Origin of the sequence: Delftia sp. DLF01 (assembly GCF_014852125.1) — a bacterium.
Taxonomy (GTDB): domain Bacteria; phylum Pseudomonadota; class Gammaproteobacteria; order Burkholderiales; family Burkholderiaceae_C; genus Comamonas; species Comamonas acidovorans.
Genome location: NZ_JACVAZ010000007.1, coordinates 57,672 through 170,013 on the forward strand (window position 1 = coordinate 57,672; position 112,342 = coordinate 170,013).

The 112,342-nt window shown below is 68.1% G+C and carries 97 protein-coding genes (2 of these 97 only partly in view); 52 read left to right on the plus strand and 45 right to left on the minus strand.

What is annotated here, in order from left to right; translation table 11 throughout:
• From IB269_RS27535 to IB269_RS27570, 8 genes are all read left to right on the plus strand, one after another.
• Positions 1–149, plus strand: the 3' end of a protein-coding gene (locus tag IB269_RS27535; protein WP_192368810.1) for an ABC transporter permease. 868 nt of this gene lie to the left of the window's left edge; the window shows 149 of its 1,017 coding nt (coding positions 869–1,017); its start codon lies off the left edge, out of view; it ends in the stop codon at positions 147–149.
• A 58-nt stretch (positions 150–207) separates the two neighbouring features.
• The gene (locus IB269_RS27540) at positions 208–957 is read left to right on the plus strand and encodes an SDR family oxidoreductase (protein ID WP_192368811.1); all 750 of its coding nucleotides are present in this window, start codon (positions 208–210) and stop codon (positions 955–957) included.
• An 18-nt stretch (positions 958–975) separates the two neighbouring features.
• Positions 976–1,866, plus strand: a complete 891-nt coding sequence (locus IB269_RS27545) for a fumarylacetoacetate hydrolase family protein (protein ID WP_192368812.1) — start codon at positions 976–978, stop codon at positions 1,864–1,866.
• A gap of 7 nt (positions 1,867–1,873) precedes the next feature.
• Positions 1,874–3,151 carry an L-fuconate dehydratase gene (locus IB269_RS27550; protein WP_192368813.1) on the plus strand — a complete coding sequence of 426 codons (1,278 nt, stop codon included), beginning with the start codon at positions 1,874–1,876 and terminating at the stop codon, positions 3,149–3,151.
• Positions 3,152–3,154: 3 nt separating this feature from the next.
• Entirely contained in the window at positions 3,155–4,072 is a 918-nt protein-coding gene (locus IB269_RS27555; RefSeq protein ID WP_192368814.1) for an amidohydrolase family protein, read from the plus strand.
• A 16-nt stretch (positions 4,073–4,088) separates the two neighbouring features.
• Positions 4,089–4,865 (plus strand): SDR family oxidoreductase, encoded by a 777-nt coding sequence (locus IB269_RS27560; protein ID WP_192368815.1) that lies wholly within the window; start codon positions 4,089–4,091, stop codon positions 4,863–4,865.
• A gap of 16 nt (positions 4,866–4,881) precedes the next feature.
• Positions 4,882–5,229 (plus strand): L-rhamnose mutarotase, encoded by a 348-nt coding sequence (locus IB269_RS27565; protein ID WP_192368816.1) that lies wholly within the window; start codon positions 4,882–4,884, stop codon positions 5,227–5,229.
• A 308-nt stretch (positions 5,230–5,537) separates the two neighbouring features.
• Complete coding sequence (locus IB269_RS27570; RefSeq protein WP_192368817.1) at positions 5,538–6,593, plus strand: porin; 1,056 nt, start codon at positions 5,538–5,540, stop codon at positions 6,591–6,593.
• Positions 6,594–6,618: 25 nt separating this feature from the next.
• Here the strand turns inward: IB269_RS27570 and IB269_RS27575 are convergent, their stop codons facing one another.
• The 4 genes from IB269_RS27575 to IB269_RS27590 form a co-directional block, all read right to left on the minus strand.
• Positions 6,619–8,004, minus strand: a complete 1,386-nt coding sequence (locus IB269_RS27575) for an efflux transporter outer membrane subunit (protein WP_192368818.1) — start codon at positions 8,002–8,004, stop codon at positions 6,619–6,621.
• Between the two features lies 1 nt (position 8,005).
• Positions 8,006–9,952 carry a MacB family efflux pump subunit gene (locus IB269_RS27580; protein WP_192368819.1) on the minus strand — a complete coding sequence of 649 codons (1,947 nt, stop codon included), beginning with the start codon at positions 9,950–9,952 and terminating at the stop codon, positions 8,006–8,008.
• Between the two features lie 2 nt (positions 9,953–9,954).
• Positions 9,955–11,136 (minus strand): efflux RND transporter periplasmic adaptor subunit, encoded by a 1,182-nt coding sequence (locus IB269_RS27585; protein WP_192368820.1) that lies wholly within the window; start codon positions 11,134–11,136, stop codon positions 9,955–9,957.
• A 191-nt stretch (positions 11,137–11,327) separates the two neighbouring features.
• Complete coding sequence (locus IB269_RS27590; protein ID WP_012204238.1) at positions 11,328–12,539, minus strand: ABC transporter substrate-binding protein; 1,212 nt, start codon at positions 12,537–12,539, stop codon at positions 11,328–11,330.
• A 322-nt stretch (positions 12,540–12,861) separates the two neighbouring features.
• Between IB269_RS27590 and IB269_RS27595 the strand changes: the two genes are divergently transcribed.
• Together IB269_RS27595 and IB269_RS27600 are read left to right on the plus strand one after the other, a co-directional pair.
• On the plus strand, positions 12,862–13,548 hold the full coding sequence (locus IB269_RS27595) for a helix-turn-helix transcriptional regulator (RefSeq protein ID WP_047325806.1): 687 nt from the start codon (positions 12,862–12,864) through the stop codon (positions 13,546–13,548).
• Positions 13,529–14,065, plus strand: coding sequence for a DUF6036 family nucleotidyltransferase (locus tag IB269_RS27600; RefSeq protein ID WP_012204240.1), 537 nt, complete (start codon positions 13,529–13,531; stop codon positions 14,063–14,065). Before IB269_RS27595 ends, IB269_RS27600 begins: the two co-directional genes overlap by 20 nt.
• Before the next feature lie 43 nt (positions 14,066–14,108).
• Here IB269_RS27600 and mog read toward each other — a convergent pair whose 3' ends face one another.
• A complete protein-coding gene (gene mog / locus IB269_RS27605) occupies positions 14,109–14,714 on the minus strand; it encodes a molybdopterin adenylyltransferase (RefSeq protein ID WP_192368821.1) in 606 nt (201 codons plus the stop codon).
• Positions 14,707–15,384 (minus strand): ribosome biogenesis factor YjgA, encoded by a 678-nt coding sequence (gene yjgA, locus IB269_RS27610; protein WP_034391380.1) that lies wholly within the window; start codon positions 15,382–15,384, stop codon positions 14,707–14,709. Before yjgA ends, mog begins: the two co-directional genes overlap by 8 nt.
• A gap of 66 nt (positions 15,385–15,450) precedes the next feature.
• On the opposite strand from yjgA, the gene pmbA reads away from it, so the two are divergent.
• Positions 15,451–16,860 carry a metalloprotease PmbA gene (pmbA, locus tag IB269_RS27615; protein WP_012204243.1) on the plus strand — a complete coding sequence of 470 codons (1,410 nt, stop codon included), beginning with the start codon at positions 15,451–15,453 and terminating at the stop codon, positions 16,858–16,860.
• A 54-nt stretch (positions 16,861–16,914) separates the two neighbouring features.
• On the opposite strand, the gene IB269_RS27620 is transcribed toward pmbA, so the two are convergent.
• Genes IB269_RS27620 through IB269_RS27635 form a run of 4 tightly spaced genes read right to left on the minus strand, consistent with a single transcriptional unit; the run spans position 16,915 to position 20,895 of the window.
• Positions 16,915–17,754: a fumarylacetoacetate hydrolase family protein gene (locus tag IB269_RS27620; protein WP_192368822.1), complete on the minus strand. Its 840-nt coding sequence runs from the start codon at positions 17,752–17,754 to the stop codon at positions 16,915–16,917.
• A 47-nt stretch (positions 17,755–17,801) separates the two neighbouring features.
• A complete protein-coding gene (locus IB269_RS27625; protein ID WP_192368823.1) occupies positions 17,802–18,782 on the minus strand; it encodes a Bug family tripartite tricarboxylate transporter substrate binding protein in 981 nt (326 codons plus the stop codon).
• A 32-nt stretch (positions 18,783–18,814) separates the two neighbouring features.
• Positions 18,815–19,996: a CaiB/BaiF CoA transferase family protein gene (locus IB269_RS27630; RefSeq protein WP_192368824.1), complete on the minus strand. Its 1,182-nt coding sequence runs from the start codon at positions 19,994–19,996 to the stop codon at positions 18,815–18,817.
• A complete protein-coding gene (locus tag IB269_RS27635) occupies positions 19,993–20,895 on the minus strand; it encodes an HpcH/HpaI aldolase/citrate lyase family protein (protein WP_065346468.1) in 903 nt (300 codons plus the stop codon). The genes IB269_RS27630 and IB269_RS27635 overlap by 4 nt, the downstream gene beginning before the upstream one ends.
• A gap of 26 nt (positions 20,896–20,921) precedes the next feature.
• Here IB269_RS27635 and IB269_RS27640 point away from each other — a divergent pair, with 26 nt between their 5' ends.
• On the plus strand, positions 20,922–21,869 hold the full coding sequence (locus IB269_RS27640) for a LysR substrate-binding domain-containing protein (protein ID WP_318652186.1): 948 nt from the start codon (positions 20,922–20,924) through the stop codon (positions 21,867–21,869).
• A gap of 191 nt (positions 21,870–22,060) precedes the next feature.
• The gene (locus IB269_RS27645) at positions 22,061–23,788 is read left to right on the plus strand and encodes a methyl-accepting chemotaxis protein (RefSeq protein ID WP_192368826.1); all 1,728 of its coding nucleotides are present in this window, start codon (positions 22,061–22,063) and stop codon (positions 23,786–23,788) included.
• 54 nt (positions 23,789–23,842) lie between these two features.
• On the opposite strand, the gene IB269_RS27650 is transcribed toward IB269_RS27645, so the two are convergent.
• Positions 23,843–27,238, minus strand: coding sequence for a mechanosensitive ion channel domain-containing protein (locus IB269_RS27650; RefSeq protein WP_192368910.1), 3,396 nt, complete (start codon positions 27,236–27,238; stop codon positions 23,843–23,845).
• 372 nt (positions 27,239–27,610) lie between these two features.
• Here IB269_RS27650 and IB269_RS27655 point away from each other — a divergent pair, with 372 nt between their 5' ends.
• The 3 genes from IB269_RS27655 to IB269_RS27665 are packed head-to-tail and all read left to right on the plus strand — an operon-like array spanning position 27,611 to position 32,473.
• Positions 27,611–29,533, plus strand: coding sequence for a PrkA family serine protein kinase (locus IB269_RS27655; RefSeq protein ID WP_012204247.1), 1,923 nt, complete (start codon positions 27,611–27,613; stop codon positions 29,531–29,533).
• 46 nt (positions 29,534–29,579) lie between these two features.
• Complete coding sequence (locus tag IB269_RS27660) at positions 29,580–30,848, plus strand: YeaH/YhbH family protein (protein ID WP_192368827.1); 1,269 nt, start codon at positions 29,580–29,582, stop codon at positions 30,846–30,848.
• Positions 30,845–32,473, plus strand: coding sequence for a SpoVR family protein (locus IB269_RS27665; RefSeq protein WP_013803510.1), 1,629 nt, complete (start codon positions 30,845–30,847; stop codon positions 32,471–32,473). Before IB269_RS27660 ends, IB269_RS27665 begins: the two co-directional genes overlap by 4 nt.
• A 12-nt stretch (positions 32,474–32,485) precedes the next feature.
• Here the strand turns inward: IB269_RS27665 and IB269_RS27670 are convergent, their stop codons facing one another.
• On the minus strand, positions 32,486–32,794 hold the full coding sequence (locus IB269_RS27670; protein ID WP_192368828.1) for a hypothetical protein: 309 nt from the start codon (positions 32,792–32,794) through the stop codon (positions 32,486–32,488).
• Between the two features lie 62 nt (positions 32,795–32,856).
• Positions 32,857–34,197, minus strand: coding sequence for an ammonium transporter (locus IB269_RS27675; RefSeq protein ID WP_192368829.1), 1,341 nt, complete (start codon positions 34,195–34,197; stop codon positions 32,857–32,859).
• Positions 34,198–34,426: 229 nt separating this feature from the next.
• Between IB269_RS27675 and IB269_RS27680 the strand changes: the two genes are divergently transcribed.
• Entirely contained in the window at positions 34,427–35,227 is an 801-nt protein-coding gene (locus tag IB269_RS27680; protein ID WP_263864466.1) for a penicillin-binding transpeptidase domain-containing protein, read from the plus strand.
• Between the two features lie 30 nt (positions 35,228–35,257).
• Here the strand turns inward: IB269_RS27680 and IB269_RS27685 are convergent, their stop codons facing one another.
• Positions 35,258–35,998 carry an SOS response-associated peptidase gene (locus tag IB269_RS27685; RefSeq protein ID WP_192368830.1) on the minus strand — a complete coding sequence of 247 codons (741 nt, stop codon included), beginning with the start codon at positions 35,996–35,998 and terminating at the stop codon, positions 35,258–35,260.
• Between the two features lie 192 nt (positions 35,999–36,190).
• Between IB269_RS27685 and IB269_RS27690 the strand changes: the two genes are divergently transcribed.
• Positions 36,191–36,538 (plus strand): hypothetical protein, encoded by a 348-nt coding sequence (locus IB269_RS27690; RefSeq protein WP_225614323.1) that lies wholly within the window; start codon positions 36,191–36,193, stop codon positions 36,536–36,538.
• A 39-nt stretch (positions 36,539–36,577) separates the two neighbouring features.
• Here IB269_RS27690 and IB269_RS27695 read toward each other — a convergent pair whose 3' ends face one another.
• Positions 36,578–37,381, minus strand: a complete 804-nt coding sequence (locus tag IB269_RS27695; RefSeq protein WP_192368832.1) for a PhzF family phenazine biosynthesis protein — start codon at positions 37,379–37,381, stop codon at positions 36,578–36,580.
• A 217-nt stretch (positions 37,382–37,598) separates the two neighbouring features.
• On the opposite strand from IB269_RS27695, the gene IB269_RS27700 reads away from it, so the two are divergent.
• The 7 genes from IB269_RS27700 (at position 37,599) to IB269_RS27730 (ending at position 43,583) form a co-directional block, all read left to right on the plus strand.
• Positions 37,599–38,198, plus strand: a complete 600-nt coding sequence (locus IB269_RS27700; RefSeq protein WP_012204257.1) for a TetR/AcrR family transcriptional regulator — start codon at positions 37,599–37,601, stop codon at positions 38,196–38,198.
• A 78-nt stretch (positions 38,199–38,276) separates the two neighbouring features.
• Positions 38,277–39,467: an FAD/NAD(P)-binding oxidoreductase gene (locus tag IB269_RS27705; protein WP_192368833.1), complete on the plus strand. Its 1,191-nt coding sequence runs from the start codon at positions 38,277–38,279 to the stop codon at positions 39,465–39,467.
• A 51-nt stretch (positions 39,468–39,518) separates the two neighbouring features.
• Positions 39,519–39,947 (plus strand): DUF1641 domain-containing protein, encoded by a 429-nt coding sequence (locus IB269_RS27710; RefSeq protein WP_012204259.1) that lies wholly within the window; start codon positions 39,519–39,521, stop codon positions 39,945–39,947.
• A 184-nt stretch (positions 39,948–40,131) separates the two neighbouring features.
• Positions 40,132–41,043, plus strand: a complete 912-nt coding sequence (locus IB269_RS27715; RefSeq protein WP_074923149.1) for an EamA family transporter — start codon at positions 40,132–40,134, stop codon at positions 41,041–41,043.
• A 244-nt stretch (positions 41,044–41,287) separates the two neighbouring features.
• Positions 41,288–41,614 (plus strand): DUF3649 domain-containing protein, encoded by a 327-nt coding sequence (locus IB269_RS27720; protein WP_016449744.1) that lies wholly within the window; start codon positions 41,288–41,290, stop codon positions 41,612–41,614.
• The gene (locus IB269_RS27725) at positions 41,611–43,254 is read left to right on the plus strand and encodes a PepSY-associated TM helix domain-containing protein (protein ID WP_192368834.1); all 1,644 of its coding nucleotides are present in this window, start codon (positions 41,611–41,613) and stop codon (positions 43,252–43,254) included. Before IB269_RS27720 ends, IB269_RS27725 begins: the two co-directional genes overlap by 4 nt.
• Positions 43,251–43,583, plus strand: coding sequence for a DUF3325 domain-containing protein (locus IB269_RS27730; protein WP_192368835.1), 333 nt, complete (start codon positions 43,251–43,253; stop codon positions 43,581–43,583). Before IB269_RS27725 ends, IB269_RS27730 begins: the two co-directional genes overlap by 4 nt.
• A 1-nt stretch (position 43,584) precedes the next feature.
• Here IB269_RS27730 and hpaI read toward each other — a convergent pair whose 3' ends face one another.
• From hpaI to IB269_RS27750, 4 genes are read right to left on the minus strand one after another with little or no spacing between them, the layout of a single operon-like run.
• Positions 43,585–44,391 carry a 4-hydroxy-2-oxoheptanedioate aldolase gene (gene hpaI / locus IB269_RS27735; protein WP_192368836.1) on the minus strand — a complete coding sequence of 269 codons (807 nt, stop codon included), beginning with the start codon at positions 44,389–44,391 and terminating at the stop codon, positions 43,585–43,587.
• A 30-nt stretch (positions 44,392–44,421) separates the two neighbouring features.
• Entirely contained in the window at positions 44,422–45,927 is a 1,506-nt protein-coding gene (locus tag IB269_RS27740) for an NAD-dependent succinate-semialdehyde dehydrogenase (RefSeq protein ID WP_192368837.1), read from the minus strand.
• A 34-nt stretch (positions 45,928–45,961) separates the two neighbouring features.
• Positions 45,962–47,491, minus strand: coding sequence for a UxaA family hydrolase (locus IB269_RS27745; protein ID WP_192368912.1), 1,530 nt, complete (start codon positions 47,489–47,491; stop codon positions 45,962–45,964).
• A 42-nt stretch (positions 47,492–47,533) separates the two neighbouring features.
• Entirely contained in the window at positions 47,534–48,529 is a 996-nt protein-coding gene (locus IB269_RS27750; RefSeq protein ID WP_013803495.1) for a Bug family tripartite tricarboxylate transporter substrate binding protein, read from the minus strand.
• A 137-nt stretch (positions 48,530–48,666) separates the two neighbouring features.
• Between IB269_RS27750 and IB269_RS27755 the strand changes: the two genes are divergently transcribed.
• Positions 48,667–49,605, plus strand: a complete 939-nt coding sequence (locus IB269_RS27755) for a LysR substrate-binding domain-containing protein (RefSeq protein WP_192368838.1) — start codon at positions 48,667–48,669, stop codon at positions 49,603–49,605.
• 72 nt (positions 49,606–49,677) lie between these two features.
• Here the strand turns inward: IB269_RS27755 and IB269_RS27760 are convergent, their stop codons facing one another.
• From IB269_RS27760 to IB269_RS27775, 4 genes are read right to left on the minus strand one after another with little or no spacing between them, the layout of a single operon-like run.
• Complete coding sequence (locus tag IB269_RS27760) at positions 49,678–49,998, minus strand: 2Fe-2S iron-sulfur cluster-binding protein (protein ID WP_043822920.1); 321 nt, start codon at positions 49,996–49,998, stop codon at positions 49,678–49,680.
• The gene (locus IB269_RS27765) at positions 49,995–51,230 is read right to left on the minus strand and encodes an NAD(P)/FAD-dependent oxidoreductase (RefSeq protein ID WP_192368839.1); all 1,236 of its coding nucleotides are present in this window, start codon (positions 51,228–51,230) and stop codon (positions 49,995–49,997) included. The genes IB269_RS27760 and IB269_RS27765 overlap by 4 nt, the downstream gene beginning before the upstream one ends.
• A complete protein-coding gene (locus IB269_RS27770; protein WP_192368840.1) occupies positions 51,227–52,279 on the minus strand; it encodes a xylose isomerase in 1,053 nt (350 codons plus the stop codon). Before IB269_RS27770 ends, IB269_RS27765 begins: the two co-directional genes overlap by 4 nt.
• A 10-nt stretch (positions 52,280–52,289) precedes the next feature.
• Complete coding sequence (locus tag IB269_RS27775; RefSeq protein ID WP_192368841.1) at positions 52,290–53,318, minus strand: aromatic ring-hydroxylating dioxygenase subunit alpha; 1,029 nt, start codon at positions 53,316–53,318, stop codon at positions 52,290–52,292.
• A 116-nt stretch (positions 53,319–53,434) separates the two neighbouring features.
• Here IB269_RS27775 and IB269_RS27780 point away from each other — a divergent pair, with 116 nt between their 5' ends.
• On the plus strand, positions 53,435–54,205 hold the full coding sequence (locus tag IB269_RS27780; protein WP_052155316.1) for a TetR/AcrR family transcriptional regulator: 771 nt from the start codon (positions 53,435–53,437) through the stop codon (positions 54,203–54,205).
• On the opposite strand, the gene IB269_RS27785 is transcribed toward IB269_RS27780, so the two are convergent.
• Positions 54,196–55,275: a porin gene (locus IB269_RS27785; protein WP_192368842.1), complete on the minus strand. Its 1,080-nt coding sequence runs from the start codon at positions 55,273–55,275 to the stop codon at positions 54,196–54,198. The genes IB269_RS27780 and IB269_RS27785 overlap by 10 nt on opposite strands.
• Positions 55,276–55,617: 342 nt before the next feature.
• Here IB269_RS27785 and IB269_RS27790 point away from each other — a divergent pair, with 342 nt between their 5' ends.
• Positions 55,618–56,952 (plus strand): MFS transporter, encoded by a 1,335-nt coding sequence (locus IB269_RS27790; protein WP_412523757.1) that lies wholly within the window; start codon positions 55,618–55,620, stop codon positions 56,950–56,952.
• A gap of 19 nt (positions 56,953–56,971) precedes the next feature.
• On the opposite strand, the gene gorA is transcribed toward IB269_RS27790, so the two are convergent.
• Positions 56,972–58,321: a glutathione-disulfide reductase gene (gene gorA, locus IB269_RS27795; RefSeq protein ID WP_071954757.1), complete on the minus strand. Its 1,350-nt coding sequence runs from the start codon at positions 58,319–58,321 to the stop codon at positions 56,972–56,974.
• A 112-nt stretch (positions 58,322–58,433) separates the two neighbouring features.
• Positions 58,434–60,020 carry an alkaline phosphatase D family protein gene (locus IB269_RS27800; protein ID WP_192368843.1) on the minus strand — a complete coding sequence of 529 codons (1,587 nt, stop codon included), beginning with the start codon at positions 60,018–60,020 and terminating at the stop codon, positions 58,434–58,436.
• 143 nt (positions 60,021–60,163) lie between these two features.
• Between IB269_RS27800 and IB269_RS27805 the strand changes: the two genes are divergently transcribed.
• Positions 60,164–61,408 (plus strand): helix-turn-helix domain-containing protein, encoded by a 1,245-nt coding sequence (locus tag IB269_RS27805; RefSeq protein WP_192368844.1) that lies wholly within the window; start codon positions 60,164–60,166, stop codon positions 61,406–61,408.
• Between the two features lie 32 nt (positions 61,409–61,440).
• Positions 61,441–62,097: a glutaminyl-peptide cyclotransferase gene (locus IB269_RS27810; RefSeq protein ID WP_123692347.1), complete on the plus strand. Its 657-nt coding sequence runs from the start codon at positions 61,441–61,443 to the stop codon at positions 62,095–62,097.
• 3 nt (positions 62,098–62,100) lie between these two features.
• On the opposite strand, the gene IB269_RS27815 is transcribed toward IB269_RS27810, so the two are convergent.
• Positions 62,101–63,189 carry a tartrate dehydrogenase gene (locus tag IB269_RS27815; protein WP_192368845.1) on the minus strand — a complete coding sequence of 363 codons (1,089 nt, stop codon included), beginning with the start codon at positions 63,187–63,189 and terminating at the stop codon, positions 62,101–62,103.
• Between the two features lie 130 nt (positions 63,190–63,319).
• On the opposite strand from IB269_RS27815, the gene IB269_RS27820 reads away from it, so the two are divergent.
• On the plus strand, positions 63,320–64,234 hold the full coding sequence (locus tag IB269_RS27820) for a LysR substrate-binding domain-containing protein (protein ID WP_170962064.1): 915 nt from the start codon (positions 63,320–63,322) through the stop codon (positions 64,232–64,234).
• A gap of 25 nt (positions 64,235–64,259) precedes the next feature.
• Here the strand turns inward: IB269_RS27820 and IB269_RS27825 are convergent, their stop codons facing one another.
• The 3 genes from IB269_RS27825 to IB269_RS27835 all read right to left on the minus strand — a co-directional run bounded on the left by IB269_RS27825 (position 64,260) and on the right by IB269_RS27835 (position 66,427).
• Positions 64,260–64,706 carry a GatB/YqeY domain-containing protein gene (locus IB269_RS27825; protein WP_012204282.1) on the minus strand — a complete coding sequence of 149 codons (447 nt, stop codon included), beginning with the start codon at positions 64,704–64,706 and terminating at the stop codon, positions 64,260–64,262.
• A gap of 122 nt (positions 64,707–64,828) precedes the next feature.
• Positions 64,829–65,041: a 30S ribosomal protein S21 gene (gene rpsU, locus IB269_RS27830; RefSeq protein WP_012204283.1), complete on the minus strand. Its 213-nt coding sequence runs from the start codon at positions 65,039–65,041 to the stop codon at positions 64,829–64,831.
• A gap of 165 nt (positions 65,042–65,206) precedes the next feature.
• Entirely contained in the window at positions 65,207–66,427 is a 1,221-nt protein-coding gene (locus IB269_RS27835; RefSeq protein ID WP_192368846.1) for an NAD(P)/FAD-dependent oxidoreductase, read from the minus strand.
• Positions 66,428–66,612: 185 nt separating this feature from the next.
• Between IB269_RS27835 and IB269_RS27840 the strand changes: the two genes are divergently transcribed.
• On the plus strand, positions 66,613–67,116 hold the full coding sequence (locus IB269_RS27840) for an acyl-CoA thioesterase (RefSeq protein WP_013803479.1): 504 nt from the start codon (positions 66,613–66,615) through the stop codon (positions 67,114–67,116).
• On the opposite strand, the gene IB269_RS27845 is transcribed toward IB269_RS27840, so the two are convergent.
• The 5 genes from IB269_RS27845 to IB269_RS27865 all read right to left on the minus strand — a co-directional run bounded on the left by IB269_RS27845 (position 67,103) and on the right by IB269_RS27865 (position 76,291).
• Positions 67,103–70,144 carry an ATP-binding protein gene (locus IB269_RS27845; RefSeq protein ID WP_225614324.1) on the minus strand — a complete coding sequence of 1,014 codons (3,042 nt, stop codon included), beginning with the start codon at positions 70,142–70,144 and terminating at the stop codon, positions 67,103–67,105. The two genes, IB269_RS27840 and IB269_RS27845, sit on opposite strands and share 14 nt — an antisense overlap.
• A gap of 149 nt (positions 70,145–70,293) precedes the next feature.
• On the minus strand, positions 70,294–71,106 hold the full coding sequence (cobA, locus tag IB269_RS27850) for a uroporphyrinogen-III C-methyltransferase (protein ID WP_192368847.1): 813 nt from the start codon (positions 71,104–71,106) through the stop codon (positions 70,294–70,296).
• Positions 71,107–71,133: 27 nt separating this feature from the next.
• Positions 71,134–72,048: a DNA-binding protein YbiB gene (ybiB, locus tag IB269_RS27855; protein ID WP_192368848.1), complete on the minus strand. Its 915-nt coding sequence runs from the start codon at positions 72,046–72,048 to the stop codon at positions 71,134–71,136.
• A gap of 98 nt (positions 72,049–72,146) precedes the next feature.
• A complete protein-coding gene (locus IB269_RS27860) occupies positions 72,147–74,984 on the minus strand; it encodes a nitrate reductase (protein ID WP_192368849.1) in 2,838 nt (945 codons plus the stop codon).
• Positions 74,985–75,028: 44 nt separating this feature from the next.
• Positions 75,029–76,291, minus strand: a complete 1,263-nt coding sequence (locus IB269_RS27865) for an NAD(P)/FAD-dependent oxidoreductase (RefSeq protein WP_192368850.1) — start codon at positions 76,289–76,291, stop codon at positions 75,029–75,031.
• A 413-nt stretch (positions 76,292–76,704) separates the two neighbouring features.
• On the opposite strand from IB269_RS27865, the gene IB269_RS27870 reads away from it, so the two are divergent.
• From IB269_RS27870 to IB269_RS27880, 3 genes are all read left to right on the plus strand, one after another.
• A complete protein-coding gene (locus IB269_RS27870; protein WP_192368851.1) occupies positions 76,705–78,444 on the plus strand; it encodes a PAS domain-containing methyl-accepting chemotaxis protein in 1,740 nt (579 codons plus the stop codon).
• Between the two features lie 130 nt (positions 78,445–78,574).
• Positions 78,575–79,231 (plus strand): DUF937 domain-containing protein, encoded by a 657-nt coding sequence (locus IB269_RS27875; protein ID WP_063326784.1) that lies wholly within the window; start codon positions 78,575–78,577, stop codon positions 79,229–79,231.
• A 310-nt stretch (positions 79,232–79,541) separates the two neighbouring features.
• Entirely contained in the window at positions 79,542–79,982 is a 441-nt protein-coding gene (locus IB269_RS27880) for a CBS domain-containing protein (RefSeq protein WP_012204294.1), read from the plus strand.
• Between the two features lie 60 nt (positions 79,983–80,042).
• Here IB269_RS27880 and IB269_RS27885 read toward each other — a convergent pair whose 3' ends face one another.
• The 4 genes from IB269_RS27885 to IB269_RS27900 form a co-directional block, all read right to left on the minus strand.
• The gene (locus IB269_RS27885) at positions 80,043–80,849 is read right to left on the minus strand and encodes an ABC transporter ATP-binding protein (RefSeq protein ID WP_013803472.1); all 807 of its coding nucleotides are present in this window, start codon (positions 80,847–80,849) and stop codon (positions 80,043–80,045) included.
• On the minus strand, positions 80,846–81,781 hold the full coding sequence (gene ntrB / locus IB269_RS27890) for a nitrate ABC transporter permease (RefSeq protein WP_063326783.1): 936 nt from the start codon (positions 81,779–81,781) through the stop codon (positions 80,846–80,848). Before ntrB ends, IB269_RS27885 begins: the two co-directional genes overlap by 4 nt.
• 40 nt (positions 81,782–81,821) lie before the next feature.
• Positions 81,822–83,102, minus strand: a complete 1,281-nt coding sequence (locus IB269_RS27895; protein ID WP_192368852.1) for a CmpA/NrtA family ABC transporter substrate-binding protein — start codon at positions 83,100–83,102, stop codon at positions 81,822–81,824.
• Between the two features lie 309 nt (positions 83,103–83,411).
• On the minus strand, positions 83,412–84,677 hold the full coding sequence (locus tag IB269_RS27900; RefSeq protein WP_192368853.1) for a nitrate regulatory protein: 1,266 nt from the start codon (positions 84,675–84,677) through the stop codon (positions 83,412–83,414).
• A 332-nt stretch (positions 84,678–85,009) separates the two neighbouring features.
• Here IB269_RS27900 and IB269_RS27905 point away from each other — a divergent pair, with 332 nt between their 5' ends.
• Positions 85,010–86,707 carry a putative bifunctional diguanylate cyclase/phosphodiesterase gene (locus IB269_RS27905; RefSeq protein WP_192368854.1) on the plus strand — a complete coding sequence of 566 codons (1,698 nt, stop codon included), beginning with the start codon at positions 85,010–85,012 and terminating at the stop codon, positions 86,705–86,707.
• Between the two features lie 90 nt (positions 86,708–86,797).
• On the plus strand, positions 86,798–87,838 hold the full coding sequence (gene tsaD, locus IB269_RS27910) for a tRNA (adenosine(37)-N6)-threonylcarbamoyltransferase complex transferase subunit TsaD (protein WP_063326779.1): 1,041 nt from the start codon (positions 86,798–86,800) through the stop codon (positions 87,836–87,838).
• A gap of 180 nt (positions 87,839–88,018) precedes the next feature.
• Here tsaD and IB269_RS27915 read toward each other — a convergent pair whose 3' ends face one another.
• Positions 88,019–88,399, minus strand: coding sequence for an Hsp20/alpha crystallin family protein (locus tag IB269_RS27915; RefSeq protein ID WP_034391459.1), 381 nt, complete (start codon positions 88,397–88,399; stop codon positions 88,019–88,021).
• Positions 88,400–88,497: 98 nt separating this feature from the next.
• Between IB269_RS27915 and IB269_RS27920 the strand changes: the two genes are divergently transcribed.
• Entirely contained in the window at positions 88,498–89,808 is a 1,311-nt protein-coding gene (locus IB269_RS27920; RefSeq protein ID WP_192368855.1) for a branched-chain amino acid ABC transporter substrate-binding protein, read from the plus strand.
• A 27-nt stretch (positions 89,809–89,835) separates the two neighbouring features.
• On the opposite strand, the gene mltB is transcribed toward IB269_RS27920, so the two are convergent.
• From mltB to IB269_RS27940, 4 genes are read right to left on the minus strand one after another with little or no spacing between them, the layout of a single operon-like run.
• Positions 89,836–91,014 (minus strand): lytic murein transglycosylase B, encoded by a 1,179-nt coding sequence (mltB, locus tag IB269_RS27925; protein WP_192368856.1) that lies wholly within the window; start codon positions 91,012–91,014, stop codon positions 89,836–89,838.
• Complete coding sequence (locus IB269_RS27930) at positions 91,011–93,191, minus strand: transglutaminaseTgpA domain-containing protein (RefSeq protein WP_192368857.1); 2,181 nt, start codon at positions 93,189–93,191, stop codon at positions 91,011–91,013. Before IB269_RS27930 ends, mltB begins: the two co-directional genes overlap by 4 nt.
• On the minus strand, positions 93,188–94,222 hold the full coding sequence (locus tag IB269_RS27935; RefSeq protein WP_192368858.1) for a DUF58 domain-containing protein: 1,035 nt from the start codon (positions 94,220–94,222) through the stop codon (positions 93,188–93,190). The genes IB269_RS27930 and IB269_RS27935 overlap by 4 nt, the downstream gene beginning before the upstream one ends.
• Positions 94,222–95,142 (minus strand): AAA family ATPase, encoded by a 921-nt coding sequence (locus tag IB269_RS27940; protein WP_099753123.1) that lies wholly within the window; start codon positions 95,140–95,142, stop codon positions 94,222–94,224. The genes IB269_RS27935 and IB269_RS27940 overlap by 1 nt, the downstream gene beginning before the upstream one ends.
• 90 nt (positions 95,143–95,232) lie before the next feature.
• On the opposite strand from IB269_RS27940, the gene IB269_RS27945 reads away from it, so the two are divergent.
• The 13 genes from IB269_RS27945 (at position 95,233) to cydX (ending at position 111,045) form a co-directional block, all read left to right on the plus strand.
• Complete coding sequence (locus IB269_RS27945; RefSeq protein WP_049801441.1) at positions 95,233–96,138, plus strand: histone deacetylase family protein; 906 nt, start codon at positions 95,233–95,235, stop codon at positions 96,136–96,138.
• Between the two features lie 17 nt (positions 96,139–96,155).
• On the plus strand, positions 96,156–96,965 hold the full coding sequence (locus tag IB269_RS27950; RefSeq protein ID WP_192368859.1) for an enoyl-CoA hydratase: 810 nt from the start codon (positions 96,156–96,158) through the stop codon (positions 96,963–96,965).
• 92 nt (positions 96,966–97,057) lie between these two features.
• Positions 97,058–98,347 carry a mechanosensitive ion channel family protein gene (locus IB269_RS27955; RefSeq protein WP_063326775.1) on the plus strand — a complete coding sequence of 430 codons (1,290 nt, stop codon included), beginning with the start codon at positions 97,058–97,060 and terminating at the stop codon, positions 98,345–98,347.
• Between the two features lie 209 nt (positions 98,348–98,556).
• Positions 98,557–99,306, plus strand: coding sequence for an electron transfer flavoprotein subunit beta/FixA family protein (locus tag IB269_RS27960; RefSeq protein WP_012204310.1), 750 nt, complete (start codon positions 98,557–98,559; stop codon positions 99,304–99,306).
• Between the two features lie 13 nt (positions 99,307–99,319).
• Positions 99,320–100,252: an electron transfer flavoprotein subunit alpha/FixB family protein gene (locus IB269_RS27965; protein ID WP_013803459.1), complete on the plus strand. Its 933-nt coding sequence runs from the start codon at positions 99,320–99,322 to the stop codon at positions 100,250–100,252.
• Positions 100,253–100,406: 154 nt separating this feature from the next.
• Positions 100,407–101,549, plus strand: coding sequence for an ABC transporter substrate-binding protein (locus IB269_RS27970; RefSeq protein WP_013803458.1), 1,143 nt, complete (start codon positions 100,407–100,409; stop codon positions 101,547–101,549).
• A 97-nt stretch (positions 101,550–101,646) separates the two neighbouring features.
• On the plus strand, positions 101,647–103,437 hold the full coding sequence (locus tag IB269_RS27975) for an acyl-CoA dehydrogenase (protein ID WP_192368860.1): 1,791 nt from the start codon (positions 101,647–101,649) through the stop codon (positions 103,435–103,437).
• Positions 103,438–103,497: 60 nt separating this feature from the next.
• The gene (locus IB269_RS27980; protein WP_012204314.1) at positions 103,498–104,457 is read left to right on the plus strand and encodes an NAD(P)H-dependent flavin oxidoreductase; all 960 of its coding nucleotides are present in this window, start codon (positions 103,498–103,500) and stop codon (positions 104,455–104,457) included.
• A gap of 291 nt (positions 104,458–104,748) precedes the next feature.
• Entirely contained in the window at positions 104,749–106,389 is a 1,641-nt protein-coding gene (gene cydD, locus IB269_RS27985; protein WP_192368914.1) for a thiol reductant ABC exporter subunit CydD, read from the plus strand.
• Positions 106,386–108,071 (plus strand): amino acid ABC transporter ATP-binding/permease protein, encoded by a 1,686-nt coding sequence (locus tag IB269_RS27990; protein WP_192368861.1) that lies wholly within the window; start codon positions 106,386–106,388, stop codon positions 108,069–108,071. The genes cydD and IB269_RS27990 overlap by 4 nt, the downstream gene beginning before the upstream one ends.
• Positions 108,072–108,113: 42 nt before the next feature.
• Entirely contained in the window at positions 108,114–109,700 is a 1,587-nt protein-coding gene (locus IB269_RS27995; protein WP_034391473.1) for a cytochrome ubiquinol oxidase subunit I, read from the plus strand.
• 18 nt (positions 109,701–109,718) lie between these two features.
• Complete coding sequence (gene cydB, locus IB269_RS28000) at positions 109,719–110,870, plus strand: cytochrome d ubiquinol oxidase subunit II (RefSeq protein WP_012204318.1); 1,152 nt, start codon at positions 109,719–109,721, stop codon at positions 110,868–110,870.
• 49 nt (positions 110,871–110,919) lie between these two features.
• Positions 110,920–111,045, plus strand: coding sequence for a cytochrome bd-I oxidase subunit CydX (gene cydX, locus IB269_RS28005; RefSeq protein WP_012204319.1), 126 nt, complete (start codon positions 110,920–110,922; stop codon positions 111,043–111,045).
• Positions 111,046–111,244: 199 nt separating this feature from the next.
• Here the strand turns inward: cydX and IB269_RS28010 are convergent, their stop codons facing one another.
• Entirely contained in the window at positions 111,245–111,841 is a 597-nt protein-coding gene (locus IB269_RS28010) for a GbsR/MarR family transcriptional regulator (protein WP_012204320.1), read from the minus strand.
• A 161-nt stretch (positions 111,842–112,002) separates the two neighbouring features.
• Between IB269_RS28010 and IB269_RS28015 the strand changes: the two genes are divergently transcribed.
• A protein-coding gene (locus IB269_RS28015; protein WP_192368862.1) for an acyltransferase family protein crosses the window boundary here: on the plus strand, positions 112,003–112,342 show its 5' portion. The gene runs 818 nt beyond the window's last position; only the first 340 of its 1,158 coding nucleotides appear in the window; the start codon lies at positions 112,003–112,005; its stop codon lies off the right edge, out of view.

Below are 112,342 nucleotides of genomic sequence, written 5' to 3' on the forward strand. Positions count from 1 at the left end.
GCGCGCTGTGCGGCGTGCTGCTGCTGGGCGTGGTGCAGAACCTGCTGACGCTGGCGCAGGTGCCATCGTTCTGGATACAGGCCATCTACGGCGCCATCATCCTCGGCGCCCTGATGCTGGCCCGGCTCGCAGGTGAGCAGCAGCAATAGGCGCGGCCCGCGAATCGCCCGTGCAGAACCCTTTTCAAGCAAGGGAAGGAATGGCTCCATGAGACTTGCCGGAAAACACATTCTCGTCACCGCAGCCGGGCAGGGCATAGGGCGTGCCTGCGCGCTGATGTTTGCCCGCGAGGGGGCCAGCGTGCTGGCCACCGACATCAATCTGCAGGCGCTGGCCGAGCTGGAGGGCAGGGATGGCCTGCGCACGCGGCGGCTGGATGTGACGGATGCGGCCGACATCCTGGCACTGGCCGGGCAGGAGAGGGCCTTCGACGCACTGCTCAACTGCGCGGGCTTCGTGCACCACGGCAGCATCCTGGACTGCAGCGACGAGGACTGGGCCTTTGCATGGCAGCTCAACGTCACCTCCATGCACCGCATCATCCGCGCCCTGCTGCCTGCCATGCTGGCCCAGGGCGGCGGGTCGATCATCAACATGTCGTCCGCGGCCTCCAGCGTGAAGGGCGTGCCCCTTCGCCATGCCTATGGCGCCACCAAGGCCGCCGTGGTCGGGCTGACCAAGGCCGTGGCGGCCGACTTCGTCACGCAGGGCATACGCTGCAACGCCATCTGCCCTGGCACGGTGGAGTCCCCGTCGCTGCAGGCGCGCATCGCCGGCCAGGCCCGGCACCAGGGCGTGCCGCTGCAGCAGGTGCGCGCGGCCTTCGTGGCGCGCCAGCCCATGGGGCGGGTAGGCCAGCCCGAGGAGATCGCCGCGCTGGCCACCTATCTCGCCAGCGATGAATCCCGCTTCGTCACCGGCACGCTGAGCGTGATCGACGGCGGCTGGTCCAACTGAACTGCACAGGACTGCTTCATGAAATTGCTGCGATACGGCCCCAGGGGCCATGAAAGACCGGGCCTGCTCGATGCGCAAGGGCATGTGCGCGACCTCTCGGGCGTGGTGGACGACATTGCCGGTCCTGTGCTGCTGCCGGACAGCCTGGCGCAACTGGGCGCCCTGGACCCCTTGCAACTGCCCCTGGTGGAAGGCGTGCCGCAGCACACGCTGCGTCTGGGCCCCTGCGTGGGGCGGGTGGGCAAGTTCGTGTGCATAGGCCTCAACTACTCGGACCATGCGGCCGAGGCCGGCATGCAGGTGCCGCCCGAGCCCGTGGTGTTTGGCAAGTGGACCAGTGCCATCTGCGGCCCGGACGACGCCATCGAGATTCCACCCGGCTCCGTGAAGACGGATTGGGAGGTGGAGCTTGGCGTGGTCATAGGCCAAGGCGGGCGCCATATCGACGAGGCCCGGGCCATGGGTCACGTGGCGGGCTATTGCGTGGTCAACGACATCTCCGAGCGCGAGTACCAGCTCGAGCGCGGCGGCACCTGGGACAAGGGCAAGGGCTGCGACGGCTTCGGCCCGCTGGGGCCCTGGCTGGTCACGGCCGACGAGGTGCCCGATCCGCAGGCGCTGCGCATGTGGCTGGATGTGGACGGCCGGCGCATGCAGGACGGCAGCACGGCCACCATGGTGTTCGGCGTGGCCTTTCTCGTCAGCTATCTGAGCCGCTTCATGAGTCTGCAACCGGGCGATGTGATCTCCACCGGCACGCCGCCGGGCGTGGGCATGGGCCAGAAGCCGCCCATGTACCTGCGTGCAGGGCAGGCCATGCGGCTGGGCATCGCCGGCCTGGGCGAGCAGCGCCAGACCATGGTGGCGGCCTGCGAGCAACCGAGTCCCTCGACAACCGGCAAGGCCTGAGAAGACCATGACGCGAATCCTGTCCCTGCGCGTGCTCGATGTGCGCTTTCCGACCTCCAGGCAGCTGGATGGGTCTGACGCCATGAACCCGGACCCGGACTACTCCGCCGCCTATGTGATCCTGGAGACGGACACGCCCGGCCTTGAGGGGCACGGGCTGACCTTCACCATCGGGCGCGGCAACGAGGTCTGCTGCGCCGCCATCGCGGCCATGCGCCACCTGGTGGAGGGCATGGAGCTCGACTGGATCCGGGAGGACATGGGACGCTTCTGGCGCCACATCACCTCCGACAGCCAGTTGCGCTGGATCGGCCCGGACAAGGGGGCGATGCACCTGGCCACCGGCGCCGTGGTCAATGCCGTGTGGGACCTGTGGGCCAAGGCCGAGGGCAAGCCGCTGTGGCGCCTGGTGGCCGATTTCACGCCCGAGGAGTTCGTCCGCGCGCTGGACTTCCGCTACATGACGGATGCCCTGACCGAAGCCCAGGCGCTGGAGCTGCTGCATCGCCAGTCGCCGCGCAAGGCCGAGTGCATCGGCGTGCTGGAGCGCGAGGGCTATCCCTGCTACACAACCTCGGCCGGCTGGCTGGGCTATGACGACGACAAGCTGCGCCGCCTGTGCCGCGAGGCGGTGGCCGGCGGCTTCAACCACGTCAAGCTCAAGGTGGGGCGCAGCCTGCAGGACGACATCCGGCGCGTGTCCATTGCGCGCGAGGTGCTGGGGCCGGACCGCCAGCTGATGATCGACGCCAACCAGGCCTGGGAGGTGGGGCAGGCCATCGGCTGGGTGCGGGAGTTGGCCTTTGCCAGGCCCTGGTTCATCGAGGAGCCGACCAGCCCTGACGATGTGGAGGGCCACCGCGCGGTGCGCGAGGCCGTTGCCCCGGTCCAGGTCGCCTCTGGAGAGATGTGCCAGAACCGCATTCTCTTCAAGCAGTTCATCATGCGTGGCGCCATCGACGTGGTGCAGATCGACGCCTGCCGGCTGGGAGGGGTCAACGAGGTGTTGCTGGTACTCCTGCTGGCCGCAAAGTACGGTCTGCCCGTGTGTCCGCATGCCGGGGGCGTGGGCCTTTGCGAGTATGTGCAGCATCTGTCCATGATCGATTTCGTCTGCGTGTCCGGCACGCGTGAGGGGCGCGTGATCGAGTACGTGGACCATCTGCACGAGCACTTCGTGGATCCCTGCGTGGTACGCAATGCGGCCTATATGCCTCCCGGTGCGCCCGGCTTTTCCATCACGATGAAGCCGGCATCTCTCCACAGATACCGCTTCCCGGCCTGAGCCATGGACGAAGCACCTTCCCTTCAGCGCATAGACGCGCATCTGCACTTCTGGCATTACAGCGCCCGGGACTATCCCTGGATAGGCGAGGGCATGCAGGCGCTGGCGGTGGATTGCACGCCGGAGCAGGTATTGCCGCTGTTGGAAGCCTGCGGCCTGACCGGCGCCATTGCCGTGCAGGCCAGGGGCAGTGTCGATGAAACGAGATACCTGCTGGATCTGGCGCGGCGGCACGGCGGTATTTGCGGCGTCGTGGGATGGGAGGATCTGGCCTGCGACGGCATTGGCGAGCGCCTGCAGTCCTGGCGTGCCGAGCCGGCGCTGTGCGGGTGGCGCCATCAGGTGCAGGATGAGCCTGATGCCTCGGCCTTTCTGTGCTCTGCGGCATTCGCACGCGGTCTGTCCGTGCTGCAGCGCCAGGGCTGGGCCTATGACGTGCTGGTGTTCGACCACCAGATGGACGCGGCCGCCGCCTTGTGTGCACGGCATGACGCGCACTGGATGGTGCTGGATCACCTGGGTAAGCCGCCACTGGCCGGGCTGGCGCGGGACCAGCACAAGGGCCAGGCCCAGGCCGCGTTCGGCCGCTGGCAGGCATCGCTGCAGCGCTTCGCCCCGCTGTCGCATGTCGCGTGCAAGCTCTCGGGCCTGGTGACCGAGGCCGACTGGCGATCCGGCCTGCGCGAGCCTGACCGGGCCTGCCTGCTCCAATGCCTGGACACGGCCTTGCAGGTGTTCGGTCCGCAGCGGCTGATGTTTGGCTCCGACTGGCCGGTCTGCCTGCTGGCCGCGCCATACGCCACGGTCTTTGCGCTGGTGGATGGTTGGGCGTCGTCGCGGCTGTCGGTGTCCGAGCGCGAGGCGCTGTGGGGCGGCACCGCCGCGCGCTGCTACGGCCTGCAGCCGCAAGGCATGACCTGACCCCATGGGAGGCAGCATGGACCTGAACCTGAAAGACAAGACCTTCATCGTCACGGGCGGTGCCAGCGGCATCGGGGCGGCCATCTCGCTGCGGCTGGCCGGTGAAGGTGCGGTTCCGCTGATCTGCGGCAAGGACACCATGTCCGCGCGGTTCGAGGCGCAGCTCATGGAGCTGCAGCCCCGGGCCCGCCACTTCCGCTTCGACCTGGTTGATGAACAGGCATGCGGGGAGACGGTGGCCCGCGCTGCGGCGGACTGCGGCCACATCGACGGCCTGGTGAACAACGCGGGCATCAATGACGGCGTGGGCCTGGAGGCAGGGCGCGACGCCTTCGTGCGCTCGCTGCAGGCCAACCTGGTGCACTACTACGTCATGGCCCACCATTGCCTGCCGCACCTCAAGGCCAGCCGTGGCGCCATCGTCAACATCTCGTCCAAGACCGCGTTGACCGGGCAGGGCCAGGCCAGCGGCTACTGCGCGGCCAAGGGGGCCCAGCTCTCGCTGACGCGCGAATGGGCTGCCGCGCTGGCAGCCGATGGCGTACGCGTCAATGCCGTAGTGCCCGCGGAGGTGATGACGCCGATGTACCTGCACTGGCTGGGCCGCTTCGACGACCCCGGGCGCCAGCTGGAACAGATCAGCACCCGGATTCCGCTGGGCCGGCGCATGACGGCGGCCGAGGAGATTGCGGACACGGTCGTCTTTCTTCTGTCCGAGCGGGCATCGCACACCACGGGGCAATGGCTGTTCGTCGATGGCGGCTACATCCACCTGGACCGCGCGCTGACCTGACCACCATGGAGACACCATGCGCCAATGGCTTGCACTCGACCTCAAGGATGACCCGGCGCTGATCGCCCGGTACGAAGCCCTGCACCGCCGGATCTGGCCGGAGGTGGCGGCGCATCTGCGCAGCCATGGCGTCACCGGCATGGAAATCCACCGCCTTGGCACGCGCATGGTGATGGTGATGGAAACCGATGACGCGGTGCATGACCCCCGGGCCATGTCCCTGGCCGCTGCCATCGACCCGAAGCTGCGCAAATGGGAGGCGCTGATGTGGACCTTCCAGGCGCCCACGCCCTGGACACCGCCCGGCGACAAGTGGACTCCCATGGCCTGCATCTTCCGGCTGGCAGATGCTGCGGCGGACTGAGTATCCGGCGGCCATGCCCCATCCCCGAACGTCGCTCAACCCCCCCTTCCAGGGGAAAACACCGGGGCGCCCGCGCCGCAAATGCATAGGTCTGCGCATGAATCGTTCAGGCCCGGCGCCATCCCTGCGGAGAATTCATGAAAGCAGCCTGCAGGGCATCGCAACCACGGGACTGCATGCGCCCGCAAGAACAAGAAGCACAAGAACAAGAAAAGGGGCTGGCGACCGGTTTCAAGCTGCTCCCCATGGCAGCCGTGCTGCGGCCATGGGGATTTTCGCCAATCGGCAATGTCAAGGAGGAGAGGGAGATGAATAAACGCATGATCCGCAGCGCTGGCCTGGCCGCGCTGGCGCTGGGCACGGCCCTGGCGGCCCAGGCCCAGAGTTCGGTCACGCTCTATGGGCGTGTGGTCGCGGGGGTGGACTACCAGAGCAATGTGTACGACCCGGCCACGGGGGGCTCTGGCAATCTGTGGCGGGCCGTGGGCAACCAGTGGGGCACGAGCATGCTGGGTTTCAAGGGGGAGGAGGATCTGGGCGGCGGGCTGCATGCGCTGTTCACGCTGGAGTCGGGCTTCAGCATCGACGATGCCAGGTTCAACGGAGCAGGTTTCTTCAACCGCCGCACCTTCGTGGGCCTGCGCAGCGGCTGGGGCACGCTGAAGCTGGGCAAGGACCTGTCGATCTCGGATGCGCACTGGGCGCTGGACCCCACGGGCCAGCAGTTCATCGGCTCGGCCACGCTGGTGCGGGGGCGCAACTGGGGCGGGCATGACAACATGATCTCGTACGAGACGCCCAGCTGGGGCGGCCTGCGCGTGCTGGCGCTGACCGGCCTGGGCGAGCAGCCGCAGGGCGCATCGCGGCTGCGCAAGGATGCGCTGTCCGTGTCCTATACCGCGCCCACGTTCGAGTTGCGCGCCATCTACGATGTGGCCCGCGATGCCAATGGCCGCTTCAGCGATCTGTACACCACCTCCCGCAACCTGACGCTGGGCGGCACAGTGACGCTGTCCGCGCTCAAGCTGTTCGCGGGCTATGAGCAGCTGTCCGCGCCCGACAGCGCGGCTGGCGTGCCCAACAAGGCGCGGCAGTACTGGATGGGCGCGCGCTACAAGGTGTCAGGCCCGCTGACGCTGATCGGGGCGGGCTACCGCACCACGGTCAACAACGGCGGCGGCAGCGCCAACCTGTTCATGGCGGGCGCCGACTACGCGCTGTCCAAGCGCACGCTGCTGTATGCCAGCGTGGGCAATGTGCGCAATGGAGGCAATGCGAACTTCTCGGTGGAGACCACCAACAACAACCCGGCGCCGGGCGGCAGCCAGACCGGCTTCTACGTGGGCATGGCGCATTCGTTCTGACTCTGGCGGACCCTGGGTGGTGGCTTCAGGAAGCCGGCCACCCTCCGCCTAGCGCCTTGTGCAGCGTGAGCTGGTTCTGCAGGCGTGCCAGGTGCAGCGCGGACAGGGCCAGCTGCGCTGCGCGGCGGCGCTCCTGGGCGTCCAGCCAGGTGCGCAGCGGCACCTGGCCGGCGCGGTAGCGCGCTTCGTACAGCCGCGTGATTTCCACGGATTCCTGCGTGGCGCGCTGCTGGGCCTCTTCCTGGCGGGCCAGTTCGGTGCGGGCGGACAGGGATTTTTCCGTTTCGGCCAACGCGGCGTACAGCGTTTTGCGGAAGTTGACCACCGCCTCTTCGTACTGGCTGCGTGCAATGGCGGTGTTCAGCCGCATCTCGCGCACATTGAGAAAAGGCAGGGCCAGGTTGGCGCCCAGGGCCGCCACGGGATTGGCCAGCACATCGAGCAGGGTGCTGCTGGATGTGCCCAGGCTGCCGGTGAGCGACAGCCGCGGGTAGTAGCTGGCGGCCGTGGCATCGCTGCCGGCCAGGGCGCCGCGCAGCCGCAGTTCGGCGGCGCGCAGGTCGGGGCGGCGTCCCAGCAGGTCGGCGGGCAGGCCTGGCTGCACGGCGGGCAGGTCGGCCACGGGCAGCGCCAGGGGCTCGCCCCCGGGCGGCTCGGCGCCCTGCAGCAATTCGGCCAGTGCCTGGCGCAGTTCGGCGCGGGCCTGGGTGTATTGGCTCAGCAGGGCCTGCTGCTCGGCCAGGGCCTGCCGGGCCTCGCGCAGCTCCAGGCCGGACACTGCGCCGCTGCGGTACTGGGCCTGCACCAGGTCGATGGTGCGGCGCACGTACTCCAGGCTTTGGCGTGACATGTCCAGGCGCTCGTTGGCCAGCGCCAGTTGCCAGTACAGGCTGGCCGTGGTGGTGGTCAGCGACAGCGCCACGGCATCCTTGTCCTGCACGCTGGCCTGCGCTTCGAAGACGGCGGCATCGCGCTGCGCGCCCAGCCGGTCGAACAGGTCCAGCTCCCAGGCCACGCCCAGTGTGGCGCTGGCGTTCTCCAGGGTGCTGCGCTGGCTGCCCGACAGCGGGCGGCTGGCGCCCGTGCCTGCGCTGCCGCTGGGCTGGGGCAGCAGCGCATGGCCTGCCAGTTGCGCCTGCAGCGCGGCACGCCGCACGCGGATGCCGGCCGTGGCCATGTCAGGGTTGCGCGCCAGCGCCAGGTCAATCCAGGCATCGAGCCGTGGATCGCCGAAGCCGCGCCACCAGGCATCGGTCATGGGCGTGGGCGTGGCTGCCGGGGACGATGCCTGCGCATGTTCGAACTGCGCGGGCAGCTCCACCTGGGGCGCTTCGTAGGGGGTGCGCGTGATGGCGCCGCAGCCCGCAAGGGCCACGGCGCATGCCAGCGCGCTGGTCTTGAGCATATGCATGTCAATCTCTGGAGAGGGCCTGGACGGGGTCCAGGCGCGCCGCGCTGCGCGCGGGCAGGAAGCCGAAGGTGATGCCTATGAGCGAGGAGCAGGCGACGGCCAGCACGATGGAGGCGGCCGAGAACGACAGCTGGAAGCTGGAGCCCGACAGGCTCACTGCCAGGCCCAGGCTCAGCGCCAGAGAGACACCCAGGATGCCGCCCACGATGCAGACCAGCACGGCCTCGATCAGGAACTGCTGAAGGATGTCCGACTGGCGCGCGCCGATGGCCATGCGCACGCCGATCTCGCGCGTGCGCTCGGTCACCGACACCAGCATGATGTTCATCACGCCGATGCCGCCCACCAGCAGCGCGATCATGGCGATGGCCGAGACCAGCAGCGTCAGCGTGGTGCTGGTGCGCGTGATGGCCTGGCGGATCTGGTCGGAGTTCCAGACGAAGAAGTCCTTGGTGCCGTGGCGTTCCGTGAGCAGGCTGGTGGCCGCCTTCAGCGCGATCTCGGCGGGCACCTCGTCCTTGATGCGCAGCGTGATGCTGTCCAGGTGGTACTTGCCGACCAGGCGCGTGGCGGCTGCCGTGTAGGGCACGAAGAAGGTGGGCGTGGAGCCGCCGAAGCTGTTTTGCGCGGGGCGCAGCACGCCCACGATCTCCACGGGCATCTCGCCCAGCATCACCACCTCGCCCAGCGGGCTGGGGTTGCCGGGGAAGAGCGCGGTGGCGGCCTTCTGGTCGATGACCGCGACCTGGGCGTGCAGGTCCACGTCGCGCTGGTCGAAGAACCGCCCTGACGCCAGGCGCAGGCCCTTCACCCGGAAGTGCTCGAAGCCCACGCCCGTCACCTGGGCCATGGCCGCGTTCTCGCGGTACAGCGCCGTGACGCTGACCGACACATTGGGCGTGGCGCTGTCCACGTAGGGCTGCTCGGCCAGGGCCTGGGCATCGGCGGCGACCAGGGTCTCGATGGCGGCGGCGCGCGTGTCGCCGAAGTCCTTGCCCGGGAAGATGTCCAGCGTGTTCGTGCCCAGCTCGCTGATCTGGTTCATCACCTGCTGCTGCGCGCCGCGCCCCAGCGCCACCACCGAGACCACGGCAGAGATGCCGATGATGATGCCCAGCATGGTCAGGAAGGTGCGCAGGCGGTGCGCATTCATGGCCCGCAGCGCCATGCGCAGCGCTTCGCCGAAGCGGTCGCCGAACATGCGCCAGGAGGCGGCGCGCGGTGCGGCTGTGGCCTCCAGCGGGGCCTTGCTTTCATGCGGGGCGCTGCGCCGGTCCGCGATGATGGCGCCGTCGCTGATCTCGATCACGCGCGAGGCGTGGGCCGCCACGGCCATGTCGTGCGTGACCAGGATGATGGTGTGGCCGTCGGCATGCAGCTCCTGCAGGATGCGCATGACCTGCTCGCCGCTGGCCTTGTCCAGCGCGCCGGTGGGCTCGTCGGCCAGGATGACGGCGCCGCCGTTCATCAGCGCGCGGGCGATGGACACGCGCTGCTGCTGCCCGCCCGACAGCTGGCCCGGCCGGTGCTGCATGCGGTCGGCCAGGCCCAGGCGTTCGAGCAGGGCGGCCGAGCGCGCATGGCGGTCCGTGGGCGCCGTGCCGGCGTAGACCGATGGCAGCTCCACATTGCCCTGGGCCGTGAGGTCGGCCAGCAGGTGGTAGCGCTGGAAGATGAAGCCGAAATGCTCGCGCCGCAGCGCGGCCAGCGCATCGGGGCCCAGCTCGCCGGTCTCGCGGCCGGCGATGCGGTAGCTGCCCGAGGTCGGATGGTCCAGGCAGCCGAGGATGTTCATCAGCGTGGACTTGCCCGAGCCCGAGGCGCCGACGATGGCCACCATCTCGCCGGCCTCGATGGTCAGGTCGATGTCCTTGAGCACGGCGACCGTGGTGTCACCCGCGGGGAACTCCCTGCGCAGTCCCCGCATCTGCAGCAATGGCTGGTCCATGCTCACATTCCCATGGGGTCGGCGGCGGGGGCGTTGTTCGGGCCCGCCTCGCCGATCACCACCTGCTCGCCTGCCTCCAGGCCCGACAGCACCTGGGCCTGGGCATTGGTGCGCAGGCCGATGCGCACCTTGCGCTCGGCGACCTTGCCTTCGCCGTCGCGCACGCGCACGGTGTAGCTGTCGTCCTCTGCCCGGCTGCCCAGTGCGGCGGCCGGCACCAGCACGGCCTTGTCGGCCTGGGCCACGCGCACGGTGACCTGGGCGGTCATGGAGGGGCGCAGCTTGCCGTCCGGGTTGGGCACGTCGAACTGGGCGTTGTAGTAGATGGCCTTGGCGGCGGGCGTGGCCGCAGCGGGCGAGGCGCTGCCGCCCGCGTCATTGACGATGGAGGTGGGTGCGGGCTCGATGCGCTCTATCTTCGCCATGTGTTTTTGGCGGTTGCTGCCCAGCGTGGTGAACCATGCGGTCTGGCCAAGCTGGATCTTGTCCACGTCGGCCTCGGCAATCTCGGCACGCACGGTCATCACGTCGAGCTTGGCCAGCATGACGATGGTGGGCGTGGTCTGGAAGGAGTTCAGGGTCTGGCCCTGCTTGGTGACCACGGCCACGATCACGCCGTCCATGGGCGCGACGATGCGGGTGTAGCCCAGGTTGATGCGCTCGGTCTCCACCTGGGTGCGTGCCTGCTCGATCTGGGCCTGCAGGGCGCCGACCTCGGCCTGGGCCGTGTCCAGCGCCGCCTTGGCGGCCTCATGGTCGGCGCGCGAGGTGGCGTCGGCCTGCAGCAGTTCCTGCTGGCGCTGGAAGGTGAGCCGGGCCTGGACGAGGGCCGCGCGCCGCGCGGCCAGCTGCGCCTGCAGCGCGGTGACCGAGGCCTCGGCATTGCGCAGCTTGATGCGCTGCGGCTGGGCATCGACTTCGGCGATCAGGTCGCCGGCCTTGACCTGCTGGCCCAGTTCCACATGCAGGCGCTTGACCTGTCCGGAGACCTGGGCGCCCACGGCAACCAGCTCCTTGGCATGCAGCCGGCCTACGGCCAGCACGGTCTGCTCCAGGTTGCCCACGGTGACGGCGGCCGTCGCGTACCGGGTGGCGGGCTTGGCGCTGGCCTTCCACAGTGCGCCCCCGGCGATGATGCAGGCACCCACCACGGCGCCAATGGTCCACTTGCGATTGAACTTCATTCTTCCCCTGCCGCGCGGTCGGCCGCAGGGGAAGAAGTTCCTGCCCGGCGCCGCGCCCAATGCTCGAACTTACCAGTCTGGCGCGGTTCGATGTCCCGGCATTGACCAAGGCATGGAGATTCAGTGGAGAAAGGCGAGGGGCGGGAGCGGCCGGGCTGCCCCTCCCGGCTCACCGCAAGTTCAGCGCCAGTTCAGCGCCAGTATTGGCACTTGCTCTCGGCCTTGGTGGTCCAGACCTGCTCGGCCGGCAGCTTCTTGACCAGCTTGTAGTAGTCCCAGGTGCCCTTGGATTCGGCGGGGGATTTCACTTCCATCAGGTACATGTCGTGAACGTAGCGGCCGTCCTCGCGCAGGTAGCCGCTGCCGAAGAAGTCGTCCATCTTCATGCCGCGCCAGGTGGCCATGACCTTGTCGGCGTCCAGCGTGCCGGCCTTCTCCACGGCCTTGAGCCAGTTCATGGTGGCCGAGTAGTCGGCCGCCTGGATCTCGCTGGGGCGGCGCTGGGTCTTGGCCATGAAGGCATCGGCGAACTTGCGCGAGGCGTCATTCATGTCCCAGTACCAGCTGGTGGTGAACTGCATGCCCTGGGTGTTCTTCAGGCCCAGGCTGTGCACGTCGGTGAAGAACACCAGCAGGCCGGCCAGCTTCATGTCCTTGGTCACGCCGAACTCGCGCGCGGCCTTGATGGAGTTGATGGTGTCGCCACCCGCGTTGGCCAGGCCCAGGATCTGGGCCTTGGAGTTCTGCGCCTGCAGCATGAAGCTGGAGAAGTCGCTGGCGTTCAGCGGCGTCTTGACCGAGCCCAGCACCTTGCCGCCGCGCGCCTCGATGATCTTGGTGGTATCGGCCTCCAGCGCATGGCCGAAGGCATAGTCGGCCGTCACGAAGTACCAGCTCTTGCCGCCGGCCTCCACCACGGCCGCGCCCGTGCCCTTGGCCAGGGCCACGGTGTCGAAGGCGTAGTGCACGGTGTAGGGGCTGCACTGCTCGTTGGTCAGCGCCGAGCTGCCCGCGCCGTTGTCGATGAAGACCCGCTTTTTCTCCTGCGCCACCTTGGCCATGGACAGGGCCGTGGCCGAGTTGGTGCCGCCAAACACCAGGCTGATGCCCTGCGTGTCGATCCACTCGCGCGCCTTGCTGGCGGCAATGTCGGCCTTGTTCTGGTGGTCGGCCGTCAGCAGCTCGATGGGCTTGCCCAGCAGCTTGCCGCCGTAGTCGTCGATGGCCATCTGTATCGCCACGGCGCCGTTCTTGCCCTCGACATCGGCATAGAGACTGGACATGTCGGTGATGAAGCCGATCCGAACCTTGTCCTGCTGCGCCAGGGCCGGCGTTGCCAGTGCGGCGGCGCACAGTGCCAGGGCCAGCGGTGTCATCAGCGATGTCTTGGGGCGTTGCTGCATGAAGTCTCCTTGCTTTGGATGGAAAAAGCCCGCTGCTGTTGCGCAGGGGCCGGGATGATTCCATGCTGGCAGGGACAGGGGCCTGCCGCATTGGGGCAAGCACGGGCTTGGTGGCCCCGGTGCGACAGTACAGCCGCTCATTCTTGCAACGTGGCCGGCCCGTTGATTGATTGCCATGCGCTGCGCATCCCGGCCGTGGCTTGTGCGCGCGTCAGGACCTGCTTTTCCGTTCCGTGACTTGGAGATGCGAAAGCGCTGGTCTTGAATTAATTTGTCTAGAAAAACAATCAAAAATATAGGTTTTGCTTAAAATAATGGACAAATGAAAACACCAGAAAAGTCCACCCTTCTTCAGCGCCAACTGCTTTTGCAGTTCGGTGACCGGCTCAAGCGCCTGCGCAAGGAGCAGGGGCTGGGCACGGTCGAGATGGCCTCGCGCGTAGGCATATCCCGCAGCACGCTCGCTGCAGTCGAGTCCGGCGATCCCGGGCCATCCATGGGCACGTACCTGCGAGTCATGTCGGAACTGGGCATAGGGGGAGAATTGGCATTGCTGGCGGGCGACGCCCTGCAGCCCGCGCCCGCAGGAACTGCCGCAGCCCGTTCGCGCCATGCCAGGCCCGTCGTACAGGTTCTGGTGCGTGCGCAGGATGCGCGCCATGAAGTGCAGGATCTGCAAAGCCTGGCATTGCATGAAGAAGCCGTGCGCCTTGTGCGATCTGACCCGGCATTGCTGCAGCAGGCGCAGGACACGTTGGAGCGGTGGCTGAGCCAGGGGGATTCGCATTCCGCCAGCCTGTGGAGGCAGTGGCAGGATGTCTTGCAAAATGGCCGCTGGCGCACCATCCTGGCCCGCACGCGAAGGGCCCAGGAACTGCGCCAGGCCTCGCCCCTGACATCGGTGCTGCCCGAACAGGTGCGCCAGCAGGTACTGGCGCAGGTGGGGGATCTCAAGCGGGGCGTTGCATTGGGAGATACAGGGCGGGCCTATGAACCGAGAGGATCTTGAGCACATCATTCGTGCGAGCGGGGATGTGACGAATGAGTATGAATTCGTCATCGTGGGAAGCCAGGCAATCCTGGGCTCCATCCCGTATCCCGAGCCGGTTTTCAAGATGTCCGCAGAGGCGGACATCTATCCGCTCAACGCTCCGGATCTGGCGGACCGGATCGATGGATCCATTGGCGAAGGCTCTCGCTTCCACGAGTCCAATGGCTACTACGCACAGGGCGTGGGCCCGGACACGGCAGTGCTTGCCTCAGGCTGGCAAAACCGGCTGCACCGTATTCAGAACGGCAATACCAACGATCGCGTCGGCTATTGCCTTGATGTGCTGGATCTCTTCCTCTCCAAGGCCCAGGCGGGGCGCGACAAGGACCGGGTGTTTTGCATGGCACTGATGGAGCATGGCCATGTACAGGTCGATGCGGCACTGAAACTGGCAAGCAGCATGCCGTTGGGTGATGACGGCAAACGGCAATTGCGGGCCCGGATTCAGCGGTGGTTCAAAGGGCTGAAAAAATAAAAAGCAGCCCGCAGGCTGCTTGTCGTTTGCCGTGTCCGCGCGCTCAGGCCGCAGGTCGCGCGGTGCGCACTGCGCTCTTGGGGCGGAACGCCTTGCAGACGCTGTCGTCCGTTTCCAGATAGGGCCCGCCGATCAGGTCCACGCAATAGGGCACGGCCGCGAAGATGCCGTTGACCTTTTGCGTGCCATCGGGGTTCTTCAGGCCTTCCAGGGTTTCGGCAATGGCCTTTGGCTGGCCCGGCAGGTTGATGATCAGGCTCTTGCCACGGATCACCGCCACCTGGCGCGACAGAATCGCCGTGGGCACAAAGGCCAGGCTGATCTGGCGCATCTGCTCGCCAAAGCCCGGCATTTCCTTGTCGGCCACGGCCAGCGTGGCTTCGGGCGTGACATCGCGCGGCGCGGGGCCGGTGCCGCCCGTGGTCAGCACCAGGGAGCAGCCCGCATCGACCAGTTCGATCAGCGTGGCGCTGATGCCGGCCTGCTCGTCGGGGATCAGGCGCGGCTCGAACGTGATGGGGTTCCTGAGCGCGCGGGTGAGCCAGTCCTGCAGGGCCGGCAGGCCCTTGTCCTCATAGACGCCGCTGCTGGCACGGTCGCTGATCGAGACGATGCCGATGCGCACAGCGTCATAGACGGGTTCACTCATCGTCAGCTTCCTCGCCAGCGCCGTCACCGTCCTCGGCAGCCTCGCGGCCCGTGCCGCCCAACTGCTGGCGAACCAGCTGGAACAGGTCGCGGTAGGCGCGGCCCTTGCGCTGGGCCAGGCCGGTGGATTCCTGCACATTGGCCTCATGGGCGCCCGGCATGTCCTTGCGGGCCTGGCGGATCAGGGCGCGCAGCTGCTGGGTGTCGGTGTCGGGGAAATGGTCCAGCCAGATGGACAGGGCCGATTCCTCGGCAATCAGGCGGTCGCGCCATTGCTCGGCGGCGTGCAAGGCCATCTTCTCGGCGGCCGAGCCGTTGTGCTGCTCGTCCAGTGCCGCGCGCACGGCGGCGATCTCGGTCTCGTCCAGCTTGCGCATGAGCTTGCCGACGAATTGCATCTGGCGGCGCTTGCCTTCGAAATTGGTGATGCGCTTGGCCTCGGCCAGGGCATCGGCCAGCTGGTCGGGCAATTGCAGGCGCTTGAACAGGTCGGAGCGCAGCGTCAGCAAATCCTTGCCGAGGTCCTGCAAGGCGTCGGACTCGCGCTTGAGATCCGTCTTGCTGGAGTCGGGGGTGCCTTTGAGTTCGGCCTTGAGCTGCAGGTCGAGTTCGCTGCCTTCGGCAACGAAGTGACCTTTGACGTAGTAGCCTTTTTTGGGTTTGCGTGACATGGGGTAGGGGACAAATGCAGTGGCGGCGCGGAGAGCGCTGCAGTGGCGGCTATCATAGCCGCCGCTATGAAAAAACCCCGTCCCCGCTCGGCAAGCACCGCCAAACCGCAGGCTGATTCCGGCTTCAGCTACAGCCAACCGTTTTTTGAAGACTTGGTGGACCGTGCCCTGGTCCACGCCAAGAAGCTCGGCGCCACCAACGCCGGGGCCGAGGCTTCCGAGGGCTGCGGCCTGAGCGTGAGCGTGCGCAAGGGGGCTTTGGAGACCGTGGAGCGCAACCGCGACAAGTCGCTGGGCGTGACCGTCTACCTGGGCAACCGCCGTGGCAACGCCAGCACCTCGGACTTCTCGGATGCCGCCATCCAGCAGACCGTGCAGGCCGCCTACGACATCGCACGCTTCACGGCCGAAGATCCCATGGCCGGCCTGCCCGATGCGGCCGACATCGCCCAGCCCGGCACCCACCGCGACCTGCAGCTGTTCCACCCCTGGGACCTCACCAGCGAGGCTGCGGCCGAACTGGCGCTGCAATGCGAGGAAGCCGCGCTGCGCACGCACAAGCGCATCACCAACAGCGAAGGCGCGGGCGTCTCGGCCCAGCAAAGCCATTTCTTCAGCGCCCACACCAATGGTTTCCGTGGCGGCTACGCCAGCTCGCGCCACAGCCTGTCGGTGGCGCCCATCGCCTCGCTGCCCGGGCGCAATGGCGAGATGCAGCGCGACGCCTGGTACAGCTCCATGCGCAACGCGGCCGACCTGGCCTCGCCCGAAGCCGTGGGCCGCTACGCCGCCCAGCGCGCCCTGAGCCGCCTGGGCAGCCGCAAGATCCCGACCACCGAATGCCCGGTGCTGTTCGAGTCCACGCTGGCCGCAGGCCTGCTGGGCAGCTTCGTGCAGGCCGTCAGCGGCGGCGCGCTGTACCGCCGCAGCACCTTCCTGCTCGACTCGCTGGGCAAGCCCGTCTTCCCCAAGCACATCGACATCACGGAAGACCCCTTCATCCTCGGCGGCAAGGGCAGTTCGCCCTTCGACGAGGAAGGCGTGCGCGTGCAGGCCCGCAAGGTGGTGGATGCCGGCCGCGTCGAGGGCTACTTCCTGTCCAGCTACTCGGCCCGCAAGCTGGGCATGAAGACCACCGGCAATGCCGGCGGATCGCACAACCTGGTCATGACCTCGCGCCGCACCAAGGCCGGCGACGACCTGCCCGCCATGCTCAAGAAGCTGGGCACGGGCCTGTTCGTGATCGAGCTCATGGGCCAGGGCGTGAACTACGTGACCGGCGACTACTCGCGCGGTGTCAGCGGTTTCTGGGTGGAGAACGGCGAAATCGCCTTCCCCGTGCATGAGATCACCATCGCCGGCAACCTCAAGGACATGCTCAAGGGCATCGAGGCCGTGGGCGCAGATGCCTACAACTACGGCGCCAAGACCGTGGGCTCGATCCTGATCAACCGGATGAAGGTGGCGGGCAGCTGAGCGCTGGTTCAGCTCAAGAATAAAGCGGCTTTTTGAAGCCGCTTTTTTGTGGATCTACACCACTCGCTGCCTCTGCACGCCCAGCCCCTCGATCCCCAGCTCCATCACATCGCCAGCCTTCAGATAGCGCGGCGGCTTCATGCCCATCCCGACTCCCGGGGGCGTGCCGGTGATGATGAGGTCGCCGGGCTCCAGCGTCATCACGCGGCTGCAGTGGCTGATGAGTTCGGCGCAGCCAAAGATCATGGTGCGCGTGCTGCCGCTCTGGCGGCGCTCCCCGTTCACATCCAGCCATAGCTGCAGGGCCTGCGGGTTGGGCACTTCGTCGCGCGTGACCAGCCAGGGGCCGATGGGGCCGAAGCGGTCGAAGCCCTTGCCCTTGCTCCATTGGCCACCGCTGCGGTCGATCTGGTATTCGCGCTCGGACACATCGTTGGCAAGGCAGTAGCCGGCCACATGCTCCAGCGCATCGGCCACGGACACATTGCGCGCGCGCTCGCCGATGACGATGCCCAGTTCCACCTCCCAGTCCATGCGCGTGCTGCCCTCGGGCAGGGGGATGTCGTCGTCGGGGCCGCAGGCGCAGCTGGGCCATTTGGCGAAGAGGATGGGCTCCTTGGGAATGGGCATGCCGGCTTCCTCGGCATGGTCGCGGTAGTTCAGGCCGATGGCGACGAACTTGGACATGCCGCTCCAGGGCATGCCGATGCGCACCGGGCCCTGCACCAGGGGCAGCCTGGCGGGTTCGATGGCGGCCAGGGCCCGCAGCGCCTCGCGGCCCAGCAGGCGGGGCGTGTAGTCGTCCAACAGGGCGGACAGGTCGCGGATCTGGCCTTCGGCATCCAGCAGGCCGGGCTTTTCCTGGCCCTCGGGGCCGAATCTCAGCAGCTTCATGGAGTCTCCTTGGAATGCTCTGGAATGTCTTGAAATGGGCCGGCTGCTTAGTCCACCTGGATGCCTGCCTGCCGGATCAACTGGCTCCAGCGTGCCAGGTCGGCTGCCGTCTGCAGCCGCAGTTCTGCAGCGGTGGGGGCGTAGACGCTGGCGCCCATTTTGCGGAATTTCTCGCGCAGTCCGGGTGATGCCTGGGCCTTGTCCACGGCCTGGCGCATGCGCTGCACTTCCTGCGAGGGTGTGTCCTTGGGCGCGTACAGCGCAATCCACAGGTCGCCAACCAGGCCGGCAACGGTGTCGCGGGCCAGGGGCAGGTCGGGCAGGAACTCGCTGCGCTGGTCGGAGAACACGGCCAGGGCTTTGACGTCGCGGCTTTGCAGGTAGGGCATGGCCGAAGGCAGGGTGCTGATCAGCATCTGTATGCGCCCGGCCATCAGTTCGGTCATGGCCGGGGCCACGCCACGGAAGGGGACATGGGAGGCATCCACCTTTTCGGCGCGCTTGAGGAATTCCATGAGGATGTGCGAGTAGGTGCCGTTACCGGCAGAGCCGAAGAAGTACCTGCCCGGCTCCCTGCGCAGCAAGGCCAGCAGCTCGGGCAGGGTGGACGGCGCAAAGTCCTTGTTGACCAACAGCACATGGGGCACGCTGGCAATGCCGGCCACGGGCACGAAGTCGCGCAGCGTGTCGAAGCCCGGGTTGGCGAACAAGCCGGGGTTCATGGTGACGATGCTGGCTGACGTCAGCAGCCAGATGTTGCTGCCGGCTTCGGCGCGTGCCACGTAGGCTGCGCCGACATTGCCCCCGCCGCCTCCCCGGTTCTCGACCACCACGGGCCGGTCGAGTTCGCCGCGTAGCAGCGGCTCCATGACGCGCGCCACGATGTCGTTGGAGCCGCCCGGCGCGGCAGGCACCACCAGGGTGACCAGTTGCGCAGGGGCCGCGTGGGCTGGCAAAGAGAGCAGGGCGGCGTGGCCCAGGGCTGCCGCCATGGCGACCCTGGTGAGCAAAGTCCTGAGAAAGGCCATGGTATGTCTCCTTCGTTGTATGGGCTGAGGGGTCATTCGGTCGGGGCAGGGTGATCGCTCCAGGCGCCCGGTGGCACCAGGTGCTGGTGCTCTCCCAACGCAGGGCCCAGGCTGCGGATGGACCCGGGTGTGCGCGACAGGCGCGGAAAGACGTTGTGCATGGGCAGGGGCTGGCCGTCGGCATCGGGGATGCAGGTGATGCAGGCCCTGGCGCGCACATGCTCGTCGGCCAGCAACTGCTCCACGTCAAGCACCGGCCCCACGGTCACCTCCCATTGGCCGAAGTGCGACAGGTTGTCCTGCAGGCTGCGCTGTGCCACAAAGCCGGCTATCAGCGCGTCCAGCGCATCGACATGTCGCAGCCGTGCCGCGTTGGTGGCGAAGCGGGGATCGCTGCACAGGTCCTTGCGGCCCATGGCCTCGAAAATCCGTTCGGCCATGCGCTGGGTGGAGCCCGACATCACCAGCCAGCGCCCGTCGGCGCACTGGTAGGCATTGCGCGGTGCGGCGATGTCGGCACGGTTGCCCATGCGCCGTGGCCGCCGGCCGGTGCGCTGGAAGATGGCGGGGTCGGGGCCGAGCACGGCCAACATGGGTTCCAGCAGCGACAGGTCCACCACCTGGCCGCGGCCACCATTGGTTTCCACTTCGCGCAGTGCGAACATGGTGGCGCCCACGCCCGCCAGGCCCGCGATCATGTCGGCCAGGCCGAGGTTGGGCAGGGCGGGCGGCTTGTCGGGAAAGCCATTCTTCTGGGCAAAGCCCGAGAAGGCTTCGACCAGGGTGCCAAAGCCGGGCCGTTGCGCATAGGGACCGGTCTGGCCCCAGCCTGAGATGCGCACGATCACCAGGCGGGGATTACGCTGCAGCAGGACATCGGGTCCCAGTCCGAATTTTTCCAGTGCGCCGTGGCGAAAGCTCTCCACCAGGACCTGTGCCGATTCGGCCAGCTGCAGAAGACTTTGCACATCGGCCCCGTCATGCAGGTCCAGGCAGATGCTTTTCTTGTTGCGCGCGTAGATCTGCCACCACAGCGGCTGGCCGTCGTTCTTCCAGTCGCGCAGGGTGTCGCCGCTTGGCGCCTCGACCTTGATCACTTCGGCGCCGAAGTCGGCCAACTGCAGCGTGAGCATGTTGCCTGCAGCCAGGCGCGACAGGTCGAGCACGCGGATGCCGCGCAGGGGCAGGGCGCCTGTGTTGTCCGTGGCGTTCATGCGGCTTCCCCGGTGCTGCGCAGCAACTGGCGTGCGCGCTCTGCAATGGGTGCATCGACCATGCGGCCGTCAACGGCCGCGGCGCCCTGTCCCTGCGCCAGCGCCTGTTCATAGGCCAGCACGGTGTCGCGCGCCTGGCGCAGATCCTCTTGGCTGGCTCCGAAGGCTGCGTGCACGGCCGCCAACTGGGCCGGGTGGATGCAGGCGGCACCTTGCATGCCCAGTGCGCGGGAGATCCGGGCCAGTTCGCCGAACTGCGCAAGATCCGCATAGCCGCCGATGCTGCCTGCCAGCCCCATGGGATGCAGCCCGGCTGACACGGCTGCGATGACCACGGCCTGTGCCGGCATGGCAAGGGCCTGGGGCGTGGGCGCCACGCCCAATGCAGTGGCGAAGTCCTCGCCGCCAAAGGCCAGCGACACCAGCCGGGGCGAGGCCCGGGCAATGTCCTGCAGACGCATCAGCCCGGTGGGCGTCTCCACGATGGCCTGCAGCAGCACCGGCGGGCTGCCGTGGATGTCGACCAGGGCTGCGATGCGCTGCACATCGGCGGCAGATTCCACCTTGGGGATGACCAGGCCATCGCAACCAGCCTGCAAGGCGGCCTCGGTATCGGCCTGTGCCAATGCCCTGTCCGCGTTGATGCGCACCAGCACGGGGCACTGCCCGCGCAGGCTGGCGATGGCCGGTTGCAGCATGGCGCGGGCCTGCTGTTTCTGCGCGGGGGCAATGGCGTCTTCCAGGTCCAGCACGAGGGCGTCGGCACCGCGCCGCCCTGCGCTGGCCAGCATGCGTGCGGAGGTTGCAGGAACATATAGCAGGGATCGGGGGTGGAACGGCATGGGGCTTGGGTAGCGGAGTGGCGGTAAGCACAATGTAGGCAGCACCTCGCAGCGCATGGCTGAGGAATTCAGAACCGGCCTTCGTGCAAATCGAACCCCTCTTCGGACCTGACATGGAATTGCGCCAGCTCAGATACCTGATTGCCGTGATCGATGCCCAGAGCATCACCCGCGCCTGTGATGTGCTGCACGTGGTGCCATCCGCCGTGAGCCACCAGCTCAAGCTGCTGGAGCAGGAACTGCAAAGCACGCTGCTGGTACGTGGCGCGCTGGGCGTGCAGCCCACGGCCACGGGCCGGCTGCTGTACGGCCAGGCACAGGCCATCCTGCGGCAGGTGGCCGATGCGCGGGCCTGCGTTCAGGTCGAGGAATCGCAGGTGGCCGGTTCTGTATCGGTGGCCATTGCGGGCAGCATCGCCCAGGTGCTGGCCGTTCCCCTGCTGGCCGCCTGCCGTGAGCGCTGGCCGGCCGTCATCCTGTCCATCCACGAAGGGCTGAGCGGCCATCTGGTGGAGGGCGTGCACAGTGGCCGCTTCGACATGGGAGTGCTCTATGCCTCGGAGGCCACGGCCAAGCTGGAGACGCGGCCCGTGGTACGCGAGCCTTTCTTCTTTGGCTGCGCCCGCGCCCTGGCACCCGAGGCGGATGGCAAGCCCATGTCGCTGCAGGATCTGGCACGGCATCCACTGCTGCTGCCCAGCCTGCCCAATGCCACGCGCGGTGCGCTGGACCGGGCCTTTGCGGCGCTGGACACCGGCTACCAGGTGGCAGGCGAGGTGAACTCCACTGCCACCCAGATCGGTGCGGTGCGCGCAGGGCTGGGCGCCAGTGTGCTGCCGTGGATCAGCCTGCGCATGCTGCGGCCACGGCGCTCCACGGTGATCCGCCCCCTCGACGTCGAGCACCTCTACCGCGACGTGCTCACGGCCACGAAGCCGCAGGCCGTCCGCAGCCGGGCCAGCGCCATGGTGCTGGCGCAGCTGGAGCACCTGCTGCGGGATATCTACGCGCCCCTGGCTTCCCATCGCTGACTGCAGACCGCTGGCAGCCCGATGCCTGCATGTCGGCAAGGCGCTGTCCTACTGGATGTGCAGGGTTTGGGAAGGCGACACGACTGATTCAAATTGTCAAATTTGTTCCTGAATGTGTTTCTTCCGTGCCAGCAGTCTGGCCGGTTTGCGTAGGTGGTTCGAGGGAGAGCGACGTGGGTTTTCTGAGGCGTATGAAGTTGGGAACCATGCTGGGCATGGGTTTTTTCGCGGTGATCGTGGTTTGCGTATGCGTGGCGGCCTTCGGCTGGATGAAGTTGCGTGACCAGGGCGAGCAACTGCGCGTGCTGGCCGAGGACCGCATGGGCAATCTGGCCCGGCTGCAATCGCTCAAGGACAACGCCAACGCGTCGGCACGGGTGGTGCGCAATCTGGCGCTGATCACCGACCCGGCGCAGATGGCCGAGGAGAGCCGCCGGCTGGATGAGGTGGTTGCCAGGAACGGCCTGGTCATGAAGGAGCTGGACCAGCGCCTGCAGACCGAGCAGGCGCGCCGGCTCTTTGCCGACATACGTCAGGCGCGCCAGCCTTTCGTGGAGACCATGCGCCAGGCCGGTGACCTGGGCCTGGCCAACCAGGGCGATGCCGCCAGGGATCTGATCATGGGGCGCCTGCGCTCCTTGCAGACCACCTATTTCGATGCGGTCGAGGCGCTGGTCGATTACCAGAAGGCACAGACGCAGGCCACGGTGGACGGCTCCCTGCGCCGCGTGGCCGAAGACGGCGTGGCCATGCTGGTGCTGACGCTGCTGGCCGCCGCGCTGGGCGGACTGGTGGCATGGATGATCACCAGGACGGTCAAGCAGCAACTGGGCGGAGAGCCCTCCTATGCCGCCGGGGTGGCACGCCAGATCGCGCAGGGCGATTTGTCCGTGCAAGTGCAATTGGCGCCCGGCGACACCTCCAGCCTGCTGCGCGCCATGGAGGACATGCGGGCCGGCCTGGCGCGCGTGGTTGCCGATGTGCGGCAAAGCAGCGAATCGATTGCGACCGGCGCCAGCCAGATTGCCTCGGGCAATGCGGACCTGAGCCAGCGCACGGAAGAGCAGGCCAGCAACCTGGAGCAGACCGCCGCCTCCATGGAGGAGATGAACGCCACCGTCAAGCTCAATGCCGATACGGTGCGTACCGCCACCCAGCTGGCCGCATCGTCGAGCCAGGCTGCCACCGGCGGCGGCAAGATCGTGGACCGCGTTGTAGCCACCATGGAGCAGATCACCGCCAGTTCCCGGAAGATCGAGGACATCATCGGCGTGATCGACTCCATTGCCTTCCAGACCAACATCCTGGCGCTCAATGCCGCCGTGGAGGCGGCGCGGGCCGGCGAGCAGGGGCGCGGCTTTGCCGTGGTGGCATCCGAAGTGCGCAGCCTGGCCCAGCGCAGCGCGGGGGCAGCCAAGGAGATCAAGGCCCTGATAGGCGAGAGCGTGTCCAAGGTGGACGAGGGCTCGGGCCTGGTGAGCGAGACGGGTTCCGCGATGAAGGACATCGTCCAGCAAGCGCAGCGCGTTGCCGACCTGATCGGCGAAATAGGCGCGGCCACGGCCGAGCAGGCCGACGGTGTGGCGCAGGTGGGCGATGCCGTCGTACAGCTTGACCAGGTCACGCAGCAGAATGCGGCCCTGGTCGAGGAATCGGCGGCGGCTGCCGCAAGCTTGAACGCGCAGGCTGCCAGGCTGGTCGATCTGGTCAGCCTGTTCAAGCTGGACGGGGTGTCCTCGTCCGTGCCCCTGCCCGCGTCCTCACCGGCCCAGGCGCCAGCGCCGGCCGCCGCAGGCAGCAAGGGCGGCCAGCGGACGATGGCGTCCGCAGCGGCACCCAGGGTTGCTGCAGCGCCTGCCAAGGCCACCCCGCTGCGCAATGCGGGCGAGCGTGTGGACGAGAACTGGGAAGTGTTCTGACCGCGAGAGGGGCAATGCCGCGCTGTGCGCTTGGAACCGGGGGACTTGCCGGCCTCATGCCGTCGGATGGGGTGGGGTCTGCCCAGGCGCCTGCCCAGGTGCCTGCCCCGGTGCCTGCCCTGGTGCATGGGCCGGCATGTTGCGCACATGCAGGTCCAGCTGCGGGAAGGCCACGGCAATGCCAGCGTCCTTGAGCCGGTCGTTGACGCGGCGGTTGAGGTCGTGGCGCACGGGCAGGCGGTCTTCGACCTTGCCCACGTAGGCGCGCAGCTCGAAGCGCTGGCCGTTGCCTTCCAGCGCCATGAACCAGCAGTTGGGCTCGGGTTCGCGCAGCACCTGGGGGTGTTCCCTGGCAATGGCCAGCAGCATGTCGCGCACTCGCTCGGGGTCATTGCCGTGGGCCACGGGCACGTCGATCACCAGGCGGGTCACGTCGTCGCTCAAGGTCCAGTTCGTCACCTGGCCGGTGATGAAGGTCTTGTTGGGGATGACGATTTCCTTGTTGTCGAAGTCCAGCACCGTGGTGGCCCGCGTGCGGATGCGCGTGACGGTGCCGGTGAGGGTGTCGATGGTGATGACATCGCCCACGCGGAAGGGCCGCTCCACCAGCAGGATCAGGCCCGAGACGAAGTTGGCGAAGATCTCCTGCAGGCCAAAGCCCAGGCCCACGGTGAGCGCCGCCACCATCCACTGCAGCTGGCCCCAGCGCAGGCCCAGCAGCGTGAAGGCGCTGACCGTGCCCGCGATGGTGATGGCGTAGCGCGCCAGCGTGGCCAGGGTGTAGCGCGCGGAGCTGCTGATGCGGTTGGAGGCCGACAGCGTCACTTCCAGCAGGCCCGGCAGGTTGCGTGCAAAGCTGAAGGTGAGCAGCAGGATCATCACGCCCAGCAGCGCGTCCATCAGGCTCACGGGGGCGGCATGCGCGATGCCGTCGGCGCCGGTGTTGGTGGTGTACCAGAGCACCACGCCTTCGGAGCGCAGCAGCGCAGGCAGCACGGGCAGCCAGGCGTAGACCAGGGTCAGCACGACCAGCACCTGCTGCAGCAGGCCCAGCAGCCGGTGCGCCTGGGCGCCCACGGTGACCAGGGCCATCTGGGTGGCTTCGTCGGTGGGGGCCTTGCCGGTGTCCACGCCCGAGCCGCTCTGGGCCAGTCTGGCGGCTTCGCGCAGCCGGTTCAGCGCCAGGCGCCGCTCGCCCAACAGCAGCCAGCGCCGCAGCAGGTTGACCACGACCTCGACCGCGCCCAGGAACACGAAGCTGGCCATCAGGGCCTGGATGAATTCGGTGGCCGTGTAGACATAGCCGAGCACGATGCCCACGGCCAGCGCGCTGAGCATGAGCATCAGCACCACGCTGACGATCTGGCCCCAGTGGATGCCGGGCCGCTTTTGCTGCATGACACGGCGAAAGTACAGCCAGGCCATCCAGGCCAGGCCCAGCGACAGCATGAGGATGGAGATGCGCCCCCAGGTGCTGATGGCGTGGTTGTCATGGCTGTAGAAGGCCAGGCCGCCCAGCAGTTCGGCAGGCACGATCAGCCAGGCGGCGCGGCGCACCATCTGGCGCAGCATCTGCACGCGAGCGGCCGGCCAGCCGAAGTGGGCCAGTGCCAGCCCGCCCGGGCAGAACAGGGCGTTGAGCAAGGTGGCCACGAAGATGAAATCGCTGAGCTGGACCAGGGTGGCGCCCAGCGGCTCCAGCGCCGTGCCCACGGTTTCGGGGCCTTGCAGCAGGCTGCCCAGCGCCGCGGCCGCAAAGCTCCAGGGCAGGGTGTAGAGCAGGCTCCAGCCCAGCGCGAGCAGGCTCAGCCCGAAGTTGTCGCGCATGAAGTCGCCCACGCGCACGGAGATGGCCTGCAGCTGGCGCAGCGCATAGCGGCGCAGGCCCAGCAGCAGGGCCACGATCAGGCCGACGGCGCCAAAGGCCCAGGGATCGTTCCAGATGCTGGCGGCCAGGGCGCGCGCGGTTTTCCAGGGGGAGCTGCTGCCTTCGATGTCCTGCTCCAGCGCCTGCCACTCGCTGAGCCAGGTGCGGTCCATGGGGCGGTGGCTGGGGAACCACAGCAGTTCCTTGTCCAGCACCTGGCGCAGTTCGTTGCCGCTGCGCAGGGCGGCGCGCAGGGCTTCATCGGTCTGCTCCAGCACGGCAATGCGGCGCAGCAAAACGGGCTGCAATTGATCGGTGAGCGCCACCTGCCGGGCCAGCAGGGCGGTCTGCTGTGCCGAGGTGGATGCATTGATGGCCGTGGTGGCGCTGGCGGCAGGTTCAGGTGCCGCCACGCCGCCTGCATCCGCAGCGTCGGCCGGGGCCTGTGCCGCCGTGTCCGCGCCGGGGTTCTGGCGCCATTTGCTGGAGTTGAACAGCATCAGCCGCAGTTCGGCCAGCTGGCGCTGCACGGCGCGGTGCCTGGACTGCAAGGTGTTGCCGGAGGACAGCTCCACGCGCTGCTGCCACAGCCACTGGCCCACGGCCGCGCTGCCACCGCCCAGCCGCAGACGTGCCTGGGTGTCGCGCAGCGTGGCGCTCAACTGGTCGCGGACATATTCGTCATTGGCCAGGGTCTTGCGCTCCTGCGCCAGTTCATTGGAGTTCTTGAGGATCTGCGCGGCCAGCGCCGCATTGCGCTGGGCCAGGTCGCGTATGGCGGGATCGGCGGCGGAAGCGTGCTGGGCGGCCAGCTCCATCTCCTGCACCTGCTGCTCCAGTTGCTGGCGGCTGCGCTCGGCAATGCGCTGGGTCAGCCAGGCGGCGCGCGGCATGCGCTCCAGCAGCTCGCGGCGCTGGGCCTGCAACTGGGCGGCCAGCAGGCGCTGACGGGCTTCGATGGTGGACTGCTCTTCCTGGCGCAGCGCCAGCTCCAGCAGGGCGCGGCGGTGCTCTGCGCTGCGCCTTGCCTGGCGGGCCTGGGTGAGGTCGGGGGCTTCGCCGGGCTCGGCGGTCACGGGCTCGGCGTTTTCCTGCGCGCGTTGCTGGAGGATGGACAGATCGATCCGCCCCGGGCCGGGCTGGGACACCAGATTGGCCTGGTCGGCCGCGGATTTTTCGATGCCCACCTTGAGTGCGGCGATGGCATCGCGCTCATCGGCCAGCAGGCGTTCCAGAACTTCCTGGCTGGCGTTGGCGGGAACGCGTTCCTTCCAGCGATCGAACAGGCTGCCCAGCTGCTCGTCGCTCAGCGGCGCGGGCAGGGCCGGCACGGGTGTGCGTGCCCTGGCGCGCAGGCGGTCCAGTTCCTGCGCCAGCGCATCGGCTTCCTTTGTCGCCGATGCGGCGGCATCCAGTTGGGCCTGAATGGCGTTGCTTCGTTCCTTGTCGGACGCGGAGCCACCGCCCAGCGTGCCCTGCAAGGCACCCAAAGGGCCTGCTGCCGGTGCGGCCTTGGCCAGGCCCGGTGCCAGCAGGGCGAGCAGCAGGCCGAGCACCAGGCTCATGGCCCACAGCAGGTGCATCGGCGTCACGGCAGCCAGTTTGCGCGATGGGCGACCGGCGGCAAGTAGGGGGTTGTCGGCAGGAGACATTGGTTCTGAATTCGGGCCTGTGCCGCTGTGTGAGTGCGGACTATCATTTGTCAAAAGTGGGAGCGTCAGGCGCTGTATTCACGGGCCTTGCTGCAGGCCCGGCTGGCTCAAGCCCCTGTCCCGGCGCCGCAAAAAGCGGGGTAGTCCAGGAACCTGACATTGTGACCTCGCGCGCAATGCAGACATGTGGGACGTATGAGCTATTCAAAGCCGATGCAAGGTGCTACAACAGTTCCACACGGTAGCGAATGCCTTGCAACTTCGCGGCACTGTTCGCCCTCGGGTGCCGCCGGGAGAGGTCGTATGGATGTCATCAGCAACTCGGCTGCACGTTACGTTCGCCTTCGCGAAGAAGAGATGTCGCTGGACGAATTTCTCGCCCTGTGCCAGCGCGATCCCATGGCTTACGAAGGTGCTGCCCAGCGCATGCTGGCAGCCATCGGCGAACCTGAAATGGTGGACACGCGCAATGATCCACGCCAGTCGCGGCTGTTTGCCAACAAGGTCATCCGGCGCTATCCGGCCTTCGCCGAGTTCTACGGCATGGAAGACTCCATCGAGCAGGTGGTGAGCTTCTTCCGCCATGCGGCCCAGGGCCTGGAAGAGCGCAAGCAGATCCTCTATCTGCTGGGTCCCGTGGGCGGTGGCAAGAGCTCCATCGCCGAGCGCCTCAAATACCTGATGCAGAAGGTGCCGTTCTACGCCCTCAAGGGCTCGCCCGTGAACGAGTCGCCGCTGGGCCTGTTCGACCCCGTGGAGGACGGGCCGCTGCTGGAGGAGCAGTTCGGCATTCCCCGGCGCTGCCTCAACCATGTGCTGTCGCCCTGGGCCGTCAAGCGTCTGGAGGAGCTGGGCGGCGATATCCGCCAGTTCCGCGTGGTCAAGCGCTATCCCAGCATCTCCAGGCAGGTGGGCATTGCCAAGACCGAGCCCGGCGACGAGAACAACCAGGACATCTCCAGCCTGGTGGGCAAGGTGGACATCCGCAAGCTGGAGAACTTTGCCCAGGACGATACCGACGCCTACAGCTACTCGGGCGGCCTGTGCCTGGCCAACCAGGGCCTGCTGGAGTTCGTGGAAATGTTCAAGGCGCCCATCAAGGTGCTGCACCCGCTGCTGACGGCAACGCAGGAAAGCAACTACAAGGGAACGGAGGGCTTTGGCGCCATTCCCTTCGACGGCATGGTGCTGGCCCACAGCAACGAGAGCGAGTGGAAGGCCTTCCGCAACAACCGCAACAACGAGGCCTTCCTGGACCGGGTCTACATCGTCAAGGTGCCGTACTGCCTGCGCGTTTCCGAGGAGGTGCGCATCTACGAGAAGCTGATCCGCGAGTCGTCCCTGGCCAGCGCCGTGTGCGCGCCCGGCACGCTCAAGATGATGGCCCAGTTCGCCGTGCTCACGCGGCTGAAGGAGCCCGAGAACTCCAGCATCTTCAGCAAGATGCAGGTCTATGACGGCGAAAGCCTCAAGGACACGGACCCGCGCGCCAAGAGCTTCCAGGAGTACCGCGACTATGCGGGCGTGGACGAGGGCATGTCGGGCATCTCCACGCGCTTCGCGTTCAAGATCCTGTCCAAGGTCTTCAACTACGACAGCACCGAGGTGGCGGCCAACCCGGTGCACCTGATGTATGTGCTGGAGCAGCAGATCGAGCGCGAGCAGTTCCCTGCCGAGCTGGAGACCAAGTACACCAGCTACATCAAGGAATACCTGTCGCCGCACTATGCCGAGTTCATCGGCAAGGAAATCCAGACCGCCTATCTGGAGAGCTACAGCGAGTACGGCCAGAACATCTTCGACCGCTACGTCACCTACGCCGACTACTGGATACAGGACAGCGAGTACCGCGACAACGATACCGGCGAGGCCTTCGACCGCAACGCGCTCAATGCCGAGATGGAGAAGGTCGAGAAGCCCGCGGGCATTGCCAATGCCAAGGACTTCCGCAACGAGATCGTCAACTTCGTGCTGCGCGCGCGGGCCAACAACCAGGGCAAGAACCCCAGCTGGACCAGCTACGAGAAGCTGCGCGTGGTGATCGAGAAGAAGATGTTCTCCAATACCGAGGAGCTGCTGCCCGTGATCAGCTTCAATGCCAAGGCCAGTGCCGAGGACGCGCGCAAGCACGAGGACTTCGTCACCCGGATGGAGGCCAAGGGCTATACGTCCAAGCAGGTGCGCCTGCTGTGCGAGTGGTACCTGCGCGTTCGCAAGAGCAACTGACGGGTGGGTGCGCCGCCCTTCGGCGCGCCCGGGCTGGGGGGAACAGATGGCATTGCAAATCATCGATCGCAGGCTGGCCGGCAAGAACAAGTCGGTGGGCAACCGCGAGCGCTTCGTGCGCCGCTACAAGGCGCAGATCGCCGAGGCGGTGCGCCGCGCGGTGGACAAGCGCGGCATCCGCCACATGGAGGAGTCCGAGAGCGTCTCCATCCCGCGCAAGGACATCCGCGAGCCCGTGTTCCACCACGGGCAGGGCGGCGTCCATGACACGGTGCACCCGGGCAACACCGAGCATGTGCGCGGCGACCGCATTGCCCGGCCGCAGGGCGGCGCAGGCGGCGGCGGCTCCCAGGCCAGCGACAGCGGCGAGGGCGAGGACGACTTCACCTTTACCCTGACCAAGGAAGAGTTCATGGAACTGTTCTTTGAAGACCTGGCCCTGCCGCGCCTGCTGCGCACCCACATCGGCAACACCATGCAGTACAAGACGCGCCGCGCCGGCTACAGCCATGACGGCACGCCGCACAACCTGGCCCTGCTGCGCACCATGCGCGGCGCCCTGGGCCGGCGCATTGCGCTGACCAAGGCGCCGCACCGCGAACTCAAGGCACTGGAGGAGCAGCTGCAAGCGCTGCTGGCGCAGGACGCTGGCACCAGCGAGGCGGCGGCCGAGCTGCAGCAGCGCATCGATGCGCTGAAGCTGCGCATGGGCACGGTGGCCTTTCTCGACCCCATCGACCTGCGGTTTCGCAACCGCACGCGCGTGCCTGCTCCCATCAGCCAGGCCGTGATGTTCTGCGTGATGGATGTGTCCGGCTCCATGGACCAGGACCGCAAGGACCTGGCCAAGCGCTTCTTCATCCTGCTGTACCTGTTCCTGACGCGGCACTACGAGAAGATCGACATCGTCTTCATCCGCCACCACACTCAGGCGGCCGAGGTCAGCGAGGACGAGTTCTTCCACTCCCAGGAAAGCGGCGGCACCGTGGTCAGCAGTGCGCTGGTGCTGCTGGACCAGATCATCCGCGCGCGCTATCCGTCCGCGGACTGGAACATCTACGTGGCCCAGGCCAGCGATGGCGACAACTTCGGCGACGACGGCTCCAACTGCCGCAACCTGCTGGTCGAGAAAATCCTGCCGCTGGTGCGCTACTTCGCCTATGTGCAGGTGGTGCAGGAAGAGCAGAGCCTGTGGCAGGAGTACAGCCAGGTGCTGCCGCTGTTCTCGCACTTCGCCATGCGCAAGGTGTCGGACGCCAGCGAGATCTATCCCGTGTTCCGCGACCTGTTCAAGAAAGAGGGGGTATCGGTATGAACCTCTCTCACTATCCCGTGCTGGCGCCCCGCCATGCCACGCCGCAGTGGAAATCCCATCTGGCCAGCGACCGGGCCCAGCGCATCGTGCCCTCCGCGCCGCTGCCGGCGGGGGCGCGGCCGGCCGAGCCTCTGCCCGATCCCAGCGACTGGACCTTCGAGCTCATCGAGCGCTATCACGCAGCGATTGCGGCCGCCGCCGAACGCTACGGCCTGGACACCTATCCCAACCAGCTGGAAGTGATCTCGGCCGAGCAGATGATGGACGCCTACGCCAGCGTGGGCATGCCCGTGGGCTACCGCCACTGGAGCTATGGCAAGGAATACATGGCGACGGAGCGGCGCTACCGGCGCGGCCACATGGGCCTGGCCTACGAGATCGTCATCAACTCCAACCCCTGCATCAGCTATCTGATGGAGGAGAACACCACCGCCATGCAGGCCCTGGTGATCGCCCATGCGGCGTACGGCCACAACAGCTTCTTCAAGAACAACTACCTGTTCGGCATGTGGACGGATGCGGGGAGCATCATCGACTACCTGGTCTATGCGCGCGACTTCATCTCCCAGTGCGAGGAGCGCCATGGACTGACGACGGTGGAGCAATGGCTGGACTCCTGCCACGCGCTGTCCAACCTGGGCGTGGACCGTTACCGCCGCCCCTCCAAGAAAAGCCTGGCGCGCGAGCGGGCCGAGCGCGAGCAGCGCGAGGCCTATGCCCAGCAGCAGGTCAACGAGCTGTGGCGCACCCTGCCGGCCCGCCCCGGCAAGGACAGCGCGGCGCAGCACAGCGAGCGCTTTCCCAAGGAGCCCGAGGAAAACCTGCTGTACTTCATCGAGAAGAACGCCCCGCTGCTGGAGCCCTGGCAGCGCGAGATCGTGCGCATCGTGCGCAAGATCGCCCAGTACTTCTATCCGCAGCGCCAGACCCAGGTGATGAACGAGGGCTGGGCCACGTTCTGGCACTACACCCTGCTCAACACCCTGTACGACGAAGGCTGGCTGACCGACGGCGTGATGATCGAATGGCTGTCCTCCCACACCAACGTGATCTACCAGCCCCCGGCCGGCCACCGCGCCTACAGCGGCATCAATCCCTATGCGCTGGGCTTTGCCATGTACCGCGACATCCGCCGCATCTGCCAGGACCCCACCGAGGAAGACCGCCGCTGGTTCCCCGACCTGGCCGGCACGCCCTGGCTGCCGGCGCTGCACCATGCCATGCAGAACTTCAAGGACGAGAGCTTTGTCGGCCAGTACCTGAGCCCGCAGCTGATGCGCGACATGCGCCTGTTCTCCATCCATGACGATGCCAGCGAACGCGAACTGCTGGTCAGCGCCATCCATGACGACGACGGCTACCGCACCCTGCGCCAGACCCTGTCGCAGCAGTACGACCTGGGCGCGCGCGAGCCCAATATCCAGGTCTGGAACGTGAACCTGCGCGGCGACCGCTGCCTGACCCTGCGCCACACGCGCTACCAGGGCCGGCCCTTGTCCGACGATGCGCTGGAAGTGCTCAAGCACGCAGCGCGCCTGTGGGGCTTTGGCGTGCAGATGGAAAGCGTCAACGGCGATGGCGACGCGCCCGTGCTGCTGCACTCCGTGCCCGCTCCACCGGCCTGATCAGGCAAGACGCTAGCGCAGCGTGCCCACGTACTTGCGGTTTTCCGCACGCTGGCGCATCAGCTCGCCGGCGCGCTGGATGAGCGGCGAGCGCTCGGCGGGCCCGGCCAGCGCGGCGTTCCAGGCGGCTTCGAAGCGGTGGGTCCAATCCACCAGTTCGGGCGTGCTGCGCGTCCCTTCCTGCTCCCGGGCGAAGCGGATGATTTCGGCGGCGTACTCGGCATTGGCCGCCAGCCATTCGGTGTCGGTCACGCGGCCGCAGCTTCTGCGCAGCAGCACATGCAGGTGCGCGGCAATGGCCAGGAGTTCGCTTTCGGGCATGTAGTGGGCACTCCTTCGGTTTGACGATCATCGGGCGCCGGGCCGCTTTGCGGCCCGGCCGTTCATCCACTCAGGCGTTCGCGGTGCAGCGCCAGGTCCAGGCCCTGCAGCTCGCTTTCCTCGTCCACGCGCAGGCCGATCAGCATGTCCAGCAGCCACAGCAGCACGGCCGTGGCCACTAGCGTGAACAAGGCCACGGCCAGCACGCTCACGGCCTGGGTGAGCACGCTGCCCTGCACGCCGCCGATCTGCGGACTGGCAAACACGCCGGTCAGCAGCGATCCCACGATGCCGCCCACGCCATGCACGCCAAACACATCCAGCGAATCGTCCGCGCCCAGCAGCCGCTTGAGGCCCGTGGCGCCCCAGTAGCAGGCGACACCGGCGATCAGGCCGATGCACAGCGCCGACAGCGGCGTTACGAAACCCGCTGCCGGCGTGATCGCCACCAGGCCGCCGACCAGCCCCGAGCACAGGCCCAGCAGCGTGGCCTTGCCGCGCACCACATACTCGGCCAGCGACCAGGCCAGGGCGCCCGCGCTCGCGGCAATGTGGGTGACGGCCAGCGCCAGCGCCGCCCGGCTGTCCCCGGCCAGCGATGAGCCGGCGTTGAAGCCGAACCAGCCCATCCACAGCAGGGCTGCGCCCATCATGGTCAAGGCCAGGTTGTAGGGCTCGAAGGGCTCGTGCCCGTAGCCGCGGCGCGGCCGCAGGAACCAGGCGCAGACCAGGCCGGCCACGCCCGCGTTCACATGCACCACGGTGCCTCCGGCAAAGTCCAGCGCGCCCATGCGCGCCAGCCAGCCCCCGGGCTCCCACACCCAGTGCGCCACCGGCGCATAGACCAACAGGCTCCACAGGCCCACGAAGATCAGCATGGCACCGAAGCGCATGCGCTCCACCCAGGCGCCCACCAGCAAGGCGGCGGTGATCACGGCAAAGGCCAGCTGGAACATGGCATAGGCCGCTTCAGGCACATGCGGCGCCAGGTGGCTCACGGCCACCAGGCCCTTGGCGGCGTTGAAATCCAGCCCCGCGAACCAGGCGCGCGAATCACCGCCTATCCACGCATTGCCGGGCGTGAAGGCCAGCGAATAGCCGAGTGCAAACCACAGAATGCTCACCAGGCAGGCAATCGCCACCACGCTGGCCATGGTGTTGAGCACGTTCTTGCGGCGGACCATCCCCGCATAGAACAGCGCAATGCCGGGCAGCGTCATCAGCAGCACCAGCACCGTGGCCGTCATCAGCCAGACCGTGTCCACGGCGCTGATGGATTCCACCGCCACCGGCGACGGCCGCGTGATCGCCTGCTCGGCCGCCTGCGCCGTCTGCGCCGCACCCAGGACCGCGACCCATCCTCCCCCCACCAATGTTCTCAACGCCCGTGCGCACCTGTGCATGCAATGACTCCCTTGTTTGTTGTGGTCATGGGGCCGTCTGCCGTTGCCGCCATGGCTGCATTGGCCGGCCTGCAGCGGCCTTGCACAAGTCGTGCCAGCGCACACGGAGCCCTTGGGGCCCGCGCGATGCAGCCGGAACACCAAAACGGGAAAACAGCGAGTCAAAACAGGGCAGCCGGGCAGGCGGTGCACCATCGCCGTGCGGTGGTGCAGCTCTTAAACTGCCTGCATGAATCGAAGAAATCTGATGTGCGCCGCGTTGCTCGCCTGTCTGTCACAGGCGGCTCTGGCGGCTGCCGAACTGCAGGACAAGCCCGAGTGGGACCGCTTCTTTGCCGATGCCAAGGTCGATGGCAGCATCGTCGTGGTCGATGCCAGAGGCCAGGCCGAAGCCGTCTACGTCCACAACCGTGACCGCGTGGCGCGGCGCTACTCGCCCGCTTCCACCTTCAAGATCCCGCACAGCCTGTTCGCGCTGGACGCCGGGCTGCTGCGCGATGAATTCCAGCGCATTCCCTGGGATGGCGTGAAGCGCCAGTTGCCGGCCTGGAATGCCGATCAGGACCTGCGCTCTGCCATGCGCAACTCCACCCTGTGGGTGTACGAAGGCTTTGCCAGGGAGCTTGGCAGCGCGCGCGAGGCTGCCTACATGCGCAAGATCGACTACGGCAATGCGCTGGCCACGGGCGAGGCGCCGTTCTGGGTGGAGGGCGACCTGGCCATCTCGGCACTGGAGCAGGTGGCCTTCCTGCAGCGGCTGTACCGCAATCGGCTGCCCTTGCCGGTGGAGCACCAGCGGCTGGTGAAGGACGTGATGATCAACGAGGCGGGCCCGGACTGGATACTGCGCGCCAAAACCGGCTGGACGGGCCGTATCGGCTGGTGGGTAGGCTGGGTGGAATGGCCGGCCGGCCCCGTGTTCTTCGCCATGAACATGGACACGCCCCACCGGCTGGCCGACCTGCCCAAGCGCCAGGGCATCACGCGCGACATCCTGCGCTCCATCAACGCGTTGCCCAAGGCGCCGTAGCGCGCGGGACAAGGGCCATGCGCCAGCCCGTCAGCCCATCAGCCCTGGAGGCCGCTTGTCGGCCTTGCGCTCCACCGGATTGGCGGTGAGCCAGTTGGACGGGTACTGGCGCATGAACTCGCGGGCCTTTTCCACGCGCGCGTTGAGCCAGGCGTCGTAGGCGCCTTCGTTGAGAATCGCCGGCATGCGCTTTTCCGCGCCGGGCTGCTGGTAGCGGTGCAGCAGCGCATGGCTGTTGGCGTTGACCGTGAGCAGGGCGTAGCTCAGCAGCACCTCGCCGTCCGGACCCGTCCACTGCGCCCACACGCCGGCCACGCCCATGGGCTTGCCGTCGATGCGCGAGATGCGCGTGGGCAGGGCCTTGCCGTTGCGGTAGTCATCCTCGAAAAAGGCGGCCATGGGCACGATGCAGCGCTGGCCATTGAGCCAGGCATCGCGGAAGGCCTGGGCCGTGGACACCGTTTCGGAGCGCGCATTCACCAGCTTGAGCGCGCGCAGCCGGCCGTCGGAGGCCGACTTCACCCAGTGCGGTACCAGGCCCCATTGGGCGGTAACCAGCTCGCGTGCGGGAGTGGTGGGTGCTGCAGGCGGTGTGTCGGGAGCTGCAGGTTCTGCCTGTTCAGCGGCTGCCTCTGCAGCCACGGCGACGCTGCGGATGAAAAAGCCGGACTTGCGCGGCGTCATGTTGCGCTCGCTGGCCGCGGGCGCTTCCACGTCGAAGGCGTCGCGGTAGGCGTCGGCTTGCGACAGGGATTCGTAGTGGGTACTCATGCGCGGATGGTACCTGCGTGTCCCGGGGGTATCGGCAAGGCGAGAGACTATTCCCTGCGCATTGCGAGCCCGGCGCCGCTGCCGGGTCGATACACTGCCGCGGATTCCATGGCCTCTGGAAAGGAAGCGTGAATGCGGATATGGGTACTGGGCCTTGCAGGCCTCTTGAGCGGCTGCGCAATCTCTGCAGGCATGTGCGATGCCCTGGGCCCAGGCACAACCGCGTCGCTGGGCCTGCCCCAAGGTGCATCGGCCGAGCAGGCCTTTGCCTGCCTTGACGAAGCCATGGCCGGCAACGAGGGCGCCTACCACCTTGGCAACGGCCATGCCATCCGCGACAGCCGGGCGGGCGTGCTGGAGACGGCCGACTACGGCGCGCCCAACGTGGCGGGCTTTCGGCTGAGGGCCGAGGTTTCCAGGAGCAAGCCTGCCACTCTGGATCTGTCACTGCGCGGGGCTGGCGCCTATTGCGCCGACCTGGGCGTGGACAGGGAAATGGCCCGCCTGATCGATGGCGCCGGTCGCTGCCTGCGGCGCTGATGCGCCTTACGCGTCGGCTCCATCGGGACGGGCCCGCAGTCAGACGGTGATCGTCCCGGTCAGGTAACGCGCGCAGTGGCCAGCCACCTCGACGCTGGCATCGGTCACTTCGCAAAACAGCGTGCCCGTGCGGCGCGAGGCCTGGTGGCCGATCAGACGGTTCTTGCCCAGCCTGCCCGCCCAGTAAGGCGCAAGCGCCGCATGGATGGAGCCCGTGACGGGATCTTCCTCGCCGCCATTGGCGGGCCAGAAGTAGCGGCTGACGAAGTCATACGATGCGCCCGCATCCGCAGGCGCCGTCACCACCACGTCCAGCGGGCCCAGCGATTTGAGGCGTTCCAGATCCGGCTTGACGGCCAGCACATCGGCCTCGGCGGCGTAGACCGCCACGTAGGCCTGCTGGTTCACAAGATAGGCCGTGGGTGCGGGCGTCAGGCCTTCGCGCAGCGCGGCCGGCACCTCATCCAGCGGCTTGGCATCGCGGCGCGGGAAGGTCATGACGATGCGTCCGCCATCCTCCTGCATGGCGGTGACCTTGCCCACGGCAGCGGCCCAGAACGTGATGCTGCGCAGCGCCGGGTCGGCCTCGAACAGCACGAAGGCGCTTGCCAGCGTGGCATGGCCGCAGAACGCGATCTCCGTGAGCGGGGAGAACCAGCGGATCTCGAAGGCGTCGCGCTCGGCACTCCAGACCAGGAACGAGGTTTCCGAGAGATTGTTCTCTGCGGCAATGGCCTGCAGCGTGGAGTCGGCAAGCCATGCATCCAGGGGAATGACGGCGGCCTGATTGCCCTTGAATCGTTCCGATGTGAATGCGTCGATGACGTGGATGGGGAGTTGCATTTGCAAAAGGCCTTTGGGTCGGATTCGTGTGCAGCCGGTCATTCTTGTCTCTGTCTCCAATGGCTGCGCGCGGATTCTACGGTCCCGCAGGGCAATGGCCGGGAATGGGCCAGGCATTGCGGCTGATGCACTGGGTAGCGTCTTTTCTGGAAAACCCTGGTGTAGTTTGCAAGTGCTTGTGAAAATAGAATGAAGATTCGTTCTACTATCAGCTCCCATGCAAGACGAGGCCTGGACCTTCTTTCCGCACGCGGGATCGCGCCATGTGCAGACGCTGCGCGTGGCGCTCAGGCTGTTCGTGGAGCGGGGCTTTTTCAATACCTCGATACAGGACCTGTGCGCCGAGGCCGGCGTGTCCATCGGTTTCTTCTACAACCACTTTGCCGACAAGGAAGGCATTGCGCGCGAGCTGTACCGGCATTTGCTGGCGCGCATGAATGTGCTGCTTGACGATATCGAGGAGCGGCACGCGGGCAGCGCCCAGCGCTGCCGCGAGGTGCTGCGCATGCTGTTCGGGCTGGCCGAGGCCGAGCCCGAGGCCATGGGCTTCGTGGTCAATGCGCGCCACCGCGAGTTTCTGCCCGACGAGCAGGCCATCTGCTCGGCCTCGGCCTTCGTGCGCATGCGCGGCTTCGTGTTCGCCGGCATGACCGATGGCGAGATCCGCCAGATGGAGCCCATGGTGGCGGCCAGCCTGATGTACGGCAGCGCGATCCGCATGATCTGCCTGCGGCTGGACGGCATCATCGACACGCCCATAGAGCCCCTGTTCGACGCGCTCTGGGACGGGGTGTGGCGATCGCTCAAGCCTGACTGAGCGGCGCATTTTCCGGCGCTGGCGCCGTGCGGCGCCAGCGGTTGTTCCACTGAGGCGAAAGCACAAGGAGTAGCAGGGATGGCGCATCACATCTTGATCATCGGAGGGGGCATTGGCGGCACCATGACCGCCAACCACCTGGTCAGCAAGCTGTATCCGGAGGTGGTCACGGGCAAGGTGCGCATCACCATGCTGTCGAACTCGCCCTGGCACTACTACAAGCCTGCCTTCATGTACGTGGCCTTCAATGCCTTCTTCCGCGACGAACTGCGGCGCAGGCAGCGCGGCCTGCTGCGGCCCGAGATCGACTTCCAGGTGGAAGAGGTGGAGCGTTTCGACTTTGCGCTGCAGGCCGTGCACTGCAAGAGCGGCAAGCGCTTCGGCTACGACCATCTGGTGATCTCCACGGGCTGCGTGCCCTCGCCCGAGCGCATCGAAGGCCTGGCCGAGGCCGGCGACCACTTCTACCAGCACGCGCCCGCGCGGCAACTGGCCGACAAGCTGGCGCGCATCGAAAAGGGCCGCATCTTCGTCACCGTCACCTTTCCCAAGACGCCCAATGTGCCGCACCAGTGCGGCATCGCGCCCATAGAGACCACGCTGATGCTGGACGACCTGCTGCGCCGGCGCGGCGTGCGCGACAAGGTGGAAATCGTCTACACCTATCCCACGGTCTCGCAGCTGCTGCGCAACTGCCTGTTCCTGCAGAAGGACACCTGCGAGATCCTGCCCACGGTGTTCGAGCAGCGCGGCATTCGCCACCAGCGCGGATTCACGCTGGCGCGCGTGGACCCCGAGGCCAAGGTGGCCCACTCGGAGGAGGGCCAGTCCGAGGACTTCGACATCCTCATGGCCACGCCGCCCATACGCGCCGTGCAGGCCGTGCGCGACTGCGGCCTGTCGCAGGCACAGGATGGCGAAGGCTGGCTGCCCACCGACCACGAGACCATGCAGGTGCTGGGCCAGAGCCATGTCTATGTGCTGGGCGATACGGTGGACCTGCCGGTGAGCAAGGCCGGCGGCGCCTGCCACAACCAGTCGCCCGTGGTGGTGAACAACATCGCCTCGCAGATCCGCTTCGGCCGCACCAGCGATGCCTACGACGGGCGCGTGGTGGCCATCGCCCAGATGGGCCTGGACGGCGGCATGCCGCTTTGGTACGACTACCAGGTCGACGTCAAGCCCACGCCGCCGACCAAGGTCGGCTCCATGATGCGCAAGGGCTTCAACCGCGGCATGTACTGGGCCGTGGCCCGCGCCCTGGTCTGAGGCCAGGGCCTTTGCATTGTCATTCCAAGCACGAAGACAAGGAGCACCGAGATGAACATCGCTTCCGACATTCCCGTGGCGCAGCCCGCCGCTGGCGGCCTGCTGCAGGACGACGCCGCGCTGCAGGGGCTGGCCGAACTGATGGGCAAGCTGGAGCCGCTGCTGGCGGGCCGGCGCCTGAACCGCGTGGTCGATCTGCTGTCGGCCACGGCGGACCTGGTGGACATGGCAGACGACTACATGGTCGAGAAGGTCGCCAAGGCCTTCGAGGATGGCGTGGGCGGGGCCTGGGCCGCGGGCAATGCCGCGCGCATGGCGGCGGCCCAGGTGCAGGCCATGGAGGAAACGCCCACCCTGATCGGCCTGATGCGCATGGCACGCGAGCCCGATGTGCGGCGCGGCCTGGCCTTCATGCTGGCCATGGCCGGCGCGCTGGGGCGCCAGCATGCCCACGATCCCATCGACTACGCGGCGGACTGAAACGCAGGGCCGAGCCACGGCCGCCCGGCAGCGCACGGGCTGCGGTGGTACAAACGCCGGGGGCGGATGTGATCCGCCCCTTTTCTTTTTGCCCATTGCCCGCCATGCCTTCTTCCTGTTCCTTGCCGGTGCTGCCGGCCGCTGTCCCTGACCATTGCAGGCCCCGCCGCACCGAGGGCAGGGCATGACCGCGCAGCACCTGAGCCGTGGCGACTGGGCGCGTGCGCTGCTGGTCATCCTGATCTGGGGCACCAACTTCGTGGCCATGAAGTTCGGCCTGCTGACGCTGTCGCCCATGCTGCTGAGCGCGCTGCGCTTCGTGGTGGCGTCGCTGCCCTTTTTGCTGTTCGTGCGTCCGCCCAAGTCGGTGGGCTGGCGCTATCTGGCCGCCTATGGGCTGGTGCAGGGCGTGGGCCAGTTCGGCATGCTGTTCCTGGGCCTGAAGCTGGGCATGCCGGCCGGCATGGCCTCGGTGGTGCTGCAGACGCAGGCCTTCGTCACGCTGCTGCTGGCCGCCTTCCTGCTGGGCGAGCCCGCGCGCCTGTGGCATTGGCTGGGCCTGGTGGTGTCGCTGGGCGGGCTGGTTGCCATTGGCAGCGCCCATGGCGAGGGCGACAACGCCATGACGCTGGCCGGCTTTTTGCTGACCGTGGGCGCAGCCTGCATGTGGGCCGTGTCCAACATGATCACGCGCTATGCGGCGCGCAGCGGCCCCTACGAGCCTTTCCCCTTCATCGTCTGGAGCAGCATCTTCCCCATCGCGCCGCTGATGGCCCTGGCTGTCTGGACGGATGGCGCGGATACGGTCGTGCAGCAACTGGCGGGGATCGACCTGACCGCCGTGGCCTCCATCCTGTACCTGGCGCTGCTGGCCACGCTGCTGGGCTATGGCCTGTGGACGCGCCTGCTGCAGCGCTATGCGGCCGGCACGGTGGCGCCGCTGTCTCTGATGGTGCCCGTGGTGGGCCTGGTCTCGGCCATGCTGCTGCTGGGCGAGCGGCCTACCTTCATGCAGTGGATGGGCACGCTGGCCGTGCTGGCGGGCATGGTGATCAACCAGTTCGGCGGGCGCTGGCTGGCGGGGCGGACGCGATAGGGGAAAAGGCGCCAGGGAGATGGTCGGGGCCGGTGGCAGGAGGCCGGCTTTGCATTTCTTTAAATGACTCGGGTAATAAAAATCATTATCATTCCCGATCTTTGAAGGGCGGCGTGCTCCAGGCGCGCGGCCAACGCCCGGCGCCGCACAGACCTTGAACTGTTGTGGCGCCTTTGTCCGTCCGGGCCTGCGCTGCGGCCGCGGCGTCCGGAACGGGCAACGATCCGCAAGAAAGGTCATCCCCATGCAAGCCTCGACCCCGGGAGGGTCCTCTCCATCCTTGCTGCGCTACCGCGTGGCCGTGGCCTCGCGCGCCTTGGCGGCGATCGGCGGCGGCTATCTGCTGTCGGCCGCCTGCGCCGCCACGGGCGCGCGCGCCATGGTCTGGCTGGGCGTGGAACGGGCCGATGCGGCGCTGGGCTCGACCCTGCTGGCCTTCATCATCTACGCCGTGGCGGCCATGTGGGCCTTTGGCTGCGCCAGCGCCTGGCGCGCCTGGGCCGTGATCGGCCTGCCGGGCGCGGGCCTGGGACTTCTGGCCTGGGTGCTGTCGAACGGAGCCGCCGCATGAGGGCAGACGGCAAACCCGAGGGACTGCGCCAGTCCATGTCCTGGCTGCACACCTGGAGCGGCCTGCTGCTGGGCTGGCTGCTCTACGCGGTGTTCTTCACGGGCACCCTGAGCTATTTCCGCGACGAGATCAACGACTGGATGCGGCCCGAGCTGCACGGCTCGGTGCAGGACGCCGACACCGCGCAGCGCGCACTGAACGCCATGCAGCGCATCGCGCCGGAGGCCACGACCTGGACGCTGGGCCTGCCCGGCCCGCGCCAGGTGGCGGTGGCCGCATCCTGGCGCGAGCCCGGCGCCGCCACGGGCCGCGCAGGCACCAAGCGCGCCGAGATCGACGCCGCCACGGGCGAGAAGCTGGAGCCGCGCGAGACACGCGCCGGCAACTTCTTCTACCGCTTCCACTTCGAGCTGCACGCCATGCCGCGCATCTGGGGCCGCTGGATCGTGGGCTTCGCCACCATGCTGATGTTCGTGGCCATCATCACGGGCGTGATCACGCACAAGAAGATCTTCACGGACTTCTTCACCTTCCGCCCGCGCAAGGGCCAGCGCTCCTGGCTGGATGCGCACAACGCCACGGCCGTGCTGGCATTGCCGTTTCACATCGTCATCACCTTCAGCGGCCTGGTGCTGCTGATGTTCATGCTCATGCCCTGGGGCATACAGGCGGCCTACAACGGCGACACCAATGCCTACTTCGCCGATGTGCGGGGTGCGCGCGGTCAGGCGGCCAACCAGGGCCCGGGCGCGCGCGGTGGCAAACAGGAGCGCCAGGCCGCCGCGCTGGCCGATATCGCGCCCATGATGGCCGAGGGCGCGCGCCGCTGGCCCGAGCACGGTGTGGGCAGCATCACCGTCAACGCGCCCGGCACCTCGCGCGCGGTGGTCGAGCTGCGCGAAGGCGGTGGCATGAGCCTCATCAACCGCGGCCAGTCCGAGACCCTGCGCTTCGACGGCGTGACCGGCCAGTTGCAGGCCAGCCCCGAGGCGCCCGCCATCTCCTGGGTGCGCGCCACCGGCAACGTGATCACCGGCGTGCACCTGGGCCGCTTTGCCGAGCCGGCCACGCGCTGGCTGCTGCTGCTCAGCGGCGTGGTCGGCACCTTCATGGCCGCTTCGGGCATGGTGCTGTGGGTGGTCAAGCGCATGCCCGAGCGCCGCAAGCTGGGCCGCACGCCCTTCGGCCACCGTCTGGTGGAGGTGCTCAACGTGGGCTCCATCGCGGGCCTGTCGGTGGCCGTGGCCGGCTTCTTCTGGCTCAACCGCCTGCTGCCCGTGCCCATGCAGGCACGCAGTGATTGGGAGATCAACGGCTTCTTCATCATCTGGCTGCTGTGCCTGCTGCATCCGCTGCGGGTCTCGCACCGCAATGCCTGGCTGCAGCAGATGGCGCTGGCCGCCGTGCTGTACGCGCTGCTGCCCCTGCTCAACCTGCTGACGGGCGGCGCATCGCTGGTGCAGACCCTGGCCAACGGGCAGTGGAGCATCGCCAGCTTCGAGCTGCTGATGCTGGGCCTGGCCGCCATCCACGGCGTGGTGGCCTGGTGGCTGCTGCGCGGCAAGCCGGCAGCCGCTGCAGTGCCCCGCACGCAAGCCCGCGCCGCCAGCCATGCCCCCGCGCTGGAGCGCGCGTCATGATGATTCTTGCCACCCTTTGCCTGGCCTTTGCAGGCTTTGCCGTCATCGCCGCTTCCATGGACCGGCACCAGGACCAGCTGGGCACCGAAGGCCTGGCGCCCGCGCGCCTGAAGGCCTGGCGGCTGGCCGGCTACGCGCTGCTGGCCCTATCGCTGGCGCCTTGCCTGCTGCGCTGGAATGCCTCGGTGGCCGTGGCCGCCTGGCTGGGCCTGCTGACCTTTGCGGCCCTGGCCCTGGGCCTGCTGCTGACCTATGCGCCGCAGTTCGCGCGGCGCGTGGCGGCCGCTGCAGCGGCGGTGGGGCTGCTGGCCTGGCTGGTGGCTGTCTGATTCAATAGGCGGCAGCTGCCTGCTGTGCAGGCTCGGCCACTGGCGAATCATCGAACTGCCCCCGCAGCCTGCGCGCCGCATTCGCAAACAGCAGCACATCCACGCCCACGGCCACAAAGCTGCAGCCCAGGTCCAGGTAGCGGCGGGCCAGGGCGGGGTCCGAAGTCAGGGTGCCGGCCGCCTTGCCGCTGGCGATGATGGTCTTCATGGCGCCCTCGATGGCTGCCTGCACTTCGGGGTGGCCGGGGTTGCCGCGGTGGCCCATGGAGGCGGCCAGGTCGGCGGGGCCGATGAAGACGCCGTGCACGCCGTCCACCGCGCAGATGGCCGGCAGGTTCTGCAGGGCGCTCACGGTCTCGGCCTGCACCAGCAGGCAGACCTCGTCGTCGGCCACCTGCAGGTAGTCGGCGCGTGCGCTCCACTGCGATGCGCGGCCCACGGCGCTGCCCACGCCGCGCACGCCCAGCGGCGGGTAGCGCGTGGCGGCCACCACGGCGCGCGCCTGTTCGGCCGTGTCCACCATGGGCACGAGCAAGGTGGTGGCGCCTATGTCCAGCATCTGCTTGATCAGGGCCGTGCTGCCTTCGACCACGCGCACCACGGCCTGGGCCGGGTGCGGGGCCACGGCCTGCAGCGCGGCCAGTGTGCTGCGCACGTCGTTGGGCGCGTGCTCGCCGTCGATCAGCAGCCAGTCGTAGCCGCAGGTGGCGGCCGCCTCGGCCAGGTAGGGGTCGGCCATGGACAGCCACAGGCCGATGCGGGGCTGGCCTGCGGCCAGGGCGGTCTTGAAGGGGTTATGGGCTGGCATGGTGTCCGGTGATTTCGTTGAGGGAAACATTCAGTCCAGCAGGCCCTGGCAGACGTACTTGGTGTGCAGGTAGTCGTCCAGGCCGTGGGTGGAGCCCTCGCGGCCGTAGCCCGATTCCTTGACGCCGCCGAAGGGCGCTGCCTCGGCGGCCAGTGCGCCTTCGTTGATGCCGACGATGCCGGTCTCCAACGCATCGGCCATGCGCCAGATGCGGCGTGCGTCGTTGCTGTAGAAGTAGGCGGCCAGGCCGAAGGGCGTGTCGTTGGCGGCGGCGATGACCTCGTCCTCGCTGTCGAAGACCGTGAGCGGCGCCACGGGGCCGAAGGTTTCCTCGCAGGCGCAGGCCATGGAGGCATCGGCGCCCGTGAGCACGGTGGGCGCGTAGTAGTTGGCGCCCAGGGCATCCAGGCGCCTGCCGCCCGTGAGCACCCTGGCGCCGCGCGCCACGGCGTCCTGCACATGGCGCTCGATCTTTTCCACGGCGCGCGCATTGATCATGGGGCCGATCTGCGAGGCCGGGTCGCTGGCCGGGCCCACGTGCAGCGCGGCCACGCGCGCGGCCAGCTTCTGTGCGAACGCGTCGTGCACGCTGCGGTGCACGAAGACGCGGTTGGGGCAGACGCAGGTCTGGCCGCCATTGCGGAACTTGGCGGCCATGAAGCCATCGACGGCGGCCTCGATGTCGGCGTCCTCGAAGACGATGAAGGGCGCATTGCCGCCCAGCTCCAGCGAGAGCTTCTTGAGCGTGTCGGCGCTGCGCCGCGCCAGGTGCTTGCCCACGGGCGTGGAGCCCGTGAAGGTGATCTTGCGCACGCGCGCGTCGTCCAGCCAGACATCCACCACCTTGGGCGTCTTCTCGCGCGAGGCCGTGACGATGTTGAGCACGCCGGCCGGGACGCCCGCCTCCTGGGCCAGCAGCACCAGGGCCAGCGAGGTCAGCGGCGTGTCTTCCGCGGGCTTGCAGACCACGGTGCAGCCGGCGGCCAGTGCGGGCGCGATCTTGCGGGCGATCATGGCGGCAGGAAAGTTCCAGGGCGTGATGGCGGCCACCACGCCCACGGGCTCGCGCAGCGCAAACATGCGCCGGCCCGGCACGGGCGCGGGAATGATCTCGCCGTTCATGCGCGTGGCCTCTTCGGCAAACCATTCGATGTAGCTGGCCGCGTAGGCGACCTCGCCCTTGCCCTCGGCCAGGGGCTTGCCCTGCTCGCGGCTGATGAGGCGGCCCAGGTCGTCCTGGTGGGCCAGCACCAGGTCGTTCCAGCGTTTGATGATGGCGGCGCGCTGTTTGGCGGGCGTCTTGCGCCAGGCGGGAAAGGCGGCATGCGCGGCGTCCAGCGCGGCGCGGGCCTCGGCGGCGCCGGAGTCGGGTACCTCGGTGATCAGTGCGCCCGTGGCGGGGTCGGTCACGGCCAGGCGTGGGGCGGGAGCGGTGGGCGTGGCCGTCGTGGTCGCCGTCGCAGTCGCGGTCGTCCATTGGCCGGCGATGAAGTTGGCGCTGCGCAGCAGCTCGGGGCGGGTCAGGGTCAGTGGCATGGAATCGTTGGATGCAGGTGTTGTAAGGGGCGGCTCAGCTCACGATGCCCAGGTGCCAGGGTACGAACTCATGGTCGCCCAGGCCCAGGGCCTCGCTCTTGGTGGGCTCGCCGCTGGCGTGGCGCAGGATCTGCGCGAAGATGCGCTGCCCCATCTCGGGCACGCCGCATTCGCCGTCCACGATCAGGCCGCAGTTGATGTCCATGTCCTCTTCCAGACGGCGGTACATGGGCGTGTTGCTGGCCAGCTTGATGGTGGGCGCGGGCTTGCTGCCGAACATGGAGCCGCGCCCCGTGGTGAAGCAGATCAGGTGCGCGCCGCTGGCAATCTGGCCCGTGGAGGCCACGGGGTCGTAGCCCGGCGAATCCATGAAGACGAAGCCCGGCTCGGTGATGGGCTCGGCGTATTCGTAGACGGCGCGCAGCGGCGTGGTGCCGCCCTTCATGGCCGATCCCAGCGATTTCTCGAAGATGTTGGCCAGGCCCCCGGCCTGGTTGCCGTGGCCGACCACGCCGTTGAACTGCGCGTTCTGGCCGGCCGCGTAGCGCTCCCACCAGGCCAGGCGGTCCAGCAGCTTCTGCCCTACGGCTGGCGTGATGGCGCGGCGCGTGAGCATGAACTCCACGCCATGGATCTCGGGCGTTTCCGACAGGATGGCCGTGCCGCCGTGGCGCACCAGGATGTCCATGGCCGCGCCCAGGGCCGGGTTGGCCGTGATGCCCGAAAACCCGTCCGAGCCTCCGCACTCCAGCCCGATCTTCAGGTGGCTGGCGCTGACCGTGCTGCGCCGCGCAGCGTCGGCCTCGGGCAGCATCTCTTCGATGGCGCGGATGCCCGCCTCTATGGTCACGCGCGTGCCGCCGACCTCCTGCATCACCAGGGTGCGCATGAGCCGGCCTTCGCTCAGGCCCTGAGACTCCACCAGGGCATCGACCTGGTTGCGCTCGCAGCCCAGGCCCACGATGAGCACGCCGGCCAGGTTCGGGTGGCGCGCATAGCCGGCCAGTGTGCGGCGCAGCACGTCGAAATGCTCGCTGGGCGAGGACATGCCGCAGCCGCTGGTCTGGGCGAAGGCCACCACGCCGTCCACGTTGGGGAAGGCCGCCATGCGCTCGGCCGTGAAATGCGCGGCAATGCGCTTGATCACCGTGGCCGAGCAGTTCACCGACGACAGGATGCCGATGAAATTGCGCGTGCCCACGCCGCCGCCGGCGCGCACAAAGCCCTGGAAGCTGGCGCGCTGCGCCTCGGGCACATAGTCCACGGGCCGCACGTCGGCGCCGAAGGCCGGGTCGCGGTAGTAGTCCACGATGCGCAGGTTGTGGCTGTGCACATAGTCGCCGGCCTCCAGCTCGCGCATGGCCACGCCGATCACGGTGTCGTACTTCTTCACCTGCTCGCCCTCTGCGATGCGGCACGCGGCGATCTTGTGGCCCGCAGGCACCTGGGCGCGGGCGCGCACGCCCAGTTCGGGAATCTCCTGGCCCAGCGACAGAGCGGTCTTGGCGACCAGCACGTTATCGTTGGGATGCAGGTGCAGCAGGGGGCTATCGGTGCGGGACATGCGGGGCATGAGGGGCTTTCATCGATGTGGGTTCGCGGGCTGTCAGCCCTTCATCAATTCGCGCAGCTTGAGCTTGTCGATGAGGACGGTCTCTTTTTGATAGACCGTGTTGACGTATTTCTCGTAGTCCGGGCCGTCCAGGTACAGCAGCGGTGCATCCAGCTTCTCGGCCACGGACTTGAACTCGGGGCTGGCCACGGCGGCGCGGAAGGCCTCGCGCAGCCTGGTCGCCACGGCCGGGTCCAGGCCACGCGGCGCGCCAATGCCGTTGGGCGCATCGACCACCACGTCGTAGCCGCATTCGCGCAGCGTGGGCACGTCCTTGAAGCGCGCCGTGCGCTGCTCGCCCCAGGTCGCCAGCAGGCGCAGCTTGCCGGCCTCCACATGCGGAGCCCAGGAGCTGGAGTCGGCCAGCGCATCCACATGGCCGCCCAGCACGCCCTGCAGTGCCTCGGCGCCGCCCTTGTAGGGCACATGGTTGAGCTGTATGCCGGCCACGCCCGCAAATTCCTCCATGCCCACATGCGTGGCACCGCCCACGCCTGCATGGGCATAGGTCACCTGGCCGGGCCTCGCCTTGGCGGCGGCCACGAAGTCCTTGAGCGTCTTGAACGGCGAATTGGCGGGCACGGCAATGCCGAAGGTCTGGCCCGAGGTACGCGCGATGTAGGTGTAGTCCTTGCGCGGATCGGCCTGCAGGCTGCCCAGTTGCGAAAAGCGCGTGACCGAGATGGGAATCTGGCCGATGGTGTAGCCGTCCGCCCTGGCCGAGGCCAGCGCCTTGGCGCCGATCATTCCCGAGGCGCCCGCGCGGTTCTCCACCGCGATCGGCTGGCCCAGCAGCTTGCCGGCCACGGTGCACAGCGCGCGCATGGACTGGTCGGCCGTGCCGCCCGCAGGCCAGGGGCAGATGAAGGTGATGGGGCGTTCGGGCCAGTTCTGGGCGAAGAGGGGGCCGGTGGCGGCCAGTGCGCTGGCGCCGAGGGTGGCGAGCACGAATTCGCGCCGGCTTGCATGGCGTGTGCGTGGGGTGTTCATCGCTTGTCTCCTGTATTGGCTTTTTGCAGCCCTGTGATCCGGGCCTTGGGCTGACTGGCGCGATTGTTCAGCGCCTGATCATGACAATCCAATGAAAAGATAGACTGGCTTCATAACCTCAAAGCTATGAAGACTCCATGAGCAAGATTGACCGCGTGCTGCGCTCCAACCTCAAGCTGCGCCACCTGCAGCTGCTGGTGGCGCTGGACCAGTTCCGCCACCTGGGCCGCGCCGCCGAGTTCCTGGCCGTGACCCAGCCCGCCGTCTCCAAGACCCTGGCCGAGATAGAGCGCATGCTGGACATGACGCTGTTCGAGCGCTCCACGCGAGGCACCGAGCCCACGGCGGCCGGCGTCAGCATGGTGCGCTTTGCGCGCTCGGTGCTGGCGGGCTTCGAACGCACGCGCGATGAAATGGCGGCCGAGGCCAGCGGCACACGCGGGCGCACCAGCGTGGGCGCCATGGTGGTGGCCACGCCCGTGCTGCTGGCCCGGGCCGTCGAGCAGTTGAAGGCGCGATCGGCCCAGACCACGGTGCTGGTCGAGGAGGGCGATCTCACGCGGCTGCTGCCCAAGCTGCGCATGGGCGAGCTGGACCTGTTCGTGGGCCGGCTCGAACCCGGCTATGCCTCGCCCGACCTGGAGACCGAAGCCCTGTACGACGAGCCCATGGTCGCCGTCGTGCGCCCCGGCCATGCGCTGCTGGCGCAGCCTGCGAGCTGGCAGGCGCTGGCCGACATGCCCTGCGTCATGCCCCCGCCCTGGGCATCGCTGCGCGTGAAGCTGGAGCAGCAGTTCTTCGCCCACGGCCTGCATCCGCCGGCCGACCTGGTGGAGTCCGCCTCATTCCTGTCGCAGATCAGCTTCCTGCACACGCGCGGCGCCGTGGCCTTCATGGCGCGCGGCGTGGCCGAGCATTTCGCGCAGCAGGGACTGGTCGCCGTGCTGGACCTGCCCGTGCCCATCGACCTGCCGCCCGTGGGCCTGATCACCCTGCGCGGCCAGCCGATGACGGCGACGACGCGGTTGCTGGTGGAGTGTTTGCGGGCGGTGGGGCACGGCCTGGCGTCGCGCTGAAATCGTCTTGGGAAGTGGAAGTGGAAGCGGGAGCGGAAGCGGAAGTGATCCTGGGGTCAGCCGGATGCCGCGTCAGCTCTGCGCCACCGGCATGCCCACCACCAGCCCATTCAGCTGCGGCGAGACCGTGATCTGGCAGGCCAGCCGCGAGTCGCCGCGCACGTCGAGGGCGAAGTCCAGCATCTCCCTTTCGCCGCCCTGGGCCGGGCCCACGCGGTCCAGCCACTCCGGTTGTATGTAGACATGGCAGGTGGCGCAGGCACAGGCGCCGCCGCATTCGGCATCGATGCCCGGCACGCCGTTGGAGACGGCGGCGCGCATGAGGCTCTGGCCGTCCGTGGCCTGCACCACGTGCTTGCGGCCGCTGTGTTCTATGAAGGTGATGGTGGTCATGGCGTGGGTGGGGCTTTGGGGGGGAGGGACGGGAAACCGGGGTCGGCGCAGTGCGTGGCGGCGATGGCCTTGCGCGCTGCCATGAATTCGCCCGGTGAGTTCACGCATTCGGCGGCGCACAGCTGGCCACCGCGCAGGTGCAGGACGGCGAACCTGCCGCTGGTCGGGTCGCCGCGCAGCACGGTCTGGTCGCCATGGCCGGGCAGGCCGGCGATCTGCAGCTTGGTGTCGTACTGATCGGACCAGAACCAGGGCGCTTCATGGGCGGGCAGTGCGCGGCCCGTGATGGCGCAGGCTGCGCGCCGGGCCTGTTCGAGCGCGCTGGGCACGCTTTCGAGCCGGTGCAGCCCGGGGTAGCCGGCCAGGGGGCGGCGCGTGGCATCGCCTATGGCGTAGATGCCGGCCATGGCGGTACGGCCTTCGCCGTCCACGGCAATGCCGCCCGCGCAGTCCAGGCCGAGGGACTGCGCCAGCTCCACGCTGGGCGCTGCACCCACGCCGATGAGCACGGCATCGCACTCCAGGCGGGAGCCATCAGCCATCCTCAGGCCCGTGATGCCGGTGGGGCTGTCGCCCTGGATGGCGGTGACCGAAGCGTTGAAATGCACCTCCACGCCCTGGCCTGCATGCAGGCCGTGCAGATGTGCGGCCATCTGGGGCGAGGCGCTGCGAGACAGCAGCCTGCCTTCGCGCTCGATGACCCGGACCTGCACCCCCAGCTTGCGGGCCGTGGACGCGACTTCGAGACCCACATAGCCGCCGCCGATGATGGCCAGGCAGCGGGCGGTCTGCAGGTGGCCCCGCAGCGCCTGCGCGTCTTCCATGGTGCGCAGGTAGGTCACGCCGGGCCGCTCACCCCCGGGCAGGGCCAGCCAGCGCGGTGCGGCGCCTGTGGCAATGACCAGGTGGTCGTAGTGCAGTGCCGACCCGTCGTTCAGCGCTACCTGCTGCGAGCCCGGCTCTATGGCCATGGCGCGCACGCCCAGGCGCAGGGCAATGGCCTGGTCGGCATAGGCGCTGGCGGGCCGCAGCAGCAGATCGTCCAGGCCCATGGCCTGCTGCAGCCAGGCCTTGGACAGCGGCGGGCGCTGGTAGGGCGGCAGGTCTTCGCCGCCGACCAGGGTGATGGGGCCCGGGTGGCCGTACTGGCGCAGCAGGGCGGCCAGGGTGCCGCCGGCATGCCCGGCGCCGATGATGACGGCGTGGCCTTGGGGGTGTTGTGCGGGGGTCATGATGCACCTTTGCACGAGGCCTGGACTGCGGGGCGGGCGCAGATCTCGTCCCAGGCTTGCCGCATGAAGCGTGCGGCCGCCACGTTCTGCGCCAGCAGGTCATAGCCTGCGCCCAGGCCGTAGTCGGGCAGGTTGATGAATTCGGTGGTGAGGTGGCGCAGCGGGCTGTGCGGGTGCGCGTGGTGGTAGGCCAGCACCTTGCGGATGGCCTCCTTGGAGGGCTCCAGCAGATAGGCGTGCCAGGGCGAATGCCATTCGCCGGGGCCGGGCCGCAGCATGGGGTACTGGATGCCCCGGCCCGGGCTGCCGTCCTCGTTGCGGTGCCACAGGTTCAGGGGCTGGTTGGGGCCGGCTGCGCGCAGCTGGGCCCAGCGCACGATGCCCATGTCCAGCCATTGTTCGCACAGCGAGCCGGGCTCGAAGGGGTCCAGCACCAGTTCGCCGCTCTCGACCAGTTCGCGCACGCCCGACAGTTCCTGCTCGGCCGGGTTGCCGATCTTGAAGTTCACATGGCTGTAGTCCAGCGTGAAGTGGAAGGGCACGCCATGCGCCTGCACGCGCCGGGCCACCTCGCGTACGCGCAGGAAGTCCTCGGTCCACATGTTGACGTGCAGCTCGAAGCTGGGCTCCACGCCCAGAGACATGGCGTCGTCGTAGAGGCGCAGGTAGTGGTCGGTGATCTCGGCATCGTCCAGCACATGGCCGTCGCGGTGGTGCTTGAAGGTCATGATGTTGTGGCAGCGCGCGCCTATGGCCTGGCAGATGCGCAGGTTGTGGGCCAGCAGGGCCTCGTCCTCGCCCAGGCGGTAGAACCAGCTGGCCGTGTGCACGGGCAGGTTGAACTCGGCGATGGCGGCCTCGTACTCGGCCATTTGCGTGCGCAGAGGCAGGCGGTCGAAGCAGTCGAAGGCGCCGGTTTCACTGACCAGGCGGAACTGCTCGCGTATGGGCAGCTCCTGAAGGCCGATGGGCTGGTGGCGCGAGGAGCGCTGCACGCCACGGCCGTTGCAGCCGATGGGCGGGAGGGTGGGGTGGGTGTCGTCGTGCATGGCCCGCTCCTCAGTCGCCCGTGGGCGCGCCCTCGATCATGCGGTCCACCATGCGGCGCATGCGCCGGGGGGCCGCATCGATGGCGATCTTGATGGTCTTGCGCGTGGCAAAGCGCTTTTCGTTGCGCTCTATGGCTTCGAGGATGGCCTTGTCCTCGGCGAAGGCGACGCGGAAGTCGGCGGAGAGGGCCGCATTGGTGTCGGCATCGGCCGTGAAGTTCTTGACGTGCAGCCAGTGGTCGATGGAGGTGTTCCGGTCCACGGGCGTCATGAAGTGGCAGGCATAGATCTGCATGCAGTTGTCGCGCCGGCCCTCGGGGGCGCCCGTGCCCGTGGCGGCACTGCCGAAGTCGATGATGGCGATGCTGGGCGCGTGGTAGTGGTAGTAGTGCCAGCGGTCCACGTTGCCGCTGAAATTGCCGTACTTGGCGAACAGCGGAATGGCCGGCGCATCGATGATCCAGCGCCAGGTGACGATGCGGCCGTCCAGCTCCTCGTGGTGCACGGGGATGTCCTCGCTGGCCGCGTTGCCCAGCGTGCTCAGGTGCACGAAGCTCACATGGGCGGGGTCGCAGAGGTTGTCGGCCAGGTTCAGGTAGTTGGCCTCTATGCGCAGCGCATCGCCTTCGACGGCGCTCCACGCCGGGTCGTGGTACTGGGGCAGGTCGAACACCGGCACGCTGTCGGCGCGCGAGGGATCGCCCATCCAGATCCAGACCAGGCCCATGTTCTCCTTGACCGGATAGGTGGTCACCACGGCGTTGCCCGGGATCATGTCCTGGCCCGGCACGCGCGTGCAGCGGCCGCTGCAGTCGAAGGTCAGGCCGTGGTAGCCGCATTCGATGGCATCGCCCTTGAGCTTGCCCATGGACAGCGGCAGCAGGCGGTGGGGGCAGGCGTCCTCCATGGCCACGACGGCGCCGGCCTCGGTGCGGTAGAGAACCACGTCGCGTTCGACGATGCGGTGCGCCGACAGCTGGCGGCCCACGTTGCGCGACCAGGTCAGCGGGTACCAGGTATCGAGTACATAGGTTTCCATGGGGACTCTCCTTGTTGAGTGTTCACTCAATTTTGTTTGAGTGAACACTCAATTTCAATATGGCGTTTTTCCCTAGAATGGCCGACGCAACGCCCCCTTCACCTGACGCCGTGCCCATGACCACTGATCCCGAGGAAGTTCCCGCCACCCCGAAGCGCAAGGCTGCGCCCGCCAGGAAAGCCGCTGCGAAGTCGGCCCCTTCCAAGGCCCCTGCCAAGGCGTCTGCGGGGCGCAAGCGGACTGCCAAGACCGGCAAGACGACCAAGGAGGCCATCTTGCTTGCGGCCGAGATCGAGTTCGCCAGAAGTGGCTACGACGGCGCCAGCGTGCAGCGCATCGGCAAGCAGGCCAAGTGCTACGAGAGCCTTCTCTACTACCACTACGGCAGCAAGGACAAGCTGTTCGCCGCCGTGCTGGAGAACGCCTACCGCAAGCTGGTGGAGGCCGAGGCGAAGCTGCTGGTGGACTTCGACGATCCGCGCGCTGCGCTGGAGGCCGTGGTGCGCTTCATGTGGCGCTACTACCAGGAGCACCCGGAACTGATCTTCCTGCTCAACACCGAAAACCTGCTCAAGGGCAAGCACCTGAAGAAGGCCTCGGGCATACGCGACTTCTTTCCCAACGCCATCACGCTGCTGCGCAAGGCCGTGGAATCGGGAATGGCCCAGGGCCTGTTCCGTCCCGATGTGCACATCGACGATCTCTACATCACGGTCATGGGACTGGGCTACTTCTACCTCTCCAATCGCCACACGCTGAGCGCCTTCTTCGACAAGGAGCTGCTGCAGCAGGCCGAGCTGCAGCGCTGGGGCGACCACATGGTGGAGACGGTGTTGCGCGTGGTGCAGCAGCCACCGGCCCAGCCCCAGCCCAGGACTCAGAAATAGTGGCGCAGGCCCAGGCCCCAGGTCTGGCCGCTGCCGGCGCCCGTGCCCGTGATGCGGTCGTGCAGGCTGTTGAGGTAGATGTCCGTGCGCTTGGACAGGGGGTAGTCATAGCCCACGGCCCAGGTGTTGCGCCTGGCGTCTTCGGCGCCCGAGGTGCGCGCATGGCCATATGAGGCCAGCACGGCGCCCGGGCCTGCGGGAATGGACAGGCCGAACTGGCCGCTGTTCCTGCGGCGGTCCGCGCCGGCCACGGTGTCGGCCAGCCGCTGGTACTGGGCGAACAGCTTGACCATGCCCAGATCGTAGGAGCCGCCCAGCAGCCAGGCGCTCTGGCGGTCAAGGCCGGTGGCGGTAGCGGTGGTGGCGGCATTGGGATGGGCCACGCTCTGGTAGGCGAGGGCGGCGGCGAATGCGCCGCCCGCATAGCTGAGGCTGGCGCCGTACTTGTCCGCATCGCGGCGCTGGGACGCGGGCGTGCCGGCAGGCGGCTCGAACGAATACTGCAGCCGTGCCGTGAATCCGCCCCAGGACGGGCTGGTGTAGAGCAGGCTGTCGCTCCAGCCCGAGTCGCCCCGCAGCGGCGCGGCGGCCGTGCCGTTGGGCCCGAAGCTGTGCAGCACCGCGGGTGAGAGCGAAAAGGACCCTGCATACGGGTTGAATGCGATGGTGGCCAGCCAGTAGGGGGTGGTGTTGCGCCCCAGTTGCAGCGTGCCCCAGCCGCCGCTCAGGCCCACATAGGCGCTGCGCGCAAAGAAGGCGTCATTGGCAAAACGCCCTTCGGCGCCGCTGTCCGCGCGGTAGAAGGCCTCCAGTGCAAACACGGCCTTCAATCCAGAACCCAGGTCCTCCGTTCCACGCAAGGCCCAGAAATTCGTCTGCATGCCGCCTGGCGTGAGCACGCCCGTGCCCTTGTCCGCGCCCAGCGGGCGCGAGAACCCCGCGAAGGCATCGATCTGACCCTGCAGCGTGACCTGCGCGCCCGCCGGCAGCGGGGCGATGGCATGGAGCAGGGCAAGTGCCGGGCCGGCCAGGGCAATGGCGTGTCCTGTCCTTGAATGCAGTCTGGGCATGGGTTGTCTCCTTGGTTCTGATCACGGATTTCATTCCGCGGGTTCGGGGTTTTGAAGCGTATGCGCTTGAATTGAGTCGGGTTAACTACAAAGGAGCACCAAGGCATTGCGTGAGTTGATGCCCCTTTTTTCCTTTGCGTACAGGGATTTTTGTGCGAATTGATGGATGATGACTATCGGGAAACTACTTGATTTGTTTTTGACTATCGTGCGTAGCATTGAGCGTAGGCACTTGAAATTTCCACTGCAGACAGATGTTTCCGCCGGATCCGGCTGCAGTGCGCCAACGCGGCGACGCAGGGCCATGAACGGTGGCAATGGTCAACACAGCAAGGAGCTGAAATGTCAGTTCACAGCAATGCAGGCATTGGCGGTATGCAGGGGCAGGGGGTCCACTTGCAGGAGCAGGAGAAGGAGCGGCGGCAGCTGTACGGGCGCGTGACGTGGCGGCTCGTGCCCTTCTTCTGCCTGTGCTACCTGGCCGCCTATCTGGACCGCATCAACGTGGGGCTGGCCAAGCTGCAGATGCAGCAGGACCTGGGCTTCAGCGAGACGGTCTACGGCCTGGGTGCAGGCCTGTTCTTCGTGGGCTACATCCTCTTCGAGGTGCCCAGCAACCTGGTGCTGGCGCGCATGGGCGCGCGGCTGTGGATCGCGCGGATCATGATCACCTGGGGCCTGATCTCGGGCGCGACCATGTTCGTGAGCACGCCCATGCAGTTCTATGTGCTGCGCTTTCTGCTGGGTGTGGCCGAGGCGGGGTTCTTTCCCGGCGTCATGCTGTACCTGACCTACTGGTATCCCACGCGCATGCGCAGCAAGATCATGGCGCTGTTCCTGATCGGCCTGCCGCTGGCCAGCCTGGTCGGGGCGCCGCTGTCGGGCTGGATCATGACGGCCTTTGCCGGCGTGCGTGGCCATGCGGGCTGGCAGTGGCTGTTCTTCCTGGAGGCGATTCCCTCGGTGGTGCTGGGCCTGCTGGTGTTCGTCTACCTGCCCAACAGCATCGAGTCGGCCAAATGGCTGTCGCCGCGCGACAAGGGCGTGCTGCGCGCCAACCTCGACAGCGACAGGCTGGCCGAGTCCCACCATTCGCTGTGGGCGGCGCTGTCCAGCGGCCGGGTCTGGCTGCTGGGCCTGATCGACCTGAGCCTGATGATGTCCACCTATGCCATCAGCTTCTGGCTGCCCACCATCATCCGCGAGGCCGGGGTCAGGAGCACGGCCGAGATCGGCCTGCTCACGGCCGTTCCCAATGCCTTTGCCATCGCTGCGCTGCTGCTCAACGGCATCAGCTCCGACCGGCGCCGCGAGCGGCGCTGGCACATCGTGCTGCCGGCACTGGCGGGCGCGGCCGCCATGGCGCTGAGCACGCTGTACACCGGCCATGTGTTCGCCACCGTGCTGCTGTTCTCTCTGGCGACGGCGGGCATCATGGCAGCCTTTCCCGTGTTCTGGTGCCTGCCCGCCACGTTCCTGACGGGGCCGGCGGCGGCCGCAGGCATTGCGCTGATCGCCTCCATTGCCAACCTGGGAGGCTTTGCGGCCACCTATTTGCTGGGCTGGCTCAAGGATCTCACGCACTCGTCGAGCGCAGGCCTGCTGCTGTTCGCCGCCTGCCTGGTGGCCGGCAGCCTCTTGACGCTGGCCCTGCCCAAGGCCGTGGTCAACCGCTGAGGTCAGGCTGTGCGCCTGTTCAGCGCATGGTCACGAACTCCTCGGCCGCCGTGGGGTGGATGGCCACGGTGTCGTCGAAGTCGCGCTTGGTGGCGCCCATCTTCAGGGCCACGGCAAAGCCCTGCAGCATCTCGTCCATCCCCAGGCCGATGCCGTGTATGCCCACGATGCGCTCCTCGGGGCCCACGCAGACCAGCTTCATGCGCGCGGGCTGGCGGTGGCGCGTGACGGCCGTGTACATGGCGGTGAAGGCCGATTGGTAGACCTTGACCTGATCGTCGCCAAAGCGCTCGCGTGCCTGCGGCTCGGTCAGGCCCACGGTGCCGATGGGTGGGTGGCTGAAGACCACGGTGGGCACGTTGTCGTAGTCCAGGTGCTCGCCCGTCTTGCCGTTGAACAGGCGCTCGGACAGGCGCCGGCCGGCGGCCACGGCCACGGGCGTGAGTTCGATGCGGCCCGTGATGTCGCCCACGGCGTGGATGCCGGGCACATTGGTGTCCTGGAACTTGTCCACCGCGATGTGGCCGCTGTCCTGCAGCGCCACGCCTGCGGCCTCCAGGTTCAGGCCCGAGGTGTCGGGTCGGCGGCCCACGGCCCAGACCACGCAGTCCACGGTGTGGCTGCTGCCGTCCTGCAGTTGCAGGTCCAGGCTGCCGTCTGCGTTGCGGACCACGGCCTTCGGGGTGGCCTGGCGGTGCACGGCGGGGCCTTCGGCCTCCATGATTTCCATCAGGGTCTGGCTCAGCAGCGGATCGAACCCGCGCAGTGCCGAGTTTTGGCGCAGGAACAGATGGGTCTGCGATCCCAGCGCGTGCAGCACGCCGGCAATCTCCACGGCGATATAGCCGGCACCGACCACGGCAGTGCGCGCAGGCAGGGCCTTGAGGGCGAAGAAGCCGTCGGAGTCGATGCCCAGCTCGGCGCCCGGAATGTCGGGCCGTGCCGGGCGCGTGCCCGTGGCGATGAGGATGTGATCGGCACTGAGCCGCTGGCCGCCCACCTCCACGGTGCGTGCATCCACGAAGCGGCCAAAGCCCTGGATCAGCTCGACCTTGTTGCGCGCCAGGCCGCTTTCATACGAGGCATGGATGCGGTCGATGTAGGCGCTGCGGCTGTCCAGCAGGCGCTGCCAGTCCAGGCGGTTGACGGTGGCATCCCAGCCGTAGTCGGGGCCGTAGCGGTGCATGGCCTCGCCGATCTGGGCCGCATGCCACATGACCTTCTTGGGCACGCAGCCCACGTTGACGCAGGTGCCGCCGATCTCGCCGGCTTCGATCAGCGCGCAGTGGCGCCCGTGCATGGCGGCGCGGTTGGCCGATGCAATGCCGCCGCTGCCGCCGCCGATGACGATGTAGTCGTAGTGCTTCATGGAGATTCCGTGCTGTGTCTGAGCGGCCCGAATGCCGCAGCCGGCCATCTTGCCCTGTTCGCCGGCCAGGGGCCTGCGGCGGGGGCAATGCCGTGATCTCCAGGCGGCAGGCTCAGCTGCGCTGCGGCTCCAGCGTCTTCGTGTACAGCGCCTTGCCGTCCAGGTCCTTGAGCACCACGGTCAGCGCCTGGCTGCGGTGGTCTATGTCGAGCTGGCCGAAGAACTGGAAGCCTTCGCTGGGCGCGGAGTTGGCGTGGCCCGCGCTTTTCTGGAACACGACTTCGCCGCCAAAGGTCCTGTCCATCTCGTTGGGGCCGAAGCCGCCGGCATTCAGCGGACCGGAGACGAATTCCCAGAACGGGTCGAAGTCCTGGAAGCTGGCGCGCTCGGGGCTGAAATGGTGGGCCGCCGTGTAGTGCACGTCGGCCGTGAGCCAGACCACGTTGTGGATGCCCGCGTCCTTGATGCCCTTGAGCAGGCGCGCCATCTCCAGCTCGCGGCCCCGGGGTGCGCCATGCTCGCCATTGGCCACGGCCTCCCACTGGGCGCGGCCCTCGGCATCCTTGCCATCGGGCACGAAGAGGCTGATGGGCATGTCGCTGGCGATCAGCTTCCAGGTGGCGCGGCTGCGCTTGAGGCCGTCCAGCAGCCACTGTACCTGGGGGCGGCCCAGCATGTCGGTGTCCGGGCCTTCGGCCGCCTGCAGGTTGTAGCTGTTGGGGCCGCGGTGGCTGCGCATGTCGATCACGAAGATGTCGGCCAGCGGGCCCTGGGGCAGGCGGCGGTACAGGCGCTGGTGCATGGCCGCGCCGAAGGGACGCATGGGCGCGTATTCCATGAAGGCGCGCTGGCCGCGCGCCGCCAGCAGCTGCACGTTCTTTTCGGTGTAGCGCGCGTCGTTGGCCACGCTCTTGCTGTCCGAGTAGTTGTTGGTGACCTCGTGGTCGTCCCACTGCCAGATCTGGGCGACCTCGCTGCCCAGGGCGCGCACGTTGGCGTCCATGAGGTTGTAGCGGTGGCGGCCCCGGAATTCGTCCAGCGTCTCGGCCACCTTGGCGACCTCGGGCGTGACCAGGTTCTTCCACAGCGTGCCGTCGCGCAGCTTCATCTCTGTGGCGATGGGGCCGTCGGCATAGATGGTGTCGCCGCTGTGCAGGAACACGTCGGGGTCGGTCCTGCGCATGGCCTCGTAGATGCGCATGCCGCCAAAGGCCTCGTTGATGCCGAAGCCCTGGCCCGCGGTGTCTCCGCTCCACACCAGGCGCAGCGGCCGCGTGGCGGGCATGCCCGCCGCCAGCGGCGTACGAAAGTGCCCCTGCACGGCGGGCGAGCGCACATTGGCGCTGGCAAAGTCCTCCAGCACCACGCGGTAGAAGATGTCCTGGCCCGCAGGCAGGCCCTGCAGGTCGATGCGGCCCGTGCCGTCGCTGCTGTCCATCAGCAGGTCAGGCCCGCGCACGCGCGTGGGGTTGGCAAAGCCGGAGGTGGTGGACCATTCGATCCACATGCGCGCATCGCGGCTGGCGCGCGCCCAGACGATGGCGCGGTCAGCCAGCACATCGCCGCTTTGCAGGCCAGAGGGCAGCAGCGGCCGCGCCGCGTCGCGCGTGATGGCGGCGGGTGCGGACTGGGCCCGGAGGATGGAGGGCAGCAGCGAGCCGCCAGCGGCGGACAGCAGAAGATGGCGGCGGAGCATCATGGCGGGGGAGTGGGGGTGGCAGAGCGTTTGGCAGGGCGTTTGGCGACCCAGCCTAGCGCCCACCGATGACCGGGCCGTGACCGTGCGTTGGCCCGGGATGAATTGCAGGCACAGCCGTGCCGCACACGATGGATGGGATGGGCATGGATTCTCTGATCACGGCGGCGGCCCGTGCGCTCGCGGTTGGCGACCCCCTTGGCGCGCTGAACCGGGTGGCGCTGCGCGACGATGCACCCGCGCTGGCACTGCGTGGCATCGCCATGGCGCAACTGGGCGATCTGGTGCGGGCCCGGGCCTTGCTGCGCAGCGCTGCGCGCGCCTTCGGCCCCCATGAGGCTGTGGCCCGCGCCCGCTGCGTAGTGGCCGAGGCCGAGATTGCACTGGCCTTGCGCGAGCTGGCATGGCCGGCCCGCAGGTTGGTTGCGGCGCGGGCGGTGCTGCAGGCGCATGGCGATCCCGTGAACGCCGCGCATGCGGGCTATCTGGAAGTACGCCGGTGCCTGCTGCTGGGCCGCCTGGGCGAGGCCGAGGGTCTGCTGGGCGGACTGCGGCCCGCGCTGCTGCCTGCCGCCTTGCAGGCGTTCCATGCCCTGGCCCTGGCGGGTATCGCCATGCGCCGATTGGACATCCGTGCGGCGCACAGTGCGCTGGCCGATGCCGCGCAGGCGGCCGGCGCCGCCGGCATTGCAGCCCTGGCCGCCGAGGTGGGGCAGGCCGCCCAGGCCCTGCACGCGCCTGCTGCGGTGCTGCTGGAGCGGGAGCCGGCCGGATCGCAGGCTCAGAAGCTGCTGTCGCTGGATGAGGCCGGGACCCTGCTGGCCTCGGGCGCGCTGGTGGTGGATGCCTGCCGCCATGCGGTGCGCGCCGGACCGGCGGCGGTCTCGCTGGCGGGGCGCCCGGTGCTGTTTGCGCTGGCGCGCGCGCTGGGCGAGGCCTGGCCCGGCGATGTCTCACGCGAGGCGCTGGTGGCGCAGGTATTTCGCGCCCGGCAGGCCGATGACTCGTACCGTGCGCGTCTGCGTGTCGAGATCGGCCGCCTGCGCCGCCTGCTGCGGCCGCTGGCAGAAGTTCACGCCACGCCCCTGGGATTTGTGCTGGCGCCCCGGCAGGCCCGGGTGGCCGTGCTGGCACGGCCCGTGGAAGGTGCGCCGGGCGTGCTGTGCGGGCCGGTGCTGGCGCTGCTCTCCGATGGCGAGGCCTGGGCCAGTTCGGCGCTGGCCCAGGCACTGGGCGCGAGCCAGCGCAGCGTCCAGAGGATCCTGGAGGCGCTGGAGCGCGACGCGCTGGCGCAGCCCGTGGGCCGGGGACGCGCCCGCCGCTGGGTGGCCCGGCCTGCGCCGGGATTCACGACGACTTTGTTACTCCCCGCTGTGCTGCCGGCTGGCTAGCATGGGCTGACCAACGCAACCAGGAGTTCCGCATGAAGACAGAAGCTGCAGAAATCATCCGCGAGTACGGTCCCTTTCCCGGCATCGATTGCGTGCACGGGGTGTCCTACGACGGCAGCCAGGTCTGGTTCGCCACCGGCACCCAACTGCAGGCGCTGGACCCCGACAGCGGCCGGATCGTGCGCAGCATCCCTGTGCCGGGCGATGCCGGCACGGCCTTCGATGGCCGGCATCTGTTCCAGATCGCCAATGACCGTATCCAGAAGATCGACCTGTCCACCGGCCACGTGCTGGCCACCATTCCTGCGCCCGGGGGCGGCGGCGATGCCGGCGATTCGGGAATGGCCTGGGCTGAGGGCTCGCTGTGGGTGGGTCAGTACCACGGCCGCAAGATCCATCAGATCGATCCCGACACCGGGGCGGTGCTGCGCACCCTGGAGTCCAACCGCTTCGTCACCGGCGTCTCCTGGGTGGACGGCCAGTTGTGGCACGGCACCTGGGAAGAAGGCCAGAGCGATCTGCGGCGCCTGGACCCGGACAGCGGTGCCGTGCTGCAGCGGCTGGAGATGCCGGCCGGCACCGGCGTGTCGGGGCTGGAGTCCGACGGCGGCGACCGCTTCTTCTGCGGCGGCGGAGAAAGCGGCCGCATCAGGGCCGTGCGCCGGCCCCGGCAGGCGCAGCAGCCCTGAGGCCTACTTGCCCGCGATCTGCGCCGCGATGGCCTGGCCCACTTCGGTGGTGCTGGCCGTGCCGCCCAGGTCGGGCGTGCGGGGGCCGCTCCTGATGACTTCCTCGATGGCCGAGACGATGGCGTCGTGCGCCGCGCGGCCTGCGCCCTGGCCGTGGGTCAGGAAGTCCAGCATCAGCGCTGCCGACCAGACCATGGCGATGGGGTTGGCGATGTTCTTGCCGTAGATGTCGGGGGCCGAGCCGTGCACGGGCTCGAACAGGCTGGGGAAGCTGCGGTCGGGGTTGAGGTTGGCCGAGGGGGCCAGGCCGATGGTGCCCGTGGTGGCCGGTCCCAGGTCGCTGAGGATGTCGCCGAACAGGTTGGTGGCGGCCACCACGTCGAAGCGGCCCGGCTGCAGCACGAAGCGCGCGGTCAGGATGTCGATGTGCTGCTTGTCCAGCGTGACGTCCGGGTAGGCCTTGGCCACGTCCTCGGCGCGCTGGTCCCACCAGGGCATGCTGATGGCGATGCCGTTGCTCTTGGTGGCCAGGGTGACGTGCTTGCGCTCGCGGCTTTGGGCCAGGTCGAAGGCGTACTTGAGCAGGCGCTCGGCACCCTTGCGCGAGTAGACCGATTCCTGGATCACGATCTCGCGGTCCGTGCCCTCGTACATGATGCCGCCCAGCGAGGTGTATTCGCCTTCGGTGTTCTCGCGCACCACGTAATAGTCGATGTCGCCGGGCTTGCGGCCGGCCAGCGGGCAGGGCACGCCTTCGAACAGGCGCACGGGGCGCAGGTTGATGTACTGGTCGAACTCGCGGCGGAACTTGAGCAGCGAGCCCCACAGCGAGACATGGTCGGGCACGGTGGCGGGCCAGCCCACGGCACCGAAGAAGATGGCGTCCATGCCGGAGAGCTGCGCCTTCCAGTCGTCGGGCATCATTTTTCCGTGGGCCAGGTAGTAGTCGCAGTGGGCCCAGTCGAAATTGTGGAATTCGAGCTTGATCGCAAAGCGGCTGGCGGCGGCCTCCAGCGTGCGCAGGCCTTCGGGCATGACTTCCTTGCCAATGCCGTCACCGGCGATGACGGCGATCTTGAATGTGTCTTGCATGGTGTCTGTCCTTGGATCGAATGGATGGATATGAAGCGGCGCCGCTGAAAGCCTGGCCGCATGCATGGCATTGTTGGCTGCGCCAGGGCTAAATACAATCGGCCAACTGTGGTTCCATTGTTTACAGATCGTGAATAAACAACCGGCTCCCGAAGACCTGCGTGTCTTCACCGTGGTGGCCCGCAAATCCGGCTTTGCCGCTGCGGCCGAGGAATTGGGTGCATCGCCCGCCTATGTGAGCAAGCGCATCCGCCTGCTGGAGCAGGAGTTGGGCGTGAAGCTGCTGCACCGCACCACGCGCCGCGTGGCCGTGACCGAGGAGGGCGAGCGCGTATTCCACTGGGCGCAGCGCATCCTCGACGACATGGACCAGCTGATGCAGGAGGTGGCCATCACGCGCAGCGAGCCGCGCGGCCTGCTGCGCGTGAGCAGCAGCTTCGGCTTCGGGCGGCATGTGATCGCGCCGGCGCTGTCCCGGCTGGTGGAGCGCCATCCGGGGCTGCAGGTGCGGCTGGATGTGTTCGACCGGCTGGTGGATGTGGCGGGGGAGGGCTTCGATCTGGATGTGCGCGTGGGCGACGAGATTGCGCCCCACCTGATTGCGCGGCGGCTGGCCGACAACCACCGCGTGCTGTGCGCGGCGCCTGCCTACCTGGCGCGCCGTGGCACGCCGCGCACGCCGGCCGAGCTGTCGGCCCACGACTGCCTGGCCATCAAGGAGCGCGACCAGGCCTTTGGCGTGTGGCGGCTGCGCGCGGGCGCTGCCGAGCAATCGGTGAAGGTCACGGGGCCGCTGTCGGCCAACAACGGGGAGATGGTGGTGCAGTGGGCCGTGGATGGGCGCGGCATTGCGCTGCGCTCGTTGTGGGATGTGGGCGCCCATCTGCAGGCAGGGCGCCTGGTGCAGCTCTTGCCCGAATGGCGGCAGGAGGCCAATGTCTGGGCGGTCTATCCGACGCGGCTGCAGCTGTCGGCCAAGGTGCGTGTCTGTGTCGAATTCCTGCAGGAGCACTTTCAGCAGGAATGGGCGGCAGCAGCGTCCTGAAAAGGGCGCGGCTGCCGCAGCAGGCTCAACCTGCCAGGGCGGCCTTGACGGCAGCGGACACCTGGCCCATGTCGGCCTTGCCAGCCAGCTGCGCCTTGACCGCGCCCATGACCTTGCCCATGTCGCCGGGGCCGGAGGCACCCAGCTCGGCCACGATGGCCTTCACGGCGGTGGCCACTTCCTCGGCCGACATGCGTGCGGGCAGGTAGGCGGTCAGCACGGCCATTTCGGCCTTTTCCTTGTCGGCCAGGTCCTGGCGGCCCGCGCCCTCGAAGGCGGCGATGCTGTCCTTGCGCTGCTTGATCAGCTTGTCCACGATGGCGATGACGGCGGCGTCGTCGAGCTCGACGCGCTCATCGACTTCCTTTTGCTTCATCGCAGCCAGCAGCAGGCGGATGGTGCCCAGGCGTTCGCTGTCCTTGGCGCGCATGGCGGTCTTCATGTCTTCGGTGATCTGGGCCTTGAGGCTCATGGCATTTCTCCTGAGGTAGTGGCGTCGGAAAACAAAAACCAAAAAACAAAAACAAAAAACCCGCGCCTGGCGTCCCGAGCGCGGGTTTTGCGGCTGACGAGAGCCGGCTGGTCAAGGGCTGATCAGTACAGCTTCTTGGGCAGCTGCATGCTGCGAACGCGCTTGTAGTGACGCTTGACGGCGGCAGCCTTCTTGCGCTTGCGTTCGGATGTGGGCTTCTCGTAGAACTCGCGAGCGCGCAGGTCGGTCAGCAGGCCGAGCTTTTCGATGGTGCGCTTGAAGCGGCGCAGGGCAACTTCATAGGGCTCGTTTTCTTTTACGCGGATGGTGGTCATTAGCTAGATTTCCAGATATCTGTGCTGACAGCGGGTTCTCGGGAAGATCGGGCCTGAGAGCCATGTTCAGCGGTTGGTCCCCGTCAATAGTTAACTAGTATTGGCCGACGGGGCAATTGCCAGCAAAGCGGGCGATTATACGCGAGACGAAAGCGATCTGACAAATCACGCACAAGGCAAGGCCTGCGCGCACGCATACCCGCTGGCCCAGGCCCATTGGAAGTTGTATCCGCCCAGCCAACCGGTGATGTCCACCACTTCGCCGATGCAGTACAGGCCGGGCTGGGTCTTGCATTCCATGGTCTGTTGCGAAAGCGCACGCGTGTCCACGCCGCCCAGCGTCACTTCGGCCTTTTTGTAGCCTTCGGTGCCGGTGGGCACGATCTCCCAGCGCGACAGGCGCTCGGCCAGCTGGTTCAGGGCCTTGTCCGAGGCTTCGGCAATGGGGCGCTGCCAGGCCGCGTCCTGCTGTACCCAGGCATCGGCCAGGCGCGAGGGCAGCCACTGCGCCAGTTCGTTGGCGATGAGCTTGCGCGAGCGCGACTTGGCCTTGAGCAATTCGTCCTGCAGGTCCACCTCGGGGGCGAGGTTGATGCACAGGGGCGTGCCGGGCTTCCAGTAGCTAGAGATCTGCAGCACGGCGGGGCCGGACAGGCCGCGGTGCGTGAACAGCAGGTCTTCCATGAAGGCCATGCGTTCCTTCTTGCTGCCGGTGCTGATCTCCACGGGCAGGGCCAGACCCGCGAGCTGGGCGTAGGGGGCCCAGGCGTCGCCATCGAAGGTCAGCGGCACCAGGCCCGGCGTGCGCTCGACCAGGGGCAGGTCGAACTGCTGGGCCAGGCGGTAGCCGAAGTCGGTGGCGCCGATCTTGGGAATGGACAGGCCGCCCGTGGCGATGACCAGGCTGGGCGCCTGCACGGCGCCACGGCTGGTCTGCAGGCGGTACTGGCCATCCGCATGCGCGACGGAATCGACCTTGCAGGGCTGCCAGCGCTGCACGCCGCCGGCCTGGCATTCGGCCAGCAGCATGGCGATGATGTCCTCGGCCGAGCGGTCGGCGAACAGCTGGCCCTTGTGCTTTTCATGGTGGGCAATGCCGTGCCTGTCCATCAGCGCGATGAAGTCGGCCGGCGTGTAGCGCGACAGGGCCGAGCGGCAGAACTGCGGGTTGCAGCCCACGAAGTGCTTGTGCGGCGCACGCACGTCCAGGTCGCGGTTGGTGAAGTTGCAACGGCCGCCGCCCGAGATGCGGATCTTCTCGGCCACCTTCTCCGCGTGGTCCAGGAGCAGCACCGACAGGCCACGCTGTCCGGCCTGGGCCGCACAGAACAGACCGGCCGCGCCGGCGCCGATGACGATGGCGTCGAAAGAGAGGGAAGAGGTCACAAAAACGTCACTCGGGGGGCAAAAGGGCGCCCATTCTCGCGCACTTGTGCCAGCCCTTCGCGTGCCCTGTGAAACTGGCGTGTCCTGAAGCCAGGGACACCGAGGAAGGGCCGCCCCGCACCGAGGGTGTCGTCCCCCTCTGGGGGAAGGCGCGCAGCGACTCAGGGGGGACCTAAAATCCAGCGATGAATTTCCCATCGCACCAGCTGAGCATGACCGTGCTCATGTCGCCCGACATGGCGAACTTTTCGGGCAACGTCCATGGCGGCGCCGTTCTCAAGCAGCTCGACCAGGTGGCCTATGCCTGCGCCAGCCGCTACGCGGGCCGCTATGTGGTCACGCTGAGCGTGGACCAGGTGATGTTCCTGCAGCCCATCCACGTGGGCGAGCTGGTGACCTTCCTGGCCAGCGTCAACCACACGGGCAAGTCGTCGATGGAAATCGGCATCAAGGTGGTGGCCGAGGACATCCGCACCCAGGTGGTGCGCCATGTCAACAGCTGCTTTTTCACCATGGTGGCGGTGGACGAGAACAAGCAGCCTGCGCCCGTGCCCACGCTGGTGCCGGCCACCGACGAGGAAAAGCGCCGCTGGCAGGCCGCGCTGATCCGCAAGGACCTGCGCCGCGAGCTGGCCCAGCGCTTCGAGCAAAGCCGCGTGACGGCCAGCAGCTCGGTCAAGCCGGGCTGAGCGTGGAGGGTGCGGCGGGCGGCCGATGCAAGGTGCCGGGCGCGCTGCCCTGCAACTCGTCCCGCACCTGCTCGATGACGCGCCTGAGGTCTTCCATGGAGGCCGGCTTGGACAGCACCTCGTCGGCACCGGCCTGCAGGTAGCGCAGGGCCTCGGACGCCTCCGGACTGGCGGTCAGCGCAATCACGCGGCAGCGGCGCAGCTGGTTTTCGGCTTCCCGCCGACGCAGGCGCCGGATGAACTCGAAGCCGTCCATGATCGGCATGCGGCCGTCGGTGATGATGAGATCAAAGGACTCGGCCAGGCAACGCGCCCAGGCCTCCTGTCCATCGCCGGCCAGCGAGATGCCGTGGCCCAGCGCGGTGAGCTGGCTCTTGAGCAGCTCGCGATTGAACATATAGTCTTCCACGGCCAGGATTCTGAGTTCCGGCTCGGCCGGGACTTCGGGCAGGGGCTCGGTGCCTGTATCGGCCTTTGCACGCAGCTCCAGGGGCGCGGGCATGAGCCGGGGCAATACCTCTTCGGCCGAAGGCCTGTCGTCCAGCTCCACCAGCGGCAGGCTCAACCTGACCGTGAAGCGTGAGCCCCGGCCCGGCATGCTCTCCAGGGTGATGGTCCCCCCCATGTGCTCCAGCAGGCGGCGCGTGATGCTCAGGCCCAGGCCGCTGCCGAAGGCCTGGTCCTGATGGGCGCCCGGCACCTGCGAAAAGGGCTTGAACAGCCGGGCCTGGTCCTGCGGGGCAATGCCGATGCCGGTGTCCTCCACCTCCATCTGCAGCAGCAGGCGGTCATGGCGGCGGGTGCCTTGCGCGCGCAGGGTGACGCTGCCGCGTTCGGTGAATTTGATGGCATTGCTCAGCAGGTTGAACAGCACCTGCTTGAGGTGCAGCGGGTCTGCCGTCACGCTGTGGTCCACGCCCTTGCCAACCTGGGTGCGCAGCGACAGCCGCTTGCCGTGCGCCAGGCCCTGCAGCAGCGGGGCCATGTCTTCGATCAGCGGCCGCAGCGCCACGGGCTGGGGCGTGGAGTCGATGTGGCCCGACTCGATGCGGTGCAGGTCCAGCACATTGCCCAGCAGCAGGAGCATGCCCTGGGAGGCCTTGTGGGCCGCGGCCAGCGTATCGCGGTGGGGCAGGCCGAGTTTTTCGCGGTCCTGCGCCAGCTCCAGCAGGCCGATGATGGCGCTCAGTGGCGTGCGTATCTCGTGGCTGGTGGTGGACAGGAACAGGCTTTTGGCCCGGTTGGCGGCCTCGGCGCGCCGCTCGGCACGGCGCGTCCTGCGCATCTGGCGGCTCAGGTAAAAGCCCCAGACCAGGGAGGTGGCCGTGGCCAGCGCCAGCGCTGCCAGCAGCAGCAGCAGGCGCTGGCGGTGCTCGCGCCAAAAGCGCGTGCCGCTGCCGCTATCGCGCGGCGCCCACAGGCGCACGATTTCGGCCATTTCTTCGGGTGAGATGGACAGCTGGGCCTTCTCCAGAATGCTCAGAAGCTCGGGCTCGGCGGCATGCACGGCCAGGCTCACGGGGCGGGTGTAGTCCTCCAGGATGCCGGTGAGCTGCAACTGGTTGCCCAATTGCTGGGCGTTGGCATAGCGCGCTGCGTAGTCGTTGCCGACGAAGGCATCGCTGTCATCGGCTGCCACGCTGGCCAGGGCCTGGGCCAGGTCGGGATACAGCTGCAGCCGTATGCGCGGATGCTCGCGGCGCACCGTGTCCTCCAGGAAGAAGCCAGCCACCATGGCCACGCGCTTGCCCTCCAGTCCCTGCAGGTGGTGTATGCCCTTGTCACGCTGTGTGCCCGCGTTCGCCTCGGGCCGGGCCAGCACCACCACCGCGCTGCGCAGGTAGGGCGGCAGCAGCTTGATATCGGGCGATGCAATCGGCGGCGAGGTGTAGACGGGGGTGAGCAGGGCCTTGCCCGAGCCCAGAATGGCCTCGAGTTCGGTGTAGTTGCGTGCGGTCACGTAGTCGAACTGCAGGCCGGCGCGGTGGCTGATCAGGTCCAGGTAGTCGGGTCCTATGCCCTCGGCCTGGCGGTCGGCATTCAGCTTTCCCAGCGATCCCAGCGAGCTGTTGAGCACCACGGGAATGCGGGGATGGGCATCCAGCCATTGCTTTTCAGAGGGTGTCAGGGCCACGCGGTCGCTTCCCAGCAGCGGACGGCGGCTGCCGCTCCAGCTGTGCAGAATGTCGTCGCCATGCTGCAAGGTGATGGCGGGCAGGGCCTGGTCCAGATAGGCCTTCAGCTGCGTATCGTCATGCCGCACCAGCATGCCGAAGCCCCGGCTCTCTATGGGGGCAAAGCCCTGCACGCGCAGGTTGAGCAGGTAGTTGGCCTGGATCAGGTAGTGCACCGTGACCGTGTCGCCGACGAAGCCATCGATCTCGCCCAGGCTCAGCGCCTCCAGCGCGCGGCGGGGTGTTTCATAGGTCAGCAGCTCGCTGAGAGGATAGGCGGCCGCAACCTGGGAGCGCAACAGCTGGTCGGGCGTCATGGCCAGCCGCGCGCCCCGGCGCTCCGCGTCGAAGGGCGCATGCGAGAGCGACACCAGCACGGGCTGGCTGGGCAGGTAGGGCACGCTCAGGGCCAGGTCGGCGCGTTCGGCCTCCAGCTCGGTGCCCTCGCAGGCCAGGTCGATCTCGCCGCGCCGCAGCGCATCGAGCACGGCCACGCGCGATCCATAGGTCTTGAAGCGCACCGGCGCGGGAAACAGCAGTCCCAGGTGGTCGGCCGTGATGCCCTGGAAGCGCTCGCCATCGATCATTTCCAGGGGAGGATGGTCGGGCAGGGAAATGCCCACGGTCAGCGGCCCGCGCGCCTGCAGCCACTGGCGGTGCGCGGGCGTGAGCCAGGGTTTTGCACCGGCCGTGACGCGCGTGGCCAGCACCATGTCGGCGCCTCCAGCCAGGCCGGGCATGAGCAGGGCCATGCCCAGCGCGCAGCCGGCCAGCAGCGGCGACCACGTGCGCCGCCATGCGGACAGCCGTATCTGCGCAGCTGTGGAAGTGAAATTAAGGCCTGGTGTTTTCATGGAATCCCCCGATGGCGCTACCGCCGCCTGGCGGAGCTGACGGTCTGCCAAAACGGTCTAAACGCCGTTTCGGCAGCCAACAGGGGATTTTTAATGAAAACTAATGACTTTTATGAATCGATAGATTTTTGATTGCAGCAATCTCGCACTCAGGCGGCTGCAACCGCAGCGTTGAGCTGCGTCTGAGGCTCGGCCATTGCCCGTACGCCATGGACCACATCGCCAACGACGATGACGCTGGGGCTGCCCAGGCCCGTGTCGGCAATGCACTCCACCAGCGCGCCCAGCGTGGTCAGCGCGTGGCGCTGCTGTGGCAGGCTGGCGTGCTGGATCACGGCCACGGGCGTGGCTGCGGGCAGGCCATTGAGCAGCTCGGCGCGGATGTGCTCCACGCTGCTCACGCCCATGTAGATCACCAGGGTGAGCCGCGCATCGCGCGCGGTGGCGGCCAGCTGGCGCCAGTCGGTGCCGCTGTCGCCGGGCTTGGCGTGGCCCGTGATGAAGACCACGCCGTGCGCCCGGTCGCGGTGCGTGAGCGGGGCGCCCAGGCTGGTGAGCCCGGCCAGGCCAGCAGTGATGCCGTTGATGACCTGGACCTCGACGCCCGCTTCGCGCAGGTGCTCCACCTCTTCGCCGCCGCGCCCGAAGATGAAGGGGTCGCCGCCCTTCAGGCGCACCACGGTCTCGCCCTCCTGCACGGCGCTCAGCATGAGCTTTTCGATGAAGGCCTGGGGCGTGCTCTTGCAGCCGCCGCGCTTGCCCACGTAGACGATGCGCGCCGTGGGCGCGGCATGGGCCACGATGGCGTCGCTGACCAGGTCATCGACCAGCAGCACGGTGGCAGCCTGTATGGCCTTGAGGGCCTTGATGGTCAGCAGCTCCGGGTCGCCGGGGCCGGCGCCGACCAGGGTGCAGGTGCCGCGCCGGGCGGTGTTCGCAGGGGTGTGGGACGGGGTCGTCATGGCGGGGCTCCGTTTTTTCTGGGGTATTCAGCGAATCTGATCGGCAAGGTGGACGATGTGTTCCACCTGGCGTGTGAGCGCGGGAGGCACGGGCAGCCGGCCCGCGAGCACGTCTTCGGTGTAGCGCGCCGTGGTGTCCACGTCGATCTCGGCGGGCAGGCCCGGCACGTCGGAGGCGGTGCCGCTTTGCTGCTCGGCCAGCAGCTGGTGGGCGCCTGCCACAAAGCCGTCGTAGCGCGGCAGCCGGCGCGGGTCGGCCGCGACCTCGCCTTCCAGCCCGCGCGAGAGCAGGACATTCATGCCCAGCGTCCCGAAGGTGCCGTGCAGCATGGGCAGGTACTCGGGATGGGTGTAGGCCGTCACCAGCAGGCAGGGGCCGTCGCAGGGCGCCAGCAGCTTGACCACGCTGTGGCCCGGGTTGCGCAGGCCGATGACCTCGCGCACGGACAACAGGCGCGCCAGGGCCGGGTGCAGATGCTCGGTATGGATATGGGCCACCTGGCCGCCGGCCAGGGCCTGGGGAGATGGCAGCGGCGCAATGCCCAGGGCCTGCAGCACATCGCTGGCCAGGATGCGGCGCGCCTCGGTGCGCATGCCGTGCAGCAGCACGGGCAGGCCTTCGCGTGCCAGCAGCAGGGCCAGCAGGGGCGTGAGCACGGGCAGGCGGCGCGCGCCGTTGTAGCTGGGCAGCACGATCACGGGGCGGCCATGGGCCGAGGCGGGAAAACGGGCGACGCGCGCATGCACGGCGTCCAGGAAGCCGCTCATCTCCTCGACGGTCTCGCCCTTGATGCGCATGGCGATGCAAAAGGCCCCGATCTCCAGGTCGCTGACGCCGCCGTCCAGCACCTGGCCGAACAGGTCGGACGCCTGCGGGCGCTCCAGCGCCTTGGCTCCGCGTGCGCCGCGGCCTATTTCCTTGATGTATTGGCTGATGCCCATGGCGTTGCAATCGTGGGTGGAATCCTGTGGGGGCATATTTTCCCGCAGGTTTCATTACTTTTCGCTATATATGCAAACCCGTTGTTCAATCGCCTCTTTCATGCGGCCTCCTGGCTCTTCGCCAGGGGTATGTGGCGCACCAGGCGCTTGAGCTCGGGCAGGCAGGAGCCGCAATTGGTGCCGCAGCGCAACTGGCCCTGCAGCGCGGCCAGGCGAGCGTCGTCGCTGCCATCGCAGCGCGCAAGTGCGCCTGCGATGGCGGTCTCGTCCACATCGAAGCAGGTACAGACCTGGCGCGCACGCGGCTGGATGGCCAGCGGCGCCGAGCCCGAGGGCATGAGCAGCAGGCGGCCATAGTCCTGTGCCGGCATCTGGTCCTGCAGCAGGGTGGACAGCCAGCTGCCCGCGCGCGTGTCGCCCGCCAGCAGCAGGGCCTCGACCGTGGTGGACAGGCTGTGGCGGTCCAGCCGCAGCGCGCGGCTGTGCTGGCGGCGGCGGTCGCTGTAGCGCAGGGTGTCGGCGGCATCCAGGCCCAGCAGGGATTCGATCCGTGCGAGGACGGCCTCGCCCGGCGCCTCATGCGCGGCGGCGCGCAGCAGCACGCCGTGCCGGGCCCGGGCGGCGTCCTGCAGCGGGACGGCATTGCCGAAGGGCACGCAGCTGGCAAAGCCGAAGTGCGGCATGAGGGCGGACAACTGCTCGCGCACGGCCAGCACCCGGTCCTCGGGCAGCCAGGCCATGGCCAGCAGGGTCCAGGGCAGTTCGGCCTTTTGCAGCTTCACGGCCGTGTGCTTGAGTTCGGGCTGCTTGGAGCCGGGGCACAAGGCCGGTGTGGTCAGGGCATTGACGCCGCCCATTGAAGTGCCGCCCAGGTACTCGCCGCCCCAGTGCATGGCCATGAAGAGCTGGGAGGGCGTCAGCGTGTCGTCGGGCTGCACCGGCACCAGCAGGGCGCCGCGCCGGCTGCTCATCTGCACCAGGTCGCCCGCGCGCAGGCCGCGCTCGGCCATGTCCCGCGGGTGCATTTGCAGGCAGGGCTCGGCCGCATGGCTGAACAAGCGGCCCAGCTGGCCCGTGCGGCTCATGCCGTGCCACTGGTCGCGCAGCCGGCCCGTGGTCAGGCTGAAGGGATAGTGCGCATCGGGCGGCTCGGCCAGCGGCTGCCAGGGCAGCAGGGCAAAGCGTGCGCGGCCATCGGGCGTGGGAAAGCGGCCGTCTTCGTAGAGCCGTGCGCGGCCCTGGGCTGCGCCTTCGGGCAGCGGCCATTGCTGGGGGCCTTGCGCGTCCAGCAGATCCCAGGACAGGCCGGTGATGTCCAGGTCACGCCCGCGCGTGCTCTCGCGGTGCTCATTCCAGATGGCCTGGGCGCCGGCAGCGGCGTCTTCGGTGTCGTAGGGGAAGAGGCTGGGCCGGCCCGGGCGCAGCCGTGCCTCCATGCGCCGCGCGCAGTCCACGGCAATGCGCCAGTCATGGCGCGCGGCGCCGGGTGCGGCCACGGCGGGGCGCACGCGCGAGATGCGCCTTTCGCTGTTGGTCACCGTGCCGATCTTCTCGCCCCAGGTGGTGGCAGGCAGCAGCAGGTCGGCGTAGGCGCAGGTGGCGGTGGTGGCAAAGGCCTCCTGCACGATGACGAATTCGGCCCGCTGCAGCGCGCGTCGCACCAGGGCCTGGTCGGGCATGCTTTGCGCAGGGTTGGTGCAGGCTATCCACAGCGCGCGGATCTCGCCCTCGGCGGCGGCCTCGAACATCTCCACGGCGGTCTTGCCGGGGCGGGGCGGCACGGCGTCCACGCCCCACAGTGCGGCCACTTCGGCGCGGTGGGCCGGGTTGGCCAGGTCGCGGTGGGCCGACAGCAGATTGGCCAGCCCGCCCACCTCGCGCCCGCCCATGGCATTGGGCTGACCCGTGAGCGAGAACGGCCCCGCGCCTGCGCGCCCGATCTGGCCCGTGGCCAGGTGCAGGCCGATCAGCGCGGCGTTCTTGGCCGTGCCGTTGCTGCTCTGGTTCAGGCCCTGGCAGTACAGGCTCAGCGTGGCGCCACGGGCGGCGTCGTCGCGTGCATCCCCGCCCAGCGCAAACCATTGCGCGGCCTGGAACAGATCGTGCCGAGGCAGGCCGCAGAGCTCGCCCACGCGCTCGGGCGTGGCCTCCCGCACCAGGGCCTGCAGGTCGGCAAAGCCGCTGGTGTGGCGTGCGATGTAGGCCTGGTCCAGCCAGCCTTCCAGTTCCATGATGTGCAGCATGCCGTGGAACAGCAGGGTGTCGCTGCCGGGGCGCAGCGGCAGGAAGAGGTCGGCCATGCCGGCCGTGTCGGTGCGGCGCGGGTCGGCCACGATGATCTTCATCTGCGGCCGCGCGGCACGCGCCTGCTCGATGCGCCGCGTGAGCACGGGATGCGCCCATGCCGCGTTGCTGCCCGCGATGAAAAGGCAGTCCGCATGGTCCACATCCTCGTAGCAGGCCGGTGGCGCGTCGGCGCCCAGCGTGAGCTTGTAGCCGGCCACGGCGCTGCTCATGCACAGGCGCGAATTGGTGTCGATGTTGTTGGTGCCGATCAGGCCCTTGGCCAGCTTGTTGAAGACGTAGTAGTCCTCGGTCAGCAACTGGCCGCTCACATACAGGCCCACGGCGTCGGGGCCGTGCTCCTGCACGATGGAGGCCAGCCTGCCGGCGGCCAGGTCCAGTGCGGCATCCCAGCCCACATCCTGGGGCGCCGCGCCGCGCGTGGCACGCAGCGCGGGCTGCAGCAGCCGCGTCTGCCGTGCCAGGGCGGGCGAGGCCGTCAGGTGCAGGGTGCTGCCCTTGGTGCACAGGCGGCCGTGGTTGGCGGGGTGCGCCGGATCGCCACGCACGCCCGTGATGCGCGCACCATCGCTTTCGATGAGGACGCCGCAGCCTACGCCGCAATAGGGGCAGGTGGATCGGGTTTCTTGCATGGTGGGCCTGGGGTGGATGAGGGAGGGGCAGGGCACGGGCGCCGTCACGCGCCGCTGGCCGGGTCGGCCTGATTGGCCTTGCTGGCTTGACTTTCGCCGAACATGAGGCGGTCGCGCAGTTCCTGCACTGCCACGCCATCGCGCAACAGGCGGAAGTACCATCCGCCGTCCTCGGTGTCGCCATACAGGCAGGCGCCGACCAGCCTGTCACCGCGCAGCACAAGCTTGCGGTATACGCCCGCGCCGGGGTCGCTGAGCACGATTTCCTCCGTGCCCTCGTCGCCGCGGAAGTCGCCCGCGCTGAACAGATGGATGCCCGTGACCTTGAGCTTGGCCGAGGTCTGCGAGCCCGGATAGCGGCCGATGCCCATCTCCGCCAGGTGGTTGGCCAGCACCTTGCCCTGCTCGAACAGGGGCGCCACCAGCCCGTAGGCCACGCCCCGGTGCGCCGCGCACTCGCCCACGGCGTAGATGCGCGGGTCGGTCACGGTCTGCAGCGTGTCGCTGACCACGATGCCGCGCTGCACGTGCAGGTGCATCTGCTCGGCCAGCGTGGTCTCGGGCCGGATGCCCACGGCCATGACCACCAGCGAGGCCGGTGCCTCGCGCCCGTCCTGCAGGTGCACGCAGGCCACGCGGCCCTGGCCGTCGCCCGTCAGCGCCCGGGTCTGGGCCTGCATCAGAAAGCGCATGCCGCGCTCGGCCAGCGAGGCCTGCAGCAAGGCGGCGGCGGTTTCGTCCAGCTGGCGGTCCAGCAGGCGCTCGCCCGCATGCACCACGGTAACGTCCATGCCGCGCTTCATGAGTCCGTTGGCGGCCTCCAGGCCCAGCAGGCCGCCGCCGATGACCACGGCATGGCGGTGTCTGGCGGCCGCCGCGATCATGGCCTGGGTGTCGGCAATGTCGCGGTAGCCCAGCACGCCTTCCAGCTCGCGCCCGGGCACGGGCAGCATGAAGGGGCGCGAGCCCGTGGCCAGGATCAGCCGGTCGTACTCGGCGCTCACCGGCTGTCCGGCCGCGTCCACGGCGTGCACCACGCGGCGCGCCCGGTCGACTGCGTGCACGCGGCAGCCCGCATGCAGGGTGATGCCGTGCTGCGCATACCAGGACCAGTCGTTGAGGATGATCTCGTCCAGCCGCTGCTCGCCCGCCAGCACGGGCGACAGCATGATGCGGTTGTAGTTGGGGTGGGGCTCGGCCCCGAATACCGTGATCTCGTGGAGGTCGGGCGCGATCTTGAGCAGCTCCTCCAGCGTGCGCACGCCGGCCATGCCGTTGCCCACCATCACCAGCCTGGATTTTTTCATCGTGCCCCCGTTGCGGTTCGGAAAACAAAAAAGGCGTCCCCACGCTGCGCGGCCGATGGCTGCGCGCGGGGTGACGCCTTTGTCCCGGGCCGTGGCACGTCGTTGCGCCTGGCCCTGCGGCCCTTCATGGCCACGCCCGGTATTTAGCAAGCTGCGTGCCAGGCCTGCTGCCCTGTGGCGACTGATCGCCCGGGGACGCGAGCCCGCGCGGCCGTGCCAGGCTGGTGCGCCGCATGCATCAAAGCGGTGCGCGTGCTATCGATACGGTCCTATCAGATGTCTGAATCCAATGGAGATTTTGTTTTTATTTGTTTCAAATGTGGCGGTTCGGGGTAAAAACTTTGAACTCCGGCCAGCGGCTCGCTGGGCCGGATGGGGCACGCAGGATTTTTCTTCTTCAAGGGAGGATGCCTATGAGAGTGAATCTGCCGGTCAGTACGCGCGAGTACTCGTTTCCCAAGGGCCAGACCTTGGTCTCCACCACGGACCTGAAGGGCCGCATCCTCTACTGCAACCCGATGTTCATCGAGGTCAGCGGCTACGAGCGCGAAGACCTGCTGGGCCAGCCCCACAACATGATCCGCCACCCCGACATGCCCGAGGAAGCCTTCCGCGACATGTGGGAGACCATCTCGGCGGGCCTGCCCTGGTCCGCCCCCGTGAAGAACCGGCGCAAGAACGGCGACTTCTACTGGGTCATGGCCAATGTCACCCCGCTGATGGAGGGCGACCGGCCCTCGGGCTACATGTCGGTGCGCACCGAGGCCACGCGCGAGCAGACCGATGCGGCCGAGCGCCTCTACGCCACCATGCGCGCCGAAAAAGACGCCGGGCGCCGGGTCCACGTGCTGCGTGCCGGCCACCTGTTGCGCAACAACCTGCGCGGCCGCCTGGCCAACGCATTGAGCCTGGGCCTGGCCGGCAAGCTGGTGCTGATCTTCTTCATGGTGGTGGCGGCGGCCTTTGGCGCGGCGCTGGCCGGTGGGCATACGCTGGACGCATGGTCTGCGCTGGCCTGGCTGGCGGTCTGCATCTTCACGGGCCTGGCCGGGGCCTGGGCCTACCGGCTGACCGTGGCGCCGCTGGCGCAGATGGTGCTGCTGGCCAACCGCCTGGCGGCCGGCGACCTGACGCAGACCATACGCATCACGCGCAAGGACGTGGTGGGCGATCTGCAGAAGGCGCTGAGCCAGCTCAACGTGAACCTGCTGTCCATCGTGCGCGATGCGCGCGAGGAAAGCGACAAGATGCAGATCTCCAGCCGGGAAATCGCGCAGGGCAACCATGACCTGTCCGCGCGCACCGAAACCCAGGCGGGCAACCTGCAGCAGACGGCGGCCTCCATGGAGGAGATCACGGGCACCGTCAAGCACACGGCCGACTCGGCCCGCCAGGCCACGGACCTGGCCGCCCAGGCCAGCGAGGTGGCCGAACGCAGCAGCGGCGCCGTCGATGGCGTGGCCGCCACCATGAAGCAGATCCAGGCCGCGTCGGGGCGCATCGGAGAGATCACGCAGCTCATCGACTCCATCGCCTTCCAGACCAATATCCTGGCGCTGAACGCTGCGGTGGAGGCCGCGCGCGCGGGCGACCAGGGCCGGGGCTTTGCGGTCGTGGCGGCCGAGGTGCGCAGCCTCTCGCAGCGCACGCTGGCGGCGGCCAAGGAGATCCGCGAGCTCATCGACGACTCCGCCGCCAAGGTGCTGGACGGCAACCAGAGGACCGAGGTGGCGCAGAAGACCATGATCGAATCGCTGGATCTGGTGCGGCGCGTGAGCCTGCTGATCGGCGAGATCCACAGCGCCTCCAGCGAGCAGCTCAGCGGCATCTCGCAGGTCAACGCGGCCGTGGCGCATCTGGACAGCATCACGCAGCAGAACGCGGCCCTGGTCGAGCAGAACGCGGCATCGGCCATGGCCTTGCAGGCCCAGGCGCAGACCGTGTCGGAAACCGTGCAGGTGTTCCGGCTGGACGCCACGGGCCGCTCGCCTGCCGCAGCGGGCGATGCCGTGGCCCTGCGCCGGTCCATGAAGGCCCAGGCACAGAGCCAGGCAGGCGGCCAGGCACGCAGCCAGGCACGCAGCCAAGTGCAGAGCCCGCCACAGATGCGGCAGGCGCGCGCGCAGCCGCAGAGGGTGCTGACCACGACCTGATCCCTGCGGGTTCCTGCGGGCGCTGGAAAACATCGTTGACACTTGGACGTGGCACCGTCATGTGCGCTGCGCAGGCTTGCGCATACCATGTGGCTTTGTGTTGACCGGGCGACCGGATGAAGGAACGACCATGAACTCCAGCTCTTCCCTGGCCGCCGAACTGATGGCCCAACTGCAGGGCGCGCCCATGCAGCAGATGGCGGACCAGATCGGCGCCAGCCCCGCCCAGACCGAAAGCGCCGTGGGCGCGGCCCTGCCCGTGCTGCTGGCCTCGCTGGGCCGCAATGCGGCCGATCCGCAGGGCGCGGCCAATCTCTTCGGCGCTCTGCAGCGCGACCATGGCGCGGCCAGCGGCGGCGGCGGCGCCGGTGGCCTGGACCTCGGCGGCCTGCTGGGCTCGCTGCTGGGCGGCGGCGCAGGCGCGGGCGGCAATGCAGGGGGCGGGCTCGATGGCGCGGCCATCCTGGGCCACATCCTGGGCGGCAACCAGCAGCGCGCGCAGGACGGACTGGGCCAGGCCACGGGCCTGGGCAGCGGCGGCGCGGCCCAGCTGCTGCAGCTGCTGGCCCCCATCGTCATGTCCTTTCTTGCACAGCGCGTGAGCGCAGGCGGCATGGATGCCGGCGGCCTGGGCCAGGTGCTGGGCCGCGAGCATGCGCAGGCGCAGCAGCAGGGCGGTCTGGGTGGTGGTTTGCTGGGCAGCCTGCTCGATCAGGATGGCGACGGCCAGGTAGGTCTCAGCGATCTGATGAAGATTGGTGGCAGCCTGCTGGGCGGCCGCCGCTGAAATGATGCAACACCCCCTGAGCCGCTTCGCGGCTTCCCGTTGCACGGCGCCCCCTCTCTCGCTTCGCGGGAGGGGGACGACGCCGTCGGCTAGGCGCCCCCGCCGCGAGGCGGCTCTTGCTCGGCGTCCCTCGCTTAGGTAGCGCCAGTCGTATGCGCTGCAGGCGGCTCTATTGCAGGACCAACGGATAGGTTGGGATCAGGGTAACGGGCAGGGCCGGTGCGTGTGCATACACGCGCTGGCCCTGTTGCTTTTTGGGCGCAGTTCGGATGACACTAGAACCGAATTGGCGAACGACTGAAAGGCACCCATGACAGCAGTTGCAGACATTCTCAAGTCCAAGGCCAGCGGCGCGGTGTACAGCATCGCGCCTACCGATTCCGTGCTCGACGCGCTGCGGCTCATGGCCGACAAGGGCATTGGCGCCCTGCTCGTGATGGAGGGCAGCGAGATCGCAGGCATCGTCACCGAGCGCGACTACGCGCGCAAGATCGCGCTGCTGGGGCGCACCTCGGGCGCCACCCTGGTGCGCGACGTGATGACGCGCGACGTGCTCTTCGTCGGCCCCACCCAGACCACGCAGGAATGCATGGCGGTGATGACCGAGAACCGGCTGCGCCATCTGCCCGTGGTGGACGAGGGCGGCAAGCTGCTGGGCCTGATCTCCATCGGAGACCTGGTCAAGGACATCATCTCCGAGCAGAAGTTCATCATCGAGCAGCTGGAGCACTACATCTCGGGCCGGCACTGAGCCGGGGCCCGGCCGGCCCGCAATGTGCAGGGCCCGGAAGGCGGCAGGACCGGCGAAGGTTCAGGCCGCCTTTTCCACATGCCCCTGGCGTGTGTAGAGGAAGTCGATCACCGCCTTGCGGCACTCGCGGTAGCGGTCGTCCTCGGCCAGCGCCACGCGGTTGCGCGGCCGGGCGATGCCGACTTCCAGCACCTCGCCGATGGTGGCTGCCGGGCCGTTGGTCATCATCACGATCTTGTCGGACAGCAGCACGGCCTCGTCCACGTCGTGGGTGACCATGACCACGGTGCTTTGCGTGCGCGCCACGATCTCCAGCAGCTCGTCCTGCAGCTTGGCGCGCGTGAGCGCATCGAGCGCGCCGAAGGGCTCGTCCATCAGCAGCACCTGCGGCTCCATCGACAGCGCGCGCGCAATGCCCACGCGCTGCTTCATGCCGCCCGAGATTTCACCGGGCCGCTTGTGCGCGGCATGGGCCAGGCCCACCAGCTCCAGCGCGGCCAGGGTGCGTGCCTTGAGCTGGGCGCGGCTTTCCGTGCGGCCATAGACGCGCTCCACGGCCAGGTGGATGTTGCCCTCGCAGGTCAGCCAGGGCAGCAAAGAGTGGTTCTGGAAGACCACGGCGCGCTCGGGCCCGGGGCCCTTGATCTCCTTGTTGGCGCACAGCAGCACGCCCGTGGTGGGCGTGGTCAGGCCCGCGATCAGGTTCAGCAGGGTGGACTTGCCGCAGCCCGAGTGGCCGATCAGCGAGACGAATTCGCCCCGCGCAATGGTCAGGTCGATATTGCGCAGTGCCGGAAAAAGGCCCTTGGCGGTCTTGAAGCTCTGCTCCACGCCCTGGACCTCGATGAACTTGGACGATGCATTCATGCCTTCACCTCTTCGAACGTAAATGCCGTTGCCAGCTTGACCAGGGCCATCTCCAGCAGCAGGCCCACGATGCCGATCACGAAGATCGCGATGATGATGTTCTTGACGTTGAGGTTGTTCCACTCGTCCCAGACCCAGAAGCCGATGCCCACGCCGCCGGTGAGCATCTCGGCCGCGACGATGACCAGCCAGGCCGTGCCCACGGCCAGGCGCACGCCGGTCAGCATGTAGGGCAGCACGGCGGGGAACAGGATGGTGGTGGCGATCTTCCATTCGCTGAGGTTGAGCACGCGCGCCACGTTCATGTAGTCCTGCGGCACGCGCTGCACGCCCACGGCGGTGTTGATGAGCATGGGCCAGATGGAGCAGATGAAGATGGTCCAGATGGCCGCCGGGTTGGCGCCCTTGAAGACCAGCAGGCCGATGGGCAGCCAGGCCAGCGGCGACACCGGGCGCAGCAGGCTGATCAGCGGGTTGAACATGCGCGACAGGAAGTTGAAGCGCCCGATCACGAAGCCGGCCGGAATGCCGACCAGCGCCGCCAGGCCAAAGCCCACGGCCACGCGCTGCAGCGAGGCCAGCACATTCCAGCCCACGCCCTGGTCATTGGGGCCGTTGCGGTAGAACGGGTCGCTGAAAATCTCCACCGCCTGCTGCCAGGTCGCCAGGGGCCCCGGAATGCTCTGGCCCGAGCCCGCGGCCACCAGGGACCACACGCCCACCAGCAAACCGAGGCCGCACAGCGGCGGCAGCACGGCCAGCCAGAAGGCGCGCGAGAGCGCTGCCCAGTCGCGCGGGGCGGCGGGCGCCCGGGCCTGGGTGGCCGGCGCGGCTGGAGCGGCGGGCCCTGAGACCTGCGCGGAGATCGGTGTGGAAGCGGCTGCCGGCGCGGCAGCGGATTCGGCCGGGAAGTGGAAGACGGCGCTGACCATGGTGTGTTCCTCTGTGGGGTGGGGCTTCAAAGGGGATCTCTCAGGCCTTGATGGCAAAGCTGTCTGCGTACTTGCGCGGGTCCTTGCCGTCCCAGACCGTGCCATCCATGAGCTTGCTGCTGCGCATCTCCGCCTTGGGCAGTGGGGCCTTGGCGGCGGTGGCGGCCTGCTGGTAGATGTCCAGGCGGTTGATGGAGCGGGCCACGCCCAGGTAGTCGGGGTGGTCCTTGAGCAGGCCCCAGCGCTTGTGCTGGGTCAGGAACCACATGCCGTCGGACAGGTAGGGGTAGCCCACGCTGCCTTCGCCGTAGAACTTCATGTGGTTGGGGTCGTCCCAGGTCTTGCCCATGCCGTCCTGGTAGCGGCCCAGGATGCGCTGGTTGATGGCGTCCACGCCGGTGTTCACATAGGCCTTGCCGGCGATGGTCTCGGCCATGCGGGTCTTGTTGGCCAGGCTCTCGTCGATCCAGCGGCTGGCCTCGATGATGGCCGCCGTCACGGCGCGTGCCGTGTTGGGGTTCTGGCGTGCGAACTCGGCCGTGGTGCCCAGCACCTTTTCGGGGTGGTCCTGCCAGATGGACTGGGTGGTGGCGGCCGTGATGCCGATGCCGTCCATGATGGCGCGGTGGTTCCAGGGCTCGCCCACGCAAAAGCCGTCCATGTTGCCCACGCGCATATTGGCCACCATCTGCGGCGGCGGCACGGTGATGACCTTGGCATCCTTGAGCGGGTGGATGCCGTTGGCCGCCAGCCAGTAGTACAGCCACATGGCATGCGTGCCCGTGGGAAAGGTCTGGGCAAAGGTGTATTCGCGCTTTTCGCTGGCCATCAGCTTGGCCAGGCCCGCGCCATTGACGGCCCCCTTGTCGGCCAGTTTCTTCGACAGCGATATGGCCTGGCCGTTGTGGTTGAGCGTCATCAGCACGGCCATGTCCTTCCTGGCGCCGCCCACGCCCAGGTGCACGCCGTAGACCAGGCCGTAGAGCACGTGGGCAAAGTCCAACTCGCCGTTGACCAGCTTGTCGCGCACGCTGGCCCAGCTCGCTTCCTTGGAGGGAATGATCTTGACGCCGTACTTCTGATCGATCCCCAGCACCGAAGCCATGACCACGCTGGCGCAGTCGGTCAGCGGGATGAAGCCGATGCGCACCTCTTTCTTCTCTGGCGCATCCGAGCCGGCCGCCCAGGCGCCATGGTGGCCCAGCTGGGTGTAGAGCGCCGCACCGCCTGCCAGCGTGCCGGCCTGGCGCAGAAAGTCGCGCCGGGGCAGGGCCGGGCCGGCGGTGAGAGGGCCTGTGGTGGGCTTGGGGCTTGACGCCATGGCGGAACTCCTTCGATTGTCGGGAATGGAACACTTGCAAACGGGCTCTGTTCCAAGCAAAACGGCGTCCTCTCCAGCCGCGCTGCGCGGGGAGAGTGACGCCGTTGTCCTGGGGCCTTGAATCAAGACCGGGGTCCCGGCCGCCTTTGGCCGGGAGTTGCCAGAGTCAATGCAGAAAGCGTGCCAGGCCGTGTTCACAGGGGGCCATGCCGTCCATCGGCCTTGCAGTCCTCGCCGGGCCACCTTCTGGTGCGTTCCATGGCACCAAGTCGGTGCTGCACTGCAGCATGGCTCGCACCGGCCTAGCGTTCAAGGCGCGGGCGGCAGGAGATCGGCCATGGAAAGCACGGCCTGCGCCACATCGGCCAGGCGGCGGTTCTGGTTCATGGCGGTCTGGCGCAGCAGCTTGTGGGCCTCGCCTTCGCTGAGCTGGCGCCGCGCCATCAGCAGGCCCTTGGCGCGTTCCAGCAGCTTGCGCTCCGTGAGCGTGGCGCGCACGGTCTCCAGCTCGGCCTGCATGGCCTGCAGGCGCTGCGACTGGTCCTGCACCAGGTCCATCACGGAACGGTCCAATTGCGGCCCCAGCCGTGCGGCCGGCGGCTGCAGCTCGCCCGGCGCCAGCGTGGCCGAGACCGGCGCGCTTGCCAATGCCTGCGGCGCCTGCAGCAGCGTCTGCAGGGCGGCGCGGGCATCGGCAATGCGGTGCTGGCATTGCTGCTGCAGCTCGGCCGTCAGGCGGGCCTCGACGGTCTGCAGCGCGTCCATGCGCTGCGAGCAGCTGTCGAACCAGGGCTCGGCCATCTCCACGGACAAAGGCGCGCCCGCCGTGGCCGTGCAGCCCACGCGGCGCAGCCGCTCGATCACGGCCAGCGTGGCGTCGGCCGCACTTCTTTCTTGCCACAGGGCCAGGGAATGGGGCGGCGCGAACTCCGCAAAGACCTGAAAGCAGCGCTCCTGCGAGGCGATCAGGTGCAGCCAGTGCTGCTGGCGCGGCGCATCGCTCACGCCCGCGCCGAACGCCGCCACGCCCGTGGCGCGCTCCTGGCCCGCGAACTCCTTGCCCTGCATGAAGTTGAACAAGGCCACCAGCAGGCGCGAGATGCCGGGCTCGGGCGCGCTGTCCGCCGCCTCGAAGACCACGGCCAGCAGGCCGGCCACCAGATCGATATAGAGGGCCGTGGCCGCCTCCGGCGACAGCGTGCGGCTGGCGACGCGCTCGCGCAGCGCGGGCAGGGCGTCCAGGCACTGCAGCACATGGGCGATGCGGCTGAACAGCCGCGCGCCATGGCCGGGGTGGCCGGTGAGTCCCGCACCACCGGGCTGCATGTCCACCAGCTCGAAGCCGTCGCGCGCCGCAGCGGCCATGCGGTCGCACTCAGCCATCTGGGCCAGCCGTGCCTGGCCGCCGCGCGCGCCTGCGCTGGCCAGAAACACGTTGGACAGGCCGCGCTCCTTTTGCAGCGCATGGATGAGGCGGCTGAGCAGATCCACCAGGGCGCTGGTGCGCTGCAGTTGCTCCAGCTCGCCGATTTCGCACTGCCGCGCGGCCACAAGAAAGTTGAGAGCGGTTTTCATGGGGGGCTTGGTCCTGTCTGCCTGCCTTGATGCAGTTTGCCTTGGTGCAAGGGACCTGGATGCAATTCCCATGCCGGGGGCGTCGCGCGGTGCTTGCATGGGCACGGGATCGATGATTTGATAGAATTTTTTTAATGATTTGAAATTTTCGATACACAAACTGACGTGTAAGCGTGTCGAATGTTTGCAAAGCGAATGGGGCGGTTTTTCAAGAAAAGCCCCGTTCATCCGGCGCACATGGCAACGCAGACCACGGCATTGGGCTGCGCAATGCGGCAGTGAGGCTGAATCGGCATGAGTTTGAAATATCACGAGAAGATCGGTTTTTCCCCATGCATTCGCTGTTCATGACCGATGGGGTGTCCCGGTGGATGCCTGCGCGCTGGCGCAGCCCGGCATTTGCGTGCTGGCTGGCTTCGCTGCTGCCCTGCATGGCGCAGGGTCAGGTGCTTGCGGCTGCCCCGGATGGCGTCGCGTCGGCGCAATTGGCCGATGAGGGCGTCTGGTTCGCTGGATGGCATGCCCTCGGCCCGTGGGGTGCCGGTGCGTTCGTGGCCTTCCTGCTGGTGTGCTCGGTGCTCTACATCCGCATGCGCTGCAAGGCGCAGCGCCTGACGCAGTCGCTCAAGCAGAGCAATGAGAAATTGCTGCGCGCCAATGTGAAGCTCAAGCGCATCGCCTTCCGAGACCCGTTGACCGGTACGGCCAACCGGGCGCTGTTCGAATACCGGCTGGGCCGCACGATTGCGCGCGCCGACAGCTCGGTGGAGCAGCCGGGGCCCTGCGGGCCGGTGCGCGTGGGCCTGCTGTACATCGACCTGGATGGATTCAAGCCCATCAACGATGTGGAGGGCCATGCCGCCGGTGATGCGCTGCTGTGCCAGGTGGCCGTGCGTCTGGGCCATATGACGCGCAAATCGGACACGCTGGCGCGCGTGGGTGGCGACGAGTTCGTGCTGCTGCTGGGCTGCCTGGCTTCGGTGGACGACGCCGTGGCCATGGCAGGCCGCGTGCAGAAGGCCTTGAGCCAGCCGTTCGACCTGCCAGGAAAAGCGGTCTCCATCAGCAGCTCCATCGGCGTGGCCATCTATCCCGACCATGGCAAGAAGGAAAAGCTCATGGCGGCGGCCGATGCCGCCATGTACACGGCCAAGCGTGCCGGCGGGAACACCTACGCCATCTTCAAGGAAAGCATGCGCCAGGGCGTGGCCGCGCAGTTCGACCTGCAGCAGGCCCTGCGCCGCGCCGTGGCCAGCCAGCAGCTGGTGCTGTTCTATCAGCCCAAGATCGATACCCGCACGGGCCGCATCCGCAGCGTGGAGGCGCTGGCGCGCTGGAACCACCCGCAGTTCGGCCTGATCAGTCCCCGCGTGTTCATCCCGCTGGCCGAGCGCTTCGGCCTGATCAGCGAGATCGGCGACTGGGTCATCGACGAGGCCTGTCGCCAGACCGCGCAATGGGCGCGCGAGCGGCGCTTCATGCGGGTGTCCATCAATATCTCGGGCTACCAGCTCTTTCAGACGCGGCTGGCGCAGTTCATCGCCGAGGCGATCGCAAGGCACCACATCCGGCCCGAGCAACTGGTCTTCGAGATCACCGAGTCCGTGGCCATGGAGGACGACAAGACCACCATGGCCGTGATTGCCGAACTCACGGGCATGGGCGTGCAGATCTCCATCGACGACTTCGGCACCGGCTACTCCAGCCTGGCCCTGCTGCGCCAGCTGTGCGCCGACGAGGTGAAGATCGACCGCAGCTTTGTGCGCGACGTGGCCCTCAAGAGCGATGCGCGGGCGGTGGTCGATGCCATCGTGCGCCTGGCCCATGCGCTGGAGCTGCGCGTGGTGGCCGAAGGCGTGACCAACCAGCAGCAGCGCGAAGTGCTGCAGGCGCTGGGCTGCGACGAGCTGCAGGGCTTTTACTTTGCCCGCCCGATGGATGCCCAGGCACTGATCGCCAGCGAAATCTGGACCTCCGACGGCTTCGAGCCCGTGCGGTTCTCGCGCTCTTCCTACATAGACAACCTGTAGCGGAGCGCCGGCCGTGCAACTGCCCGCCTGCCAGGGGCCATTGATGCCGGTGGCCGTGCGCCGCGCCCGCAGGTTCTACACTTCAGCCCCATGAGTTTGCTGATTCTGGGGATCGAATCCTCCTGCGATGAAACCGGCGTGGCCCTGGTCGAGGCCCCCGATGGCACGGGCGTGCCCACGCTGCTGTCCCATGCGCTGCACAGCCAGATCGACATGCACCGCGCCTACGGCGGCGTGGTGCCCGAGCTGGCCAGCCGCGACCACATCCGCCGCGTGCTGCCGCTGACCGAAAACGTGCTGGGGGAGTCCGGCCGCACGCTGGACCAGGTCGATGTGATCGCCTTCACGCGCGGCCCCGGCCTGGCCGGCGCGCTGCTGGTAGGCGCGGGCGTGGCCTGCGCCATGGCTGCGGCATTGAACAAGCCCGTGCTGGGCGTGCACCACCTGGAAGGCCATCTGCTGTCGCCCTTCCTGAGCGCCGATCCCCCCGAATTCCCCTTCGTGGCCCTGCTGGTCTCGGGCGGCCACACGCAGCTGATGCGCGTGGATGGCGTGGGCAGCTACGCCATTCTGGGCGAGACCATCGATGACGCGGCCGGCGAGGCCTTCGACAAATCGGCCAAGCTCATGGGCCTGCCCTATCCGGGCGGTCCCGTGCTCTCGCGCCTGGCCGAAGGCGGCGATGCCCAGGCCTTCAAGCTGCCCCGGCCGCTGCTGCATTCGGGCGACCTGGACTTCTCCTTCGCCGGCCTGAAGACGGCCGTGCTGACCCAGGCGAAGAAGCTGGGCGATGACCTGGAGGCGCGCAAGGCCGACCTGGCCGCCAGCACGCAGGCCGCCATCGTCGAGGTACTGGTCAAGAAGACCCTGGCCGCGCTGCAGCAGACCGGCATGAAGCGCGTGGTCGTGGCCGGCGGCGTGGGTGCCAACCGGCTGCTGCGCTCCCAGCTGGATGCGGCCTGCGCCAAGCGCAAGCTGCGCGTGCACTACCCCGAGCTGCACCTGTGCACCGACAACGGCGCCATGATCGCCATGGCCGCCGCCATGCGCCTGCAGGCGGGCCGGGAAGTGGCCAACCGGCACTACGCCTTCGACGTCAAGCCGCGCTGGCCGCTCGATTCGCTGGCTTGATTCTTCGGCCGCCTCTGCCTTCCCCATCGCCGCGCTGTGCGGCGGGGCACCTGTGATGCGCAGCCTGCGCACAAAAAAAGCCCGGCATGTGCCGGGCTTTGAAAACGGGCTGTCACCTTGCTAAGAGGAGGGAAGAAAGGATTGGTTGACAGCCCGGGTGCACAAACTCGCTGACCGGATTTACTGGATGCTCAGCGTGGTGGCCTTGCTCTGCGGCTCCAGGCGGGCTAGGGACAGCGTGAGCACGCCGTTTTCCAGCTTTGCGCTGCTGGCGGCAGTGTCGATCTCATGGTCCAGCTCCCAGGCGCGCTGCACCTGGCGGGGCGCACCCTCGACGCTGGACAGACGGACCACGGCGCCTTCGATGCTCAGCTGCAGCTGCTCGCGGGACAGGCCGGGCACATCCAGCTGCAGCGTCGTGGCCTTTTCATCGCGCTGCACCTGCACCGACGAGGGAGAGTGGGCGGCGTTGCCCAGGGTGCCTTGCAGGAAGCGCTGCAGGGCCAGATCGGCGGCTTGGGGGTTGAAGGCGTTGCGGCGGAGAACAGGCGAGAAGATCATGGTGAAGTGGCTCCTATAAACTGCGCGGCTTCATCGAAGTTGTCGCCGCATGGAGCGTAGTTGAGCGGCGTTGAACGCATTTCAAGAGGGAAAAAGCCATGAATAAATTGCGCCGCAAGGTCTTGAAAAGCGGTGCCATGGCGCTATTTGCGGCGCCCGCGCTGGCGGCCCTGGCCGCAAACGAACGCGGACAGCCCGTGCCCCCGCCGCGCGGCGAGCCCATACGGCTGGCGCTGATCGAAAGCCTGTCCGGCCCCTTTGCCAACACGGGCGAGGCCGTGTTCCGCAACCTGCTGTGGGCCACCGAGCGCGTGAATGCGCGCGGCGGTGTGTCACTGCCGGCCGCGCAGGGCGGCGCCCGGCCCCTGGCCATCGAACGCCATGACAGCAAGGGCCAGAACGAGGAGGCGCTGTCCGCGCTGCGCGCAGCCATCGACGGCGGTGCGCGCGTGGTCATGCAGGGCAATTCATCGGCCGTGGCGGCCGTGCTGGTCGATGCCATTGCCAAGCACAACGAGCGCGATCCGGCCCGGCGCGTGCTGTACCTGAACTACTCGGCCGTCGATCCTGCGCTCACGAACGAGCGCTGCAGCTTCTGGCACTTTCGCTTCGACGCCCATGCCGACATGCGCATGGCCGCGCTGATGCAGGTGCTGCGCGAGGACGCGGCCGTGCGCAGCGCCTACCTGATCGGGCAGGACTACAGCTTTGGCCAGGCCGTGCTGCGCGAGGCACGGCGCCAGCTGGCCGCGCAGCGGCCCGATGTGGTCATCGTGGGCGACGAGCTGCACCCCGTGGGCCGCGTCAAGGACTTTGCGCCCTATGCCGCCAAGATCAAGGCCAGCGGCGCCCAGGCCGTGATCACGGGCAACTGGGGCAACGATCTGATGCTGCTGGTCAAGGCCGCGCGGGAGGCGGGTTTTGACGGCCGCTTCTACACCTTCTACGGCAATGCGCTGGGTGCACCCGCCGCTTTAGGCGAGGCCGGCGTGGGCAAGGTGCTGGCCGTGGCCGACTGGCTGCCCAACGTGCCGGGCCCCGACAGCCAGGCCTTCTACAAGGCATTCCGCGAGCGCTTTCCCAGGCCTGCCGATGACTATGTGCACATGCGCATGCAGCTGATGATCGAGGCCCTGGCCCAGTCCATGGCGCGTGCGGGCAGCACCGACACGGTGGCCGTGGCGCAGGCGCTGGAAGGCGCCGAGGTGGCGCTGGCCGGGCGCAAGGGCCGCATGCGCGCGGCCGACCACCAGTTCCAGCAGGCGCTGGTGGTCGGCGTCATGGACAGGCAGGGCGCGCCCGGCGTGCCCTTCGATGTGGAGGGCTCGGGCTACGGCTTCCGCGTGGTGCGAGAGATCGAGGCGGCGCGTGCCGAGCAGCCTGCGATGTGCCGCATGCGCCGGCCCTGACCGCCTCGACGGTTTGGATGGCCCGGATCAGCGGCCCATGGCCGCAGCGACTTCCTGGCCCAGTTCGATCACGGACAGCGCGTAGTAGCTGGACCAGTTGTAGCGCGTGATGGCATAGAAGTTCTCCGTGCCCGCGATGTACAGCGGCTGGCCCTGCGCGCCGTTTTCCAGCTTGACCAGGGCCAGCGGCCCTTGATGCGCCGCGCCGCTGCCCGGCAGCTGTACGCCGCGCGCAGCCATCTCGTCGGCCGTGAACTGGGGCAGGATGTCGGGCGCCAGCAGGGCGGCCAGGTCGGCGCCCTGGGCCTGCATGATCACAGGGTAGTGCGTGGGCATGCCGCTTTTCCAGCCATGCGCGACAAAGTAGTTGGCCACCGAGCCGATGGCGTCGGCCGCGCTGCCGAACAGGTCGATGCGGTCGTCGCCGTCGAAGTCCACCGCCCACTTCACCCAGCTGCTGGGCATGAACTGGCCCATGCCCATGGCGCCCGCGTAGCTGCCGCGCAGCGAGAACGGGTCCGTTGCGGCGCGGTGCGTGAAGCGCAGGAACTGCTCCAGCTCGCCGCGGAAGTACTCGGTGCGTGCCTGCGCGCGGGGGTGGGCTGCGGGGAAGTCGAAGCTCAGCGTGGCCAGGGCGTCGATCACGCGGAAGTTGCCCATCTGCTGGCCGTAGATGGTCTCCACGCCGATGATGCCGACGATGATTTCGGCCGGCACACCGTACTGCTTTTCGGCACGCGCCAGCGCGGCGGCATTGGCCTGCCAGAAACGGGTTCCGGCGCGTATGCGCACGGGCTCGACAAAGCGGCTGCGGTAGACGCCCCAGTTCTTGGCCGTGCCCTGGGCAGCCGGCGTCATCAGGCGGGGAACCTGGGGCAGAAAGCGCGCCTGGGCGATGGTGTCGCGCACCCAGTCCACCGGCAGGTCGTGGCGCATCGCAATGTCGGCGGCCATCTGCATGGCATCAGGCCGTTCTCCGTAGGCGGTGCTGCCCTGCACGGTCCTGGCCACGGCGGCGCCGCCTGCCGCCGTGGCGGCGGCAGCAGCGGCCGTGCGCTTTTTCGTGGAAGGTTTGGCCGTGGACTTGGCGGCAGTCTTGGCTGCGCCGGTCTGGGCGGGCGCCGGCTTGCTGGCCAGCGCGCCGCAGGGCAGGGCGGCGGCCGCAAGCAGCAGCAGGGCGGAGGGGATCAGTCGTTGCTTGGTCATGGTGTGCTTGTCGTGGGGCCGGCAGCGGCGGCTTGTGGCCGTGGCTGCGGATTGCGTGGCCAGTCCAGCGCCCGCCATTGGCGTCGCAGGGCGGGCAGGCCGGGGGTATCGGGTGCGGAATTGGGTGCGGACTGGGGTGCGGATCGGGGGACGGATTGGGGGGCGCGTGCGTAGCGCTGGCGCTCCATGTCCAAAAGCCAGTCGTGCAATGCCTTGGCGGCCGTGGCGTCGTCCTGGCCCCAGCGGTCCATGACCTGGGCTGCCAGCGCGCGCGGGGGCAGGCTGGCATCGGCATCCAGGCCGATGCGGCGCAGCCGGGCGCGGGTCCTGTCCATCAGGCGCAGCCATTCATCGCGGCTGCTGCGCTGGGCGCGGGCCATCCAGGCCAGCCAGGCCAGCGCAGCCACGCCGGCCAGCGCGCCCAGCAGGCGCAGCATGTCCACCCACGAGGGCGACTGCACGCCCAGGTTCTTGAGCAGGTCCAGCTGGCGGCTTTGCGTGTAGTTGAGCACCCACTGGTTCCAGCCGTTGTTGACGGCCTCCCACACGGCGCGCATCTGCTGCAGCATGCCCACGCCCACGAAGTTGCCCACGGCGCCCGCAATGGCACCCTGGGGGGCGCGCAGGCGCTGGAACTCGCCCACGCGCGACGGGGCCACGGCGCCGGTGGGGTCGATGCGCACCCAGCCCTCGTCCGCCAGCCAGACCTCGGTCCAGGCGTGGGCGTCGGCGTTGCGCACGGTCCAGTAGCCATCGACAGGGTTGCGCTCGCCGCCCTGGTAGCCGGTGACGATGCGGGCAGGCACGCCCATGCCGCGCATCAGCACGGCGAAGGCCGAGGCGATGTGCTCGCAGAATCCCTCTTTGCTGTCGAACCAGAAGTCATCGGCCGTGTGCACGCTGTCCACCACGCCGGGCTCCAGCGTGTAGGTGTAGCCGCCCGTGCGCAGGCGCGCCAGCGCGGCCTGTACCCAGGCGCGGGGCGGGGCGTCGGCCAGTTGCGGGTCGGCGCGCATCTGCCGGGCCAGCGCCAGCGTGCGCGGGTTGCTGCCTTCGGGCAGCTGGGTGTAGCGGCGCAGGGCGCGCGTGGGCTGCAGCGGCCCGTAGCTGAACTGCACATGGCTTTGGGCGCTGATGCGCACCACGTCGGTGATGGGGCGCCAGGCCAGCCATTGCAGCTGGGGCGTCATGCGGGCGCTGCCCATGCCCGGGGGCAGTTCGGGAGCCCTGGCCGCGGCGTCCAGCAGGGGCAGCCAGGGGCGGCGGCTGGGCTCGATGGTCATCTGGTAGCTCACGCCCTCGCCGGAGACGCGCAACTGCGCGTCCTCCAGAACGGCCTCCGTGTCCATCTGCCATTCCTGTCCGTCAAAGCGCGACAGAACGGGCCCCCGGAAATACAGGGTGTTGGCAGGCGGAGGAGCACCATCGGGCGTATCGAAGCGCAGGCGCAGGGCCACGTTTTCGTCCAGCACCAGCGAGGCCATGGAGCCCACGCGCATGTTTTCCGACAGGCCGCTGCGGCCGGCCAGGTCGTTGCTGGGCACACCCCACAGCGGCGCCATGCGCGGGAAGAACAGGAACAGCGCCACCATCACCGGCGTACCCCACAGCGCCAGCAGCGCTGCCGTGCGCAGCGCCTGTGTCAGCGGCGGGCGGCTGGCGGTCATGTGGGCATTGACCAGGGCCGTGAGCAGGCCCAGCAGGCCCAGCACCATGGCCAGGGCCAGCGGCAGGGACTGCGAGTAGAAGAAGTTGGCCAGCAGCGCGAAGAAGCCCAGGAAGAACACCACCATGGCATCGCGCCGGGCGCGCAGCTCCAGTGTCTTGAGCGCCAGCAGCAGCACGATCAGGGTCACGCCCGCATCGCGCCCGATAAAGGTGCCGTGCGAGACCCAGGTGGCGCCCACGGCCAGCAACAGCAATCCACCCAGCACCCAGCGGCCGGGCAGGGGCTGGCCGCGCCAGGCCAGCAGGCCGCGCCACAGCAGCAGGCCGGCCACGAAGACCATGGTCCACCAGGGCGTGTGGGCGGCCTGGGGCATCAGCACCCAGGCGACCACGGCCAGCAGGAACAGGGTGTCGCGCGCATCGCGCGGCAGGGCGGCCAGGCGCTGGCGCCAGGGGGCCGCGGGCTGCGCAATGGCTTGGAAGGAGGAGGGCATGGACGTGCGATTCATGGGCAGGCCGCCAGGGCTTCCAGGCAGAGCGTGGCGTGGGCCGCGCCCTGGTCGGGTGCGATCTCGCGGCCGTCGGGCAGGCGCAGGCCCCAGGTCAGGTCCTGCTGGCGCGCGACCAGCACCCAGGCGGTCAGGCGGCTGAGGCGGGCCTCGGGGTCGGCCAGGCCGGTGGCCTTGGCGTCCAGCCACAGGCGGTGCTGCTGGGACAGCGGGCGGTCGCGGCTCACCAACTGGTCACTGCCCGTGGCAAAGGCCTGGGCGGCCTTTTTCCAGACCACCAGCTTGAGCGCATCACCGCGTCGGTAGGCACGCACGCCATCGAACTCGTCGCCGTGGCGCGTGGAGGCCGCGCTGCGGCCGCCGGCATCGGCACTGGCCGCAGGCAGGGGCGGGGGATTGTGTTCGGGCGCCGGGTAGATCCAGGCCTGGGTCTGCGCGCGCCACAGCGCCCAGACGCGGAAGGTGCCCAGCGGGTAGCGCGTGGCCGCCGTGATCGTGGGCAGCGATTGCAGGCCCCGGCGCAGTGGCGTGAAAGCCAGTTGCGCCGTGGTGCTGCCCTGTGCCGGGACATCGATCCACGTCCAGTCGGTGGCCGCCGTATCGCCCTGCACGGCCAGGCCTATGCCCCAACGCGTGCTGCGGCGCGTGTTGTGCAGCACCACGTCGAAGCGGCAGGGCTGGCCGGCAAAGCTGCCGGCCGGAGGCAGCAGGTGCAACGCCAGGCCGCGCAGATTGCCGTGGCCGACCACCATGCCCGCTGCCGCGCTGCCGGCCAGCAGGAACGTCAGCAGATAACCCAGGTTGAGCTGGTAGTTGATGGCGGCCACCAGCAGCACGCACAGCGTCAGCGCCAGGGCCCAGCCTGCACGCGACGGCATGATGTAGACATTGCGCTGGGTCAGCTTCAGGCTGTCCGTGCGGGGCAGGCGGGCATGCCACCACTGGCGCACGCGCCGCGCGGGAGACCAGCGCTGGCGCAGCGATGCCCCCGGCTGGGGGGCGCCGGGCGAAGACGCGGGAGCGGCCGGCATCAGCGCAGCGCCACGGCGTCCAGCATGGCGCGCACCTGCTCCACGGCGCCCCGGCCTGACGAGCCTATGGGCACCAGGCGGTGGGCCGCCGTCTGCGGCAGGATGGCCTGAACATCGTCGGGCGCCACATAGTCGCGCCCTTCCATCAGGGCCACGGCCCGGGCCGCGCGCAGCAGCGCAATGCCCGCGCGAGGCGACAGGCCCTGCACGAACCACTGGCCCGAGCGCGTGGCTTCCAGCAGGTCCTGCACATAGTCGAGCAGGGCATCGCTGGCATGCACCTGCAGCACGGCAGCCTGCAACTGCTGCAGCTCGTCCGTGGTCAGCAGCGGTGCCAGCGCGTCGGCCTGGGCGCGCCGGCCATTGCCGGACAGCAGGGATCGCTCGGCCGCGCGGTCGGGATAGCCCAGGCTGATGCGCATCAGGAAGCGGTCCAGCTGGCTTTCGGGCAGCGGGAAGGTGCCCAGCTGTTCCTGCGGGTTCTGGGTGGCGATCACGAAGAAGGGTTCGGGCAGGCGGTGCGTGCGGCCCTCGGCCGAGACCTGTCGCTCCTCCATGGCTTCGAGCAGGGCGCTCTGCGTCTTGGGGCTGGCGCGGTTGATCTCGTCGGCCAGCAGCACCTGGGCGAAAACGGGGCCCGGGTGGAAGACAAAGGTCTCGCTGGCGCGCTCGTAGATGGACACGCCGGTGAGGTCGCTGGGCATGAGGTCGGCCGTGAACTGCACGCGCGAGAACTGCAGCCCGAAGCTGTGTGCCAGCGCATGCGCCAGCGTGGTCTTGCCCACGCCGGGAACGTCTTCCAGCAGCAGGTGTCCCCCGGCCAGCAGGCAGGCCACACTGTCGCGGACCTGAGCCGGTTTCCCTACAACCACCGTGTTAAGCTGATCCAGAAGCGCCTTGATCTTGTGTGTTGCTTGCATGGCGCGACGTTATCCTAAAAAAAACATCGCGGAGACATCACTGTGGGCAAGACGGGTTATTTCACCCATAGGGAGTGCTGGCGGCATGAGATGGGGCCGGGGCACCCGGAATGCCCGGCCCGGCTCGACGCCATCGAGGACCGGCTGCTGGTGACCGGCGTGGCCGATGCGCTGGAGCGGCACGAGGCCCCCCAGGCCTCGCTGGCCGACATCGAACTGGCCCATGACCGCATGCATGTGGCCGCGCTGCAGGGCCTGACACAGCGCCTGGTCGAGGAGCAGCAGGCCGGCGGCCCCGAGTACTCCCAGATCGATACCGACACCTCCATCAACAGCCACACCTTCTCGGCCGCCCTGCATGCGGCCGGCGCCGCGCTGGCGGCCACCGATGCGGTGATGGCCGGCGAGTTGGAGAACGCCTTTTGCGCCGTGCGCCCGCCGGGCCACCACGCCACGCGCCACCAGGCCATGGGCTTTTGCTTCTTCAACAACGTGGCCGTGGGCGTGAAGTACGCGCTCAGCCGCCACCACCTCAAGCGCGTGGCCGTGATCGATTTCGACGTGCACCACGGCAACGGCACGGAGGACATCCTCTCCGGCGACGACCGCGTGCTCATGTGCGGCATCTTCCAGCACCCGTTCTACCCCTTCAGCGGCGACCAGCATCCGGCCGCCAACATGGTCAACGTGCCGGTGGCCGCATATACCAAGGGCATGGACATCCGCGAGATCGTCGAGATGATGTGGATTCCGCGCCTGGAGGCCTTCAAGCCCGAGCTGATCTTCATCAGCGCCGGCTTCGACGCCCACCGCGAGGACGACATGGGCCAGCTGGGCATGACCGAGCAGGACTTCACCTGGATCACCTCGCGCATCAAGGACATCGCGCGGCGCTTTTCCAAGGGTCGCATCGTCTCCTGCCTGGAAGGCGGCTATGTGATGGGGCCGCTTGCGCGCAGCGTGGAAGCGCACGTGCGCGTGCTGGCCGACCTCTGAACCGGATCTGGAACACCATGAACGCGAGCACCCATCCTCCTGAAGCCAGCCCCCTGCTCGACGTGCAGCGCGACGCGCGCGGCGTCGTGCGGCTCACGCTCAACGACCCGCAGCGCTTCAATGCCCTGGGCGAGCAGATGCTCACGCAGCTGCAGCAGGCGCTGGACGATGTGGCGCGTGATGAGTCCGTGCGCGTGGTCGTGCTGGCTGCGGCCGGCAAGGCCTTTTGCGCGGGGCACAACCTCAAGGACATGGCGGCCCATCCGCAGCTGGACTACTACCAGAAGCTGTTTGCCCAGTGCAGCCGCATGATGCTGTCCATCCACCGGCTGCCCGTTCCCGTGATCGCGCGCGTGCACGGCATTGCCACGGCGGCAGGCTGCCAGCTCGTGGCCCAGTGCGATCTGGCCGTTGCTGCGCAGGCGGCACGCTTTGCCACCAGTGGCATCCACTACGGCCTGTTCTGCGCCACCCCCAGCGTGCCGCTGGTGCGCAATGTGCCGGCCAAGCAGGCCATGGAGATGCTGCTCACGGGCGACTTCATCGACGCGCAGCAGGCGCTGGAGCAGGGTCTGGTCAACCGCGTGGTGGCCGAGGAGGCGCTGGACGATGCCGTCGAGCACTTCGTGCAGTCCATCGTCAGCAAGCCCCGTGCGGCCGTGGCCATGGGCAAGGCCCTGGTCTACCGGCAGCGCGAGATGGGCATCGAGGCGGCCTACCAACTGGCCGGCCAGACCATGGCCGCCAACATGATGGATGCCGACGCCCAGGAGGGCGCCCAGGCCTTCGCCGCCAAGCGCGAACCGGCCTGGAAGACGGGCCACTGACCGACCTGCATGTAGGTCCCGGTCCGGTCGGCCTGTCCTGGATCTGCGCGATGATGGCGGCCTGCGCCCTTGCGGCGGAACGGCCCTGACCCATGGACATCTTCGACAAGCTCATCAACGACTTCCAAAGCTCCAGCGCCTGGCTGGAGTTCTCCGTGCTCATCGCCTGCCTGCTGCTGGCCTACGGTGCCATGCGCGGCCTGCATGCGCGCTACGGCCATCTGAACGATGGAAAGCCCTCCGTATGGATAGGCCGCCATGCGCTCGATGGCGCCCTGTTCCCGCTGCTGGCGCTGGTGCTGGTCTTCACCAGCCAGGAGATCCTGGCGCGGTTTTCCACGGTGTTCTGGCTGCGCGTGGCCGTGTCGCTGCTGGTGTCCCTGTCGGTGATCCGCTTCGTGGCGCGGGTGCTCAGCCGGACCTTCCCCCACTCCACCGTGGTGCGCCTGATCGAACGCATCTTCTCCTGGCTGGCCTGGGGCGCGGCCGTGCTGCACAGCATCGGCCTGCTGCCGCAGGTCATGGAGGAGCTGGAGGCCCTGCAGTTCAACATCGGCAAGACGCCGGTCAGCCTGCTCAACCTGATCGAGGGCACGCTGTCGGCGGGCCTGATGATGGTGGCCGTGCTGTGGGTGGCAACGCTGTTCGAGCAGAAGGTCATCAACCAGTGGGTCAGCGACCTGTCCATGCGCAAGGTGGCCATGAACATCACGCGCAGCGTGCTGATCCTGGTGGGCCTGCTGGTGTCGCTGTCCATGGTGGGCGTGGACCTGACGGCACTGTCCGTCATGGGCGGTGCCATCGGCGTGGGCCTGGGTTTCGGCATGCAGAAGATCGCCTCCAACTATGTGAGCGGCTTTCTGGTGCTGATCGAGCGCGCGCTGCGCATCGGCGACAACGTGCGCGTGGATGGCTTCGAGGGCCGCATCACCGACATCCGCACGCGCTACACCATCATCCGCGCGCTCAACGGCCGCGAATCCATCGTGCCCAACGAGACGCTGATCACCCAGCGTGTGGAGAACCTCACCGGATTCGACGTCAAGTTCGGCCTGTCCACCAACATCGTCGTGGGCATGGACAGCGATGTGGAGCAGGTGCGCGGCATCCTGCTCGAAGCCGCAGCCGCGCAGCCGCGCGTGCTCAAGACGCCCGCGCCTTCGGTGGCTCTGGTCGACTTCGTCGAGCAGGGGCTGCAGTTCAGTCTCAGCTACTACATCAACGACCCGCAAAATGGCCAGGGCAATGTGCGCTCCGAGGTGAACCTCGCCGTGCTGCGCGGCCTGCGTGCCGCAGGCGTGAGCCTGCCGGTCCCCAAGCAGGTGGTACAGATCACCGAACGCGGGGGCGTGGTGGCTCAGGCAGCAGAGAAAAGCAGCTAGGATTATTCCTAGGTGCATACCCTGAGTTCAGGCTGTTCCCCCGCAGTAAATCTCAAGGGTCGTGCTTAAAATGGCACGATCGTTCTTTTTTGTGAGCGCGCATGCGGCCCTCGGCCGTCAGGGAAACCTGCCGCAGCTGCTGCAGTGCCGCATACAATGATTTCGGTTTACGTAAACGTCAATCTATCAATCAATCAGGAGCCGCTGCAATGAAGGTTTTGGTCCCGGTCAAGCGCGTGGTGGACTACAACGTGAAGGTCCGCGTGAAGTCGGACGGCACGGGCGTGGACATCGCCAACGTCAAGATGAGCATGAACCCCTTTGACGAAATCGCCGTCGAAGAAGCCGTTCGCCTCAAGGAAAAGGGCGTGGCCACCGAAGTCATCGCCGTCTCCTGCGGCGTGGCCCAGTGCCAGGAAACCCTGCGCACGGCCATGGCCATCGGTGCCGACCGCGGCATCCTGGTGGAGACCACCGAGGAGCTGCAGCCCCTGGCCGTCGCCAAGCTGCTCAAGGCGCTGGTGGACAAGGAACAACCCGGCCTGATCATCCTGGGCAAGCAGGCCATCGACGACGATGCCAACCAGACCGGCCAGATGCTGGCGGCCCTGGCCGACCTGCCGCAAGCCACCTTCGCCTCCAAGGTCGAAGTCGCTGGCGACAAAGTGAACGTGACCCGCGAAGTGGACGGCGGCCTGGAGACCCTGGCCCTGAGCCTGCCGGCCGTCATCACCACCGACCTGCGCCTGAACGAGCCGCGCTACGTCACGCTGCCCAACATCATGAAGGCCAAGAAAAAGCAGTTGGACACGGTCAAGCCTGAAGAGCTGGGCGTTGATGTGGCCCCGCGCCTGAAGACGCTCAAGGTGGCCGAGCCCGCCAAGCGCGGCGCTGGCGTGAAGGTGCCCGATGTGGCGACCCTGGTCAGCAAGCTCAAGAACGAAGCCAAAGTGATCTAAGGAAGACAGCGACATGACATCCCTCGTTATTGCAGAACACGACAACGCTTCCATCAAGAGCGCCACGCTCAACACCGTCACTGCGGCCCTGGCCTGCGGTGGCGACGTGCATGTGCTGGTGGCGGGCGAGAATGCCGGCGCCGCTGCGCAGGCCGCTGCCCAGATCGCTGGCGTGTCCAAGGTCATCCACGCCGATGGCGCCAGCCTGAAGGACGGCCTGGCCGAGAACATTGCAGCGCAAGTGCTGGCGATTGCCTCGAACTACAGCCACATCCTGTTCCCCGCCACCGCCAGCGGCAAGAACGCCGCGCCGCGCGTGGCAGCCAAGCTGGACGTGGCCCAGATCAGCGACATCACCAAGGTGGACAGCGCCGACACCTTCGAGCGCCCCATCTACGCAGGCAACGCCATTGCCACGGTGCAAAGCAGCGACAAGATCAAGGTCATCACCGTGCGCGGCACGGGCTTTGACGCAGCGGCCACCACGGGCGGCAGCGCCCAGGTGGAGCAGCTGGCCGCCGCTGGCGACAACGGCAAGAGCAGCTTCGTGGGCCGCGAGGTCACCAAGAACGACCGCCCGGAACTGACGGCCGCCAAGATCATCGTCTCCGGCGGTCGCGCGCTGGGCAGCAGCGAGAAGTTCCAGGAAGTCATCACCCCCCTGGCCGACAAGCTGGGTGCCGCCATCGGTGCTTCGCGCGCAGCGGTGGACGCAGGCTATGCGCCCAATGACCTGCAGGTCGGCCAGACCGGCAAGATCGTCGCGCCGCAGCTGTACATCGCCCTGGGCATCTCGGGCGCCATCCAGCATTTGGCCGGCATGAAGGACTCCAAGGTGATCGTGGCGATCAACAAGGACCCCGAGGCACCGATCTTCTCGGTGGCCGACTACGGCCTGGAGGCCGACCTGTTCCAGGCCGTGCCGGAACTGGTGCAGGCGCTGTAAGCGGCTGAAGCTGAAAAATGAGGGGCACAGGCCCCTCTTTTTCCGTCATGGATTCCGGGATGGTCCGCTGGTCACGGCGCGCACCACCGACTACAACAACGGACTTGGCCGCCAGCCGGTGCTGGCGATGGCATGAACCGAGAGGGAGATTGAAATGAAGATGATGCGCTTGCGCCTGGCCCGCACGGCCGTGGCCTTTGTCTGTGGCGCCATGGCGCTGGCCGCCGAGGCCAATGCCTGGGTGGTGGGGCAGGTGGCACCCATGTCGGGAGCCGGTGCGACGCAGGGCCGTGCCTATGCCCAGGGCATGCGCCTGTACTTCGACCAGATCAACAAGGCCGGCGGCGTGCAGGGCCAGCCCGTGCAACTGGTCACGGTGGACGATGTGGGCCACCCCGAGGAAACCGTGGACAAGACCCGCAAGCTGCTGGACGAGTCCAAGCCCGTGGTGCTGGCCGGCTACTTCGGCAACCGCAACATGGCGGCGCTGCTGGACAGCAAGCTGCTCGACCAGTCGCAGATCTCCCTCGTGGGCTACCAGAGCACGGACACGCGGGTGCTGAGCAATCCCCAGATCTTCAGCACGCGCGCCAACCTGCCCGAGGAAATGGCCAAGATCGCCTCGCACCTAGCCACCGTGGGCATCACGCGCCTGGCCCTGCTGCATGACGAACGCCCGGATGCCAAGGCCGTGGCGGAACTCGTGGACAAGGCGATTGCGCCTTCCAAGGCCAAGCTGGTGGTCAGCGCCTCGCTGAGCACGGGCAAGGGCGCCATGGACAAGGCCGTGTCCCAGTTGCAAAAGGCCCAGCCTTCGGCGCAGGCCGTGATGGTGGTGGCCTCCAGCCCCGTGACCTCGGCCTTTGTCGAGGCGTACCGCATGGCGGGTGGCACGGCCCAGATCTACGCGACGTCCGAAGCCGATATCGAGCAACTGGCCAAGCGCCTGCCCGTGGAGTTCATGAGCGGCCTGTCCATTGCCCAGGTCGTGCCCAGTCCCTACAAGGTGACCATGCGCCTGAACAAGGAGTTCAGGGACGCGGCCACCGCTGCAGGCAAGTCGCTGACCGTGCCGGTCAGCTACGCCATGATGGAAGGCTATGTGAACGCCCGCGTCATCGTGGAGGCCATGCGCCGCACCCAGCCGCTGACGCGCGACAAGCTGGCCGCTTCGCTGCGCGGCCTGGACGCCTTCGATCTGGGCGGCTACTGGGTTACCTATCGTCCGGGCTCGCAGGCGGGCTCGAAATTCGTGGATTTGTCCATCGTCAACGCATCGGGCCGCGTCACGCAATAACGCAGCAATGCAGTAGTGCCGTGGCGGCGTGCCCGCTGTCCCAGGTCGCCGCGCGCTGCGCGCCGGCGGTCCAGGCTCTGTTCAGGAAGGTTCAACAATGACTTACTCGGCTCCCCTCAAAGACATGCTGTTCGCCATGGAGCATCTGGCGCAGATCGACCAGGTGGCGCAGTTGCCCGGTTTCGAGGAGGCTGGCCTGGAGACGGCCCAGGCCGTGCTGGAGGAATGCGCCAAGCTGTGCGAAGGCGTGGTGGCACCGCTGAACCTGCCAGGCGACGTGGCGCCTTCCAGCCTCAAGGACGGCGTGGTCACCACCACGGCGGGCTTCAAGCAGGCCTTTCGCCAGTACGCCGAAGGCGGCTGGCAGGGCCTGCAGCATCCGCAGGATTTTGGCGGCCAGGGCCTGCCCAAGACGATTGGCGCGGCCTGTGTGGAAATGCTCAACAGCGCCAACCTGAGCTTTGCGCTGTGCCCGCTGCTGACCGACGGCGCCATCGAGGCCCTGCTGACGGCGGGCAGCGATGAGCTCAAGGCCACCTATCTCGAGAAGCTGGTGACCGGCGAGTGGACCGGCACCATGAACCTGACCGAGCCCCAGGCCGGCTCCGACCTGGCCCTGGTGCGCACCAAGGCCGATCCGCAGCCCGATGGCAGCTACAAGGTCTTCGGCACCAAGATCTTCATCACCTATGGCGAGCACGACATGGCCGAGAACATCGTCCATCTGGTGCTGGCCCGTGTGGCCGGGGCGCCCGAGGGTGTCAAGGGCATCAGCCTGTTCGTGGTGCCCAAGTTCCTGGTCAACAAGGATGGCTCGCTGGGCGCGCGCAACGATGTGCACTGCGTGAGCATCGAGCACAAGATGGGGATCAAGGCCTCGCCCACGGCCGTGCTGCAGTACGGCGACAACGGGGGGGCCATCGGCTATCTGGTTGGCGAGGAAAACCGCGGCCTCGAATACATGTTCATCATGATGAACGCGGCCCGCTACGCCGTGGGCGTGCAGGGCATTGCCGTGGCCGAGCGCGCCTACCAGCACGCCGTGGCCTATGCCCGCGAGCGCGTGCAAAGCCGCCCCGTGGACGGCAGCGTGAAGGCCAGCGCCACCATCATCCACCACCCCGATGTGCGCCGCATGCTCATGACCATGCGTGCCTACACCGAGGGCTGCCGCGCCATGGCGGCCACGGCCGCCGCGGCCTACGACGCATCTCACCACCATGCCGACGCCCAGGTGCGCGAGGCCAATGCGGCCTTCTATGAATTCATGGTGCCCCTGGTCAAGGGCTACAGCACCGAGATGAGCCTGGAAGTCACCAGCCTGGGCGTGCAGGTGCACGGCGGCATGGGCTTCATCGAGGAGACGGGCGCCGCCCAGTACTACCGCGACGCCAAGATCCTGACCATCTACGAAGGCACGACCGCCATCCAGGCCAATGACCTGGTGGGCCGCAAGACGGCGCGCGATGGCGGCCAGACCGCGCTGGCCATTGCGGGCCAGATCGAGAAGACCGAGGCCGAGCTGGCCGCCAGCGGCACGCCCGAGGCACTGGCCGTGGCCCGCCAGCTGGCCGCCGCGCGCCAGGCCTTCGTGGAGGCGGTGCACTTCGTCTCGGGTCAGGCCAAGGCCGAGCCCAATGCCGTGTACGCCGGCAGCGTTCCCTACCTGATGCTGGCGGGCAACCTCGTCGCAGGCTGGCAGATGGGCTGCGCCCTGCTGGTGGCCGAGCAGCTGTTGCACAAGGGACAGGACGAGGCCTTCATGCGCGCGAAGATTGCGACGGCGCGCTTTTATGCCGAGCACATCCTCGTCAAGGCGGCGGGCCTGCGCGATGCCATCGTGCACGGCGGCGACAGCGTGATGGCGCTGCCCATGGACGCCTTCTGACCCGGCGCTTGCGCACGGCACAACGCAGACAAAGACACCGAGAACCAACGGAGACAACGCATGTCCAAGCTTCCCCCGGCGCTGAAGAAACTGGCCCTGCCAGTGATCGGCTCGCCGCTGTTCATCATCAGCAACCCCAAGCTCGTGATCGCCCAGTGCCAGGCCGGCATCGTGGGCTCCATGCCCGCGCTCAACGCGCGCCCGGCCGAGCAGCTCGAAGACTGGCTGGCCGAGATCACCGAGACCCTGGCCGCCTGGGACAAGGCCCATCCGGACCGGCCCTCGGCGCCGTTCGCCATCAACCAGATCGTGCACAAGAGCAATGACCGGCTCGAGCACGACATGCAGATGTGCGCCAAGTACAAGGTGCCCATCGTCATCACCAGCCTGGGTGCGCGCGAGGACGTGAACCAGGCCGTGCACAGCTGGGGCGGCGTGGTGCTGCACGACATCATCAACAACAAGTTCGCGCACAAGGCCATCGAAAAGGGGGCCGACGGCCTGATCGCCGTGGCGGCGGGCGCCGGCGGCCATGCGGGTGTCAAGAGCCCGTTCGCGCTGATCCAGGAAATCCGCGAATGGTTCGACGGCCCCGTGGCGCTGTCGGGCTCCATCGCCTCGGGCGGTGCCATCCTCGCGGCCCAGGCCATGGGTGCGGACTTCGCCTATATCGGCTCGGCCTTCATTGCCACGCATGAGGCGCGTGCGCACGACGCCTACAAGCAGGCCATCGTGGACGGCACCTCCGACGACATCGTCTACAGCAACCTGTTCACGGGCGTGCACGGCAACTACCTGGCGCCGTCCATCCGTGCGGCAGGGCTGGACCCCGACAACCTGCCCGAGTCGGACCCCAGCAAGATGAACTTCGGCGGCGACGCCAAGAAGGCCTGGAAGGATATCTGGGGCTGCGGCCAGGGCATTGGCGCCATCCGCGAAGTCACGGGTGCAGGCGAGCTGGTCGAGCGTCTCAAGCGCGAATACAACCAGGCGCGCGACCGCCTGCTGTCCACCCCGTAAGGTCGGGGAGCCCAGGACGGGCTCTTCTCCTACCCTGCCAGACGGCGCCTTCGGGCGCCGTTTTCTTTGGGTATTACCCACGCTGTGCGGGACCGGTTCTCGAAGTTGTTTGCGCAAAACCCCTTGCGCACGCTTGACTGCTTCACTCGGCTTCCCCCTACGAGCGACTTGCCTGGAGCAAGTTTGTTTAGAATTCTTTGCGTAATTTCAGTAAATACTGAAATTACAGAATAAATGAACAAACCTTGTACCTCGTCATTGCCTGAGTTCCACCAGCTGGCGCGTCGTCCGATGGCGGGTACGGGGCGCCTGGTGCTGGCCTCGCTGCTGTGGCTGCCCCAGGCGGCGCTGCTGGCGCTGGCCGTGCAGTCCATGGCCGATGGCGCAGGCGTGGAGCCGCTGTGGCCACTGTGGCAGCTTGCGGCCGGCGTGGCACTGCTGGGCGGGTTGCGCGCCTGGTGCGATGCCAGCGGCACACGCCGCGCCAATCTGCAGGCGCGCAGTCTGGTGAGTGCGCTGCGCGCGCAGGTGCTGCGCACGCTGGCGGGCACCTCGCCGCTGGACCGCCAGCGCGCGGCCTCGGGCCAGGCGGCCAGCGCCATGGCCGAGCAGGCCGAGGCCATCGTGCCCTGGCTGTCGCGCTACCAGACCGCCATGTGGCGCGTGCGCACCGTGCCGCTGGTGATTGCGCTGGCCGTGGCCAGCCAGAGCTGGGTGGTGGCGCTGATCCTGGTGGTGGCCGCACCGCTGATCCCGCTGTTCATGGCCATCGTCGGCTGGCGCGCCAAGGCGGCCAGCCAGGCGCAGATGCTGGAGCTGGGCGGCATGAACGCCTTCCTGCTCGACCGCCTGCGCGGCCTGTCCACCCTGCGCGCCCTGGGCGCGGTGGATGCCACGGCGCAGCGGCTGCGCTCCAATGCCGAATCCCTGCGCGAACGCAGCATGCGCGTGCTGCGCATCGCCTTTCTGTCCTCTGCGGTGCTGGAGCTGTTCTCGGCCCTGGGCGTGGCCATGGTGGCCGTGTACGTGGGTTTTCACCTGCTGGGCCATCTGCCGTTTGGCAGCTGGGGCCAGACACTGAGCCTGGGCCAGGCGCTGTTCGTGCTGCTGCTGGCGCCCAGCTTCTTCGATCCCCTGCGTGAGCTGTCTGCCGTCTGGCACGACCGTGCCAGCGGCGAGGCCGCACTGCAGGCCCTGGGCGAGCTGGGCCGCGATGCGCAGCCGCTGCCCGGCGCATTGGCTGCGCCCGGCAGGGCGGCCGGCCAGGCCTGCGCCCTGCACCTGGAGCAGGTGCGGCCCCAGGCGCCAGGCGGCGCGGTCACGCTGCCAGCGCTCACGCTGGACGTGCGGCCTGGCGAGCATGTGGCGCTGTGGAGCCCCAGCGGCAGCGGCAAGTCGCTGCTGCTGGCGCAGATTGCCGGCCTGCTGCCGGTGGCCGAGCCTGGGCGCATCCATATCGATGGCCAGCTGCTCGACGGCGAATCGGCCGGCCGGCTGCGCGCGCGCATGGCCTGGATGGGGCAGAGCCCCCATGTGTTCGCCGGCTCGGTGGCCGAAAACCTCCGGCTGGGCCGCCCGGGATTCACCTTCGGCGAACTGCGCCAGGCCCTGCGGCTGGCCGGGCTGGGCAAGCTGGCCGAGACCCGGCCCGGCGCCACGCTGGGCGAGGGCGGAGCCGGCCTGTCGGGCGGGGAGATCGTGCGCCTGGCACTGGCGCGCCTGGCCTTGTCGCGCGATGCAGGCCTGCTGCTGGTCGATGAACCCACGGCCCACCTGGACCCGGCCACGGCCGCCCAGGTCACCGATGCCCTGCTGCAGCTGGCACGCGGGCGCACGCTGATCGTCGCCACCCACGATGCCGAACTGGCCGCCGCCATGCACCGCGTGGTGGAGCTGGCGGGCCATGCCGCCCCGCAGGAGCTGGCCGCATGAAGCCCCGCTCCACCCTCCGACCCGTGCTTGCCGCCCTGGCGCGCATGGCGCCCCGGCGCCTGTGGCTGGGCGGCGCGCTGCTGGCCCTGCTCACGGTGCTTATGGGCATGGCGCTGCTGGGCCTGTCGGGCTGGTTCATCACGGCCACGGCGCTGGCCGGGCTGCTGCCGGCCACGGCCATCGTCTTCGATGTGTTCATGCCTTCTGCCGGCATCCGCCTGCTGGCCCTGGGCCGCACGGGCACGCGCTATGCTGAACGGCTGGTCACCCATGACGCCACCCTGGCCGTGCTGGCCGCCCTGCGCGAGCGGCTGCTGCGCAGCTGGGCCACGCCCGCCGCCGCCCTGAGCCTGCGCCTGCGGCCCGCACGCCTGCTGCAGCGGCTGACGGCCGACGTGGATGCGCTGGACAGCCTGTACCTGCGCCTGTTCGTGCCCTTGCTGGCCGCCACGGGTGCCACGCTGGTCGCCGCCCTGGCACTGGGCCTGATGCGCTGGTGGCTGGGCATGGCCTTGGCTGCGTGGCTGCTGGCCACCGGCCTGGGCAGCGCCCTGTGGCTGGCGCGCAGTGCGCGCCGGCCCGCCGTGCGCCGCGCGCTGGCGCTGGAGTCCCTGCGGGCCCGCACGGCCGACCTGGTAGCCGGGCAGGCAGAGCTGGCCATGGCCGGCACCCTGGCCGCGCATTGCGAACGCATTGCCGCCCTGGACGCCCGCGTGGCCGAGGCCGACGCCGAGCTCCACGGCCTGGAGGCCCGAACCTCCTTCGTGCAGGGCCTGTGCGGCGCCCTGGCCCTGGCCGGTGTGCTGCTGGGCGTAGGCTGGCTGGCCGAGGCCGGCCTGCTGGGTGCCCCCGTGGCCGCGCTGGCCCTGCTGCTGGCGCTGACGGCCATGGAGCCCTTTGCGGCATTGCGCCGTGGCGCGCTGGAGGCCGGCCGCAGCTGGCTGGCCGCGCGCCGGCTGGCGCCCGCCCTGCGTGATGGCGCTGCGCAAGGCGCCTGCGAACCGGCTGCGCCCAGGCAGGGCTTGGCGGTTGAGCTGGAGCAGGTCGTGGCACCCCGTGCCGCCGTGCTGGCCCAGGACATCCGTATCGCCGAAGGCGAGCGTGTCGCCCTGCTGGGCGCCAGCGGCGCGGGCAAGACCACGCTGCTGTCCCTGATGGCCGGCGAGCTCCAGCCGCTGGCCGGCGCCGTGCGTGCCCGGCGCTGCACCTGGATGACGCAGCGCACCGAACTGTTCGAGGACAGCCTGCGCGACAACCTTTTGCTGGCCTGCCCCGAGGCCGCCGAGGACACGCTGTGGGCGGCGCTGGAAGTCGCCGGGCTGGCCGGCGATGTGCGCGCCATGGCGCAGGGCCTGGACACGCGGCTGGGCGAGGGCGGGCTGGGCCTGTCCGGCGGCCAGGCACGGCGCCTGGCGCTGGCGCGGCTGCTGTTGAGCCCCGCGCGCTGCTGGCTGCTGGACGAAGTGACCGAAGGCCTGGATGCACGCACGGCCGCCGACCTGCTGGTGCGGCTGGACAGTGCAGCCCGGGGCCGCACCCTGGTGCTGGCCACCCACAAGCTGCGGGAGGCGCAACTGGCCGACCGGCTGCTGTGGGTGGAGCAGGGCCGCGTGGTGTCCGAGGCGCTGCGCGGCACACCGCCGTTCGAGGCGGCCCTGGCGCGCCTGCGGCAGGACGGCTGATCAAGGATTTCACCAAGTACCCCCGAGAGAAAGGATCTCACCATGGACCTCGACATCGTCGATCTATCGCGGCTGCAGTTCGCGGTAACGGCGCTCTACCACTTCCTGTTCGTGCCGCTGACCATCGGCCTGGCCGTGATCATCGCCATCATGGAGACCGTCTACGTGATGACGGGCCGCACCATCTGGCGCGACATGACGAAGTTCTGGGGCACGTTGTTCGGCATCAACTTCGCCATGGGCGTGGCCACAGGCATCGTGATGGAGTTCCAGTTCGGCATGAACTGGAGCTACTACAGCCACTACGTGGGCGACATCTTCGGCGCGCCGCTGGCCATCGAGGGGCTGATGGCCTTCTTCCTGGAAGCCACCTTCGTGGGCCTGTTCTTCTTCGGCTGGGACCGCCTGAGCAAGGTCGGTCACCTGGTGACCACCTGGTGCGTGGCCCTGGGCTCGAACTTCTCGGCGCTATGGATCCTGATCGCCAACGGCTGGATGCAAAACCCCGTGGGCGCGGCGTTCAACCCGCAGACCATGCGCATGGAGGTCACCGACTTCTTCGCGGTGCTGACCAACCCCGTGGCCCAGGCCAAGTTCGTGCACACGGTCTCGGCCGGCTACGTGACGGCGGCCATCTTCGTGCTGGGCGTCTCGGCCTGGTATCTGCTCAAGGGCCGGCACATCCAGCTGGCGCGCCGCTCCATGACGGTGGCCACCTCGTTCGGCCTGGCCGCCGCGCTGTCGGTGGTGGTGCTGGGCGATGAAAGCGGCTACCTGTCGTCGGAGCACCAGAAGATGAAGCTGGCCGCCATCGAGGCCATGTGGGACACCGAACCCGCACCAGCCGCCTTCACGGCCTTCGGCTTCCCTGACAAGGCCGCACGCGAGACGCACTACGCCGTGCACATTCCCTGGGTCATGGGCCTGATCGGCACGCGCTCGCTGACCACCGAGATCCCCGGCATCAACGACCTGGTCCAGCGCACCGAGCAGTACATTCGCAACGGCATCGAGGCCTATGGCGCGCTGGAGGCCATCCGCGCCGCCGGCCCCACGGGCCAGGTGCCGGCCGAGGCCAAGGCCGTCTTCGAGGACAAGGGCGGGCAACTGGGCTACGCGCTGCTGCTCAAGCGCTACGTGGACGACCCGCGCCAGGCCACGGACGCGCAGATCGCCCAGGCCGCCTGGGACACCGTGCCGGCCGTGGGGCCGCTGTTCTGGGCCTTCCGCATCATGGTGGGGCTGGGCATGTTCTTCATCGCGCTCACGGCCGCCTTCTTCTGGCTGTCGGTGCGGCGCAGGCTGGACGCCCATCCGTGGATGCTCAAGCTGGCCGTGATCGCCATTCCCCTGCCCTGGATCGCGGCCGAGTGCGGCTGGATCGTGGCCGAGGTGGGCCGCCAGCCCTGGATCATCGAAGGCGTGCTGCCCACGGCGCTGGCCGTCTCCAACCTGGGCGCGGGCACGCTGCTGCTGACGATTGCAGGCTTCATCGCCATCTACTCCGTGCTCTTCGTCATCGAGATGAAGCTCATGGTGAAGGCCATCCGCAAGGGACCTCAGGAGGAAAGCGCGCCGCACCTGACCACCTACTTCCCTCTGATGCAAAAACTCGCCCGCGGGCAATGACCAAGGGAGATTGTCACCATGATTCTTCACGAACTGATCAGCTACGACATCCTGCGCCTGCTGTGGTGGGGCCTGCTGGGCGTGCTGCTCATCGCCTTTGCCGTCACCGATGGCTTTGACCTGGGCGCTGCCGCGCTGCTGCCGCTGGCGGCCAGGACCGACGTGGAGCGCCGCGTCGTCATCAACTCGCTGGGCCCGGTCTGGGAAGGCAACCAGGTCTGGCTCATCCTGGGCGGCGGTGCCATCTTTGCGGCCTGGCCGCAGCTGTACGCGGTCTCGTTCTCGGGCTTTTACCTGGCCATGTTCGCGGCCCTGGTGGCGCTGATCCTGCGGCCCGTGGCCTTCAAGTTCCGCAGCAAGCGCGAGGAGCCGGCCTGGCGCGCGCGCTGGGATGCCGTGCTGTGCATGGCCGGCGTGGTGCCCGCGCTGATCTTCGGCGTGGCACTGGGCAATGTGCTGCAGGGCGTGCCCTTCCGCCTGGCGCCCGACATGCGCATCTACTACGAGGGCACGTTCTTCGGCCTGCTCAACCCGTTCGCGCTGCTGGCCGGCCTGGTCTCGCTGTGCATGCTGCTCATGCATGGTGCGTCCTGGCTGGTGTTCAAGACCGAAGGCGATGTGGCCGCGCGCGCGCGCCGCTTCGGCATGGTGGCGGCCGTCGCCACCACGGTGCTGTTCGCGGCTGCCGGCGTGTGGCTGGCCGCGCTCAATGGCTACCGCATCACCAGCGAGATCAACACCACCGGACCGTCCAACCCGCTGTTCAAGACGGCTGCGCTGCAGGCGGGCGCCTGGTTCGCCAACTACCAGGCCAGGCCCGTGCTCTGGGCCGTGCCGGCCATCGGCCTGCTGATGCCGCTGCTGGCGGCGCTGGGCCTGTGGCTGCGCCGCGAGTGGCTGGCCCTGCTGTCCAGCGGCCTGGGCATTGCGGGCATCATCGCCAGCGTGGGGGCGTCCATGTTCCCGTTCATCCTGCCCTCGTCGCTGAACCCGCAGCACAGCCTCACGGTCTGGGACTCTTCGTCCAGCCATGTGACGCTGTTCATCATGCTGGTGTGCGCGCTGATCTTCGTGCCCCTCATCGTGGCCTACACCAGCTGGGTCTACAGCGTGCTGCGCGGCAAGGTCGACCCGATGGCCATCATCGAGGGCCGCGGCCACTCGTACTGATCCACCGAATCAAGCAACGACATTCAACGTCAAGAAAGGACACAACACCATGTGGTACTTCGCCTGGTTGCTCGGCCTGCCGCTGGCGGCCGCCTTCGCGGTGCTCAACGCGATGTGGTACGAACTGATGGACGACGAGGCCACGCGCCGCGAACTCCTGGCCCGGGAGAAATAAAGCTCCCCCTGAGGCGCTTCGCGCCTTCCCCCTCTCTCTTCGGGAGGGGGACGACACCCTCGCTGCGGGGGCGGCCCTTGCTCGGTGTCCCTCGCTTTGGGCTACGCCAGTTTTTGCACGCGCTTACCGCCAATGAAGCATTGCTGTAAACACAATGAGCTCCCTCGGGAGCTCATTTTTGTACGCAGGCTTGCCAGGTTCAATCGTCGGTGTCGTCCGCCTTGGCGCGGCCCTTGCCGCCCGTGATGCGGTCCTTCAGATCCAGCAGCCGCGTCACGGCCGTGCCCATGCCCATGAGCTGCATGGCGGTCTCGGGCGACAGGCGCTGCACGTCGTCGAACCAGTTCATGAGCCGGTCGATCAGCTCGTACATGTCGCGCATGCGCTGCTGGGCGTAGCGTTCCTCTTCGGTGGTGACTTCCTCCAGCATGGCGGCGCGCAGCATGGACTGGGTGGGCTCGATCTCGCGGCGGCGGCGTTCCTCGGCAAGGCGGCGGAAGATTTCCCAGACATCCTGCGGCGCCTCGAAATACTCGCGCCGGTCGCCGGGCTGGTGGCGCAATTGCACCAGGCGCCAGGCCTGCAATTCCTTGAGCCCCATGCTCACGTTGGAGCGCGAGAACTCCAGCGTCTCGGCGATCTGGTCGGCATTGAGCGGCTCGGGCGAAAGAAACAGCAGTGCGTAGATCTGGCCTACCGTGCGGTTGATGCCCCAGCGGCTGCCCATCTCGCCGAAGTGCGAGACGAACTGCCGGTTCAACGCCGGAAGAGGTTTGGATTGCGTCATGGCATGCATTGTGCCTGCGCGTGCGCGGCACGCTCCGGGCGGCTTGGGAAGCGATGTGTCAGCTTTCTGCAAGTCGCGTCCAAAAGGCGCACAATGGCGCCTTTGCGGGCTTGCGGCCAGGCGGCCCGGGCCCTGCGCCTTCCCGCCCCGTACCGACTACAGATTGCCCCATGTCTCACGCTAGCCGCAGTGCGCTGATCGACTGCACCAAGGGCCTGGCCTGTGCCGCCATCATCTGGCACCACCTGGCCTTCTACGGCCCCATGTCCGATATCGCCCATCCGGCCGCGCCGGACCTCATCGACTGGCTCTATGAATATGCGCGCATGGCCGTGCAGATCTTCCTGGTGCTGGGCGGCTACCTGGCTGCAGCCAGCATGGCGCCGCAAGGCCACGGCCAGCACAGCGATCCGTGGTCGCGCATCGGGCGCCGCTTCGTGCGCCTGGTCGTGCCCTATGCGGTGGCCCTGGTCGTGGCCATCGTGGTCTCGGCGGCCGTGCGGCCCTGGT

What these genes read in the sequence shown, in the direction of transcription:
- IB269_RS27540 (WP_192368811.1), top strand. Translation starts at nt 208, where the DNA reads ATGAGACTTGCCGGAAAACACATTCTCGTCACCGCAGCCGGGCAGGGC.
- IB269_RS27545 (WP_192368812.1), top strand. Translation starts at nt 976, where the DNA reads ATGAAATTGCTGCGATACGGCCCCAGGGGCCATGAAAGACCGGGCCTG.
- IB269_RS27550 (WP_192368813.1), top strand. Translation starts at nt 1,874, where the DNA reads ATGACGCGAATCCTGTCCCTGCGCGTGCTCGATGTGCGCTTTCCGACC.
- IB269_RS27555 (WP_192368814.1), top strand. Translation starts at nt 3,155, where the DNA reads ATGGACGAAGCACCTTCCCTTCAGCGCATAGACGCGCATCTGCACTTC.
- IB269_RS27560 (WP_192368815.1), top strand. Translation starts at nt 4,089, where the DNA reads ATGGACCTGAACCTGAAAGACAAGACCTTCATCGTCACGGGCGGTGCC.
- IB269_RS27565 (WP_192368816.1), top strand. Translation starts at nt 4,882, where the DNA reads ATGCGCCAATGGCTTGCACTCGACCTCAAGGATGACCCGGCGCTGATC.
- IB269_RS27570 (WP_192368817.1), top strand. Translation starts at nt 5,538, where the DNA reads ATGAATAAACGCATGATCCGCAGCGCTGGCCTGGCCGCGCTGGCGCTG.
- IB269_RS27575 (WP_192368818.1), bottom strand. Translation starts at nt 8,004, where the DNA reads ATGCATATGCTCAAGACCAGCGCGCTGGCATGCGCCGTGGCCCTTGCG.
- IB269_RS27580 (WP_192368819.1), bottom strand. Translation starts at nt 9,952, where the DNA reads ATGGACCAGCCATTGCTGCAGATGCGGGGACTGCGCAGGGAGTTCCCC.
- IB269_RS27585 (WP_192368820.1), bottom strand. Translation starts at nt 11,136, where the DNA reads ATGAAGTTCAATCGCAAGTGGACCATTGGCGCCGTGGTGGGTGCCTGC.
- IB269_RS27590 (WP_012204238.1), bottom strand. Translation starts at nt 12,539, where the DNA reads ATGCAGCAACGCCCCAAGACATCGCTGATGACACCGCTGGCCCTGGCA.
- IB269_RS27595 (WP_047325806.1), top strand. Translation starts at nt 12,862, where the DNA reads ATGAAAACACCAGAAAAGTCCACCCTTCTTCAGCGCCAACTGCTTTTG.
- IB269_RS27600 (WP_012204240.1), top strand. Translation starts at nt 13,529, where the DNA reads ATGAACCGAGAGGATCTTGAGCACATCATTCGTGCGAGCGGGGATGTG.
- mog (WP_192368821.1), bottom strand. Translation starts at nt 14,714, where the DNA reads ATGAGTGAACCCGTCTATGACGCTGTGCGCATCGGCATCGTCTCGATC.
- yjgA (WP_034391380.1), bottom strand. Translation starts at nt 15,384, where the DNA reads ATGTCACGCAAACCCAAAAAAGGCTACTACGTCAAAGGTCACTTCGTT.
- pmbA (WP_012204243.1), top strand. Translation starts at nt 15,451, where the DNA reads ATGAAAAAACCCCGTCCCCGCTCGGCAAGCACCGCCAAACCGCAGGCT.
- IB269_RS27620 (WP_192368822.1), bottom strand. Translation starts at nt 17,754, where the DNA reads ATGAAGCTGCTGAGATTCGGCCCCGAGGGCCAGGAAAAGCCCGGCCTG.
- IB269_RS27625 (WP_192368823.1), bottom strand. Translation starts at nt 18,782, where the DNA reads ATGGCCTTTCTCAGGACTTTGCTCACCAGGGTCGCCATGGCGGCAGCC.
- IB269_RS27630 (WP_192368824.1), bottom strand. Translation starts at nt 19,996, where the DNA reads ATGAACGCCACGGACAACACAGGCGCCCTGCCCCTGCGCGGCATCCGC.
- IB269_RS27635 (WP_065346468.1), bottom strand. Translation starts at nt 20,895, where the DNA reads ATGCGCTGCGAGGTGCTGCCTACATTGTGCTTACCGCCACTCCGCTAC.
- IB269_RS27645 (WP_192368826.1), top strand. Translation starts at nt 22,061, where the DNA reads ATGAAGTTGGGAACCATGCTGGGCATGGGTTTTTTCGCGGTGATCGTG.
- IB269_RS27650 (WP_192368910.1), bottom strand. Translation starts at nt 27,238, where the DNA reads ATGCACCTGCTGTGGGCCATGAGCCTGGTGCTCGGCCTGCTGCTCGCC.
- IB269_RS27655 (WP_012204247.1), top strand. Translation starts at nt 27,611, where the DNA reads ATGGATGTCATCAGCAACTCGGCTGCACGTTACGTTCGCCTTCGCGAA.
- IB269_RS27660 (WP_192368827.1), top strand. Translation starts at nt 29,580, where the DNA reads ATGGCATTGCAAATCATCGATCGCAGGCTGGCCGGCAAGAACAAGTCG.
- IB269_RS27665 (WP_013803510.1), top strand. Translation starts at nt 30,845, where the DNA reads ATGAACCTCTCTCACTATCCCGTGCTGGCGCCCCGCCATGCCACGCCG.
- IB269_RS27670 (WP_192368828.1), bottom strand. Translation starts at nt 32,794, where the DNA reads ATGCCCGAAAGCGAACTCCTGGCCATTGCCGCGCACCTGCATGTGCTG.
- IB269_RS27675 (WP_192368829.1), bottom strand. Translation starts at nt 34,197, where the DNA reads ATGCACAGGTGCGCACGGGCGTTGAGAACATTGGTGGGGGGAGGATGG.
- IB269_RS27680 (WP_263864466.1), top strand. Translation starts at nt 34,427, where the DNA reads ATGAATCGAAGAAATCTGATGTGCGCCGCGTTGCTCGCCTGTCTGTCA.
- IB269_RS27685 (WP_192368830.1), bottom strand. Translation starts at nt 35,998, where the DNA reads ATGAGTACCCACTACGAATCCCTGTCGCAAGCCGACGCCTACCGCGAC.
- IB269_RS27690 (WP_225614323.1), top strand. Translation starts at nt 36,191, where the DNA reads ATGTGCGATGCCCTGGGCCCAGGCACAACCGCGTCGCTGGGCCTGCCC.
- IB269_RS27695 (WP_192368832.1), bottom strand. Translation starts at nt 37,381, where the DNA reads ATGCAACTCCCCATCCACGTCATCGACGCATTCACATCGGAACGATTC.
- IB269_RS27700 (WP_012204257.1), top strand. Translation starts at nt 37,599, where the DNA reads ATGCAAGACGAGGCCTGGACCTTCTTTCCGCACGCGGGATCGCGCCAT.
- IB269_RS27705 (WP_192368833.1), top strand. Translation starts at nt 38,277, where the DNA reads ATGGCGCATCACATCTTGATCATCGGAGGGGGCATTGGCGGCACCATG.
- IB269_RS27710 (WP_012204259.1), top strand. Translation starts at nt 39,519, where the DNA reads ATGAACATCGCTTCCGACATTCCCGTGGCGCAGCCCGCCGCTGGCGGC.
- IB269_RS27715 (WP_074923149.1), top strand. Translation starts at nt 40,132, where the DNA reads ATGACCGCGCAGCACCTGAGCCGTGGCGACTGGGCGCGTGCGCTGCTG.
- IB269_RS27720 (WP_016449744.1), top strand. Translation starts at nt 41,288, where the DNA reads ATGCAAGCCTCGACCCCGGGAGGGTCCTCTCCATCCTTGCTGCGCTAC.
- IB269_RS27725 (WP_192368834.1), top strand. Translation starts at nt 41,611, where the DNA reads ATGAGGGCAGACGGCAAACCCGAGGGACTGCGCCAGTCCATGTCCTGG.
- IB269_RS27730 (WP_192368835.1), top strand. Translation starts at nt 43,251, where the DNA reads ATGATGATTCTTGCCACCCTTTGCCTGGCCTTTGCAGGCTTTGCCGTC.
- hpaI (WP_192368836.1), bottom strand. Translation starts at nt 44,391, where the DNA reads ATGCCAGCCCATAACCCCTTCAAGACCGCCCTGGCCGCAGGCCAGCCC.
- IB269_RS27740 (WP_192368837.1), bottom strand. Translation starts at nt 45,927, where the DNA reads ATGCCACTGACCCTGACCCGCCCCGAGCTGCTGCGCAGCGCCAACTTC.
- IB269_RS27745 (WP_192368912.1), bottom strand. Translation starts at nt 47,491, where the DNA reads ATGTCCCGCACCGATAGCCCCCTGCTGCACCTGCATCCCAACGATAAC.
- IB269_RS27750 (WP_013803495.1), bottom strand. Translation starts at nt 48,529, where the DNA reads ATGAACACCCCACGCACACGCCATGCAAGCCGGCGCGAATTCGTGCTC.
- IB269_RS27755 (WP_192368838.1), top strand. Translation starts at nt 48,667, where the DNA reads ATGAGCAAGATTGACCGCGTGCTGCGCTCCAACCTCAAGCTGCGCCAC.
- IB269_RS27760 (WP_043822920.1), bottom strand. Translation starts at nt 49,998, where the DNA reads ATGACCACCATCACCTTCATAGAACACAGCGGCCGCAAGCACGTGGTG.
- IB269_RS27765 (WP_192368839.1), bottom strand. Translation starts at nt 51,230, where the DNA reads ATGACCCCCGCACAACACCCCCAAGGCCACGCCGTCATCATCGGCGCC.
- IB269_RS27770 (WP_192368840.1), bottom strand. Translation starts at nt 52,279, where the DNA reads ATGCACGACGACACCCACCCCACCCTCCCGCCCATCGGCTGCAACGGC.
- IB269_RS27775 (WP_192368841.1), bottom strand. Translation starts at nt 53,318, where the DNA reads ATGGAAACCTATGTACTCGATACCTGGTACCCGCTGACCTGGTCGCGC.
- IB269_RS27780 (WP_052155316.1), top strand. Translation starts at nt 53,435, where the DNA reads ATGACCACTGATCCCGAGGAAGTTCCCGCCACCCCGAAGCGCAAGGCT.
- IB269_RS27785 (WP_192368842.1), bottom strand. Translation starts at nt 55,275, where the DNA reads ATGCCCAGACTGCATTCAAGGACAGGACACGCCATTGCCCTGGCCGGC.
- IB269_RS27790 (WP_412523757.1), top strand. Translation starts at nt 55,618, where the DNA reads ATGTCAGTTCACAGCAATGCAGGCATTGGCGGTATGCAGGGGCAGGGG.
- gorA (WP_071954757.1), bottom strand. Translation starts at nt 58,321, where the DNA reads ATGAAGCACTACGACTACATCGTCATCGGCGGCGGCAGCGGCGGCATT.
- IB269_RS27800 (WP_192368843.1), bottom strand. Translation starts at nt 60,020, where the DNA reads ATGATGCTCCGCCGCCATCTTCTGCTGTCCGCCGCTGGCGGCTCGCTG.
- IB269_RS27805 (WP_192368844.1), top strand. Translation starts at nt 60,164, where the DNA reads ATGGATTCTCTGATCACGGCGGCGGCCCGTGCGCTCGCGGTTGGCGAC.
- IB269_RS27810 (WP_123692347.1), top strand. Translation starts at nt 61,441, where the DNA reads ATGAAGACAGAAGCTGCAGAAATCATCCGCGAGTACGGTCCCTTTCCC.
- IB269_RS27815 (WP_192368845.1), bottom strand. Translation starts at nt 63,189, where the DNA reads ATGCAAGACACATTCAAGATCGCCGTCATCGCCGGTGACGGCATTGGC.
- IB269_RS27825 (WP_012204282.1), bottom strand. Translation starts at nt 64,706, where the DNA reads ATGAGCCTCAAGGCCCAGATCACCGAAGACATGAAGACCGCCATGCGC.
- rpsU (WP_012204283.1), bottom strand. Translation starts at nt 65,041, where the DNA reads ATGACCACCATCCGCGTAAAAGAAAACGAGCCCTATGAAGTTGCCCTG.
- IB269_RS27840 (WP_013803479.1), top strand. Translation starts at nt 66,613, where the DNA reads ATGAATTTCCCATCGCACCAGCTGAGCATGACCGTGCTCATGTCGCCC.
- IB269_RS27845 (WP_225614324.1), bottom strand. Translation starts at nt 70,144, where the DNA reads ATGAAAACACCAGGCCTTAATTTCACTTCCACAGCTGCGCAGATACGG.
- cobA (WP_192368847.1), bottom strand. Translation starts at nt 71,106, where the DNA reads ATGACGACCCCGTCCCACACCCCTGCGAACACCGCCCGGCGCGGCACC.
- ybiB (WP_192368848.1), bottom strand. Translation starts at nt 72,048, where the DNA reads ATGGGCATCAGCCAATACATCAAGGAAATAGGCCGCGGCGCACGCGGA.
- IB269_RS27860 (WP_192368849.1), bottom strand. Translation starts at nt 74,984, where the DNA reads ATGCAAGAAACCCGATCCACCTGCCCCTATTGCGGCGTAGGCTGCGGC.
- IB269_RS27865 (WP_192368850.1), bottom strand. Translation starts at nt 76,291, where the DNA reads ATGAAAAAATCCAGGCTGGTGATGGTGGGCAACGGCATGGCCGGCGTG.
- IB269_RS27870 (WP_192368851.1), top strand. Translation starts at nt 76,705, where the DNA reads ATGAGAGTGAATCTGCCGGTCAGTACGCGCGAGTACTCGTTTCCCAAG.
- IB269_RS27875 (WP_063326784.1), top strand. Translation starts at nt 78,575, where the DNA reads ATGAACTCCAGCTCTTCCCTGGCCGCCGAACTGATGGCCCAACTGCAG.
- IB269_RS27880 (WP_012204294.1), top strand. Translation starts at nt 79,542, where the DNA reads ATGACAGCAGTTGCAGACATTCTCAAGTCCAAGGCCAGCGGCGCGGTG.
- IB269_RS27885 (WP_013803472.1), bottom strand. Translation starts at nt 80,849, where the DNA reads ATGAATGCATCGTCCAAGTTCATCGAGGTCCAGGGCGTGGAGCAGAGC.
- ntrB (WP_063326783.1), bottom strand. Translation starts at nt 81,781, where the DNA reads ATGGTCAGCGCCGTCTTCCACTTCCCGGCCGAATCCGCTGCCGCGCCG.
- IB269_RS27895 (WP_192368852.1), bottom strand. Translation starts at nt 83,102, where the DNA reads ATGGCGTCAAGCCCCAAGCCCACCACAGGCCCTCTCACCGCCGGCCCG.
- IB269_RS27900 (WP_192368853.1), bottom strand. Translation starts at nt 84,677, where the DNA reads ATGAAAACCGCTCTCAACTTTCTTGTGGCCGCGCGGCAGTGCGAAATC.
- IB269_RS27905 (WP_192368854.1), top strand. Translation starts at nt 85,010, where the DNA reads ATGCATTCGCTGTTCATGACCGATGGGGTGTCCCGGTGGATGCCTGCG.
- tsaD (WP_063326779.1), top strand. Translation starts at nt 86,798, where the DNA reads ATGAGTTTGCTGATTCTGGGGATCGAATCCTCCTGCGATGAAACCGGC.
- IB269_RS27915 (WP_034391459.1), bottom strand. Translation starts at nt 88,399, where the DNA reads ATGATCTTCTCGCCTGTTCTCCGCCGCAACGCCTTCAACCCCCAAGCC.
- IB269_RS27920 (WP_192368855.1), top strand. Translation starts at nt 88,498, where the DNA reads ATGAATAAATTGCGCCGCAAGGTCTTGAAAAGCGGTGCCATGGCGCTA.
- mltB (WP_192368856.1), bottom strand. Translation starts at nt 91,014, where the DNA reads ATGACCAAGCAACGACTGATCCCCTCCGCCCTGCTGCTGCTTGCGGCC.
- IB269_RS27930 (WP_192368857.1), bottom strand. Translation starts at nt 93,191, where the DNA reads ATGAATCGCACGTCCATGCCCTCCTCCTTCCAAGCCATTGCGCAGCCC.
- IB269_RS27935 (WP_192368858.1), bottom strand. Translation starts at nt 94,222, where the DNA reads ATGCCGGCCGCTCCCGCGTCTTCGCCCGGCGCCCCCCAGCCGGGGGCA.
- IB269_RS27940 (WP_099753123.1), bottom strand. Translation starts at nt 95,142, where the DNA reads ATGCAAGCAACACACAAGATCAAGGCGCTTCTGGATCAGCTTAACACG.
- IB269_RS27945 (WP_049801441.1), top strand. Translation starts at nt 95,233, where the DNA reads ATGGGGCCGGGGCACCCGGAATGCCCGGCCCGGCTCGACGCCATCGAG.
- IB269_RS27950 (WP_192368859.1), top strand. Translation starts at nt 96,156, where the DNA reads ATGAACGCGAGCACCCATCCTCCTGAAGCCAGCCCCCTGCTCGACGTG.
- IB269_RS27955 (WP_063326775.1), top strand. Translation starts at nt 97,058, where the DNA reads ATGGACATCTTCGACAAGCTCATCAACGACTTCCAAAGCTCCAGCGCC.
- IB269_RS27960 (WP_012204310.1), top strand. Translation starts at nt 98,557, where the DNA reads ATGAAGGTTTTGGTCCCGGTCAAGCGCGTGGTGGACTACAACGTGAAG.
- IB269_RS27965 (WP_013803459.1), top strand. Translation starts at nt 99,320, where the DNA reads ATGACATCCCTCGTTATTGCAGAACACGACAACGCTTCCATCAAGAGC.
- IB269_RS27970 (WP_013803458.1), top strand. Translation starts at nt 100,407, where the DNA reads ATGAAGATGATGCGCTTGCGCCTGGCCCGCACGGCCGTGGCCTTTGTC.
- IB269_RS27975 (WP_192368860.1), top strand. Translation starts at nt 101,647, where the DNA reads ATGACTTACTCGGCTCCCCTCAAAGACATGCTGTTCGCCATGGAGCAT.
- IB269_RS27980 (WP_012204314.1), top strand. Translation starts at nt 103,498, where the DNA reads ATGTCCAAGCTTCCCCCGGCGCTGAAGAAACTGGCCCTGCCAGTGATC.
- cydD (WP_192368914.1), top strand. Translation starts at nt 104,749, where the DNA reads ATGGCGGGTACGGGGCGCCTGGTGCTGGCCTCGCTGCTGTGGCTGCCC.
- IB269_RS27990 (WP_192368861.1), top strand. Translation starts at nt 106,386, where the DNA reads ATGAAGCCCCGCTCCACCCTCCGACCCGTGCTTGCCGCCCTGGCGCGC.
- IB269_RS27995 (WP_034391473.1), top strand. Translation starts at nt 108,114, where the DNA reads ATGGACCTCGACATCGTCGATCTATCGCGGCTGCAGTTCGCGGTAACG.
- cydB (WP_012204318.1), top strand. Translation starts at nt 109,719, where the DNA reads ATGATTCTTCACGAACTGATCAGCTACGACATCCTGCGCCTGCTGTGG.
- cydX (WP_012204319.1), top strand. Translation starts at nt 110,920, where the DNA reads ATGTGGTACTTCGCCTGGTTGCTCGGCCTGCCGCTGGCGGCCGCCTTC.
- IB269_RS28010 (WP_012204320.1), bottom strand. Translation starts at nt 111,841, where the DNA reads ATGCATGCCATGACGCAATCCAAACCTCTTCCGGCGTTGAACCGGCAG.